Genomic DNA, 111,861 nt, shown 5'->3' with positions numbered 1-111,861 from the left:
GAAGTGGTCGGCGCTGCCTGACACGGCCGCTTCGTACAGACCCACTTCATCGAAGATTTCCCGGCGCATGGCCCAGCCGTAGCCGGTGTGACCATGGCGGTCATAGCGCCCGGCATCCAGGGCATCGGGGTGACGGCGCATCACCGAGGCGAAGGATTCGGCCACATCGGGTGTATCGCCTGGGACATTGCCGCGCTGCAGGCGCAGGGCGGTTTCGAACACTTGCACCACCGGGTGGCGTTGCAATTGCTTGACCAGTTCACGGGGCCAGCGCGGGTTGTCGAAGAGGATGTCGCAATCCAGCCATGCAACGTAGCGGCACTGGCGCGGCAGCCAGGAGGCGGCCAGGTTGAGCAGGCGTTCTTTCTGCCATAACAGGGTATTGGCGCGCACCTGGATGACGTCCAGGGCGGGCGGCAGTTCGAAGGGCGCCTCGCCGAATGCGCATTCGATGGTGATGCACGTCACCCCCGCCTTGTGCATGCCGGCCATGAACAGGTCGTAGTTGCGCCGGCGCGTGGCGTAGCGGCACGGGTTGAAGTAGGTGGTCAGCACCACCAGGGAATTGTTCAAAACACTGATCCTTCAGTTCCTGTAGCAGCGGCCGGCAGGTCGCATCACAGGCAACGCGCACTGGCTGACCCACCGCGCTGCCTGTGACGCCGCCTTCGGCAGCTGCTACAGGGGTTGTGGCGTAAGTTACACCAGGCGTTCGATCTTGCGGTGTTGCCACACGCCTTTGTAGTACGCGGTCTGCAAGGCCAGCATCGCCAGGTAGGTCAAGGGAAACGCCATCCACACCCCTTGCAGACCGAAGTGGCTATTGAGCAGCCACGCCGCCGGCAGTTCCACGCCAACGATGCAGAAAATCGAAATCAGCACCGGCACCAGCACCGTGCCGCTGGCGCGCATGATGCCGCCCACCAGGGCCTGGAAGCCGAACACCAGCATGCTCCAGAGCATGATGTGCAGCAGGTGCGACGCTTGCGCCAGTGCCACCGGATCGGTGATGAACAGCCCCAGCAGCCAGTCGGACAACAGGTAGCCCAGCAGGATCAGGCCGCCGGTGAGCCACACATTGATCGCCAGGCCCGTGCGCAGGATCGGCCCGATGCGCTCCAGGCGCCCGGCACCAATGGCCTGGGCGCCGAGGATCGAGGCGGTGATGGCAATCGACAGCGCCGGGAATTGCACGTAGTTGACGATTTGCGTGACCGCGCCGTAGGCCGCGGTGGCCTGGGAGCCATGGCCGTTGACCAGCGACAGGATCACCAACTCGGACAGCGAAATCACCACCATCTGCACCCCGGTGGGCAGACCGATGCGCATCACCTTGGCGAGGATCGCGCGGTCCAGGCGCAGGGCCTTGATGAACTCGGCGTCCAGCGCCAGCGGGTGCTGGCGACGATTGAGGCGCCAGGCCAACAGGCCGATGGCGGCGATGTTACCCGCCAGCCCCGCCAGCACCGCGCTCTGGATGCCCATCTGCGGCAGCCCCGCCCAACCGCGAATCAGCGCCGGCGTCAGCACCAGCCCCACCACGGTGGACAGCAGCAACGCCAACAGCGGCGACAGCGTGTCGCTGACACCGCGCAGCAACTGGGTGAACAGCACAAACACCAGCAGAATGGGCATGATCCACATCATCACCCGCGCATAGGCGACGGCGTCGTCCAGCACATCCAGCGGGGTGCCCAGCCCCTGCAAGGCCTGGCGCGCAAAGACGCTGCCGAACACCGCCGCCACCAGACCGATCAGCGCACCCAGCAGCAAGGTGGCACCGGCAATCTGCTTGACCACCTGCGGCTCGCGCGCGCCCCACGCCTGGCCGATCAACACCCCGGCGCCGGCGCCCAGGCCGATCACCAGGGCGATGAAGAAGAACACGATGGGGAACATCCCCGACACGGCGGCCAGCGCCTGGGTGCCCAGCATCTGGCCGATGTAGATGCTGTTGAGGGTGCCGGACATGGACTGCAGGAAGTTGGACAGCACCATGGGCGCCAGGAACGCCAGGTAGGTTTGCCACAAGGGGCGTTGCGGTGGGATGGGCATGGAATACTCGGGCAGGTGGAAAGGTGCGCCGGGATTCTAGCGCATTCACACCGGTCAACACCGTGTCGCTCGCATCGCGAGCAAGCTTTGCTCCCACAAGGTGAAGCCTAACATCGATGGTTGGCTCAACACTGTGGGAGCAAAGCTTGCTCGCGAGAGGCCCGAACTGATTGCCCAAAACCATAGAATCTCCCACAGCATACGCCGCACCTCTGTAGCAGCTGCCGAAGGCTGCGTCACAGGTGGCGCGGTGGATCAGACAGTGCGCGGCGTCAGTGACGCGGCCTGACGGCCGCTGCTACAGGTTGCCCGACACCATAGAATCGCCCACGGTACGGCGGGGTTACCAGGCGCGCACTACGCTGACGCCCGCACGGTAGTCGGCGATGGCGCCGGCGCTGCCGCGGCGTTCCACGGTGATCTGGTAGCGGCCGCGCTCCAGGTGCACTTCGCTCAACTCGGCGTGCAGTACGCCAGCACTCCAGGAGGACAGCGCGGGGTGGCTGATGCGCCGGTCCTGGATGACCACCGCGTCGTCGACGTCGTAGATGCGCAGGTTGACGCTGAACGGCGCGCCGCTGTCGCGCCCGCCTCCCGCAGCGTCCCACAGCACCTTGCGCGCCAGGGGGTCGGTGGCCGGGTAGAAATAATCGATGCGCACCGAATAGCTGTCTTCCTGGACGATACGCACGGCAAGGCCGGTGACCGCGCCGGAGCTTTTCAGGCTCAGGGGCGCAGCTTCGCTGGCGTCGGCCAGGCGGGTGCAGGGGGCCAGGCACAGCAGGCAGAGGGTGAACGGCAGACCTTTCAAAACGCAACCTCGATACACGCATTGCGTTACAGGTTAAACGATTTTTCAGGTAATGCCCGACCTGAGGTCGTACGCACCTGCGTAGGAGCCGACCTTGGTCGCGATGCAGCCACCGCGGGTATCAGGCATGGCCTCATCGCGCGCAAGCGCGGCTCCTACGGTGCTGTGGCGGTCCAGAGGTGGCGGATCAGGTCCTTGAGGCGTAGCGCTTCCTGCCAGCGGTCGGTCAGCTCGCGGCCATCCGCGCCGGTGATGGCGTACGGCGGCGGCCCCAGTTCGCAGGTGAACGACAGGCTGGCGTCGGCGCTGACTTCACGCGTCAGCCAGTCCTGCATTCCATACCGCCACCAGCCCAGAAACCGCTGCACCCACGCCTGATGCTGGGGAAAATCGACCGACACCTGCACCTGTTCGCTGCTGGCCACCCGCCCATGAAAGCCCCAACTGCGCCGCAGCACCTGGCGGATGGCTTCATCGTCCTGCTCGCAGGCATCTTGCGGCAACTCGCGCCCCACCACGTAGTGCGACAAGTCGGCGAGCAATTTAAGACTGGGCAACTCGTCCAGCAACGCCAGCGTCAAGGGCAGGTCATTGGTGATGCGATACCGATGGGTTTCCAGCAACACGGGGAAGTCCACCTGCTCGATCAGCCGCTGCCAACCGTTGAGCAGCGGCAGCACCTGCGCCACCGAATCCGCCCGCACATCGGCCTGCACCGTCAGATGATGGCAGCCGTACTGACCAGCCACGTCCAGGGCCGCGGCCAGATCGTCGACGGTGCGCGGAAACACCTGCCCTTCTATCGACAGGCCAAGATCACCTACCAACCGGCTCAGGCGGCGAGCGTGCTGCGGTTGCCAGAAGTGATCGGTGATGCCGTCGTAGCCGGCAGCGGCGATCTTCTCCAGTTGTGCCTCCAGAGGCAAGGTCGGCTGGCCCTGATGATCGAGCATGGCCCACAGCGATTGAAACACCAGCAAACGTGGCATGGTCAGTTCCTCAGCAGGGTTTTCAGCGACAGGCCGGGGTCGGCCAGCTGGCTGGCATTCAGGGGTTGGCCGCTGGTGATCAGGCGTTCGCACAGCTTGATGTCCTTGGCCACGCTGTTGCCCACCCCCCACCCGCAGGCGCCTTGCAGGCGTTGCTGGCTGTCGAGGTAGAACAGCAGAAAACCGCCGGCCAGGTTGCGCCGAGCAGCGGGCAGAACGTCGGCGGTCTGGCCCACCGTCTGCACGCCATGATCGTATTGATCGGACCAGAATCCGGGCACCTGCTGGAACGGCTGCGCAGCCCCTAGCATGTTCAACGCCGCATGGCGCCCCTGTGCCTCGGCATTGCGCCAGGTTTCCTGGCGCTGATACGGGCCGTCAGGGTGCAGGCGAAACTCGCACACATCGCCGGCCACATACACGTTCGGCGCACTGGCGCGCAGGCAGTCATCGACGCGGATGCCCTGCCCCACCGCCAACCCGGCCGCCTGCGCCAGGCCGATGTTGGGCTGCATGCCGATGCCCACCACCACGCTGTCGCAGGGGATGCGCGTACCATCGTCCAGGCGCACGCAGTCGATGTCCTCCCTCCCTTCGAATGCCTCGATGCGCGCGTTCAAGCGTACGTCCACGCCCTGCTCGCGGTGCAGCGCCAGCAAGGCGGTGGACACCTCCTGCGGCAGCACGCGGCCCGCCAGCCGGGGACCGGCCTCCAGCACTGTCACCGTGCAACCCAGGGCACGGGCGCTGGCCGCCACTTCCAGGCCGATGAAGCCACCGCCCACCACCACCAGGCGCACGCCACCGCGCAGGCTGGCACGCAACGCCAGGGCTTCGTCGTGGGTGCGCAGGTAGCGCACGTTGCGCACGCCCGGCGCCAGCCCCGGCAAACGTCGCGCGCTGCCGCCGGTGGCCAGCAGCAAGCCGCTGTAGGGCAAACGACGACCATCGGCCAGAAGCACCTGCTGGCCTTGCACGTCCAGCCTGTCCACGGCACGACTGGCAACGTGCTCGATGCTCAACCGTGCCAGCTCATCAATGCCGCTCAGGCTGTAGCCCTCCAGTTCGGCAGTGCCTTGCAGCACGCCCTTGGACAACGGCGGGCGCTCATAGGGCGCATGGGGCTCATCGCCGATCAGTAATAGCTCACCGTCATACCCCTGCTCGCGCAGGGTCAATGCCGCGCGGCCACCGGCATGGCCGGCACCGACGATGATCAGGGGCGCAGCGTTCATGGGTTCACCGCCAGCAGCACGCGCCCGCCTTCAACCCGCACCGGGTAGGTCTTGAGGTTCACGCACACCGGCGCGCCCAGGGCCTTGCCGGTGCGGTAGTCGAACCGGCCGTTGTGCTTGGGGCACTCGATCACATGGTCCATCACCAGGCCGTCGGCCAGGTGGATGGCCTCGTGGGTGCAGCGCCCGTCGGTAGCGAAGAACTCGCTGGCGGCCGAGCGGTACACCGCGTAGCTGTGCTGCTGGTGATCGAAGCGAATCACGTCTTCCTCGTCGATGTCGTCGATGGCGCACACATCAATCCATTGCTCGCTCATGGTCAGGCCTCTTGTGGTTGGACGTGGCCGGTGGGCACCGGGCGGCGGACGTGGCAGGTGGGGTCACGGCGCTGGCGCCACAGGGTGGGCAGTATCTCGCGGTAGGCCGCCAGCAGATTGGGGTACGGCGGCGGGCAGTCGTGGCGGATGGCTTCGTGCAGTTGCGGCAGCGCGTGGTACGGCACCATGGGGAACATGTGGTGTTCCAGGTGGTAGTTCATGTTCAGGTAGAGAAAGCGCAGCAGCGGGCCCATGTAGATGGTGCGGCAGTTGTAGCGATGGTCCAGCACATCCTCCGCAAGGCCGACATGCTGGGACACGCCGAACACGTAGTTGAGCCAGCCGCCATAGAGGGTCGGCAGGCCGATGATCATCAGTGGCAGCCAGCTGTGCGACAGCACCGCAGTGACGGCGGTGATGCCGAGAATCAGCAGCCAGATACGCGCGGTCCAGATCACCTTCGGCCATTCGGATTCGGGGATGAAGGTTTGCTCTTGCTCATCCATGCGGCCACCGGCATGGCGCAGCAGCGCGCCGAAGGTTTTGTAGACATGGGGCAGGCTGAACAGGCTCAGGACCATCTTCACAAAGCTGGGCGGGCGCGGCTCGACGATTTCCGGGTCGCGGCCGACGATGATGGTGTCGGTGTGATGCCGGGCGTGGCTCCAGCGCCATACCTGGGGCTCGAACAAAATCATGAAGCTGGCGATGTGGTAGACCGTGTCGTTGAGCCAGCGGGTCTTGAACGCGGTGCCGTGGCCGGCTTCGTGCCAGCGGGCGTTGGCGGCGCTGCCGTACAGCACGCCATAGGCGAAGAAGAACGGCACGCAGGCCCAACTGCCCCACAGCCAGCAGCCGGCGGCGCCGGTGATCAGCAAGGCCAGCAGCCACAGGCCGGTGTCACGCAGGGCCGGGCCGTTGCGGCGCTGCATCAGTTCCTTGAGGTGTTTGCGCGGGATCGGCGATTGGTACCAGGTAGCCGAAGCCAGGCCCTGATCCACCGCGCGAGCGGCGTCCTCGCCGGTCAATCGATAGTCGCGGCGCGCGGGGTGCGCACGGCGTGCAAAGGTTGCACTGTGGTCGGTCATGTTGTTGTTCTCCGCAGGCGTGAAGGTCGGCGGCCTGGGCGGCACGCTTGCGGAAAATATAGGGAGGGCCTGTTTGCCCCTCAATGCCTTGAAGACATTCACTCTCAAGCTATCATCGCAAGGGATTCACGCTTGATAGTTTTCTTGCACGCCAGGCACAAGGGCCCTCATGAACAATAAAAAACGCCCCACCATTGCCACCGTTGCCGCCCAGGCGGGCCTGAGCGTGGCCACCGTTGACCGGGTGCTCAACGCCCGTGCGCCGGTGACCAGCGACACGGCCGAACGGGTGTTCCACGCCGCCGAGGCGGTGGGCTATTTCGCCGCGCGACTGATTGGCCAACGCATCCAGGAACGCCGCCCCACCTACCGCTTCGGCATCCTGCTGCTGGGCACTGCCCAGGCGTTCTACGGGCAACTGGCGGCGGCCATCGAGCACGCGGCGCGGCGCCACGCCAGCGCCAACCTCACGTGCCAGTTCGAGTACGTGGTGGACCGCAGCCCGGCCGCCATCATCCATCAGATCGAACAGTTGGCGGTGCAGTGCGATGCCCTGGCCGTGGTGAGTTTCACCGACCCGCAGATCAATGCCTGCATCGAGCAGATTCGTGCGGCGGGGGTGCCGGTGGTGGCATTGCTGTCGGACGTGGATATTCAGGGGCAGATGCCCTACGTGGGGCAGGACAACCGCCAGGTGGGGCGCACCATGGGCTGGTTGCTGGCGCATATGTGCGGCACGCGCGAAGGCAGTGTCGCGGTGCTGCTGGGCGGGTATCGGTTTTTGGGCCATCAGGCGCGGGTGGATGCCTTGCGAGAATACTTGCAGACGCAGGCGCCGGGGCTGCGCATGCTCGATGCGCTGATCAACCTGGATGATGACCGGCTGACCGAGGAAGCGACGCTGGAATTGCTGGCACGGCACCCGGATCTGTGTGGCCTGTGCGTGGTGGGCGGTGGCGGTGATGGCGTGATCCATGCCCTGCGCCAGCGACCGCCTGGGGATGGGCTGTGCAGCATTGTGCCGGAGTCGACGCCGTTGTCACGGCAGGCGCTGGCGGATGGGGTGTTGAGCCTGGTGATCGATTCCCAGGTGCAGGGGATTGGCGTGGCGTTGATTGAGGTGTTGCTGGGGTTGCAGGAGCGGCCTGAGTTTGATGCGCAGAGCCAACGGGTGTTTGTGCCGTTGCAGATCATCACCCGCGAAAACCTGTAGCCGCTGCCGCAGGCTGCGCTGGCCGGCAGCCTCGCTGGAAATCTCCAGCGCACTCCAGGGCCAGCGCAGCCTGGCGGCAGCGGCTACAGGGTTGGGATTGCCGGTTATGCCAGGCGGGCGATGGCCTGGGCGACGGCGCCCACATTGTGCTCATTGAGCCCCGCCAAACACATCCGCCCACTGTCCACCAGGTAGATCCCCGACTCCTCGCGCAACTGCCGCACCTGCGCAACGCTCAACCCGGTGTAGCTGAACATGCCTTGCTGACGCAGCAGATAATCATGACGCCCATCCGGGCATTCATCGCGCAGCAGCGATGCAAGCTGCGTGCGCATGGCCTTGATGCGCACGCGCATCTGCTCCACTTCCGCCAGCCACTGGGCACGCAGTTGTTCATCACCCAGCACACCAGCCACCAGACGCGCGCCGTGGCTGGGCGGGCTGGAGTAGTTGCGGCGCACGGTGGCCTTCAACTGGCCTTGCACGTTTTGCGCGGTGGCGGTATCGGCGCACACCACCGACAGCCCGCCGACGCGCTCGCCGTACAGCGAGAAAATCTTCGAGAACGAATTGCTCACCACCACCGTCAAGCCAGCCTCGGCCATGGCGCGGATGGCGTAGGCGTCCTCTTGCATGCCCTCCCCCAGGCCCTGGTAAGCGGTGTCGAGGAAGGCGATCAGTTGGCGCTCGCCGAGGATCTTTACCACCGCGTCCCACTGCGCCGGCAGCAGGTCGGCACCGGTGGGGTTATGGCAGCACGGGTGCATCAGCACGATGCTCTGCGCCGGCAGTTCGGCCAGGGCCGCGCACAGGCCGTCGAAGTCCACGCCGCCGGTGGCCGCGTCGAAATACGGGTAGGTGTTGACGGTAAACCCGGCGCCGCCGAACAGCGCATGGTGGTTTTCCCAGGTCGGGTTGCTGACCCACACCTGCGCCTGCGGGAACCACTGGCGCAAAAAGTCGGCACCCACTTTCAGCGCGCCCGAGCCGCCCACGGTCTGGATGGTGGCCACGCGGCGCTCGTCAAGCACCCGGGCCTGCTCGCCGAACAGCAGGCGCTGCACCTGGCCGCAGTAATCGGCCAGGCCGTCCATGGGCAGGTACAGCGACGGGCCCTGCTCGCTGGCCAACCAGCGACGCTGGGCTTCGGCCACCGACGGCAACTGTGGGATGCGACCTTCGGCGTCGTAGTACAGGCCGATGCTGAGGTTGACCTTGTTGGCGCGCGGGTCGGCCTGGTAGGCCTCCATCAGCGACAGAATCGGGTCACCGGCATAGGGACGAACGTGATCGAACATGATGAACTCCAGACAGAAAAAGACTTACGCGCAGTAGCGACCGGCGCGATGGTTGAGGGCCACGATCAGGTTGAGCACCACCACCCCGGCCACCGACACGGCCAGCACCGGCAGCGACACGGTGGCCAGCGACAGCGACAGGATCAGCACGTCGCTGCCCATCTGCAACCAGCCGGCCCGCCAGCCGAAGCGTTGCTGCAGGTACAGCGCCAGAATGTTGAGACCGCCCAGGCTGGCGCGGTGGCGGAACAGAATGAGGAACCCGGTGCCCAGGATGATATTGCCCATCACCGCCGCATACAGCGGCTGCACACGGGCAAAACTGATCAGCCCGGCAAGGTGGTCGGAAAACAGCGACACCAGGCCGATGCACAGGAAGGTCTTGAGGCTGAACGCCCAGCCCATGCGTCGCACGGCCAGGTAGAAAAACGGCACGTTGAGCAGGAAAAACACCACGCCAAACGCAAAGCCGAACGCGTAATGCAGCAACAGCGCGATGCCCGCCGTGCCCCCGGTCATGATCCCCGCAGTGCGCAACAGCAGCAGGCCGAAGGAGATCATGACGGTGCCCACCAGCAAGGCCAGGCAATCTTCGACGCGACTATGGGGGAAGCTGGGGGCGACGGCTGTGGTCATGGTGCACTCGATGTCCGGGAAGTCTGGGGCGGCCGGCCTGGCCCGAGGAGCCAGATGACCGAATCGAGCGCGAAATTAGCAAAAAACAAAATTAATGTGTATTTAAAAATCATATTTCGCACGAATCACGCACAAACAAGTAAAACCATGCGCCACGCGAGTGCAAAAGCTCAAACCCTCGCGCGGTTTCGGTGCGTTTTTACCGCGCACCAATGCCCGCTTCCTTGATCCGCTGCAACACCACCGCCGTCTTCATGTGCCCGATGCTGCCACTGCTGGCCAGGCGGCCCATCAGTGCGTTGAGCTCGATCAGGTCCGCCACCGCCACCTTCAGGGCGTAGTCGGCATCGCCGGTGGTTTTGTAGGTATCGATGATCGCCGCCTCGTCCAGCACAAAGGCCTCGAAGTCCTCGGATTGCGCCGGCGTGTGGCTGACCAGTTGCACTTCGATCATCGCCACCATCTGGGTATTCATGGCCTGGGGCGCCAGGCGCGCGTGGTAGCCCAGGATCAGCCCGGCCTGTTCCAGGCTGATGCGCCGGCGCGAACACTGCGACGCCGACAGGCCCACCAGCTCGCTGAGGTCCTGGTTGGTGAGGCGGCCGTTGGCCTGCAGCAGGGTCAGGATCTTGAGGTCGAAATCGTCAATCGCGGACATGGCTCGGTTCCGTTGCGCGGGTGTGAGGGGCAGGCAGATTAACAGCACCCAGCCTGTGCGCTGAACCCCTTCGCGGTGATTGGCACCTGATTTGCAATCGTCCCTGCATGACGTCACCCAGGGCACCGGCCAGTGCCCGCCCCTCACTGATCAGGACATCACCATGAGTCAGCCTGCACCCTCGACGCTGCACCGAGGCTTGAAGAACCGCCACATCCAGCTGATCGCCCTGGGCGGCTCGATCGGCACCGGCCTGTTCCTGGGCATCGCCCAGACCATCAACATGGCGGGGCCCGCGGCCATCCTGGGCTACGCCATTGCCGGCCTGGTGGCGTTCGCGATCATGCGCCAGCTGGGCGAGATGGTGGTGGAGGAACCGGTCACCGGCACCTTCAGCCACTTCGCCAACCGCTACTGGAGCCCGTTCGCAGGCTTTATGTCGGGCTGGAACTATTGGGTGCTGTACGTGCTGGTGGGCATGGCCGAACTGACCGCCGTGGGCCTGTACGTGCAGTACTGGTGGCCCGGCGTGCCCACCTGGGCGTCGGCGGCGGTGTGCTTTGTGCTGATCAACCTGATCAACCTCACCCACGTCAAATGCTACGGCGAGGTGGAGTTCTGGTTCTCGCTGATCAAGGTGGTGGCCGTGGTCAGCATGATCGTTTTCGGCGGTTGGCTGCTGGCCACCGGCACCGGTGGCGAACAGGCCAGCATCAGCAACCTGTGGGCCCACGGCGGTTTCTTCCCTCACGGCCTGAGCGGCTTGGCGATGGCCATGGCGGTGATCATGTTCTCGTTCGGCGGCCTGGAACTGGTGGGCATCACCGCCGCCGAGGCCGACGACCCCAAGCGCAGCATTCCCAAGGCCACCAACCAGGTAATCTGGCGCATCCTGCTGTTCTACATCGGCGCCTTGGCAGTGCTGCTGTCGCTGTACCCATGGGAGAAGGTGGTGACCGGCGGCAGCCCCTTTGTACTGATTTTCCATGCGCTGAACAGCAACGTCATCGCTACCGTGCTCAACGCCGTGGTGCTGACCGCCGCGCTGTCGGTCTACAACAGCTGCGTGTTCAGCAACAGCCGCATGCTGTTCGGCCTGGCCCGCCAGGGCAATGCACCGGCGGCGGTGTTGCGGGTGAACCGTCGCGGGGTGCCGGTGGTGGCGCTGGGTATTTCGTCGCTGGCCACGGGTGCCTGCGTGGTGATCAATTACCTGATGCCGGGCGATGCCTTTGGTCTGCTGATGGCGTTGGTGGTGTCGGCGCTGGTGCTCAACTGGGTGGTGATCACCATCACGCACCTGAAATTCAAGCGCCAGCAACGGCGTGCCACGGCTTATCCCAGCTGGGGCTACCCCATCAGCAACTACCTGACCCTGGTGTTTCTGGCCGGGATCGTGCTGGTGATGTTCCTGACACCGTCGATGCGCCTGTCGGTGTACCTGATGCCGGTGTGGCTGGGGCTGTTGGCGGTGGCCTATCGGCTGCGCACTGCGCCGCTGAACACAGAAGGGTTGGCCCCGGCCGCGCAGAGATGAAATTAAGCGGCTGCCTGAAGCGTGGCGTTTACTCGTCATGCTTCCCGGCTACGCTCTGATTTTCAGCCTCCCTTCTGCAGGACATCACCTTGGCAACAACCCTGTGCGCCGCCGGCCTCGATACCGGCTTTGCTTCCCTCGACTATGTGCAAATCGGCATTCTGGGCGTGATCCAGGGTATTTCCGAGCTGCTGCCCATTTCATCCACCGCGCACATGCGCATCGTCCCTGCCCTGCTGGGCTGGCCTGACCCGGGTTCGGCATTCTCGGCGGCCATGCAACTGGCGGCGCTGGCGGCGGTGGTCAGCTATTTCTGGAGCGACGTGCGCCAGGTGGTCAGCGGCAGCGTGAGCGCCGTGCGCGAGGGCGACTTTGACAGCCCGTGGTTCAAGCTGGGCGTGGCGATCATTCTGGCCACCATTCCCATCGTCATTTTCGGAGTACTGCTGGGCCCGCTGCTCAACAGCTGCAACTCGCCGCTGCGCGGGTTGATGGTGATCGGTGTCTCGTGCCTGGTGATGGCCGTGCTGCTGGCCGGCGCCGAGCTGAGTTGCAGGCATCGACGGGACATGGACCAGATGCGCCTGCGTGATGCGCTGATCGTCGGCATCGCCCAGGTGGGCGCGCTGATCCCGGGGGTGTCGCGCTCGGGTTCGACCCTGACGGCGGCCTTGTTTCTCAACTTCAAGCGCGAAGAGGCCGCCCGGTTTTCCTTCCTGCTGGGCTTGCCGGCCATCGCCCTGGCCGGGCTCAAGGAGCTGTGGGTGCTACTGCGTGCCGGCATTGGCGCCCAGGCGTGGGGGCATCTGGCGTTCGGCCTGGTGATTGCCAGCATCTCGGCGTTTTTTGCCATTTGGGGGCTGATGAAGTTTCTGGAGCGGTTCAGCACCTGGCCATTCATTGTGTACCGGGCGGTGCTGGGGGTGTTCCTGATTGTGGCTGTTGGCACAGGGTTGTTGGGGGCCTGAAGGGATGGGCGCGGCCAGCTGCTGTACGACGGTGTCGTCTGCATCGCGGCCAAGGCCGGCTCCTACCACGGACGGCGTAGGAGCCGACTTTAGTCGCGATGCGGGCGACGCGATTCGGCTACGGGTCAGGCGTGGTCCAGGGGGGATGGCTTGGCGTCGATGCGGATTTTGTACAAGTGCACCGGATACTGCACGGTCGACGGTTTGCCGCCCGTGGTTGCCGGGGTGCGGTTGATCTGCGCCGCGGGCAGGTACAGGTAGCCGTCCTGAATCCACAGCGCGTCCACCCACACCAGCCGCGGGTCGGCCACCACGGTGGTCACGGTCTTGTCCGGGGCGATGCGCTTGACGCTGCGGGTGTTGACGTCCGATGCGTAGATATTGCCCGCCGCATCAATGGCCGTGCCGCCGGTGCTCCAGGTGTCCAGCCAATGTTCGGCGTGGGCTTCGACGTCCTTGGCCGACAGTGTCGGGTTGTTGATATAGCGCGTGGCGATGCGCGCCAGCGGCCCGGGGATGGCCTGGTAATAGAGGTACTGGCCGTCGGGCGAAACCTCCAGTTGATCCAGCCCCACGCGTTTTTCCTGGCCATTGGGGATGAACAGCTTCTGGCCATCGGCGTACATCGGCAGGTGGTCGATGGACAGTTCATGCCCCTCCAGCACCGTGCGCGCCTTGCCACTGTCCAGGTCCAGCACCACCAGGCGCACGGCACCCGGGTCGGTCAGATAGGCCAGCCGCGAACGGAAGCGCACGTCGTCGAAGTAGCTGTTGTCCTTCTGAATCGCACTGTCAAAGGTGTAGGTCTTGTCCACCTGGTTAGTGGTCAGGTCAATACGCACCAGCTTGCCCGCCCCCGGCACCGCATGGGCACCGGTGTTGATGCCGGTGTTGCCGGCATCCACTGCCCACAATTTGCCATCGGGGCCGACGCGCAAGGCGTTGACGTGCAGGAAGTGCTTGCCGGGCTCGGCAGCGTTCCAGCTGTTCCATTGCGCATCGGGATAGGGGTGCAACTGCCCGTCCTTGCCCACCTCGGCCAGCGACATGCCCGGCCCTTCGGACTGGGTCAGCGACACGAAGATGCGGCCATCGGCAGTGACGGCAGCACCGTTCCAGATATGCGGCGAGGTGGCGACTTCGATCAGGCGGCTGTCTTGCTGGGTGGGCAGCGTGGGCGGCAGGACGTCCTGGGCGGTGGCGAGCAATGGGCAGGACAGCGCCAGGGCGAGTAGCAGGGGCTTGCAAAAGGGCATGGGCAGTTTCTCCGTCTTATTTAAGGGGAGTATTGCCGCGAGGGATAGTTCGTTTCCATTTGCGAATATTCAAGCAATGATTCCCAGCAGGAATGATTAGCCGTGTGGTGCCTCATCCGCGTCCCGAGCCAGGTGCTGGTATTGCAGACACAGGTAATGAGCGATGATCAAACGTGCGCTCAGCCCGGTCCCCGGCGCGGTGCGCTCGATGGCGCTGTAACCTGCGGCGTGCAGGCGCGCGGCCCATTGCTGCAATGCCTGCTCCAGTACCGGGCAGGCCTGAACACCGCGTTCGGCCTGCTGCCACAGCCACAGGGCAAATGCCGCCAGGGTCGGGCAGCCCGCCGGCGCATCGGGGACAGAACGCTCCGCTTGGGGTGCTGGGATGGGTACAAGCGCGGGGTGCTGCGGCGAGGACGGCGCGAAGTGCACGTCAACCACCGCGCCATCCGCCAGGCAGAAGGTACTCAGCGGCTCGGCCACCCAGCCTGCCCCCCGGGCCTGCAAGCGGGCCACCCAGCGGGTGTCCGGGCGCCAGGGTTGCCCGGCCATGGCCTCCAGGTTGGCAATGGCCTGCCGGGTGTAGGGCGAGTAGCTGAGTTCCAGGTTCAACCACGCACCGTTGAGGTCGCGCATCGGCCACACCAGCACCTGCCGCGCCGGATCAAAATGCAAGGCATCCATGCCCGCCGGCGCCAGCACCACCCAATCGAGCATCGGCTGCGCAGACGCCAGCAGGCTGTGATCACAGGCCCGGTGCCGATGGGGCAATTGTTGCCAATCGCTGATGGCCGGCAACTGCTGCAACTGGGCAGCCGTCAGCTCCCCGTGAACCACCGCCACCACGGATTCGGCGAGCGACAGGCGCCCCTGGGCATTGACCTGCGCGCTTTGCAACGATAGCCGCCTTCCGCTGGCCTGTGCCGGCGAGCCCAACCCGGTCCAGGGGCCTGGCAGGGTGTAGCGCAGCAGCGGATCGACACCGCCCTGTAGCTGCGGCCGCACCTCGCTGGCCGACAGGAAACCCTGCTGCGCCGGGCTCCAGAACAGCAGGGTCAGCCCCAGATAGCCGGAGGCGGATCGCCAGGCACTGGCACCCAGCCCCCACAATTCCAGCGAGGCCGTGGGCACATAGCGAGAGCGCACTTGCCCAACCAGGTGCGCAGGTGCCTGGCCACGGGCGGCGGCGCTGTGCAGCGCCTGCAGCAAACCGTAGCAACGGCTCAGCTCATGCAACAGCCGCTGAGTGTCTGCCCCCGCCGAGCGTTCGAGCAGTTGCTGCACCTGATCGGCCAGGCGCTGCAACGACAGGGCCAGCCGCGGGTAGTGCGCCCCCCGGGCCCACACGGCCAGGGTCACGAAACGCTGCTGCATGGCTGCTGACAGGTGCGCCAGCCCCAACCCCACGGCGGCCTCCAGCAGCTGCCGGGCCTGCTGACGCAACCGGTGTCGGGAAGCCTCGTGGGGCGAGGCCCCGGCATCCTCGGTTGCCCGCGCCACCGGTTGCGGCGCCACCCAGCCCTGCCCTGCGGCGTGCTGCACAGCCAACACCGCGGCCACCTGATAGCGGGTGCGGGCCGTAGCCGCCGGCTCAACCAGCATGCCCTGCAAAGGGCCGCCCAGATAGCGCAGCGTCACAGGCGGCTGGCCCAGGGTGATCACCAAGTGCTGCTGCCCGGTCACCTGCAGCGCCTGCTGGCGCTCCAGCCCCTGTACCCACTCGAATGCCCATCGATACCCGGCCTTGCCGGCGTGTTTGAGCAGTTGAGCGTGGGGGATGTCGAGCAACGCCTGACGCAGTTCGGACAAATGCGCCTGCTGCACGGCCACGTTAGGCAGCGCATCCTGCGGCGCCTGCTGCAGGCTCAGGGCCGCCGTGAGGATGTGCTGGCACACGCCACTGGCCGGGCACGCGCAGCGGGCAAAGGCCACACCGCGCGCGTCGAAGCACACCCTATGGCCGTCACACTCAAGCACCAGCTCATCTGCTGCCTCCTCGCGCAGGCTGGGCGGGTGGCTGTCCAGGTCCTTGCAGGCGCGGCGGTACAATCCGCGATTGGCCAGCGCGACGAACGCCGCCTCGTCGAGGCGCGACAGCTGGGCCAACAATGCCTGCCTGAGTTCGCTCACGAGATCACCTTGAGCAGCCATTGCGCCAGGCCCTGTGGGCTGAGGGCCGCCGTGGTCATGCCGCATTCGGCCAATTGCGCCGCCATGTGCCGGTCATAGCGCGGTTCGCCCTGCTCGTCCAAGGCCGCCAGGCCGAGCAGCGTCACCCGTGCCTCGGTCAATTGCTTTACGCGGCGCAGCATTTCACTGGCCGAGCCCCCTTCGTAGAAATCGCTGATCAACACCAACGCCGTGCGCTGGGGATTTTCCACCCACTGGGCGCAGTAGCGCAGCGCCTGGCCAATGTCGGTACCACCGCCCAACTGCACACGCATCAACAGCTCCACCGGGTCGTCAACATAACCACTGAGGTCTACCACTGCCGTGTCGAAGACCACGATCTTGACCCGCAGCGCCGGGAGCCCCGCCAGAATGCCCGCCATCACCGCCGCATGAATCACCGAGTCAGCCATGCTGGCGCTCTGGTCTACGCACAGGATGACGTCCCAGGGCAGGCGGCGGGTATTGCGCGCGAAGTAATAGAGCTTCTCCACCACCAGGCGGCGCTGTTGCGTGTCGTAGTGTTTGAGGTTACGGCGCACCGTGCCCCAGGCATCGAAGTTGCGCGCAACCGCCAGCGGCGAGTGGCGCTGGCGGTCAAGGCGCCCCGACAGCACCTGGCGCACCTGCGGTTCGAGCCGCAGGCGAATCTGCTGCAGCACCTGGCGCACGATGCCCCGCGCCATCTGCAACACTTCGCCGTGCAGGTGGCTGCGCACGGCAAGCAAGGTGCGCAGCAACGCCTGATTGGGTTCCAGACGCTCCAGGGCCTGCGGGTCGGTGACCAGTTCGGTCAGGCCGTAACGGTCCAGGGCATGCTGTTCGATGACCTCCACAGTGGCTGTGGGGAACAGCTCGCGCACCTCCCCCAGCCACGTCACCAGGGTGACCTGCGAGGGCTCCAGAGAGCCGTCCCGGCCATCCTCGCGCGTGCCTCGGCCCTGGTACTCACGGCCGTACAGGTACTCCAGGGCCGCGTCCATCCGCGCGGCCGCCCCGTGCAGGCTGGCCCCTGCCCCCTGCTCGCCCAGCGGCGCATCGGCGTACTTGCCCAGCACCAGGCGCCAGCGCTCCAGGGGCGTCATGCGTTCACCCAGCCGTCCAGGCCATCAGCGGCCAAGACCTGCAGCAGTTGGCCCGACGCCCTCAGATTGGCCTGCATCTGCTCGGCCGTCACCGCGTCGGCGCGCAGGCTGCCCAGGTCGCGGCCGCCATGAAGCGCGGCCACTTGGCTGGCGACGCGGTCGGTTTCACGCGGCGTCAGGTCGGCGAAGGCCAGACGCAATTCGGGCAGGCACGCGACAAACTGCTCCTGGCCCCACTCGGCAAACAGGGTGTCCAGCACCCGCAGCAGTTCGGGGAGTTGCCACGCCGTTTCCCGGGCAGTCGCCAGCAGACCGCGTACGAAGGCCACGGCCTGCTGGGGCTCGGCCAGGCCGCGCAGATGCCCTGCCAGGTCGCTGGCCAGTTGCGCGGGGCTCAAGCGCGTGGCCAGATACAGCAGCCCGGCGCAGGCACCGCGCACCAGGGCATTGGCCGGGCGCTGATAGGCGCTGGAGACCATGTGCCAATACAACTCGCTTTCCAGCCCGTGGCCAGCCGGCCCCAGCAGCAGTTCGCGCAGGTGCAGCAGGCACTGGATATAGCCCATCGGATCGCCCTGCCCCGGCGCCTGTCCCCCCAGGTAAATGGCTCGTTCATAGGCACGCGCCAGCATGGCCCCCAAGCCTGCAAGCCCGGCCGTCTGCAGCGGCTCGCGGGCCTCCAGCAACACTGCCAGGCTGCCGGCGGCTGCCACCAGCCGGTCGAATTGGCCATCCGCGCCCAGGGCTTCGCTCAGCCAACTCAGCACCAAATCCAGCTGGCCCTGCAAACCCAGCACACAGGCCTGCACCATCAGGGAAGTGGCCGCCTGGGCGTCAGCCTTGCCATCGCGCATCGCCCCTTCCAACTGCTGGGCAAAGCGCCAGGCGACGGCCTGGGGCAGGCTGACGCCCATCATCGAGGCTTCTACCAGGGCGGCCTCGGTGTTGCCCGACCAACTGTATTCCCAGTGCTCCTGCAACAAGTGCACGGCGTGCCCACTGGCGAAATCCGGGCCCCGCAGGCGATAAGCAAAGGGAATGTCCAGCAACGCCAGGCCATGCAGCATCTGGCTGGTTCGGCGGTGTTCGGCACGACGGTAGAGGTCCAACACCACACGTCGTGGTTGGGTATCGTGCACTTTCAGGCGCTGCCGCCAGACGCGGTTGAGCACATCCTGCACCAGCGGCGGCGTCAGCGTACCCGGCGGTACCTGGCCCAGGGCATGGCCGGTGAAACACCGCTGCGCCGCCTGGCGAACCCAGGCACCCTCGGCGTCGGCGTCGCCCTGGATGAAGCAACTGATGATGGCGTCCTCCACGTCAACGCGGGTGGGCGCATCCCGCCCGCGCAGGGTGGTCAGGCGCAGCACCTGCTCGTAGGCGGCGCTGATGGCCGGCAAGGGCAAGGCAATCTGGTGCTCCCGCACCTCGGCGGCCACCTCGAACAGCACCTCGAGGGCGGCGTGCTGCCGCGCGCGGGCCGGCGCTGCCTGGCCCTGACCGATCTGCTTGAGCTGGGCCTCCCACACCCGCTGGTGCCAGGCTGGAGCGCTCATGCCCGCCGCGTAACCGTTCAAGCGCTCCAGGCGATCAAAGCTGTAGCGAATCAGTGCACAACCCTGTTCGCCGTCGCCGCCGGCCTGCCTGGCCGGACGCGCTACCGGCGCGGCCAGCAAATCGGCCAGCGCCACGGCATGCAAGCCGCCGAGCACCACCAGCACCGGGCCATCCCCCGGCGCACGCGTTGCCAGGGCCTGCTGGATTTCCCAGGCCATCTGCGCTTCGCGAGCCAGGGTGCCATCGGCCTGCAATTGGCTGGCTGTGCAGTCCAGGCGGGTCAGCTGGCAATAGCCCGCCACGGCGATCAGGTGTTCGCGCCAGTCACGGCGGGTCGCGGGCACCTCGAACAGGTGTTCCCACAACGCTTCGTGATCGCGGCAGCCCAGTTGCCCGGCCAAGCGCTGCAAGTGGTCGCTGCGCCCGTAGTGGCGCTCATCCAGCAGGCATTCGTGATCAGACGCCGTGGTGGCCGATTCAAGGGCACACTGCTCGGCGTACTCCAGGTCGATGAAGCGTGCCGCGATACCGCGCTTGGCGGCTTCGCGCAGGGCAACCCATTCGGGGGAATACTCGCAGAACGGGTAATACGCCGCGCGCCGCACGCCCCCCTCACCCGCCTGCGCCGCATAGGTGTAGATGGCCAGGGGCAGCCGCGCCTGCGGGTGCACCAGCGAGGGGATCAGCGTATCGAACGATTGCGGGCCTTCCACCAGGACGACGCTGGGCGGATGGCTGGCGAACAGCTGCTGCACGTGCCAGGCACAGCCGGGGCTGTGATGGCGCACGCCAAACAGCACCAGTTCGTCGCTGATCAGCCGCTGCCCCACCGCGCGCAGGCTGGCACTGTCGAGCAAGGGGCTAGCGCTCCAGTTCACGCCGCGCCTCAAGCACACGCTGCCATTGCGGTTGCTGGCGGGCACGCTGGCGTACCACCACGTCGAAATAGTGCCTCAGTTTGCCGCCATCCTCGGGGTTGTCCTTGAGCACGGTACCGATCAGCTGACGCGCGATGTGCTCGCCACCCACTTCGCCGCTGCCGAAATAGTGCGCGTCCAGGCAGGCCGCATAACCCACCGCCACGGCCTCGGCCGCCGACATGACAGCGGTCGGCCGCTCCACCAGCGTGCCTTCGGCGGTGGCGCCGTGGCGCAGGTCGTTGAAAGCGGTCACCAGCAGTTCGAGTACGTCGGGCCCCAGTTCGACCTGCACCTGAGCCTGCTGCAACAAGGCCTGGGTCTGTTCGCGCACCAGCTGGGTTTCCAGGCGGCGGTCGCTGATGGGGCGCACGGTCTCGAAATTGAAGCGGCGCTTGAGGGCACTGGACATCTCGTGCACACCCCGATCGCGCAGGTTGGCGGTGGCCAGGATATTGAAGCCCGGCGCGGCAAACACGGTGGCCTGGGGGCCGCTGAGCTCAGGCACGTGCAGCACCTTGTCCGACATGGGGCTGATCAGGCTGTCCTGGATCTCAGGTTGAATGCGGGTGATTTCCTCTACCCGGCACAGGGTGCCGCGGCTCATGGCCTCGTACAGGGGGCCACGCACCAGCGCGCGCTGGGTGGGGCCTTCGGCCAGCAGCAAGGCGTAGTTCCAGGCATAGCGGATCTGCTCTTCGCTGGTGCCTGCGGTGCCCTGCACCGTGCACAACGAATGCCCGCTGATGGCGGCGGCCAACAGCTGCGACAGCATGGACTTGGCGGTGCCCGGCTCGCCTACCAACATCAGGCCGCGGTTGCTCATCAAGGTCACGATGCAGCGGTCGACCAGTGCATCATCACCGTAGAACTTGCGTGACACCTGCACGCCCGCATCGCCCAGAATGAACGCGCGCACGGCACGGGGCGAGAGCTTCCAGCCTTGGGGACGCGGCCCGGCATCGTGTTGCTGCAGGCGACTCAATTCGGCGGCGTGGGCCTGCTCGGCCGGCGCCTTGAGGGGGGCGTCAATATTCACTGCGCGTCTTCCATTGGGGGTCGAAGCCGGTGCCCTGTGCCGCTATCAGGCGCAGGTCGTGGTAGCACTCGGACAACAGGATGGGCGGCACGTCGGCCAGGTCCAGCGACTGATCGCGGCGGTAGAAGGTGAGGTCCAGCAAGGCCACGGTACGGTTGGTTTCGGGCAATGGGTTGCCGGTGAAGCGGATGACCGCCGCCAGGCCCAGGCTGACGAAGGATTTTTCATAGGTGTAGAACCAGCCACCGTCCTCGGTGCCCCCGCGGGTGTAGCCCAGTTTCTGCGCCCGGTTGCGCAAGGCGAAGGTGTCCAGCAAATGCCCCTGGAAATCCTTCAGCGTATAGGGATCATCTGGCGCCTCGGGCAAGCGATACACGCCTTTGCCCAGTTGCTGGAACAGTGGCGTCACCGCGTAATCCACCAGATGCGACTGCCACTGGGCCACTTCGTCTGCGCTCAACAGTGATTCGTGGGCCAGACGCACCCGAGCTTCGTCGCCCAGTTGCAGGGGGTTGTCATCGCTGTCGGTGAGGCTGCCGTCGTCCAGGGGCCGGAAGATCGCCACCACCTGGTCGTTCTCGACCTGCACCCAGATCAGGCGCTGCAACAGGTGGCGCATCACGGGGTGCTGATTGAGGTACCGCTGCCAGTCGGCGAACGCCCAGTCCCGCCCCGTGCACAACGCATCATAGAGCCGTGCGGTCTGCTGCTGGACGATGGTGGCCAGGGCTTTCTTGACGCCGCTGTAGTGCTGCTTCGACGCCTTGGCTTCCTCGGCGTCGTCGTCCTGGCGAGGCTCTGGCAATGCAGCGATTTTCTTGCCGTCGCCATTGAACAGCTCCACGCTGAAATCCGGCAGCAGGCGGGCGGTGAAACTGCGCTCGCCGTAACTGAGCTCCAGCACACCCTGCTCATCGAAGCCTGCGGACGGCAGGGTTCGGTCGGCCAGCTGCGCCACGGCCCAGCCCTTGCGCTTGGCCAGCGCTCTGGCGTGGGTGATTGCCTCTTGCTGGAAGCTGCGCGTGCGGAAACGGCTGGCCAGCGACAGCAGGGCCTGAGCAGCCGAGTCGTGGTCAATCCAGCCCAGCATGGCGATCAGCGCCTTGCCCTGGTGCGCGCGGGTGCCGTAGAAGGTCTTGAGGTAGCGCAAGGCCAGGGGCGCGGCCTGGGCGCCGGCGCAGGCCGCCACCACGGCCAGCAGCCCTTTGCTGGCCACCGCCGAGCCCGCGGGCTGGCGCAGCAGGGCGGGCAGGAAACGTGCGACCAGTTCTGCGTGGCTTTTGCCCAGCAGTGGGCTGCCCTGGTAGTGCTGGGGATAGCGCTGAATGTACTGCAAGGTCGAGTGCGCCCGGCTGTCGGCCAGGGCCTGAGCCTGTTGCGCAGGGATGGGGCGGGTGTCTTCCTGCAGCCACGCTTGCAGCACGAACTGACCAAACGCCTCGCGCTCATGGGGGGCGAATAGGCTACAGAAGCGTCGCAACGAAGCCCCTGGTTCGGCGCTTTTGAGCTTGACCGCCTGGGCGAGCATGCCCTGTACCGCTGCCAAGGGCAGTGGCTCGTCAGTGTCGGCCCAGCGGAGCCCTGGCAGGGTATCCCATGGGAACCAGGTGAGGTCCTTGGGTACGCCCTTGGCGGCTGCGCGTGTGCATTCGGCCAGCCACTGATGGCGATCCAGGTATTGCTCCACGGGCTGCCCCAGGCCTTCCAGTACGTCCAGCAGGGCGGTGCGCACGGCGTCGTTTTTCTCTTTGGCCAGTGTCTGCTCCAAGGCGGCAACGGCGGGCTCATGGCCCACCCTGCCCAGCCACTGGGCGGACTGCAAACGTACGTCGGCCTTGCCCGAGGCAAGGCCGGCGAGCAGCCAGCTCTCCTTGCCGGGCACCTGTGCCAAGGCGCGCTGAGCCTGCACGCGCTCGACTTGATTGGCGCCCAGGGCGATGGCGAACACCCGCTCAAGCAACGGCGCTGCCAACGGTGCCACACGCGCAATGGCGCGGTACACCGTGGAGCTGAAATAGTCATCGAGATGGGCCAGGGCGTGCTCCAGCCCCTGCACATGCAGCGCCAGGTAAGGCACCACGGCATCGTCCCCCCACACGTCGGCAAAGGAAAAGCGGCAGTGGTCGCGCCACAGCACATCGCCATCGCGACCGCTGGCCACCAGCAACTGGGCCAGGCCCATCAAGGTTGGCTGGCCGCAGGTCAGGTGGAGCGCATCAAATCCCGCCTGCGCCGCCCCGCCCAGGCCACCGCTGGGTGCCTGCAGGGCGTCGAAGAACACCAGCACCTTGAACAGCAGCACCGGCGTCATTGCCTGGCTCTGCGCCAATGCTTCGATGACGGGAGCAAGCCTGTAGTCGCTGACAGGGGACGCCGCTGTCGGTACGCTCACGTCTGCGCTGCCCAGGTAGGCAGTGAGCGCGTCCAGGCTGACGGCGGTGCGATCATCGTCATTGAGCGCGACGCACAGCTGCTCGAGCGCGTCGAGCTGAGCTGCGGTAAGGCGAACCGCCCAATCAATCACCGGCACGTCATAGTCAACCGCCAATGGGGTGGCGACCTCGGGTGCCTGCCATTCGTCAATCAGGCTGCGCACCGAGGCGGCGCGATCCTGGCGGGCCAGGTCCAGCACCTGTGTGCGCAGTGCGGCGTCCTGGGCCTGATCGGCAAAAGCCCAGAGCAGGCGCAGGGCATGACTGCGCTGCTCCGGCTTACCCTGGCGCGCCAGGTTCGATAACGGCGCCAGCGCCCCGCCCTGGCAGGCGCGCACCAGTGGCTCGGCCTGTTCGCGCACTTCACGGTTACCGCCACAGGCCATCTCGCACAGCGGCACGGCCAGCGCGCCCAAGGCAGCCAGATCGAGGGTGGTCATCAATGCCATGACCTGGGACTTGGTGTACATATCCCCGGCCAGCACCAGAGGCCGCAAGACATCGGCATGGCGCACCACCCACTCGGAATAACCCGGCAGGTTCTTGATCAGATAGATACCGTAATCGCAGGCAAACCCCAGATGGGTGCCGCCGAAACAGGCGGTCAGCAACGCGGTGGGGGGCAACTGCGCCTCCACCAGCGTAGCCTCCATCAGCGTAGCGTCGATGCACTGGCAAATCCGGCTGACGTCCGCGCGGGGATCACGGCGCCGGTCGACGCTGTGCATCAACAGGATCTCGGCCCAGTGCGACCCGTCCGCCATGGGGATGCCGAAGCGCGGGTGGCGCAGTTGAGCGGCAGCGGCCTGCAAGGCGCGGGCCCAGCGCAGCAGCTGCGTGGGTGACACGCCGGTCATGTCGTCATACAGCGCGGGGCCCAGGCTGCCGACGCGGCAAGCGTGCCCTTGCATCAGATGCAGCGCGTCAGCAACACCATCGAGCCGCGCCAACTCGCTCAGTACCTGCGGGCCATCGCCATCGCGGACATAAGCCAGTACCTCGCCGGCCAACCCGCCGCCGGACAATCTATCCAGGGGTGCCAGGTAAGTGTGCAGGCGTTGCAGCCAGACCGCGGTGGGGGCTGGGGAAGTCGCGCCAGCGCTGCTGCCCAGCACCTTGCCAATCCATTTGAGCATGTAACGTCCTGTAGATCTGCGTCCTTATCGGGCGCGCAGGATATACCACAAACTCGGTTCTGTACGCCCTCGGTGGGCCCCGCGGCCTGGAGATTCACAGGCCGACGAATTGTATACAATCAATATGGACATATGCGACCAACATTGAATACAGTAAGCCCACAACAAAAATCAGGGTACCACCATCATGATCGAGTCCCCGCCAGCCGCTGTCCGCCCCGAAGATGAAAACCTGGGCCTGTTCGCCAACATGGCGTACGGGCTGCAACACGTGTTGACCATGTACGGCGGGATCGTCGCCGTACCGTTGATCATTGGCCAGGCGGCGGGGCTGTCACCCGCTGAAATCGGCCTGCTGGTAGCCGCCTCGCTGTTTGCCGGTGGCCTTGCCACCTTGCTGCAAACCCTGGGGGTGCCATTTTTCGGCTGCCAGTTGCCGCTGGTGCAAGGGGTATCGTTCTCGGGGGTGGCGACCATGGTGGCGATCGTCGGCAGCCAGGAAGGCGGCGGCGTGGCCTCGATTCTGGGTGCGGTAATGGCGGCGTCATTGATTGGCCTGCTGATCACGCCAGTGTTCTCGCGCATCACCCGCTTCTTTCCGCCATTGGTCACGGGCATCGTCATCACCACCATCGGCCTGACACTGATGCCGGTGGCGGCGCGCTGGGCCATGGGCGGCAACAGCCGCGCCGAGGATTTCGGCAGCATGGGCAACATCGGCCTGGCCGCGCTGACCCTGGTGCTGGTGCTGCTGCTGAGCAAGGTCGGCAGTGCGGCCGTCTCGCGGCTGTCGATTCTGCTGGCGATGGTCATCGGCACGGTGATCGCCAGCCTGCTGGGCATGGCCGACTTCTCCACCGTCAGCCAGGGCCCAGTGTTTGGTTTGCCCAGCCCGTTTCACTTCGGCATGCCGAGCTTCCATGTGGCGGCGATCATCTCCATGTGCATCGTCATCATGGTGACCTTGGTGGAAACTTCCGCCGACATCCTCGCCGTGGGTGAAATTATCGGCACCAAGGTCGACGCCAAACGCCTGGGCAACGGCCTGCGCGCCGACATGCTGTCCAGCCTGCTGGCGCCCATCTTCGGCTCGTTCACCCAGAGCGCCTTCGCCCAAAACGTGGGCCTGGTGGCGGTCACCGGGGTGAAAAGCCGCTATGTGGTGGCTACCGGCGGCGTGTTCCTGGTCATCCTTGGCCTGTTGCCGGTGATGGGCCGCATCATTGCCGCCGTGCCGACTTCGGTGCTGGGCGGTGCCGGCATCGTGCTGTTCGGTACCGTGGCGGCCAGCGGCATTCGCACCCTGTCCAAGGTCGACTACCGCAACAACATGAACCTGATCATCGTCGCCACCTCGATTGGCTTTGGCATGATCCCCATCGCCGCACCGAATTTTTACGATCATTTTCCCACCTGGTTCGCGACCATCTTTCACTCGGGGATCAGTTCTTCGGCGATCATGGCGATTGTGCTGAACCTGACGTACAACCACTTCACGGCGGGCAACTCCGATCAGCAGTCGGTGTTTGTCGCGGGTACCGAGCGCAGCTTGCAGTATCGGGATGTGGCGGCGTTGCGAGAGGGGGATTATTTCAGTGGCGGGAAGCTGTATGACGCGCAGCATCAGGAGATTCCGCTGGTGGAGGAGCGGCATCGGGCGCGGGAGGTGATGGGGGTGGCTTCGGAGCATTCGTGATGCAGGCACCTACCATTCTGTCAGACCCCGCGTAGGACCGTTCTGATTTCGCTGGCCACCCTTGAAGCGTTCGAACCACAGCCCTACCCTGATGACTTGCACATTCAATCACGACAGGGATGGATGAGTTCGAACGCTTCGGCTGCCTCATTCGGTGCAGCCAGAAAGTCGCGGAAGATTGGTCGCTCCACTAACGGTGGGGACCTCCCCCCAGGAGATGATGAAATGGAAGCTCGCGTTACCGCATTGGAAAATGCCACGACGGAAATCAAGGAAAAACTTATACGCTTGGAAACCCGGTTTGAAAGCGTTGAGAAGAACATGGCGACCAAAACGGACATTGCCGAACTGAAAACGGCTATGGCAGAGGGATTCACCAACCAGACAACATGGTTTTTCAGCACGGCAACTGCAGTGGCCGTGATTGCGTTCACAGCTGCGAAATTCATTCATTGAGCCAATACTACGCCGACTGATGACTTGACTCGCTCAGCCAAGCTTTGCCACTATTTCCTCGTAGCATCACGCCTTCCAAATCGCCAGCCTCGCCAAAGCCATTTGCCGGGGCTTTGTCGTCTTTGGCTATTGGAGGCTGATATGTCGAGAGCTCAAGGACGACACGACACGCGTCGAATCAAGGCGAAATACTACGCACATCACCAGACCCGCTTGTGGGACGGGACCCAAGGCACGCCCCAAGGTGCGGGCATGTTCGCCAACCATGGCAAGCTCTGTTCCTGCTGGATGTGCTGCAACCCACGCAGGCTTGGCCTACTAACCCTGCAGGAACAGCGGGTTGCCACGTGCTTGCGCGAACATCAGGATGCACCGGACATTGACCTGGCAGGGACGCAATGCAAGACCTCTTCGATCTGATCACAGCGCTGCTGGACTGGCCCACCTTCCCATCCAAACGGCGCCGCAAGCGTGTTTTTTCCAAGGGTTTCGTGGCACTTGCCGTATGCGTGGCAGTGGTCGAGCAGTCGGCCACCTATGAAGAGCTGCGCAAGCTCAACAGCAAAAGCAACTGGCATCGTAGCCGCTGCCGAAGGCTGCGCTGGCCCTTAAAGGCACCGCTGACTATGCAGCGTGCATCGGGCTTGCGCAGCACATGACCTGGCATCGCCCCTTCCAGCAAAACCGTAAATCGCCCCCCGCGGCGCCACTCTCCTCCAGTGATCGCGCCCCCCACTTTCATGCCCCCCTTTTATAGACTGTCTCCAGTGCAGCGTTTCCAACCCATGGCGGTTACGACGATGGGGAATCCCTGCCATATGCAACCCTTCGGGACGTGGAGATAGTATCCAAGCTCCACTAACGCAAGAGTTTGGAGTGCGACAACCATGGACGAATACTTCGTGGAAGAGATCATGGTCGGCATGATTGATGAGTGGCCGAATTGGATAGTAGAAGCCGAACTGGACTGCCCAGGCTGGGACACGATCCGCCTGCGCGATTCAATGCGAAATTTCCCGGACAAACCCGACATCATGGAAAACATGACCTTGGGACAGATAAAAGCGTACCTGGAATCCCGGGTTGAGAATGCCGAACAAACAAGCACGTTCACGCTGTCATCCATCACTTTCGGCAGAGCTGACGAATGGCCCAACTGGCCGCTGAAAGCATTCTTAAAACACCCGGACCACACAATCAGCGAGTTCCGACACTATGGCCGCGACCCGGATGTAACCCCAGGCGTGGCGGATGAAACCGTCTTTGGTCTCGTAAATGAGATCGAGCGTCAGCACCGCAGAGAACTACGCTGGCGCTTGCAAGACAAGAGCTGAAGCCACTAGGGGCTCCGCCCCTTGCACCACTCGCTGACAAAAACGACTTGGACAAGGAAAAGCCAATGACTCATTACCCGCTGCTACGCCTGAACTTCCGCCCCTTTGAGGACCAGCCAGATCGAGAACTTGTAGCTACCCTGCTGAATCCAGATGGGACGTTCAGGGAATTCACTCTACGTCTGGATGAGCTGCCGGATAGACTCTTTCGTATGACGCTGGCGGACTTAAAGTTACATATCGAGAGCAAGTACAAGGCCCTAATGGATGCACGATGACTCAGTCTCACGTCGATGTGGTGACTGGTACAACACGGTTACGGCATCCCGGGACTGAGCCCTGAATCGCAGATACAAAAAAGCCCAACCTGTGAAGGCTGGGCTTTTTTGAGGAATATGGTCGGGACGGAGTGATTCGAACACTCGACCCCTAGCACCCCATGCTAGTGCGCTACCGGACTGCGCTACGCCCCGACTAGGCGTGAATCTTGTTGCTAAAAACGCGTTCCTTGTTGAAGGGAACGATCAAGAATATACCGCAAGCTTTTGAAAAGTGGAAGTATTTTCTTGATGCTAATTATTACTTTTTCAGTACCACCAGCACGTCTTCCAACTCGGAGATCATCTGCCGAATCAGCTGCTTGTACTGGGTGGTGTCGTCCTTGGCTTCGTCACTGGACATGCGCAACCGCGCACCGCCAATGGTGAAGCCCTGGTCGTACAGCAAGGCGCGGATCTGCCGGATCATCAGCACGTCCTGGCGCTGATAATACCGGCGGTTTCCGCGGCGCTTGACCGGGTTAAGCTGGGGGAATTCCTGTTCCCAGTACCGTAGTACGTGGGGTTTTACAGCGCAAAGTTCACTGACCTCACCAATGGTGAAGTAGCGTTTGCCAGGAATCGGCGGAAGCTCGTCGTTATGACTTGGTTCCAGCATATGCCTCAACTCGGGCCTTCAACTTCTGCCCTGGACGAAAGGTGACCACACGGCGAGCCGTGATCGGGATTTCCTCACCGGTTTTCGGGTTGCGGCCAGGCCGCTGGCGCTTGTCGCGCAGGTCAAAGTTTCCGAAACCGGACAGTTTGACCTGCTCGTTGTCTTCCAGAGCGTGCCTGATTTCCTCGAAAAACAGTTCGACCAATTCCTTGGCCTCCCGTTTGTTCAGACCCAGCTCTTCGTAAAGACGCTCGGCCATCTCAGCTTTCGTCAGAGCCCCCATGCGCTACTTCCTTAACGTGGCATTCAACCTTTGTTCGAGCGAGGTGAGGATAGCTTGCGTCGTGGAATTCACCTCATCGTCATTAAGAGTGCGCGATGGATGCTGCCAGGTCAAGCCAACTGCAAGGCTTTTTCTATTGGGATCAATACCTTTACCTTGGTAGACGTCAAACAGGCTGAGGTCTGTGAGCCATTCCCCTGCATTTTCACGAATAACCTGCAGTACGGCGCTCGAAGGCACTTGAATATCGGCTACCAAGGCCAGGTCGCGGCGCACTTCCGGGAAGCGCGACAGCTCCGAGAACTTCGGCAGTTTGCCTTCGGCCACTTCGGCCAGCACCAGCTCGAACACGAATACCGCGCGGTCCAGGCCCAGGGCCTTGACCAGCTCTGGGTGCAGGGCACCGAGGTAGCCGACTTCGCGACCTTCGCGCACGATACGTGCGGTTTGGCCTGGGTGCAGCGCCGGGTGCTTGCCTGGCTCGAAGCTGAACTGCTGCAGCGCGCCGGCGAAGCCCAAAACGGCTTCCACGTCGGCCTTGGCGTCGAAGAAGTCGACCACGTCACGGCCTTGTGCCCAGCCTTCCGGCAGGCGCGAACCGCAGATCAGGCCGGCCAGCATCGGCTCTTGCTTCAGGCCGTCCAGCTGCCCCACGAAACGCAGGCCGCTTTCGAACAGACGCACGCGGTTCTGCTGACGGTTGAGGTTGTGTTGCAACGCCTTGACCAGGCCCGGCAGCAACGAACTGCGCATGGCAGCCATGTCGTTGGAGATCGGGTTGGCCAGCAGCAGCGGCTCGACACCTGGGTTGAACAGCACGAACCACTTCGGATCGATGAAGCTGTAAGTGATCGCTTCCTGGTAGCCGCGGGCAACCAGCAGGCGACGCAGCTCGGGCAGTTCGCCACGGGCTTCGGCCTTGGCTTGCGGGGCCAGGCGGGCTTGCGGGTAACGAACCGGCAGGTGGTTGTAACCGTACAGACGCGCCAGTTCTTCGATCAGGTCCACTTCCAGGCTGATGTCGAAGCGGTGGCTTGGCACTTCAACGCGCCATTGGCCTTCGCCTTCGGCAACAATGCCCAGGCCCAGGGCGGCGATCAGGCTTTCGATCTGCGCAGCCGGCATGTCCATGCCCAGCATCTGGCTGACGCGCTCGGCACGCAGGGTGATCGGCGCGATGTTCGGCAGGTGTTGCTGGCTGACGGTCTCGATGATCGGGCCAGGCTCACCCCCGGTGATTTCCAGCAGCAGGCCAGTGGCACGCTCCATGGCTTCACGGGCCAGGTTGAAGTCCACGCCACGCTCGTAGCGGTGCGAGGCATCGGTGTGCAGGCCGTAGGAACGGGCCTTGCCGGCGACGGCGATCTGATCGAAGAACGCACTTTCCAGGAAGATGTCGCGGGTCTTGGCGGTGACACCGCTGTGCTCGCCACCCATGACACCGGCGATGGCCAGGGCACGGCTGTGGTCGGCGATGACCAGGGTGTCGGCACGCAGGGTGACTTCCTGACCGTCCAGCAGGACGAGCTTCTCGCCCTCCTCGGCCATGCGCACACGGATACCGCCGTTGATTTCAGCCAGGTCGAAGGCGTGCAGCGGTTGACCCAGTTCGATCATCACGTAGTTGGTGATGTCGACGGCAGCGTCGATGCTGCGCACGTCGCTGCGACGCAGACGTTCCACCATCCACAGCGGAGTCGGCTTGGACAGGTCGACGTTGCGGATGACGCGGCCCAGGTAACGCGGGCAGGCAGCAGGTGCCAGCACGTCTACCGGACGCACTTCATCATTGACCGGTGCCACGGCAGGCACGACTGGGCGAGCGACAGGGGCGGCGTACAGCGCACCCACTTCGCGGGCCAGGCCGGCCAGGGACAGGCAGTCGCCGCGGTTCGGGGTCAGGTCGACCTCGATGCTGGCATCGTCCAGGCCCAGGTACACGCGGAAGTCCTGGCCCACCGGCGCGTCGGCCGGCAGTTCCATCAAGCCGTCGTTGCCCTCGCCCACTTGCAGCTCGGACTGCGAGCACAGCATGCCGTTGGACTCAACGCCACGCAGCTTGGCTTTCTTGATCTTGAAGTCACCGGGCAGCTGGGCGCCCAGGGTGGCGAACGGGATCTTCAGGCCCGGGCGCACGTTGGGCGCGCCGCAGACAACCTGGAAGGTCTCGCTGCCGTTGCTGACCTGGCATACGCGCAGCTTGTCGGCATCGGGGTGTTGCTCGGTGCTCAGCACTTCGCCGACGATCACGCCGGTGAATTCGCCAGCCGCGGGGGTGACGCTGTCCACTTCCAAACCGGCCATGGACAGACGGGCCACCAGCTCATCGCGGTCGACCTGCGGGCTTACCCAGCCACGCAGCCATTGTTCACTGAATTTCATCCTGCTCTCCTAATAATTCGTTTAGCGAAATTGCGCGAGGAAGCGCAAGTCGTTGTCGAAGAACAGGCGCAAGTCATTGACGCCATAACGCAGCATCGCCAGGCGCTCGGCGCCCATGCCGAAGGCAAAGCCCTGGAACTCTTCAGGGTCGATGCCGGACATGCGCAGCACGTTCGGGTGCACCATGCCGCAGCCCATCACTTCCAGCCAGCCGGTCTGCTTGCACACGCGGCAGCCTTTGCCGCTGCACATCACGCACTGGATGTCGACTTCAGCCGATGGCTCGGTGAACGGGAAGTAGGACGGACGGAAGCGTACGGCCAGCTCTTTCTCGAAGAACACCCGCAGGAATTCCTCGATGGTGCCTTTCAGGTCCGCGAAGTTGATATCGCGGTCGATCAGCAGCCCCTCGACCTGATGGAACATCGGCGAGTGGGTGATATCCGAGTCGCTGCGGTATACCCGGCCTGGGCACACGATGCGAATCGGAGGCTGCGAAGTTTCCATGGAGCGGACCTGCACCGGCGAGGTGTGGGTGCGCAGCAGCATGTTCGCATTGAAATAGAAGGTGTCGTGCATCGACCGGGCCGGGTGGTGGCCTGGGATGTTGAGCGCCTCGAAGTTGTGGTAGTCGTCTTCAACCTCAGGGCCTTCGGCAATGCCGTAGCCGATGTGGGTGAAGAACTGCTCGATCCTCTCCAGGGTGCGAGTGATCGGATGCAGGCCGCCAGAGGTCTGGCCACGGCCCGGCAAGGTCACGTCGATCTGCTCGGCGGCGAGCTTGGCACTCAGTTCGGCTTCTTCGAAGCCTGCCTTGCGTGCATTGAGGACTTCTGTAACACGCTCCTTGGCTTCGTTGATCAGCGCACCGACTTTCGGACGCTCATCGGCAGGCAGGTTGCCCAGGGTCTTCATCACCTGAGTCAGTTCGCCCTTCTTGCCAAGGAAGTGAACCCGGATCTGCTCCAGGGCATTGATGTCTTCAGCGTTTTGCACGGCCTCCAGAGCTTGAGAGACCAGCGCATCCAGGTTTTCCATGTACAGACTCCAGATACAAAACAGGGGAAGAGCTTAAAGGCTCTTCCCCTGTTTATGACGTTTAACACCCAAGGCCGCAAACGCGACCCCAGGTGATTGTCGTGGGTACTTAGGCCAGAGTGGCTTTAGCTTTCTCGACAATCGCAGCAAACGCCGCTTTTTCGTTCACTGCCAGATCAGCCAGAACCTTACGGTCGATCTCGATGGACGCTTTTTTCAGGCCAGCGATGAAACGGCTGTAGGACAGACCGTTAACACGAGCACCAGCGTTGATACGAGCGATCCACAGAGCGCGGAACTGACGCTTCTTCTGGCGACGGTCGCGGTAGGCGTATTGGCCTGCCTTGATGACCGCTTGCTTGGCTACACGGAATACGCGCGAACGCGCGCCGTAGTAGCCTTTAGCCAGTTTCAGAATCTTTTTGTGACGCTTACGGGCAATGACGCCACGCTTTACACGAGCCATGAGTAACTTCCTCTATCTTTGACCGAAAATTAACGAAGGCGCAGCATGCGCTCGACTTTTGCAACGTCCGACGGATGCAGCAAGCTGCTACCGCGCAGTTGACGCTTACGCTTGGTCGACATTTTGGTCAGGATGTGGCTCTTGAAAGCGTGTTTGTGCTTGATGCCGTTAGCGGTTTTCAGGAACCGCTTAGCTGCACCACTCTTGGTTTTCATCTTTGGCATGTTCGGATACTCCGCATTCAGTTGATAAACATAACCGCAAGGCCTGCCGTGCCCTGGTGGTTATTTCTTTTTCTTGGGGGCGATGACCATGATCAGCTGGCGTCCTTCCATCTTAGGATGCTGTTCGACGGAACCGTACTCCAGCAGGTCTTGTTCGACCCGCTTGAGCAGTTCCATACCCAGCTCCTGATGCGCCATCTCACGGCCGCGAAATCTCAACGAAATCTTGGCCCTGTCCCCATCACTAAGGAAACGTACCAGGTTGCGTAGTTTTACCTGGTAATCCCCTTCCTCCGTCCCTGGACGAAACTTGATTTCTTTTACCTGGATCTGCTTCTGGTTTTTCTTTGCTGCCGCAATCTGCTTCTTCTTCTCGAAGATCGATTTGCCGTAGTCCATCACTCGGCAGACCGGTGGCACTGCGTCAGCAGAAATCTCTACCAGATCCAGCTTCGCTTCTTCAGCGATACGAAGCGCTTCATCAATCGAGACGATGCCAATCTGCTCGCCGTCAGCGCCAATTAACCGAACCTCGCGTGCCGAGATATTCTCGTTGATCGGGGCTTTCGGTGCAGCTCGTTTATCTTGTCTCATTTCACGCTTAATAATAATTACTCCGAATCTTGGCGACCACGCCGGGAAACCGCTTGTGCGAGGAACTCGGTGAACTGGGCGACGGGCATGGAGCCCAGGTCTGCGCCTTCACGGGTACGCACAGCGACAGTTTGCGTTTCAACCTCCTTGTCCCCGATAACCAGGAGATAAGGAACCTTGAGCAAAGTATGCTCGCGGATTTTAAAGCCGATCTTTTCATTTCTCAAGTCGGACTTGGCACGAAAACCGCTTTCCGTCAGATTTTTTTCCACGGACTGGACAAAATCAGCTTGTTTATCAGTGATGTTCATGATCACCGCCTGGGTTGGCGCCAGCCAAGCCGGGAACGCACCTTCATAGTGCTCGATCAGGATACCCACGAAACGCTCGAACGAACCCAGGATGGCGCGGTGCAGCATCACGGGATGCTTGCGACCGTTGTCCTCGGAAACGTATTCGGCGCCCAAGCGGATTGGCAGGTTGAAGTCCAGCTGCAGCGTACCGCACTGCCAGACACGACCCAAGCAATCCTTGAGGGAAAACTCGATTTTCGGACCGTAGAACGCACCCTCGCCCGGCTGCAGATCATACGGCAGGCCAGCGGCGTCCAGCGCGGCGGCCAGAGCGGACTCGGCACGATCCCACAATTCATCGCTGCCCACACGCTTTTCTGGACGAGTGGACAGTTTGAGCTGGATGTCCTTGAAACCGAAGTCGCTGTAGACGTCCATGGTCAGCTTGATGAACGCGGCCGATTCGGACTGCATCTGCTCTTCGGTACAGAAGATGTGCGCATCGTCCTGGACGAAGCCACGCACGCGCATGATGCCGTGCAGGGCGCCCGAAGGCTCGTTGCGGTGGCAGGCACCGAACTCGGCCAGACGCAGCGGCAGCTCGCGGTAGCTCTTCAGGCCCTGGTTGAACACCTGCACGTGGCACGGACAGTTCATCGGCTTGATGGCGTAGTCGCGGTTTTCCGACTCGGTGGTGAACATGTTTTCGGCGTAGTTGGCCCAGTGGCCCGACTTTTCCCACAGGCTGCGGTCAACGACCTGCGGAGTCTTGATCTCCAGGTAGCCGTTGTCGCGCTGCACCTTGCGCATGTACTGCTCCAGCACCTGGTACAGGGTCCAGCCGTTGGGGTGCCAGAAGACCATGCCCGGCGCTTCTTCCTGGAGGTGGAACAGGTTCAGGCGCTTGCCGATCTTGCGGTGGTCGCGTTTTTCCGCTTCCTCGATGCGCTGGATGTAGGCCGCCAGCTGCTTCTTGTCAGCCCAGGCGGTACCGTACACACGCTGCAGTTGCTCGTTCTTGGCGTCGCCGCGCCAGTAGGCGCCCGACAGCTTGGTCAGCTTGAACGACTTGAGGAAACGAGTGTTCGGCACGTGCGGGCCGCGGCACATGTCGACATATTCTTCGTGGTAATACAGGCCCATTGCCTGGGTGTCAGGCATGTCCTCGACCAGGCGCAGCTTGTAGTCTTCGCCACGGGCAGTGAACACGTCGATGACTTCGGCACGCGGCGTGACTTTCTTGATCACGTCGTACTCGGTCTCGATCAGCTGCTGCATGCGCTGCTCGATGGCCGCCATGTCGTCAGGCGTGAAAGGACGCTCGTAGGCGATGTCGTAATAGAAGCCTTCGTCGATGACCGGACCGATGACCATCTTCGCGGTGGGGTACAGCTGCTTGACCGCATGGCCCACCAGGTGCGCGCACGAGTGGCGAATGATTTCCAGCCCCTCTGCGTCCTTGGGGGTGATGATCTGCAGGGTGGCGTCGTTTTCGATCAGGTCGCAGGCGTCGACCAGGTTGCCGTCGACCTTGCCGGCCACGGTGGCCTTTGCAAGGCCTGCACCGATGGATGCGGCGACTTCAGCGACCGAAACCGCGTGATCGAACGAACGTTGACTGCCGTCGGGAAGAGTAATGATGGGCATGGCGCCTCCTCTCCTAGTGGTGACCCCTACCAAAGGTCACGTGGGTTGGGATGAGCCAGTACAAGATTCGGCGGTGTGCCTGCCTCACAGTGGCAGGAGCCGCTAGGCCAACCAGGACCGAACCAGAGTGACTGGAATAGTAAAAAGGTAACCCGCCATCACGGTTGCCAAAGGAGCAACCCGCACCTGGCGAGGGCGCTCACTCTAGCATAGATAATCACCGATGAGTGGTCGCAGGCTTGCCGCTTGCAGGAACTTGATGGCTCGCCTTCACTCTGATGACAGACAAGCCATACTTTGAATCAACCTGACCCCTGGAGCATTACGGTATGCGTCTTCAATCGCTTTTCCTTTCCCTGGCCGCCTGCGCTGCGATCACCCTGCCCCAGCTCGCCAGTGCTGGCGAGTGGCCGGCCGGGGCGCAGAACCAGTTTCTGGCGCAGTGCGAAAAGGCCGCTACTGAAAAGGCCGGCGCCGCTCGAGCCAAGACTGTCTGCGAATGCAGCGACAAGGCCATCACCAGCAAGCTGAGCACGGCCGAATTGAAGCAAGTGGCCAACTCCGACAACGGCGTGGACGCCCAATTGCAGAAGAAAATGATGGAAGCGGCGGCCAGCTGCCGCACCTCGAAGTGACCCGTTTTACCGCCTTGCGTGGCGTAAAATGACCCCACAGGCCGGAAATCCGGCCACCCGAAGGTAAATTCTGTGTTTTTTTTCGGCTTTTTTTCACGCTGCTTTTTTCCGCCAAACCCAATGAAATCAGGGGTATGGCGGCTTTTGCGTGGCCGGAGCGAAAAAATAGCTGAGACAAATGCGCATCTAAAGAGCTATTCGGTCGAACAATTAGACTATGATAGCCCGGTGTGCCCAGTTGGCCTGAGCAGCACAGCACTACTTAATATGTTTCTTGGAGATACACCATGTCTAATCGCCAAACCGGCACCGTAAAATGGTTCAACGATGAGAAAGGCTTCGGCTTCATCACTCCTCAAGGTGGCGGTGACGACCTGTTCGTACACTTCAAAGCTATCGAATCCGACGGTTTCAAAAGCCTGAAAGAAGGCCAGACCGTTTCGTTCGTGGCTGAGAAAGGCCAAAAGGGCATGCAAGCTGCTCAAGTTCGCGGCGAGTAATCTCCCGAGCTAAAAAAAACCCGTCCATGTGACGGGTTTTTTTGTGCCTGGGATTTGGTGCCGTGTCGAGCCCCCTCCTCGTAGCCGCTGCCGCCAGGCTGCGCTGGCCCCTGAGTACACTGAGCATCTGCAGCGTGTGAGAGGGCCAGCGCAGCCTGGCGGCAGCGGCTACGGGGCGCGAGTGGCAGGCTCAGCCGCAGTTGACGCGCGTGACCTTGCCGCTGTCATCGGCATTGAGGTTGACGCGATCGGAGCGGTATTCCAGGGTCATCACATCACGCGGCTTGAGAATGCGGGCAATCTGCGACCCCGAACCGGTACGCGCCTGCTCCAGCAATGCCGGGCTGGCCTGCTTGCCCACGGCAAACTGAGCACCGTCGGCGTGGCAGCGCCCGTCATTGGCCACCGCAGCCGAGCCGCCTGCCGATTCACCGCCAGCCGAACCGTTGCCGGACGACGCACACCCAGCCAGGGCCAACGCCGCCAGCAGGGTTACCCATGATGCACGCATGCAGGACATGAAGCCTCCTTGTGAGAAATAGTGTTGCCCAGAGTGCGACAGCACAAAAGGCACAGGGTTGCATGACAACCAGTCTGCCCCACCCCGGGACGGCCGGCGCAGGGCAATCGTGTCGAAATGTTAATAGACGTCGATGTAGTCGAACGGGGGATTGGGCCAGTTCTGCTTCAGCGCATTGAAGATCTGCTGCACCCATACGTCGTCACAGGCAGCCACCTCCCCGACGTAGCCCGACCCTGCTGCCCAGGTTTCCAGACGAAAGCGCAAACCGTCGATGTCCTGGCCGCCCACCACCGTGGACAGCCAGGCTTGCCCGGTCTTGCTGACGCGCAGCTGGTTGTGGACATGGTCGTCGCCTGCGGCAATCAACTGCCGAACGGCGTCCAGGGTGAAGGCGTTGCTGTCGTTCAAATCGATGCGCACAGAGGGGTTCCAGCCAGGCAAATAAACCCGATTTTGGCACGATTGGCGCTTTATGCCTAAGTAGGAGTGCCAAAAGGCGCGCCAGATGGTTTACTGATGACCCCGCGCTGGCCTTGTGCCGCGTCGGGCTCGGCGACCAGGGAAACGGTGCGCTGAGCCAATTCTTCTGTCCAGGTAGCCCACGCATCATGGCCAACGTAACCGTAGACGCCGACATCAAAGCCAAATGGCCTCAGGGGCAATGCTCCTACAGCCCGGGCAATCCCGAAGAGCTGGCGATCATCGCCATCGACCTGCTGGTAAAGGAGTTGGGCACGCCGGCGGCGCTGTCGTTTATCGAGCAGGTGTTCGGCAAGTATGCGGCAGAGCCTGGGCATCAGGCGGCGCTGCCAGCCTGAGCCTGCTCCCCCTGTAGCAGCGGCCGCCAGGCCGCGTCACGGACGCCGCCTTCGGCAGCTACAGGACGGCGTTGTCTGCATCGCGGCCAAGGCCGGCTCCTACCACGTACGGTGCAGGAGCCGACCTTGGTCGCGATGCAGACAACGCGGTTTCAAGACGGTACATCAGAAGGTAACGCCGGCAACCAGGATAATGTTGCTGTACGGCTGGCATTCGCCCGTACGCACCACTGCACGCGCCGTGCGGGTCAACTGTTTGAACGCCTCATGGCTGACCAGTTGCTGAGCACCCAGCGCCCCCTCGCGGTTGAGCGTCTCAAGCACCGCCAACGCCGGCGGCGCCTTGTCGAAAATCTCCTGCGCCAACACATGCCCCTCCACCTGCATCTCGCTGAGCACCACGTTCAGCGTCGAGACAAAGTCCGGCACCCCCGCCGTCAGTGCCAGGTCGATCAATTCAACGCCCGGCGGCACCGGCAGTCCGGCATCGCCGATGACCACGGTGTCGCCATGCCCCAGCGAGGCGATCAGCCGCGACAGGGCGATATTGAGCAACGGTGTTTTCTTCATGGCTGGGCAAACCCCGCAACATCGGCATAGGTCGGGATCGACGGCTGCGCGCCGGCACGGGTGACCGACAAGGCTGCCGCTACCTGGCCAAAGGCGATGGCTTGACGCTCACCTTCGCCGCGCGCCAAGGCAGCGGCAAACGCGCCCACAAAAGTGTCGCCTGCCGCAGTGGTGTCCACGGCCTGCACTTGGGGTGCGGGAAAATGCTGGAAACCGGCCCCATCGGCAAACAATGAACCTTGCGCCCCCAGCGTGATGATCACCTTGCCTGCGCCCTGGGCCAGCAACTGCGTGGCCGCCTGCCTGGCACTGTCCAGGGAATCGACACGCACGCCGGTCAAGGTAAACGCTTCGGTCTCGTTGGGAATCAGGTAGTCGATGGACGCATACCAATCAGCCGGCAACGGCGCACTGACCGGTGCGGGGTTGAGGATGACCGTCTTGCCCAGCGCCCTGCCCCGTTTGAGCGTAAATGCCACCGTCTCGGCCGGCACCTCCAACTGGCAGACGATCACCTCGGCCTGCTGCAACAGCGCATCGGCCTGCTCGACCCGCCGGGGGCTGACCTCACCGTTACCGCCGGCCACGATGACAATCGAGTTTTGACTGGCATCATCCACCACGATCAGCGCCAGCCCGCTGCTGACCCCGGGCGCCGTATCGACCGCCTGGCAATCGATGCCTTCATCCAGCAACGCTTGGCGCAATTGCGCACCGTACGCATCGTCACCCACGCAACCGACCATGGCGGTCGAGGCGCCCAGGCGTGCGGCGGCCACTGCCTGGTTGGCGCCTTTGCCCCCCGGCACTGTGGCAAAGCCGCTGCCCACCACGGTTTCGCCCGGTTGCGGCAAGCGCTGGGCGCGGGCCACCAGGTCCATGTTCAAACTGCCTACTACCACAACTTTCGCTTGCATGTGCCTGCACTCTGTTTCAGCGGTATTCATTGAAAAGATCCGAACGCGGCGCGGTGGATTCGCGCAGCACGATACTGGGGGCCACGATCTGCTGGACCACGCCCTCGACCGTCTTGGCACCGATGCGCACCAGCAGCCGCTCGGCCGCCTGTTCGCCCAGCTGGCGAATGGACTGGCCTACCGTGGTCAACGCCGGGTACACGTAACGACACAATTGAATGTCGTCGAAACCGATTACCGACAGCTCATTGGGCACGCGGATGCCGCGCTCGGCGGCAGCCCGCAGCACCCCCATGCCAATCATGTCGTTGGCCGCAAAGATCGCCGTGGGTCGCTGCGCACCGTCCAGCAGTTCGCCCGCCGCGCGATAGCCGCCGGGGCCACTGAAATCGCTCTCCAGCACGCGCTCAGGCGCACTGTGCACGCTGAATTCGGCCAGCGCCCGCTGATAGCCCGCCAGGCGCATCTGCGCCACGCTGGTGTCGGCAGGGCCGTTGATGCAGGCGATGTCGCGGTGGCCCAATTCGAGCAGATGACGGGTGGCCAGATAACCGCCCAACTCGTGATCGATGCGCACCAGGTCGGCCGCTACACCGTCCAGACTGCGGTCGACAATGACCATGGGCGTGCGCACCGTGGCCAGGCTGCTGAGCAGGTCGCTGTCCTCGCCCACCGACGCCACGATCAGGCCATCGACGCGTTTTTCCAGCAGCACGCGCAAGTAACTGCGCTGTTTTTGCGGGTTGTCGTCAGAATTGCACAGGATCACGCAGTAGCCGTTACGCTCGCAAAAATCCTCGATACCCCGCGCAAGCTCAGCGAAGTAAGGGTTGATACTGTTGGGCACCAGCAGGCCGATGGTGGCCGTGCTGCGTGCTTTCAGCGACCGCGCCACGGCGCTGGGCACGTAATCCAGTTGGGCAATCGCCGCCTCCACCTTGAGCCGCACCGGCTCGCTGACCGGGCGGGTCTTGTTCAGCACATGGGACACCGTGGTGTAGGAAATACCCGCCAACGCGGCCACATCTTTGATCGTCGCCATGGCTCAGCTCCGCTTCTTCGCACGTTGACTGCGGTAGGTATCCAGCACCACCGCCACCACGATCACTGCACCGGTGATGATGCGCTTGGTGGGTTCGGTGGCGCCAATCTGCGCCAAACCTGCCGCCAACACCGAAATAATCAATACACCGAAAAACGTACTGATGACCGAACCACGGCCACCCATCAGGCTGGTACCGCCGATCACCACCGCAGCAATCACCTGCAGCTCCAGCCCCGAGCCGGCGTTGGGGTCGGCAGCCTCCAGGCGCGATATCTGAAACAGCGCTGCCAGGCCCGCCAGCAGCCCCATCAGCGAAAACACCAGCACCTTGTACGGCTTGGGGTTGATGCCGGCCAGGCGCACGGCTTCCTCGTTGGTGCCGATGCCGATGAGGTAGCGGCCAAACACGGTGCGCGTCAGCACCGCCTGCGCCACCACGATCACCACCAGGGCGATGATGAACGAGGGCGATATGCCCAGCGCCAGCGGGTCGGACAGCCAGGCGAACGCGTCACCGATGTAGGCCGTGCGCGAATCGGTCATCTGATACGCCACGCCCCGCGCCATTTCCAGCACACCCAGCGAGACGATGAACGACGGGATACGCCAGGCCACGGTGATGGACCCGGTAATGGTACCGGCCAGCGCCGCGCAGCCCATGCCCAGCAAGGCGGCCGGCAGCACGCTCCAGCCCCAGCCGAGGATGGCGACGCTGACCGCCGAAGCCGCCAGCGCCAGTACCGAGCCTACCGACAGGTCAATGCCGCCGATGATCAGCACGAAGGTCATGCCCACCGCCAGCACCATCAGATCGGGGATCTGGTTGGCCAGGGTGCTGAAGGTGCTGTAGGACAGAAAGTGATCGCTGAGCACGGAAAACAGCACGATCATCGCCAGCAACGCACCAGCCAAACCCAGGTAAGTGCCCAGGCCGAAGTAGGTGCCGCTGCGCTTGGTTGCAGGCGCGGCCTGCGGTACTACGGAAGGTTTCATGCAAGGTTCCTGGGCGCTGTATCACTGACCAGCGCATCTCGTTTTTGATAACCGGCAAAGGCAGCCGCCAGCAGTTGATCCTGGGTCCAGTTGTCGCGCTCGAAGGTTTCGATCAGGCGCCCGGCCGACAGCACGCCAATGCGATCGCAGATCAGCATCAGCTCGCGCAGGTCACTGGACACCACCACCAGCGCCTTGCCCTGACGGGTCAGCTCGCCCAGCAGGGCGTAGATGTCGAACTTGGCGCCCACGTCGATGCCGCGGGTGGGCTCGTCGAACAGCAACACCGAACAATCGCGCTCAAGCCAACGCCCGATCACCACCTTTTGCTGGTTGCCGCCCGACAACTGCGACACCAGTTGATCCGGGCTGGAACTGCGGATGCGCATGGCGGCAATCTGGCGCTGGGCCAGTTCGCGCTCGGCGCTGCCGTTGACCAGCCCACCTGCGGAAATCGCCGGCATGTTGCCCAGGGCGATGTTGCCGCTGATGGACTGCGGCAGCAGCAGGCCTTCGCCCTTGCGGTCCTCGGTGATCAACGCAATGCCGTGCGCCACCGCGTCGGCGGGCGAGCGGATGGCGGCCTTGCGCAGCGGTTCACCCACTTCGACGTGGCCACTATCGGCAGCGTCGGCGCCGAAAATCAGGCGCAGCAATTCGGTACGCCCGGCGCCGATCAGGCCCGAGATACCGAAGATTTCGCCCTTGCGCACCTCGAACGATACGTCCTTGACCTTGTCGCTGCGGCTCAGGTTTTTCACCGCCAGCGCCGGCCCGCCGATAGTCCGAGGCCCCAGGTCGATATGCTCGCCCAGCTCGCGCCCCACCATCAGGTTGACCAATTGCTCGCTGTTGTAGTGGCTCATCTGATCCACGCACACCAGTTGGCCGTCACGCAGCACGGCGATGCGCTGGGCCACACGCGCCAGTTCTTCCAGGCGATGGGAGATGTAGACGATGGCCACGCCGCGCGCCTGCAGGCGGGCGATCTGCTCGAACAACATCTCCACTTCCCGCGAGGTGAGCATGGCGGTGGGTTCGTCGAGGATCAGCACATGGCAATCGCCGATCAGGTTGCGGGCGATTTCCACCATCTGTTGATGGCCAATGCCAAGCTCACCCACCGGCGTGTCCGGGTCGATGGCCTCCAGGCCCACCTGGGCCATGGCCTGCAGCGCTGCTTCACGCAGGCGCTTGCGGTTGATCCAGCCGGCCCGGCTGGGCAGGTTGTGCAGGAACAGGTTTTCGGCCACCGACAGGGTCGGCAGCAGGTTGAGTTCCTGCATCACCATGCGCACGCCCAGGGCTTCGGCCGCGGCACGACTGCCCGGACGGAAGGGCTGGCCCTGGTACTGCATTTCACCCACGGTGGCGCTTTCCAGGCCACCGATGATTTTCGACAGGGTGCTTTTACCGGCGCCGTTTTCACCCGTCAGGGCCAGCACCTCGCCACGCACCAGGCTCAGGTCGATGCCTGACAGCACGGGCTGCGCATACGTCTTACCGATACCACTGACCGAGAGTACGACGTTCGGGGCAGCAGCTGACATAGGAATTCTCCAGGCGCCTGCCCAGGACGGGCAGGCGCGGCAGTGCAAGGAAGGCTCAGGGCTTGGTGACCAGCTCGACCGGTGTTTCGATCACGCCGTTGGCGGCGCCGTCGATGGGTTCGTGCTTGATCATCTTCAGGGCTGCCTGGATACCGAACACGGCCTGCTTGGCGGCGAACTGGTCGGCGGTGGCCAATACGCGACCATCCTTGAGCATCGGTTTGATGGCGTTGATGTTGTCGTAGCCCACCACTTGCACTTTGCCGACCTTGCCGGCGGCGCGCACGGCCGACACAGCGCCCAGCGCCATGCTGTCATTGCCGGCCAACAGCGCCTTCAGGTCGGGGTATTCGTTGAGCATGGCCGAGGCCACGGCATTGCCCTTGTCGATTTCCCAGTTGCCGGACTGGGTGGAGACGATCTTCATCTGCGCGGCGTCCATCGCATCCTTGAACCCGGCGGTGCGCTGCTGGGCATTGGTGGTGGTCGACACGCCTTCGATGATGCCCACCTGGTCGCCGGCCTTCAGCTGTTTGGCCAGGTACTCACCCACCAGGCGCGCGCCCTTGCGGTTGTCAGGGCCCACGAATGGCACGCTGATGCCTTTGCTCTTGAGCACGTCGGCATCCAACTGGTTGTCGATGTTGATCACCGTGATACCAGCGTCCATGGCTTTCTTGATCACCGGCACCAGGGCCTTGGAATCGGCCGGGGCGATCACCAGCGCGTCGACCTTGGAGACAATCATCTGCTCGACAATGCGGATCTGGTTGGCGGTGTCGGACTCGTCCTTGATCCCGTTGGAAATCAGGTCAAAGTCAGTGGCATGGGCTTTCTGGTAGTCCTTGGCGCCGTCTTCCATGGTCAGGAAGAATTCGTTGGCCAACGACTTCATCACCAGCGCCACCTTGGGCTTGGTGGTGTCGGCAACGGCCTGGGACAGGGGGGCGACCGCGCAGACGGCGGCCAACAGCGAGACAGCGAGGAAACGTCCAGCGAATGGCAATTTCATGGGTCACTCCGATCTTATGATTATTGTATGCAGCGGATGTGCGCAGGATCGTGCTGAAAGGATTAAGCGAGGATCCCTCAACGCAAACGTTTGCGTTGGGGAACTATGGTAACGCCGCACGACTTTGTCAACTGGCCGCACGGCGTTTTTGCAGCACCTGGGGGCGGTGCCGCTGAAGGGGCAAAAGGTCCTACAGGCGGATAAACCGGCTGGTTTCACAGCATAGCCCAGCTTCGTCGCGGCACCCAGCGATCAGCGCTTTTATGCGTCCTACACCCTGGCCGCCATGACCAAACAGAAAAATTTCCTCGTTGCGCAGCAAAACATAAATTTCGTGGTCAGACATGCGCTTCTTCAGTCGACCTGTTGCGAAATTGCCCACAGTAAAATACTGTATGCACGTACAGCACAATAAGGAATGCTTCGTGGCCACCAACACTTCCCCACTCGACAGCTACCAACAGCTCGGTCTGCGCATCTCGAAAATCATCAATTCGCCCACGGCGCAAAAGGCCCGGGCTGCGCTGATTTTCAAGCTGGACCACGAATCGCCCGATGATTGGGCGCAGTTGCTGGAGGAGATTGGCGAGAACGACAACGTCACCCTTGCCTGGCGCGACGACGGCGGCGTGCAGATTTTCTGGGTCGTGCCCAAGGAAGACTGAGCCGACGCCGCGTCCTTTCACGGTGGCGGGCCCGCAGGCGCCCGCCCCTCCCCTCGTTTTTGATTGGAATCATGCATGTTAAGGAAATTAACCACGGCGCTGCTGGCGTTGACGCTCGTCTGCGGCCAGGCCTTTGCCGATGTACGCATTGGCACCTGGAACCTGGAGCACCTCAGCGTGCGCCCCGGCAAGGACTTCACCAGCATTGCCAAGGTGGCGCAGAACGTCGACTTCCTTGCGGTACAGGAATTGATGAACGAAGAGGGCCTGACTGCCCTGCAGAAAGCCCTGGAGCAGGCTACCGGCAAGAAATGGTCGGCCATGGCATCCCACGCCACCGGTCGTAGTTCCTACAAGGAAATGTACGGCTTCGTCTGGCGTGATGATGCGGTTGCCTACGAAGACGGTGCCGTGACCTACCTCGACAAGGGCGACCATTTCGAGCGCGAGCCCTACTCGGCGCGCTTCCGCAACCTGAAGGACAACACCAGCTTCGTGGCCGCCACCGTGCACATCCACTACGGCAAGACCGTGGCCGACCGCACCAAGGAAGTGGCGGTGCTGGGCGAGTACTGGGCGTGGCTGAAAAGCGTGTACGACGGCAACACCAACATCATGCTGATGGGCGACTTCAACACCCCGCCCACCTCGACCGCCTGGGCCGGCCTGCGCACCAGTGCGCGCCCGCTGATGCTGCAGGGCGCCAGCACGCTGGCGACCACCGACGGCCAGTTTTCCAACCTGTATGACAATATTTTCGTGGCCAACGAAAGCACCATCAACGTCAAGACCGTCAAGGTGTTCGACTACCCCGCCTACCTGAAGATGAGCAATGCCACGGGGCGCTCCAGCGTGTCTGATCACGCACCGATCTTCATGAACGTGGTCATGGGTGGCAAGTCGACCGGCAAGGCCGCGCCATTTGCCGCGGCCCAGCCAGCCGTCAAGCCTGCCCAGGTGGCGAGCGCTGCCGTGTCTGGCAAAAGCGGCCCGGTGCGCGGCAACCGCAATTCCATGACCTACCACCGCCCGGACTGCCCGTCCTACAACTCGATTTCGGCGAAAAACCAGGTTGAGTTCGACAGCGAATCGGCGGCACTGGCAGCCCACTACCACATCGCCGGCAACTGCCGCTGATCACGGAACGTGCAAGGAGAAAAACGATGCGACGTATTGGCTTGACCCTGATGGCCCTGATGCTGGCGCTGGCCGCCGGCACCGCGGCGGCCAAACCGCTGAACCGCCATGAGGTGGACATGTGCCGCTGGGGCGCGGAGATCGCCCGGCAGGCGCAGCAATCGAAGCTGTCCGGCGTGACCCTGTACAGCGCCCGCCGCAAGCTGGAACGCCGCCATTTCAGCCAGCCATGGATGCGCCACATGGCCATCGGCATTACCGAACAGACCTACCACAGCCGCTCGCGCCTGCGCCCGGCGGCGGTGAAGCAGGAGTATTACCAGGGTTGTATCCGGCACGAGAAGGGCCGCCGGTAACTGCGGTGTAGCAACCTGCGCCGCCGCTGCCTCCTGTAGCAGCGGCCGCCAGGTCGCGTCGCAGACGCCGCGCATTGGCTGACCCACCGCGCTGCCGGTGACGCAGCCTTCGGCAGCTGCTACAGGACTGCGTTGTCTGCATCGCGGCCAAGGCCGGCTCCTACCCCGGCCGGCGTAGGAGCCGACCTTGGTCGCGATGCAGGCAATGCGGTTTCAAGACAGTTGCTGCTACGAATCGCATACGCTCTTCAACCGCGCCATGCTGTAGACGTTGACCAACCGACCATCACGCAGCGCGTAGTCACGCAGCTCGCCTTCCACCTCGAAGCCAACCTTGCGGTACAGCGCCAGCGCCGGCGCGTTATCGACATAGACCGTCAGTTCCACGCGGCGCAGCCCCATCCAGTTGTCGGCCACATCCAGCACCGCAGCCATCAGTCGACTGCCAATGCCCTTGCCCTGCCAATCCGGCGCCACGCCCATTGCCAGCGAACCGCTGTGCGCCAGGCGCACGCGTTCGTTCTGCCATAGCCCGCAATGGCCCACCACCTGCTCGCCGTCAATCGCAACCAGGGCTACCCGGCGCTCGCTCTCGGCGCCCAATGCCAGGCGCTTGGTCCACATATCCACGGTTGGCCAAGGCATTTGCAGCACTTGGCGCGCTACCGCAGGCGCACCGTATAACTGCGCAAGACCTTGCGCATGCTCCGGCGCCGCGGCAACCAGACGTATCCCTTCCACTAATCCATTCACAGGCCTGCACTCCTTGTCAGTGAGGCCCGAGTGTAGGCGAGCGTGGCCCGCCCTGACCAGTCAGTTGGCCTGATGCTCCACCACTACCGACTTGATGCCCTGCGCGGCCAGCAGCTGCGCACGCTTCTGCTCGGCTTCTTCCTGGGTCTTGAACGGCCCCAGGTACACCAGTTGCTTGCCATCGCGCTGCGCCACGCTGGCAACAAAACCGTTTTCGATCAGGCGCGAAGTCATGTCACTGAGCGCGCCCATGTTGGCACCGTCGACGATTTGCACTTCCCAGCCGTTGGCGCCGGCCACGGCAGCAGGCTTGCCCTGGGTAGCAGTCACTTCCTGGCCTTCGCCGCACACTTCACGCACCTTGGGGTTATTGCCATCTTCATCGATGACGGCGGTGAAGCCTTCTTCAGTCTTGATTGCCGCGTAATTGCGGTAGCCTTCGAACTGGCCAGCGGCGTTCTTTTGGCGTACCTGGCCGCACACATCGCCCTTGGTTGTGGTGCGCACGTTGGTGAAGCGCGCCGTCTTGGGATTGTCCAGGTGCAACAGCACGGCCTTGGCCGACTCTTCCACCGCACTGCCGCAACCGGCCAGCATCAGCACCGCACCCACCACCATCAATTTGCGCACACGCCCACCTCCCGAATATGATCGGTCGATTTTACCACCGATCGTCGCGTGAAGGCCTGCATGGCACAACGCAAGCACGCCGCAACGGTCTTCAATTACATGAACCGGCTATTCCACGCCGACACGCGCAGGCCTGGCGATGAAGTTACTGATGCTGTTAGTACTGCTGTTCTTCGCCCTTATCCTGCTGGCTGCCGCACTGAATGCAGCCGCACCCTGAGCGCCTGGCCCTTCACGTTACCGGGGCGCTGACAGATAATGGCCCCGCTTTTACCGCCTGACAGAGATCACCATGATTGCCAAAGAAGCCCGCAGCCAGCTCGCCCTGGACAAGTTTGTCGCCAGCAACCCGCAGTTGCTCGACGAGATCAAGGCGCTGAGCCCCAAGGACCAACAGCAGCAGATTCAGTGGGCCTTCGAAGACCAGGCTGAAGAACAGGGGATCGAGCCCTGGGAACTGACCCTGGAATTGATCGCCACCTCCGCCGAAGAACTCAAGGCTATGCGCCTGGAAGTTCACCAGGAAGTGGCCCAGACCCTGGGCATGAGCTGGGAAGAATACTGCTCGTTCAATGAGATCGAACCCTGAGCGCAGGGTAAGTGAATGCCGGGCATCCAGGATGCCCGGCCCCCCTTGAGGAGGCGACGCCATGGCACCCGATCCGGATTTTGATCACGGCGACGAAGCACCGCTCAACGACTCCGATGAAGGCGAAGCCAACCTGGACACCGCCGAGGTGTTGCCGGACGAGCCGGAAATCATCATCGACGACGGCGTCAACGGCGTCGACTAGCCGTGGGCAACGGCCGGCGCCGGCAAATCACCCGTACCGCGATAGCGCACCACAATCCCGCGGATTTTATGGTCATGGCGTAGCTGGTCGAGTTTATGGGTGGCCTCGGAGCGCGAATCGAACGGCCCCACGAACACCCGACTGACATTGTCCTCACGCGCCACATACGGGGCGTAGCCCATGCCCTTGAGTTTTTTGCTCATCAGCGCTGCCGAGCCGGCGCTGGTGGATGCCAGCTGCACTGACCATTTGACCCCGGCGATTTCGGCCGGCCCTTTCGAGGCCGCCACTGCCGGAGCTGGAGCCGATGCAGGCGCAGGTGCCGGGGTGGGCACGACGGCCAGCGGATAGCCACATGCCTGAGCGGCAACAGCGTTGGTGGATGACTGATCCAGAGTCACCTGAAAACCGTCCGAGCCCTTGCGCGCCAGGTAGTGACCGAAGCCCGAATAGGCCCCATAACTGTTCTTGCCATTGACCTCGCCGCAGACGCTGCCATCTGCCAGTTCGCGATCGCCGCGGAACTGCGCCGAAGCAGGGTCCGTCAATTGGTACGCCACAGCCTTGTGTGCAGACTCCAAGGCGCTGTCACCACAACCGGCCAGTGCCAAGGTAACCATCAGAAGGGAAAATGTGCGCATCGGGAGACCTCCGCAGGGGGACTACATCCTTGATTCTAGCAGCGCCGCGCGGTGGGGCCGCGGGGATAGGTGCCAGACCCGTACTGACTATAGGCTCGACAGGAGAGGAGCGGCAAGCGGTGCAGGGCGGCGCTCAACAGAGTTTCATAAAAAACCAGCACCCCTTACCGCGCCCCATTCGCCACCACCAGCGGGGAGACCACACTGGTCCAGGCCGACACCACTGATGCCCATGCCATGGCGAGCGCCCCCAAGAGAATTCCGGGCTTTTGATCCCTGAGGACGCCAAGGTCCTCTACCGGCGCCGCGTACGTAGTGACCCCGAGCAAGACGGCGGCCACTGCGCTGGCACAGGACATCGCCACCATGACCACATGGGTGAGCGTTGGCACCTGACGCCGGTAACCACATAGCACTATGTAAATGAGGATGAAAGACAGGCTTAGCCCGACAGACCAGCGCAATGGATCAATCTCGATTGCCATACTGGCTGCCTCACGCCACTCGCAGCGCGTAAAGCCCGAACAGCAGACCCAGCACAGCCCCGACCAATAGGCTGACCGAGCTGGGCAGCAGGGCATTGGCAATGGTCGCGCTACCCGCCATAGTCGCCAAGGGTGTAACGCTCATGAAGCGTGACGGGATGAGAAACGAAAACGCCTTCTTGTGTGGCATGCTCAGACTCCCTGTTTGAATCGCCAGACCGACACTGGATGTGTGCCGGCCCAGCCAGTATGGGCAACGCCTCAAGGGCACCACAACCCACGAACAAAGAATCAGAACAGTCCTACAACCACCAGGGAAAGCGCTCCCTCAGCCCCCACCCACTACAAACACGTACTCAACGCCGCCAACCGCTGATGCGCCAACGCCGAGCCCTGCTCAGCGAAATACGCTACCGCACTGCCCTTCCCCGCCTGGCGCACATCGGCGAAATTCTTTGAATCGATCATCACCGTCAGGCTGCCATCCTTGTTCGGCTCGGTGTGGGAGTCCGCCGCCGAACCGGACAGCACTTCATCCTGCCAGGAGTACTCGATGCACTGGGCAACGTCCTTGGCCGGTTTTTCCGATGTAAACGAGCGATAGGCACCCTGGCTACGGGCCTGGTCCATGTTGGCGGACATGCAGCCGCTCAGTGAAACCAGCAGGATTGCGCTCAACAGCTTTCGCATGGTGTTCCCTCAAGAGTGATCAGGGCGGCACTTTATCATCCGCAGGCACGATTGCCGTGTCCGAATGGTTTCCTGAAGACAAACAAAAAAGGCGACCCTTTCGGATCGCCTTTTTCACACCGCCCAGCAGAGCGGATTTTGTTTGGTAGGCGCGATTGGACTCGAACCAACGACCCCCACCATGTCAAGGTGGTGCTCTAACCAACTGAGCTACGTGCCTGCTGTAGGGCGGCATTTTACGGATTTGCCGGGGGCTGTCAACGACTTTTTTAGCTAACCCACTGAATATCCGAAATTTTTAGCCAAAACAGGCTTTCCAACTTACCGCTGGAATCCGGATTTCATCTCAGGTACGATTTGCCAACACGTCAAAAATATAAAACAGAGGTTGCAGCAATGGCGAACACCCCCTATCCACAGTCGTACTACGCCGCATCAGCCAATGCCGCGCCTTCACGCCCATCCTTGCAGGATGAAGTGCAAACTGACGTGTGCATCATCGGCGCTGGCTACACCGGTCTGTCCAGCGCACTGTTTCTTTTAGAGAACGGCTTCAAGGTTACCGTTCTCGAAGCCGCCAAGGTCGGTTTTGGCGCCTCGGGCCGCAACGGCGGCCAGATCGTCAACAGCTACAGTCGTGACATCGACGTCATCGAGCGCACCGTGGGGCCCAAGCAGGCGCAACTGCTGGGCCAGATGGCGTTCGAGGGCGGGCGCATCATTCGTGAACGCGTGGCCAAGTACAACATCCAGTGTGATCTGAAGGACGGCGGCGTGTTCGCGGCCCTCACCAGCAAGCAGATGGGTCACCTGGAATCGCAGAAACGCCTGTGGGAGCGCTTCGGCCACACCCAGCTGGAACTGATGGACCAGCGCCGCATCCGTGAAGTGGTGGCGTGCGACCAATACATCGGCGGCATGCTGGACATGAGCGGCGGCCACATCCACCCGCTGAACCTGGCACTGGGCGAAGCCGCCGCGGTGGAATCGCTGGGCGGCACCATCTACGAGCAGTCGCCTGCGGTGAAGATCGAGCGCGGTGCCAACCCGGTGGTGCACACCCCGCAAGGCCGCGTGCGCGCCAAGTTCGTCATCGTCGCCGGTAACGCCTACCTGGGTAACCTGGTGCCGGAGCTGGCGTCCAAGTCCATGCCGTGCGGCACCCAGGTGATCACCACCGAACCGCTCAGCGACGAACTGGCCCGCACCCTGCTGCCCCAGGACTACTGCGTAGAGGACTGCAACTACCTGCTGGACTACTACCGCCTGACCGCCGACAAGCGCCTGATCTTCGGCGGCGGCGTGGTGTACGGCGCCCGCGATCCGGCCAACATCGAGGCGATCATCCGCCCGAAAATGCTCAAGGCCTTCCCGCAGCTCAAGGACGTGAAGATCGACTACGCCTGGACCGGCAACTTCCTGCTGACCCTGTCGCGGTTGCCGCAAGTGGGCCGCCTGGGCGACAACATCTATTACTCCCAGGGCTGCAGCGGCCACGGCGTGACCTACACGCACCTGGCGGGCAAGGTGCTGGCCGAGGCCCTGCGTGGCCAGGCCGAACGTTTCGATGCGTTCGCCGAACTGCCGCACTACCCGTTCCCGGGCGGCCAGTTGCTGCGCACCCCGCTGACCGCGCTGGGCGCCTGGTACTACAGCCTGCGTGACCGTCTGGGCGTGTAACCCGGCAGAAAACAAAACGGCACCGCAAGGTGCCGTTTTTGTTACTGGGCGTCCAGCGCCCGGGTGGCGCGTGCCGCCGCCTGCTCCTGGCCAGCCTGGCCCAGGTCGTTGGCTGCCTTCAGCCAGCGCTGGCGATCGACATTGGCCGGCAATTGCCCCGGCTTCTGCACCAGCACTGCCCAATGCCCGGCGCTGTTCCAGGCAGAGCGGAAGCTGTCGAAGTTCATCAGCTTGCGCCGCTCGTTGCCCGAGCGCAGCAGTACGTGCTGCTTGTAACGGTCGTAACCCACCAGCAAGGCATAGCGCGGGCTGGTCCAGAGCGTGCCGTCCATGTAACGCACCAGCACCGGGTAGCCCGCCGCCACCTGGGCAAACAGCGCAGGTAGATCATCAGCCAGCGGGTAGACGACCATGCCATATTCCTGGGCAGTGGCTTGCAGCGAGGTTTGCAGCTTGTCTTCGCCGCCCGGCATATGCAGCGACTTGTCCAGCAACCCCGGGGTAATCACGATGCCTTGCTGCGACAGCGCGCTGGCCAGGGCCATGGAGGCGCCCTGCTCGGTGTCACCACGGAAGAACGGCACACTGCTGAGCTCGACCCGATCCGGCAGGCCCTTGATCGGCGGCGCCGGCTTGTGGCTGGCGCAACCGGCAGCGGCCAGCACCATCAACAGGGGGGCGAACAGCTTGATGAAGGGGGTGCGCAAAGTAACCTCACTGTCAGGGACAACGCCGCTGCTGGCGGCCGGGGCCCCGATGATAGGCCGCCTGCGGGCAAGGGTATAGCGTTTGCGCGCAGTTTCATCCGCGCCATAGAGCCAATCAGCCCAAGCGCTGCGACCTTTGGTCAATAGCCTGAAACACGCCACCGACTAGACTGTTACCTGTACACCGTTACTGCCTTCTGGAGGCACTGTTTATGAGCCTGACCATGGCCATCGTGATGATGGTCGGCGCCTGGATACTGGTGGCCGCCGCCATGCTGTGGGGCGTGATGCGCATTGCGCGGCGCCATCAGCATCCCGCGCCACGCCCCCGCGTCAACACCCGCCCCGTAGCCGCTGCCGAAGGCTGCGCTGGCCCTGTGCCTCGCTGAATATTTCCAGCGCACGGCAGGGCCAGCGCAGCCTGGCGGCAGCGGCTACAGTTTACGCCGGCTGCGTCAGAGCCCGGCGTGACAGCATGTTCAGCCCTTCAATTGATGCGCATTGCGCGGCGCCATCAGCATCCCGCGCAACGCCGCCACGTCAACACCCGCCCCGTAGCCGCTGCCGAAGGCTACGCTGGCCCTGTGCCTCGCTGAACATTTTCAGCGTACAGCAGGGCCAGCGCAGCCTGGCGGCAGCGGCTACCGGTTACGCCGGCTGCGTCACTTCGCGCTTTTTGCGAGCCCGGCGCGACAGCATGTTCAACCCTTCGATCAATGCCGAGAACGTCATGGCAGCGTACACGTAGCCTTTGGGCACATGGGCGCCGAAGCCTTCGGCGATCAGCGTCATGCCGATCATGATCAAAAAGCCCAAGGCCAGCATCACCACCGTCGGGTTGTCGTTGATAAAGCGCGCCAGCGGCTCGGCGGCCAGCAGCATCACCAGCACGGCACTGACCACGGCGATGATCATGATCGGCAGGTGCTCGGTCATGCCTACTGCGGTGATGATGCTGTCGATGGAGAACACCAGGTCCAGCATCAAAATCTGACAAATAGCACCGGCAAAGCCCATGGCCACCTGGCCACCCACGCTGGCCTCGTGCTGGGCCTGGGGGTCGACGCTGTGATGGATTTCCTTGGTGGCCTTCCACAACAGGAACAGACCACCGGCAATCAGGATCATGTCCTTCCACGAAAACGCCTGCCCGAACAGGTCGATCACCGGCTCGGTCAGCTGGACGATATACGCCACTGTGCTCAACAAGCCCAGGCGCAACACCAGCGCCATGCCGATGCCCAAGCGACGGGCCTTGGCCTGATATTGCTTGGGCAATTTGTTGGTGAGGATCGAGATGAAAATCAGGTTGTCGATGCCCAGCACGATCTCCATGACCACCAGGGTGGCCAGGGCAATCCAGGCAGTGGGGCTAGAGGCGAGTTGCAGAAGGTAGTCCATGGGGGTGCCGCTCATGCTGTCGATGGGATGCGATGCAGTGTAGGAAAAATAAAACCTCAGAAAAATTCGTATTTTTAGCCGGTATACTTCGGTTTTTACGAATCGGCTGGTTGCCATGCTCAATTACCGTCAACTGCACTATTTCTGGGTGGTGGCCAAGACCGGCAGCGTGGCACGCGCCGCCGAGCAACTGAACCTTACGCCCCAGACCATCAGCGGTCAGATCACCCTGCTGGAAGAAACCTTCGGCCTGGCACTGTTCCAGCGGGTCGGCCGCCAACTCGAGCTGACCGAAGCAGGCCGCCAGGCCCTGCCCTACGCCGAGCAGATGTTCCAGCTGGGCAACGAACTGCAAACCCTGCTGCGCGCCCAGCCCGGCCAGCAGGCACTGGCCCTGCGCGTGGGCGTGGCCGACGTGGTGCCCAAGTCCATCGTTTACCGGCTGATCGCGCCCAGCATGCAATTGGACGAACCGGTGCGCATCACCTGCCGCGAGGACAAGCTCGAACGCCTGTTGGCAGACCTGGCCGTACAGCGCCTGGACCTGGTGATTTCCGACAGCCCCATGCCCGCGCACCTGGACATCAAGGGCTACAGCCAGAAACTGGGGGAATGCGGCATCAGCTTCTTTGCCACCCAGCCGCTGGCCGAGCGCTACGGGCCGGGCTTCCCCGCCAGCCTCAACGGCGCCCCGCTGTTGATCCCCGGCCAGGAAACCATGGTGCGCAGCCGCCTGCTGCGCTGGTTCGGCGATCAGCTGATCCAGCCGAAAATCGTCGGCGAGTTCGACGACAGCGCACTGATGCAGGCTTTCGGCCAATCGGGCAGCGGCCTGTTCATCGGCCCCAGCGTGATCGCCGAGGAATTGCAGGCACAGCACAACGTACGGCTGATCGGTCAAACCGAAGCCGTACGCGAGTCGTTCTATGCCATCTCGGTGGAGCGCAAGGTCAGCCACCCCGGCATCGTCGCCATCACCGAAGGCGCGCGCCGGGAGCTGTTTACTGCACCTCAGGCCTGAGGTACGGGGGTAACCCGGCGGGCACTCATCATCAGCCACGCCAGGGCAATGGACAGCAGCATGAAGCCGGCGGCAGCAAAGCCCACGCTGCCCAGGCCCAGGGTGTCGATGACGCGACCACCGACAATGGCGCCCAGGCCGATGCCCAGGTTGGCACCGGCAATGTTCAGCGAGGCTGCAAAGGCCGGCGCCTGAGGCGCAGCCTTGATCAGGCGCACCTGGCTGACCAGAAACAGCGCAGCCTGGGTCACGCCCCACACGGCAAGTGCCGCCGCCAGGCCGAAGGCCGAGTGGATGCTGGGCACCACCGCCACAAGCCCTGCAATCATGAACCCGGAGAACAGCATGGAGGCGATCAGCGGGTGACGGTCCACCAGGCGGCCGCCCAGCGAGTTGCCGATCAGGCCCACGGCACCGAAGGCCATCAGACACCAGCCCACCACCGAGCCTTCGAAGCCGGCCAGACGCTCGAGGATGTCGGCCAGGTACGTGTAAGCCGTGAACATGCCGCAAAAGACGATGACCGACAGCAGCACATGGCCCTGCATCAGCGGCTGGCGCAGGATGGCAAATTGCGAGCCCAGCGAGCGCTCCTCCGCACGGGCCTCGCTGCGCGGCAGGTACACCAGCAGCAACACAGCCTTGGCCAGGGCCACGCCGGCGATGATCCAGAACGCGGCGCGCCAGCCCAGGGCGTTGCCGATCAGGGTGCCGACCGGGATGCCGAATACCGTGGCGCAGACAATGCCGAAGCCTATTTTGGCAATGGCGCGGCCGGCGTGGTCGGGGCCGACGATGTCCACGGCGGTCTCGCTGGCCAAGGCCCAGAACACTGGCAGGCCCAACGCCGGGATCAACCGGGCGATGCTCATGACCGCGATGTTGGGCGCCAGGGCCGCGATGACGTTGGCCAGGGCGAACAGCAGCAGAATGATGACAAACAGGCGCTTGCGCTCGAAACGGCCGCACCAGGCGGTCAGGAACGGACCCAGGGCCGCAACGGTAAAGGCGAACAGTGTCACCAGCAGCCCGGCCTGGGACACGCTGACGTCCAGGTCACGAGCGATCGCCGGCAGCAGGCCGACGATGATGAATTCCGTGGTCAGCACGGTGAAGCCGGCGGCCGACAACAGCAGGATGGGGAACAGCATTGAAACCTCAAAAAAAGCGAAACCACAAACAGTCTGTAGCCGCTGCCGCCAGGCTGCGCTGGCCGGAGTGAACCCTGCAGATTTTCAGCAAGGCACAGGGCCAGCGCAGCCTGTCGGCAGCGGCTACGGGAGGGACCGAATCAATAGGCGCCCATGAAATCGCGCTTGCCCACTTCCACACCGTTGTGGCGCAGGATGTCGTAGGCGGTGGTGACGTGGAAGAAGAACTGCGGCAAACCGTAGTGCAGCAGGTAGGTCTGGCCGCTCAGCTTCTTCTCTTTCGGGGTGCCTGGGCGCAGCACGATTTCGCGCTCTTCCTGGCCGTCGATCTGCGCCGCTTCCAGGCTGGCGATAAAGCCCAGCACCTTGGCCAGCAGCGCCTGCAGGTCAGCAAAGCTCAGCTCTGCATCCGGGTAGGACGGCACTTCCACACCAGCCAGGCGGGCCGAGACGCCGTTGGCGAAGTCGACGGCGATCTGCACCTGGCGAACCAGCGGGAACATGTCCGGGTACAGGCGCGATTGCAGCAGCACCGATGGCTCGATATTGCGCGCAGCCGCGTGGTCCTCGGCTTTCTTGAGGACATCGCCCAGCGCGGTCAGCAGTTGCTTGAACACGGGAACGGAGGCAGCGTACAGAGAAATGCTCATGAGAGCTCCTGATAACGGGTTAAGGGCAGTGAGCCGCCAATGATAGACCGTGGGCCAGGGCGGCGTCCGGTGTTTTATTGCATACTGGCGCCCTACCTGACCCGCCGCCCACGGAGCGCCCCATGTCCGCCGAACAAGAATCCACCACCGACACGCTGCTGCTCAGCCCCAGCGAAATCCGCATCCTGGGCGCGCTGATCGAAAAGCAGGCCAGCAACCCGGAAACCTACCCCCTGACGCTCAACGCCCTGGTGCTGGCCTGCAACCAGAAAACCAGCCGCGAGCCGGTGATGAACCTCACCCAGGGCGAGGTTGGCCACAGCCTGCGCGCCCTCGAGGGCCAGGGCATGACCCGCCTGGTGATGGGCAGCCGCGCCGACCGCTGGGAACAACGCCTGGACAAGGCCCTGGAACTGGTGCCCGCGCAGCTGACCCTGATGGGCCTGCTGTTTTTGCGCGGCCCGCACACCATCAACGAACTGCTGACCCGCAGCAGCCGCCTGCATGACTTCGAAGATGGCGAGCAGGTGCTGCACCAACTCGAGCGCCTGGTGGCTCGCGGCTTCGCCCTGCACCTGCCACGTCAGGCCGGCCAGCGCGAGGACCGCTACACCCACGCCCTGGGCGGCCCGGTGGACATGGATGCACTGCTGGCCCCGCGCCAGAGCGGCGCCGAGCGCAGCACCGGCGCAACTGTGTCCCAGGAACGCCTCGACGAACTGGAAGCGCGCGTCGCCGCCCTGGAAGAGCGGCTGGCGCGCCTGGAAGGCTGATCAGCCGCGGGCGTACTCGGTGGCCAGGCGCACCTGCTCGTCCGTAGGGCGCACGCCGGTGTACAGCACGAACTGCTCCAGTGCTTGCAGAGCGATCACCTCAAGGCCGGTGATCACCTGCTTGTTCAAAGACTGGCCCAGCAATACCAGCGGCGTCTGCGCCGGCAGCGCCACCACGTCGAAAACGATATCGGCGGCCTGCACGGCCTCGGCGCAAAACGCCAGGTCATCGACTTGCGGCCCGCCGCTCATGCCGATCGGCGTGACATTGACCAGCATCTGCGGGCGCAGGTCGCCCAGCTCGGCACGCCATTCATAGCCCAGGTGCTGCGCCAGTGCCTTGCCGCTCTGCGGATTACGGGCCACCAGCGTGCCGTGGGCAAAGCCGGCATCGCGAAACGCGGACGCCACCGCCTTGGCCATGCCGCCGCTGCCGTGCAGGGCGAACGAGGTGTCGGGCGATAGATCATGTCGCTCTATCAATTGACGAATGGCGATATAATCAGTGTTAAATGCCTTCAAATGACCGTTATCATTGACCACGGTATTGATCGACTGGATGGCCGCCGCCGAGGCATCCATTTCGTCGACCAGCGCGATGCACGCTTCCTTGAACGGCATCGACACGCCGCAGCCCCGAATCCCCAGGGCGCGGATACCGGCAATCGCTGCCGGCAGGTCACTGGTGCTGAAGGCCTTGTAGTAATAATCCATACCCAGCTGCTCATACAGGTGGTTATGGAAACGCACGCCGAAATGCCCCGGCCGCCCGGCCAGGGACATGCAAAGGACGGTGTCGCGGGTTGGAATCATGGGCATTGCAAGGCTCCATCACTGGCATGTAACTGAGTAGTAAGGACAATGTAGTTTCAGACCTTACACAAAATTTACCAAACCCCGTCGCAGATTCTTACAAATTCGCTGTCATAGTAGTGCGACAGTCCTTGGGTGAACCAATCCGGCCCCGGGTACTGGAATCGTAATATGAGGAACAAGTCATGATTCGTCAGCTTCCCAAGATTGCCTTGCTGATCGGCGCCCTCGCCGCAGCCGGCCAGGCGTCCGCCCATGGCGGTGGTGGTCCAGGTGTGTTGGGTGCAGTTCTAGGTGGCGCCGTTGTTGGCGCAGTGGTGACCTCTGCCCTGGCCCCGCGTGAAGTCGTGGTACAGCAGCCGGTCTACGCCGCGCCGCCGCCACCGGTTTACGTAGCGCCACAACCGGTCTACGTGGCTCCGCAGCCTGTTGTCTATGCGCAACCGGTCTACGCGCCGCCACCGCCACCGCGCTACTACGGTCCACCACCGGTCTACTACGGTCGTCCAGGCTGGTAAGTGGAATGGCCACCGACGGCTGCCTGCGGGCAGCGTCGGTGAGCTGATGTGTTGCATCAATGATCACTATTGAAAGCGATGATTTCCCGGCAATCCTGCGCGGCCTTAATCTGGCCTCACGAAATGCAGGAGCCACCCATGAACACCGTCAGCATCATGTCAGTCATCGGCAGCGCCGTTCCCGCCAAGCTTCGCGACCTGGGGTTGCTGGCTTGCTGGTACGTAGTACGCGACGGTGAACCGCTCAGCGGCCCCTTGATGTCGCTGGACCAGGCGCAGGCCTTGTCACAGACCTTGATGAGCAGCAAGGCCGACAAGCCCGTGACCCATTGACCCTGCAACACCCCCGAATTTGTGTTGTGCGTTGCTCTCGCACCCCCCTTGCCCCGCCACCCTCGTCGCGGGGCTTTTTAATGCCTGCCTGTAGCCGCTGCCGAAGGCTGCGCTGGCCCGTATGTGCGCTACAGATCCAGGGTGATCTCAGGGGCCAGCGCAGCCTGGCGGCAGCGGCTACAGTCCCCAGCCCCGAGCCCTGCAGGTAGCCGCTGCCGAAGGCTGCGCTGGCCTGTATGCGCGCTGTAGATCCACAGTGGTCTCAGGGGCCAGCGCAGCCTGGCGGCAGCGGCTACAGTCCCCAGCCCCGAGCTCTGCAGGTAGCCGCTGCCGAAGGCTGCGCTGGCCCGTATGTGCGCTATAGATCCAGGGTGATCTCAGGGGCCAGCGCAGCCTGGCGGCAGCGGCTACAGGGTGGTCAGGCTTTCTCGGCCATCAGGGCATTGGCCTGCGCGCGCTGCGCCAGTTTTTGCACGAGTTTTTCCAGCCCTTGCAGCACTGCGCGGTCAGAGCGGCCACTTTCCAGCTCATCCGCCAACGCGTTCACCACCTGGCGCAGCTCATGGGCGATGACGATGCGGTCATCGTTGTGGTCCTGCTTGTGCGACTCGAAAAGCCGATGCAGGTAGTCCTGCAACCCCGCCTGCACGCGATGACGGTCCGTGGCGCGCCAGTGCGCCATGTTCACGCCGACCTGGTTCAACAACTCCTGAAACTCCAGCACCAGGTACTGCAGCCGCCGCGCGTAACCCACCTGCTCGTCACGCCATGTCTTGTGCCGCGACACCGCTTCCTGCTTGCGCTGCAAGGCCGGCACGGCAATGGCCAGCATCAGCGCGATGACCACCGCCACGGCCTGAATCCAGGCCATGGCATCCCATGGTTTTTGAATGAACGCACACAGCAACAGCACTACCGCAATGGCACCGCTCCACAACAACAGCGCCCGGTAGTCCTGCTGGAAAAAACCCTTGAACATTGCGCGACTCCCACGTCGTTTTTAAACGGTATTGGTAGGGGAAACCCGCCAGATCGCACGTGGATGGCAGGCGAAGATGAAATAACACTTTTATTTTTTTATTACAGGGGTTTAAGCCCGCCAGGCAATCGACAGCGCCTGAGCCATACTCATAAACTACGGCGTTTTTTCAAGAACAACCCGTTACAAACGGCTTATCTACTTTTTAGCGAGCGCTACACGTGAAAACCTCCCTTTCTATCCTGAGCCTGTTGCTTGTTCTGACAGGTACTGCTGCCGTCACGTCGAACGCTGTTGCCGCCGAAAAACCTGTTTCCCAACGAGATCCCTCGCAGTTGCGCCTGGCGTCGGGCAGCGCCCTGCTGATCGACCTGGAAAGCAACAAGGTGATCTACGAAAACCGCGCCGATACCGTGTTGCCAATTGCCTCGGTGTCCAAGCTGATGACGGCCATGGTGGTACTGGACGCCAAGCAAGACATGAACGAGATGATCGATGTCGACATCAGCCACACCCCGGAGATGAAGGGAGTCTTCTCCAGGGTCAAGCTGGGCAGCGAACTGACCCGTCACGACATGATGCTGATCGCCCTGATGTCCTCGGAAAACCGCGCCGCGGCTACCCTCGCCCATCATTACCCGGGCGGCTACAACGCCTTCATCAATGCCATGAACGCCAAGGCACGCAGCCTGGGCATGAGCCACACCCACTACGTGGAACCCACCGGCCTGTCCACCAGCAACGTCTCCACGGCCCGTGACCTGAGCAAGCTGCTGATCGCTGCCCAGCACTACCCCACCCTGCGCGAGCTGAGCACCACCCGCGAAAAAACCGTGTTCTTCAAGAAACCCAACTACAGCCTGGGCTTCCACAACACTGACCACCTGGTGAACAAGAACAACTGGGACATCCGCCTGACCAAGACCGGCTTCACCAACCAGGCCGGCCACTGCCTGGTGCTGCTGACCACCATGGGCAACCGCCCGGTGGCCATGGTCATCCTGGATGCCTTCGGCAAGTACACCCACTTCGCCGACGCCACGCGCCTGCGCAACTGGGTCGAAACCGGCCGCAGCACCGCCGCCCCCGCCGTGGCCCTGCGCTACAAGGCCGACAAGCACGGCCGTCAGGTCGACTGACCGGCCTGCGCGCTGATCACGCCACAGGCGTGGTCAGTGCTTGCGGCTGGCCTGCTTGTGCGCGTACATGGCCGCATCGGCCTCGGCCAACAACCGCTTGATCGAATCATGCTTGGCCGGGTCGTACTCGATACGCCCCAGGCTGTAGCGAATGTCGTAGCCGCGCTGGGCCTCGACATTGCGGCGCGCCAGCGCCTGCTTCAGCCGCTCGGCGATCACGTCGCCATCCTGGGCATTGGAGCCCATCAGCAGGGCGACGAACTCGTCCCCGCCCAGCCTTCCCACCAAGTCCATCTCGCGCAATACCTCGCGCAAGGTCTCGGCAAACGTCACCAGTGCCCGGTCGCCTTCGGCGTGGCCCCAGGTGTCGTTGATCTTCTTGAAATCGTTGAGGTCGAAAAACAGCAGCGAGGCCGACGTGTTCATGCGTTTGCAGATGCTCAGCGCATGCTCGGCCAGGGCCTCGAAACCACGACGGTTGGACACCTGGGTCAGGTCGTCGATGGTGGCCAGCTGCAAAGCTTCGATTTCCTGCTCGGCCATGCTGGCCAGGTCGCGCAGCAACTCGCGCTCCTCGGCATCGAGGATGCGCGGGCGCGAGTCGATCAGGCACAGGGTGCCGATCTTGGCGCCGTTGCCCACGCGTAGCGGGCAACCGGCATAGAAACGGATATTGGGCTCACCGGTCACCAGCGGGTTGTCGTGAAAGCGCTCATCGTTGGTGGCGTCGGGAATCATCAACACCTGGTCGCCCAGGATCGCGTGGCCGCAAAAAGAGATGTCGCGCGGGGTCTCGCTGGCACTCAGGCCCTGGCAGGACTTGAACCACTGACGGTTGACGTCCACCAGGCTGACCAGCGCAATGGGCACATCAAACAGCCGTCGCGCCAGGCGCGTCAGCCGGTCGAAGCGCTCTTCGGGCGCGGTGTCGAGGATGTTCATCGAGCGCAGCGTGGTCAAACGCTCCGCTTCGTTCACAGGCTTGGATGGGGCCAGCATCGAAACACTCCAGAGTCCGGGTTTTGCTGATTCAGCTAAGCCTAGCCCATAAGTGCGCGCGCACGAATACTGGCCCCCAAACATCATGCGGTGGTGTTGATGGTGGAGCCGGTGGTGCTGCTGCCCTCGTCGGTGAGGGCTTGCGCCAGCTCGGCGCTCAGCGACGAGATTTGCGCCGACGTCGACGAAACCTGTGCCTGGGCGGCGGCCACCGCTGTAGCCTTGGCGGTCTCATCCTTGATTTGCTGGGCTTTCTGCACCGCCTGCTGCTGAGCTTGCAGCTCTTTCTGCAGTTCGGCGATCTGCTTCTGCAGCTCGGTCACGGTGGTGCTGCTGGAGCTGGAGCTGCTGTCGCTGCTGCTACCGCTGCCGCCACCGCCACCTGCGGCGGACGCGCCGCTGGCCGAACTGGTGGAGGTGGTGGACGTAGTGCCGGTAGCGGTGCTGTCGGTGCTAGTGGTGGTGTCGTCGGTGCTGGCGGTGGTTGCCGCAGTCGACTTGGTCGACGTGGTGGTCGGCAGGTGCAGTCCTGACGAGATGTTGCTGATGGTGGACATGACGAAATTCCTTTAAGGGAAGATGGTTCATGTGTCATCGACTGACCACTCTTCAGCTTTAGAAATATCGTGTAACACCTGGGATACCTCGGCGATACATCCCCGCACACCGCTGAAAGCGTTGATTTAGAGCCTTCTGTGGCGAAGCTCCATAGATGAAATAATCTTCAGCAAGGCGACAGGTAAAACTCGGCACAATGTGCCCTCAACAGCCGAAATCCCAGGTACAACACCATGACACGCGTTTTGACCATCGAAGACGATGCCGTGACAGCCAAGGAAATCGTGGCCGAACTGAGCAGCCACGGCCTTGAAGTGGATTGGGTCGATAACGGCCGCGAAGGCCTGGTCAAGGCCGTCAGCGGCAACTATGACGTTATCACCCTGGACCGCATGCTGCCTGAGCTTGACGGCCTGGCCATCGTCACCACCCTGCGCACCATTGGTGTGTCCACCCCGATCCTGATGATCAGCGCCCTGTCCGATGTGGACGAGCGTGTGCGCGGCCTGCGCGCCGGCGGTGACGACTACCTCACCAAACCTTTCGCGTCCGATGAAATGGCCGCCCGCGTCGAAGTGCTGCTGCGCCGCAAAAGCACCGTGGCCGACGTCGACACCACCCTCAAGGTCGCCGACCTCGAACTGGACCTGATCACCCGCGAAGCCCGCCGTGGCGAACAGGCGCTGAACCTGCTGCCTACCGAGTACAAGCTGCTCGAATTCCTGATGCGCAATGCCGGGCAGATCCTGACCCGCATGATGATCTTCGAGGAAGTCTGGGGCTACCACTTCGACCCGGGTACCAACCTGATCGACGTGCACATCGGCCGCCTGCGCAAAAAGATCGATCCGCCGGGCGCCATCGCGCTGATCAAGACCGTTCGGGGCTCGGGCTATGTCATTGCCGAACCCCTCTAAGGGCTGGCGCTCGTCCAGCAGCCGCCTGCTGGCGCTGTATAGCTTTCTCTTCGTGGCCTGGAGCAGCATCCTGATGGGTGTGCTCTATTACGAAGTGTCGGACTACCTGAACAGCCTGTCGCGCCACTCGTTGATGCAGCGCCAGCACCTGTTCTCGCGCTTCAGCGGCCAGGCCCTGGACGACGCCCTGTCGGCCAGCGAGACCTTCGACAACCGCGCCTACGACGCCTACGGGCTGTTCGATGCGCAGTTGCGCCCGCTGGGCGGTGACATCAAGGAAATACCCAAGGGCGTGGCCCTGGACGGCAACATCTACGAACTGGATGACTGCATCGACTCCGATGACCCCAAGCTGCCCCAGCAAGGCTGCGACGCCGTGGCCATGGCCACCCAGGACGGCCGCTGGCTGGTGCTGGTGCGCGACAACGGCTCGCTGTTCGCGGTGACGCGGATCATTCTGCACGCGCTGCTGTGGGGCATCTCGCTGACCATCATCCCCGGGGCTGCGGGCTGGCATTTGCTGCGCAGGCGGCCGATACGACGGATTCGCGCCATTCAGGACAGCGCCGACGCCATTGTCGCCGGCGACCTGACCCAGCGCCTGCCGCTGTCCAACCGGCGTGACGAACTGGACATGCTGGCCGCCATCGTCAACGCCATGCTCGACCGTATCGAACGGCTGATGATGGAGGTCAAGGGTGTGTGCGACAACATCGCCCACGACCTGCGCACGCCGCTGACGCGCCTGCGGGCCCAGTTGTACCGCATTCAGCAGCAGGCCGGGGTCGACTCCGAGCACGCCCTGCAACTGGATGGCGTGATTGCCGAAACCGACACGCTGATGGCGCGCTTCCGCGGCCTGCTGCGCATTTCCGAATTGGAGGACCATCAGCGTCGCTCCGGCTTCGTGGAATTCGATCCGCTGCCGTTGCTGCACGAGCTGCACGACTTCTATCTGCCGCTGGCCGAAGAAGGCGAATTGCGCCTGGAGCTTGATTCACCGCAGGTGCTGCCCAGCCTCAATGGCGACCGTGCACTGCTGTTCGAGGCCATCGGCAACCTGCTGAGCAACTCGATCAAGTTCACCCCGCCCGGTGGCGTGGTGATACTGCGGGCGCGCAATGAACTGGACAGCACCTGCATCGAAGTGCAGGACTCGGGGCCGGGCATTCCCCAGGATGAGCGCGAGGCGGTGTTCCAGCGTTTCTACCGCTGTGACGACGACAACACCCAACCCGGTTTCGGTCTGGGCCTGTCCATCGTCGCCGCCATCGTCAACCTGCACGGGTTCACCCTGGAAGTGGGCAACAGTCAACAGGGCGGTGCCAGCCTGGCACTGCATTGCCGTCAAAGCAAAGCGCGAGTGTGATCCACATGAATCTGCTCTATATCGCCGATATTCGGGACGAACAGCTGCTGCGCGGCTTTGCTGACAGCGGCCAACGGGTGGTCGAGGCCAAGCCTCACGAAGCCGACTGGGCCCTGGCCGACAGCAATTACGGCTTCATCCTGCTGGACCTGCAGCACGCGCAGCCCGAGCTGCTGGAGCGTTGCCTGGCGCGCAAGCGCAAGTCGCGCATCCTCGTGCTGCTGACCGAAGACAACGGCCCGGCGCGGGTGGCCGCCCTGCGCGCCGGCGCCGAGCTGTGCCTGACCAAGCCGGTGCTGTTCATCGAACTGCAGGCGCGCATGCACGCCCTGCTGCGCGACCACCTGAGCCCCGCGGTGGACGCCGAGGCCGGCCTGTGGCTGTCCACCACGCGCCTGCTGCTGGGCCGCGGCCCGCATCAGCAGCCGCTGACGGTCAGCGAACAGCGCTTGCTGGCCATCCTGGCAAAGCGTCCCGGCGCGGTGAGTCGCGAGCTGATTGAAGAGCAGCTATGGGGCGCAGCCCATGACTCACGCAGCGCCCTGATCGAGCGACACATCTGCAACCTGCGCCGCAAATTGGCCAGGCTCGATGCACCCAATGCGCTGCAGACGCTGCGCGGGTTCGGGTATAGCTTGCGGGAGACGGTGCATGTGCGGACTGATTGAGATCAAGGGCGGGCGGCGCTCGCACCGATAAGCCACACCTGCGACCTGTAGCCGCTGCCGCCAGGCTGCGCTGGCCCTCAGCCTCGCTGAAAATCTGCAGCGTGCACGCAGGCCAGCGCAGCCTGGCGGCAGCGGCTACAGGTCGATGGTGGTATGCCGGTCTGTGGGATGGGTTCGGCCTCAGCCGATACACACCTTTCCATCAAACAACAACCGCGCCGTGCGCACCAAGCCGCAACTCACCACCTTGCCATTATCGGTATGCACCGCCACGGTGAACTCCCCCGTGGGATGCTCCACCGCCAAGCGCTTGTGCGCACCCTCGGGCACCACGGCCAGGTCGCTGGCCACCGAGCCTGGGTACAGGCACGCGGTGGCAACGCTGACCGCACCAAACACACCGATGGAAGCGTGGCACTTGTGCGGGATGAAGCTGCGGCTGCTGATGGCCCCGCCCTGCTGCGGCGCGGCCACCAGGCACATTTTCGGCACGGTGCGGGCGCTGACGTCGCCCAGCTTCATGGCCGGCCCGGCCTGCAGGCGGATCGACTCCAGGCGCGCCTTGAGTTCGCTGTCGGCGTCCAGGTCGGCGCGGCTTTCGTAGCCCGTGCGACCCAGGTCGGCGGCGCGGATCAGCACCACCGGCATGCCGTTGTCGATGCAGGTCACGGCCACGCCGTCGAACTCATCGGCGACGTGGCCGGTGGGGAACAGCGCACCGCAACTGGAGCCGGCAATGTCATCGAACTCGATGACCATCGCCGCTGCCGTACCGGGCACGCCGTCGATACGCGTGTCACCGGCGTAGGCCACTTCCCCGCCCGGGGTTTGCACCTGGGCGGTGGCGGTCTGGCCGGTGTTTTCCATGAAGATGCGCACGGCGGTGACATCACCGGTGGCTTTTACCAGCCCGCGCTCAAGGGCGAACGGGCCGACACCGGCGAGGATGTTGCCGCAGTTCTGGCCGTAGTCCACCCGCGGTTCGTCCACCACCACCTGGGCAAACAGGTAGTCCACGTCCACGCCGGGGCGCGTCGAGGGCTTGATGATGGCCACCTTGCTGGTCAGCGAGTCGCCCCCGCCGATGCCGTCGATCTGCCGGGCGTCGGGCGAGCCCATGGCCGCCAACAGCAGGCGGTCGCGGACCTCGCCGTCTTCGGGCAGGTCGCTGGCCAGGAAGTAGGCACCCTTGGAGGTGCCGCCACGGATCATCAAGCAGGGAATACGACGCTGGGCCACGGTATCAGTCCTCCAGTTCGCTGACGTCGTCCACGTAGCGCAGGCCCTTCTCGGCCAGGCGTGGGCGCATGTTGTAGATGTCCAGGCCCAGCTCGCCGCTGGCCAAACGCAGGCGTTTGCTTTCTTCCAGATCAGCGCGCTTGCGGGCGGCCTCCACCACGGTGTGCAGCTCGTCGCGGCGCACTACCACCACGCCGTCGTCGTCGGCCAGCACCACGTCGCCGGGGTTGACCAGTTGGCCGGCGCAAATCACCGGGATGTTCACCGAGCCCAGGGTTTCCTTGATGGTGCCCTGGGCGTGAACCGCCTTGGACCATACGTGGAAGCCCATCTCGCGCAGGGTGTGGGTGTCACGCACGCCGGCTTCCAGGATCAGGCCGCGTACGCCACGCGCTTGCAGCGAGGTGGCCAGCAGGTCGCCGAAATAGCCATCGGTGCACGGTGAGCTGGGGGCAACCACCAGGATGTCACCGGCCTTGCACTGCTCGACCGCGACGTGAAACATCCAGTTGTCGCCCGGTGCTACCAGCACGGTGACCGCCGAGCCACTGATGGCCACGCCTTGCTGGATGGGGCGCATGAACGGCGCCAGCAGGCCCTTGCGGCCCTGGGCTTCGTGCACGGTGGCCACGCCGTACTGGCGCAGCTCGTCGATCAGGGCACTGTCGGCACGCTGAATATTGCGTACCACCACTCCGGTTTTTCCGACCAGGCTCATCCCAGATTCTCCGTTACGCGTGGGAAGATGCTTTGATAGCCCTCGCCGTAGATGATGTCTTTCTTCGCGGTGATGCCGATGTTGCGTTTGGCTTGCACGCCACGTTGCAGGGCCACGCGGGTGTAGTACTCCCACAGGTGTTCCTGGCCGGCCATGCACTGGATGGCGGCGTATTTCTGGTCCCAGACCTCGGTGATGTCCAGCAGCACGTCCGGCTTCCAGTCGCATTGTTCTGGCTGGTGCGGTTCGAAGCTGTACACCGGCGGCGCGCCGACGATTTTCTCGCCCGGCTTGTAGCCTTCGGCCTGGGCAATGATGCGCGCTTCCTGGGCCAGGTGGGTGGCCAGGGGATGGTCGTAGTTGTACGGGTCTTTCAGCGAGTGGCTGAGGACGAATTCAGGCTGTACGCGGCGGAACACGTCGGCCAGGCGGAACAGGGTGTCGGTGTCGGCGCGCATCGGGTAGTCGCCGATGTCGAAGAACTCGACGGTAGCGCCCAGCACTTCGGCAGCGGCTTCAGCTTCCTGGCGACGACCGGCCTTGACGATCTCTTCGGTCATGCCCGGGCCTTTGCGCCACATTTTGGCCGATTCGCCACGCTCACCGAAGGACAGGCAGACAATGTGCACGTCGTAACCTTGCTTGGCGTGCAGGGCGATGGCACCGCCGGCGCGCCAGACGAAGTCGGCGGAGTGGGCGCTGACCACCAGGGCGGTCTTGTTGGTATTGGCAGACATGGTGGACTCCAGTGGGGTTGCAGTGACTTCATCCTGTCACGCGACCTTGGCGGGGAATATTGCATTCAGTTAGTCTAGGTATACTTTTTGTTTATCGGGGCGCCTGCCATGCTCGCTGAATTGCCAAACCTGCTACAGATCCGCGCCTTTGTGCGGGTGGCCGAGCATGGCAGCATTTCCCGCGCCTCCACGCTGATGTACCGCGCCCAATCAGTGGTGACCCGGGCCATTCGCGACCTGGAAATACGCCTGGATGTGCCGCTGTTCGAACGTCACGCCAGTGGCATGCTGCTGACCGACCAGGGCAAGCGCGTGCTGGCCCGGGCCAGGCGCACCCTGGCAGAACTGGAAAGCGTGCCGGCGCTGCTGGGCAACGTCGCCGGCCATGCTGCCGAGCCGCTGTACCTGCTCAACGCACGGCGCCTGGAGCTGTTCATCGCCCTGTGCCAGACGCGCCACATGCAAACCGTGGCCAGCCTCTATGGCCTGACCCAGCCCGCCGTCAGCGCGGCACTGAAGGTGCTGGAAGGCGGCAGCGGTTGCCTGCTGTTCGAGCGCTCGTCACGGGGCCTGCAACCCACCCGCGCGGCCAGCGAGATCCTTGCACCACTGCGCCGTGCGCTTAACGAACTACGCCATATCGAGGCGGACCTGGCGGCGTTGCGCGGCTCGCTGCAAGGCACCGTCAACGTCGGCGCCCTGCCCCTGGGGCGCAGCCGCCTGCTGCCCGCCGCCATCGTTGCACTGACCGCCGCCCACCCGGCCGTGCGCGTGGCCACCAACGAAAGCCCGTTCGAATTGCTGGCGTCGGAGTTACGTGCCGGGGATGTGGACTTTGTGTTTGGCGCGTTGCGCCCGGCGGACTTCGCCAGCGACCTGCACGGTGAGGCGCTGCTGACCGAAGCCATGGTGCTGCTGGCGCGCCGCGATCATCCGCTGCAAGGCCAGCCGATCACACCGGCCGACTTGCAAAGCATGCGCTGGGTATTGCCGCGTGCCGGCAGCCCGGCCCGTGGCTTGCTTAACGGTCAGTTCGCCGCCTGGGGCATCGATGCGCCGCTACCGGTGGTGGAAAGCGCGGACCTGGCGATCATCCGCGGCCTGCTGCTGGGCTCGGACATGATCGCCGCTGTGTCGGCCCACCAACTGGGCCACGAGATCGACAGCGGCGAGTTGCAACCGCTGAAGCTTGAGCTGCCGCTGACTGAACGCCCCATCGGCCTGACCTACCGCGCCGCCGGTTTGCATGCACCGGCGGCCCAGGCGTTGATGGAGCAGATTCGCGCGGCAGTGGCTCAGCGCTTGCCGGCCACCGAGTAGAGGACCTGCTGGTTGCGGGTTTTCTGGAACTCTTCCAGCGACAGGCCGCGGAACGCCGAGTAGATGTGCAGGTTGGACACCCCCACCACAGCGCCCAGCTTCTCCAGCAGGAAGAAGATCACGCCGTACTGCAACAGCCCCAGCCAGTCGCGGCGGCGCACCAGATCGCGCTCTTCGTCGCTCAGGCCGGCCTCTTCGAACAGCGCCTCGGTGTCGCCCAGGAAGCGTTCGCGGTAAGCGGGCACGATCAACTGGTGCAGGAACTTGTTCAGGCGGTAGCCCTTGTGGCTGCGCTCCAGGGTGAACGGGTAGGTGCCGGGCAGGTTTTCCACACCCTTGAGCTGGTAATCCATGTGTTCACGGTGACGCGCCAGCACGTCCACCGGCACTTCGCGCGCCTGGTTTTCCAACACCAGGGTGGCGATGCCGGTCATCGACGGCAGGTAGTAGCCCTGATGACGCTTGATGACGTTGGACGACAGCGCGCCGCGCATGATCAGCCAGGTGATCACTTCCGAGCCTTCCATGCCGCCCAGTTCGGCGTATTCGGCCAGAGTGATCTCGGTCAGTTGCTGCGGGTCGTTGACCAGCAGGTCGAGGAACTGCGCGTCCCACTCCGGGTTGTTGAAGCCGCAGCGCTCGCCATGCACCTGGTGCGACACGCCACCGGTGGCGACCACGGCCACCTTGATGTCCTCGGGGAAGCTCTCGATGGCGCGGCGCAGGGCCTGGCCCAGCTTGTAGCAGCGCTTGGCGGTGGGGATCGGGAATTGCAGCACGCCCACATGCAGGGGCACCACTTGCACCGGCCACTGGGTGTCGAACGGCATCAGCGCCGACATGGGCGAGAACAGGCCGTGGTCCACCGGCTTGTCGCGGAAGAACGACATGTCGAATTCATCGGCCATCAGGCTGCGGCCGATGTGCCGCGACAGTTCGGCGTGGCCACCGATGGGCGGAATGGCGCGCACACCGCCGCCCTCGTCGGCCACGGCGTATTGCTCATCCACGCCCAGGCAGAAGGCCGAGTAGTGGTCGAAGAAGAACGAGGTCACATGGTCATTGAAGATGTAGAACAGCACATCGGGCTTGTTCTCTTCGAGCCACGCCTTGATCGGTTCGAAGTCCTTGAAAATCGGTGCCCAAGCCGCCTCTTGCTGCTTGTTGTGGTCTACGGCAAAACCGATGGTAGGCGTGTGGGAAACGGCGAGACCGCCAATGATGCGCGCCATGCAAACCTCTGCTCGCTAATGAAATTCTTGTGATGAGGCAGGCTAACCCAGGGCGTGGCCAGCGTCGTCTGTGTAATGGTTATAGAGGGGTCGTTTTTGTTTATCGCTGGCATACAGTCGCCCATGGCCTTAGCCTAGCTGGCATGATTTACCCTGTAGCCGCTGCCGCAGGCTGCGCTGGCCCTGTCCCTCACTGAATATCTTCAGCGTATACAGGGGCCAGCGCAGCCTGTCGGCAGCGGCTACATTCTTTGACAGAGTCCGCCAATGACCAGCCTGACCGAGCCTTTGCCCCCGCAGCACCCCACCATGACCCGCGCCATGGTGGCGCTGTTCGCCTTTTGCTGCGGCGCCATCGTCGCCAATATCTACTACGCCCAGCCGATCATCGAGCTGATCGCCCCCGACATCGGCCTGTCGGCCCACGGCGCCAGCCTGATCGTGTCGCTGACGCAGATCGGCTATGCCGCCGGCATTTTCTTCCTGGTGCCCCTGGCTGACCTGCTGGAAAACCGCAAGCTGATGCTGGCCACCACCCTGTTGGCCGTGGTCAGCCTGATCGGCGCGGCGCTGAGCCACCAGCCCAGCGTGTTCCTGATCGTCTCGCTGCTGATCGGCTTCAGTTCGGTGTCGGTGCAGATGCTGATCCCCCTGGCCGCGCACATGGCCGACGAATCCTCACGCGGGCGCGTGGTGGGCAGCATCATGGGCGGGCTGCTGGTGGGCATCCTGCTGGCGCGGCCGCTGGCCAGCGTCATCGCCGACCACTTTGGCTGGCGCGCGGTGTTCTACGTGGCGGCGGTGGTGATGGTGGCGATCACACTGGTGATGGCCCGTACCATCCCGCATCGCCAGCCCGATCACAGCGCCAGCTACGGCCAGTTGCTGGCTTCGCTGGGCACCTTGGTGCGCCGTCACGCGCTGCTGCGTCAGCGTTCGTTTTATCAGGCGATGATGTTTGCCACGTTCAGCCTGTTCTGGACCGCCGTGCCGCTGGAGCTGTCGCGGGTGCATGGGCTGACGCAAAGCCAGATCGCCATTTTTGCCCTGGTGGGTGCCATCGGTGCCATTGCCGCGCCCATCGCCGGACGCCTGGCCGATGCCGGTCATACCCGGCGCGCCTCGCTGGTGGCCATGGTGTTGGCGCCGCTGAGTTTTACCACTTCGTTGCTGTTACCGGGCTACAGCGTCATCGCCTTGGCCCTGACCGGTGTGCTGTTGGACTTTGCCGTGCAGATGAACATGGTGCTGGGCCAACGGATTATCTACAGCCTGGATGCCAGCAGCCGGGCGCGGTTGAATGCGCTGTACGTGACCAGCATTTTTGTTGGCGGTGCGGTGGGGTCGGCGATTGCCAGCAGCTTGTATGAGGCGGGGGGTTGGGGCTTGATCCTGAAGGTGGGCTGCGCGATTCCACTGCTGGCGCTGATGGCGTATCTACTGAATTCACGCCGATAACTGTAGCCGCTGCCGCAGGCTGCGCTGGCCTTGTGCCTCGCTGGGATTTCCAGTGTATGTGAGGGCCAGCGCAGCCTGGCGGCAGCGGCTACAGGGTAAGGGTCAAGGCACCAGGATGACCTTCTGGCTGCTGCCGGCGTTGACGTCGGCATAGGCCGCCAGGCCTTCGGCCAACGGCACTTCCACAAGGTCCACCGGCAGCGGCAAGGTGCCGTTGTCGAAGTGACGCCCGAACTGCTCCAGCATGCGCGCGCACGCCGCGCAGTTGTACAGCAGGCTGTTCACCCCCACCAGCGAACCGCCCTTGCGGTACAGCCCCAGCGCCGAGAACTCCACCAGGCCGTTGACCGGCGCGGCGATGATGGCGATGCGGCCGAAGGTGGCCAGCGCCGTCACGGCCGCCGGCAGCCAGAAGCCCGTGGTGTCGAAGACCACTTCGGCGCCGCCGGGGAACACGGCCTCAACTTGGGCAGCCAGGGTGTCGGCCTGGTCCAGCAGAATCACTTCATACCCCTGCGCCTTCAAGGCTTTGGCCTGTTCGGGGCGGCGCACCGCAGCCAGTACCTCGGCGCCACGCACACGGGCCAGGGCCAAGGCAGCGGTGCCCACCGCGCCATTGGCGCCCAGCACCAGGAAGCGCGTGCCCTGCTTCACCTGACTGCGCTCAACGGCATCCCAGGCCGTGGTGTAGGGCACGCCCAGGCTGGCGGCCTGGGTGAAGCTCAATTGCTGGGGTTTTAGCGCCACGCCGTCGGCCGGCACGGTCAGGTACTGGGCGTGGCTGCCGTTGTGCTTGAAGCCCAGGTCGCTGCCGGTGCCCCACACGGCCTGGCCCAGCAGGTGCTGCGGGCCTTCGATCACGACGCCGGCGAAATCGCGGCCTGGCACCCGTGGCAACGTGGTGTAGGGAAAGCGGCCCAGCACGTTCTTGACGTCGCTGGGGTTCAGGCCGGCGGCTTTCACTTCGACCAGCACCTGGCCGGCGGTAGGCACCGGGGTGGGCAGGTCGACTACCTGCAGGTGGGCCAGGTCGCCGGTGCGGTTGAATTGCAGCGCTTTCATGGGGGACTCCGTCGGGATGATGGCGGGCAGTCTATGGCCGGTTGGCTAGGGGTTCCGGTCAAGTAGTTCATCCTGTCGGCCATCCTTCGCCTGTCAGGGCCAGCGCAGCCTGTCGGCAGCGGCTACCGTAGCCGCTGCCGACAGGCTGCGCTGGCCATCATGTACGATGAAAGTCCTCAGCGAGCACAAACTGCGAAGGCGCCACGCCCAGCGCGCGCTTGAACATGTCGCTGAAGCTGCTCGGCGAATAGCCCAGGCTGCGGGCGATGGCGCTGACCGGCACGCCCTGGATCAACTCGGCGGCAGCGGTAGCCAACTGCACCTGCCGCCGCCATTCGGCGAAGCCCATGCCCAGGCTGGCCTGGAACAACCGCGACAGGGTACGCACGCTGGCCCCCGCCTGGTCGGCGTGCTGCTCAAAGGGAATCGTCAGCGACGGCTGCGCCATCACCGCCTGGCACAGGTTCATCAAGCGCCGATCGGAGGCCGCCGGCATCGGCACGCGCAGGGCGCTGCGGCCGGCCTTGTGCAGTTCCAGCACGGCCAGTTGCGCCAGCGCCTGGTAATACTCGCCCTGGCGGTCCTGCTGGTGGGCCACCAGGGTCAGGATCAGTTCGCGCAGCAGGCTGCCCACTTCCAGCACCTGCACCTGAGTGTCGAGGGTGGCGGCAATGGCCGGGCGCAGGTAGATATTGCGCATCTGCAGGTCGCTGACCACGCGGATGCCATGGGGCACGCCCGGCGGCAGCCATACGGCCCGTTGGGGCGGCACCACCAGCGCCTCGGTCGGTGTTTCGACCCACATCACCCCGCTGACCGCGTACAGCAACTGCCCCCACGCGTGCTGATGAGGCTCCACGAACAGCCCGCGCGGATAGGTGCGCGCCAGCGGTTGGAGAGGAATGTCGAGGTTGCTCAGGTCTGGTGGGGCGGCGATGGCCATGGTGTGTGCAGCGCGGCAGGTGACGATCGCACAGGGTAACCATCCCCTCCGCCGGCCGCCAGTAGCGCTTGGCCGGATGGCCTGGCAGATGAAAAATTCTTAACCTTTACAGGTATATAGTGCGACAGCCCGACGCAGAGCGTTTTAGCGACCGATCATCGAACTGGTTCGTACATTTTGTCTTGACCCTGTCCAAGGCCTTCAATAGCCTGCCCGCAACAACTACAAAGACGAGAATCACCCCATGCCTGATAACCATTCGGGTGCAGTGACGATCGCCGCCGCGACTCGTTCCGCTGCTGCCTCTGCCGTGCGCCCCAGCCGTGCCCGCTTTGTCATTCTGACCTTGCTGGCGGTTGGTACCATCATCAATTACCTGGACCGCAGCATCCTCGGGATCGCCGCGCCCACCATGACCACCGAACTGGGCATCGACCCGGCGCTGATGGGCGTGATGTTTTCTGCCTTCGCCTGGAGCTACGTGCTGGCCCAGGTACCCGGTGGCGCCCTGCTCGATCGCTTCGGCAGTGGCAAGACCTACTTCGTCGCCGCCAGCGCCTGGTCGCTGACCACCCTGCTGCATGGCCTGGTCTCCGGGTTCGCCTCGCTGATCGGCCTGCGCCTGCTGCTGGGCGTGAGTGAAGCCACCTGCTTCCCCACCAACAGCCGCGTGGTGGCCACCTGGTTCCCGCAACAGGAACGCGCCCGCGCCACCAGCATCTACACGGTGGGCGAGTACATCGGCCTGGCCTTCTTGAGCCCCCTGCTGTTTGTGCTGCTGGCGCATTACGGCTGGCGCTCGCTGTTCGTGCTGACCGGCATCATCGGCCTGGTGTTCGCCGTGGTGTGGAAACTGCGCTACCGCGAGCCTCACGAGTGCACCAAGGTGAACCAGGCCGAGCTGGATTACATCGAAGCCGGTGGTGGCCTGGCGCCCAAGGAAGAAAAGAAGACCCCGTTCTCGTGGAAAAGCCTGCGCACATTGCTGGGTTACCGGCAGATCTGGGGTGCCTGCCTGGGCCAGTTCGCCGGCAACTCGACGCTGGTGTTCTTCCTGACCTGGTTCCCCACCTACCTGTCCACCGAGCGCCACATGGGCTGGATGAAGATGGGCTTCTTTGCCGTGCTGCCGTTCATTGCTGCCGGTTGCGGCGTGATGCTGGGCGGCTGGTTCTCCGACCGCCTGATCCAGCGCACCGGCAATGCCAGCCTGGGCCGCAAACTGCCGATCATCGCTGGCCTGCTGATGGCCAGCTGCATCGTGGCGGCCAACTATGTGCAGAGTGACCAGGCGGTGATCGCCATCCTGTCGCTGGCATTCTTTGGCCAGGGCATGGTGGGCTTGGGCTGGACGGTGATCTCCGATATCGCACCGAAGAAGCTGATTGGCTTGAGCGCCGGTGTGTTCAACCTGGTGACCGGTTTGGCGGGTATCAGCACGCCGCTGGTGATTGGTTTTATCGTGTCCAGCAGTGGCTCGTTCGTCGGCGCGCTGTGGTTTATTGGTGCGGTGGCGTTGGCCGGGGCGTTGGCTTATCTGCTGTTGCTGGGTGAGGTGAAACGCCTGGAAGTGTGAAGTCCACACCACCCACGTAGCCGCTGCCGCCAGGCTGCGCTGGCCCTGATATACACTGCAGATCTTCGGTGTGGGTAAGGGCCAGCGCAGCCTGCGGCAGCGGCTACAGGTCAGCGCCCCATCTCGCCCACGATGTAGTCGACAAAACTGCGCAACTTGGGCGAGCGATAGCGCTCCTGCGGATACACCAGGTGCATCGGCCGTACCGGCAGATGCCACTGCGGCAACAACGGCACCAGCCGCCCATCCTGCAATTCCTCGCGCACCAGCGCGTCCGGCAACATCGCAATCCCCAGCCCCGACAACGCCGCCCGCTTGAGCGCCGGCGCACTGTTGACGGCGATGCGGCCGCTGACGTCCACGCTCACTTCGCCATCGGCCCCGGTCAAGCGCCAGTGCTTCTGCGTCCAGCGCCATTCGGTGCCGGCCGGGTACGCGAACGCCAGGCAGTCATGCCGGGCCAGCGCCTGCACGTCCGTCGGCGTGCCGCGGGCTGCCAGGTAGGCAGGCGCCGCACACAGGGTCAGCCCATAGTCGTACAACGGCCGCGCCACCAGGCTGGAGTTCTCCAGGGTGCCCAGGCGGATGGCGGCGTCGAAACCCTCCTCCACCAGGTCCACCAGCCGGTCGGTCAATACCACGTCGAGTTTCACCGCCGGGTTCGCCGCCAGGTATCCGGTCAGGCACGGCATCAGGCACTCGGCGCCGAAGGTGGGCGGCGCGGTCACGCGCAAGGTGCCGTGGGGCACGGCCTGCACTTCTTCGGCCAATTGCTCGGCGGCGCTGACCTGGCCGAGGATGTCCAGGCAGCGCTGGTAATACGCGCTGCCGAATTCGGTCAGGCTCTGCCGCCGCGTGGTACGGCGCAGCAGGCTCACGCCCAACCGCTGCTCCAGCGCCCGCAGATGGTTGCCCACCATGGTAGTGGAAATGCCGCACGCTTCGGCGGCAGCGGTCATGCTACCGCCCTCCACCACCTGGACGAATACGCCCATGGCCTGAAACAGGTCCATTAACCACTCCTGCTTGATAGTCCTATCAGTGTAGAGCCGTTTATCCCACAGTGCTGGATAAACATACTGAGGACGCCCAACACAGGAGACGGCGCCCATGACTGCTTTGCCCAGTACCCCACCCAGCCTGATGAACAACTACCAGCCGCTGCCGATCAGTTTCGTGCGTGGCGAAGGCTGCCGCCTGTGGGACAGCGAAGGCCGCGAATACCTGGACGCCCTGGCCGGCGTGGCAGTGACCTCGGTGGGCCACAGCCACCCGCGCATCGTCGAAGCCATTCGCGAGCAGGCCGGGATGCTGCTGCACACCTCCAACCTGTACCGCATCGACTGGCAGGTGCGCCTGGCGCAACAGCTGACGGTGCTGGCCGGGATGGACCGCGCGTTCTTCTGCAATTCCGGCGCCGAGGCCAACGAAACCGCGCTGAAACTGGCGCGCCTGCACGCCCAGCGCAAGGGCATCCGCCAGCCGCTGGTGGTGGTGATGGAGAACAGTTTTCACGGCCGTACCTTCGCCACCCTGTCAGCCAGTGACAGCCCCAGTTGCCAGGCGGGTTTCGCGCCGCTGATGGACGGATTCATCAAAGTGCCGTTCGGCGATGTACTGGCGTTGCAGGCGCTGGCGCAAAGCCATGGGCAACGCATCACCGCCGTACTGGTAGAACCGGTGCAAGGCGAAAGCGGCGTACAGGTGGCGCCCCGCGGTTACCTCAAGGCCCTGCGCGAGCTGTGCGATGCCCAGCAGTGGCTGTTGATGCTTGACGAAATCCAGACCGGCCTGGGCCGCACCGGCCGCTGGTTCGCAGGCCAGCATGAAAGCGTGGTACCTGACGTGATGACCCTGGCCAAGGCCTTGGGCAACGGCGTGCCGATCGGCGCCTGCCTGGCTGCGGGGCCCGCCGCCGAACTGTTCGGCCCCGGCAGCCACGGCAGCACCTTTGGCGGCAACCCGCTGGCGTGCAGGGTGGCGTGTACGGTGCTGGAGATCATCGAGCAGGAAGGGCTGGTGGCCAATGCCCAACGGCAGGGTCAGTTGTTGCTGGAGGGGTTGCGTACAGCCTTGAAGGACCACCCGCAGGTGTCGGCCGTACGGGGGCACGGGCTCATGATCGGCATTGATCTGCGCCAGCCGGGCCGTCATCTGGCAGAGCTGGCGGCCCGTGAACATCGGCTGCTGATCAATATCGCCCGCGGTCAGACCATTCGCTTGCTGCCGCCGCTGACACTGGGCGACGCAGACCGCGAGGCGATTGTTGAACGGGTAATGGCGTTGCTGGATTCAGTGAGGTGAATTGTCGGACGGGCCGATCAGTTCACGCACCTTGGCCACCACATCGTCGATCTTGAACGGTTTGTCGAACACAGCAGCGAACAGTGCCGGGGTGGCGCGGCCGATGCTGCCCTGGGCGCCGCTCATCAGCAGGATGGGTAAGTGCTTGTGCAAGGGATGCTCGCGAATCTTGCGGGCCATCTCCAGCCCATCCATCACCGGCATCATGAAGTCGGTGATCACCAGCGCCGGACGCTCGCGCTCAAGCACCTCCAGCCCCTTGCGGCCGTTGGCTGCCTTGACGACCTCATAGCCCTCATCCTCGAACGCCAGTTCGAGAATGTTGGCAATCATGAATTCGTCGTCGACGATCAGGATGGTGCTCATGTCAGCTCGATCCGGGCGTCTTCAAGGCTTGCTGACCGCCGAGGCGCTACCGGATAACACTGCCTCTGCATGCTTGAAGGCCTTTTTGAGATCGATGCCGTGTTCGTCGATGACCAGTTCCAACAGCGAAGGATCATAAACGCTGTCCCTTACTTTAAGGATGGACAGCAGGCGTTTAAGTTCAGCTTCATATTCGACAAAGCGCAGCAGCAGGATGTTGTCGACGATGCTGGACAGGTCCGGGGTGGGCGAGGCTATCTCGGGGCCGAACAGGCCTCGGATTTCCCAGGTCACGAACACGGTGACGCCACGGGCACGCAACTCGCTCATCAGCGCGCTGAAGAACTCGGTCAGGCGCCCCTGGCTGGTGGCGCAGCGGGTCATGCCGCCCAGGCTGTCGATCAGCACGCGCTTGATGCGGTGCTGGTCCACCAGCTTGAGCAGGCGTGCGCCCAGGCCGTCCACCAACCCTTCGGTGGTAGGTTGCCAGGCCACGAACAGCGCGCCGGCATCTTGCATGGACTGGAAGTCGTAGCCCAGCGCCTTGGCCTTGATGCCCAGGCGCTGGGGCGATTCGTAGAAGCCGAAATGCAGCGCTGGCTCCACGTGGGTGCCGGCGCCGAGGAAGTGAATACCCAGCGAGGTCTTGCCGATGCCCGAAGGGCCCATGGCCAGGGTCACCGAGGAACGCGGCAGGCCGCCACCGATCAGTTTGTCCAGCGCCGGCACGCCGCTGGGCAGCCGGGTGAGGTCGGCATCGTCGGGGCGCGACGGGTGGCTGTAGAGGCTTTCCAGCCGTGGGTACACCACCAGCCCGTCGTCGGTGATCTCGCATTCGTGCAGCCCGGACAGCGCGCCGCTGCCGCGGGTCTTGCGCAACTGGATGCGGCGTACCGAACGGGTGCCGAACAGCTCTTCACCCAGTTCGATGACGCCATCGACCATGGTGTGCTCGGGGCTGCCATCGTCCAGGCGCGAACTGGTGAGGAACAGCACGGTGCAGCCGGCGAACGCGGCGTGGCCCTGCAATTCGGAAATGAATTTTTTCGTGTCGATCTGCGACTCGGCCTTGGAGCGCGCGTTGAGCAGGCCGTCGACGATCAGCACTGTGGCTTTCTGCCGGCTGATCTCGCGACGCAGTAGCTTGACCACTTCGTCCAGGCCGTCGTTTTCCAGCGTGTCGAACGCGCTGACGAACTGGATCTCGTTGCCGATGCGGCTGGCGTCGAAGAAGCTCAGGGTGGACAGGTACTGGAAGAGTCGCTCGTGGGACTCGGCCAGCAAGGTCGCCACCAGCACGCGGCCGCCGTTGCGCACATGGTTGAAGCCCAGCTGGTTGGCCAGGATGGTCTTGCCCGACCCCGGTCGCCCCTGGACGATGTAGGACGAACCTGCGACCAGCCCGCCCTTCAATAGAAGGTCGAGCCCTTCAATACCGCTTTCAAGGCGTTTTAGCTGTTCCAAGATCCGGCCTGCCTTTGTGAATAATCGCCGAGATAGAGCCCTGTGCGAGCACAGCGCTCAATCTCTTGAAGAATAAGGAATTCTATACCGCTTCGATGAAGATGTTGGCACTTTTCTCCGTAGCCGCTGCCGTCAGGCTGCGCTGGCAAGCGTTAACCCTGGAGATCCTCAGCGAACCACAAGGCCAGCGCAGCCTGGCGGCAGCGGCTACGCAAACGTTTGACCATCGACGGGGTCAATCGCGCTATCGAAACAAGCGATTAGACGTGCAGGCCTCTAGCCATTAGCTTTTGCGCCAATCAATGTCGCAAATCGTCGCAGGGCCAGGATGGCGCAGCGTGGTAAAGCGCACCCTTTTATCCGGCTCAAGAGTGACTCCCCATGTCCCTGAACACCCCCCAGCAGATCGCCGAAATGGCCATCGAAACCGGCACCAAAAAAGCCCAGGCACCGCTCTCGGCGATCCTGGTGCTGGGCTTTCTGGCCGGTGCCTTCATTGCCCTGGGCTTTTTGCTGGACATCCACGTCAGCACCATGATCCCCGGCCCTTGGTCGTCGCTGGGCAACCTGCTGGGCGCCGCGGTGTTCCCCCTGGGACTGATTCTGGTAATCCTGGGCGGCGGCGAGCTACTGACCGGCAACATGATGACCCTGCCCATGGCGCTCTTCAGCGGCAAGATCGCATTGGGCGCGCTGCTGCGCAATTGGTTGCTGGTGACCCTGGCCAACCTGGCTGGCGCGGTGTTCGTGGCCTACTGCTTCGGCCATGTGCTGGGCCTGACCGAAGGGCCGTTCCTGGCCAAGACCCTGGCCATTGCCAACGCCAAGGCCAGCGCCGACTTCACCCATGCCTTCGTCTCGGGCATAGGCTGCAACTGGATGGTGTGCCTGGCCGTGTGGCTGAGCTACGCCAGCAAGGAAGTGACCGGCAAGATCCTGGGCATGTGGTTCCCGGTGATGGGCTTCGTGGCCATCGGTTTCCAGCACGTGGTGGCGAACATGTTCGTGATCCCGGCGGCCATCTTTGCCGGTGCGCTGGACTGGAGCCTGTGCGTGAACAACGTGGTGGCGGTGTTCCTGGGTAATGCCGTGGGTGGCGCGGTGTTTGTGGGCCTGGCCTACTTCGTGGCATTCGGCAAGCAGGCGCGCGCCGAGGCCGCGCTGGTTGAAGTCCAACGCTGATACCGCGCCATACGCCAAGGCGGACCAGGCGATCCCACAGGCAAAACTGGCCCGAAACAAATGTAGGACCGGCCTCTGGCCGGGAAGCGCCGCGCGGGCGGCGCGCGATCTCCAGAGCGCCACAACAACATCGGCTGGCACCTGCTGGCCATGATGCAACCTCCTGTGGGACCGGGGGGCCGCCCATCCGGTCCCACACCCATACCCCAAGCCTACCCGTAGCCGCTGCCGAAGGCTGCGCTGGCCCTGTGTTCCACTGGAGATTTTCAGGGCTCACTCAGGCCAGCGCAGCCTGGCGGCAGCGGCTACGGGCTGCGTTGGATTTCAGAGATGCATGTCGCAAGATTTGCAGCACTCATGAGATCCGCGGCGCTTCCCGAGCTTCGCCGGATGCCCCCCCCCCGGTCCCCCACCCATACCCCAAGCCTACCCGTAGCCGCTGCCAAAGGCTGCGCTGGCCCTGTGTTCCACTGGAGATTTTCAGGGCTCACTCGGGCCAGCGCAGCCTGGCGGCAGCGGCTACGGGCTGCGTTGGATTTCAGAGGTGCATGTCGCAAGATTTGCAGCACTCATGAGCTCTGCGGCGCTTCCCGAGCTTCTCCGGATGGCCGCCCCCCCGGTCCCCCACTCATACCCCAAGCCTACCCGTAGCCGCTGCCGAAGGCTGCGCTGGCCCTGTGTTCCACTGGAGATTTTCAGGGCTCACTCGGGCCAGCGCAGCCTGGCGGCAGCGGCTACATTGCCAAGCGATCGCGAACGCTTTATAAACCGGGCCCTTCCCTTTGTGAGCCGTACCGATCATGGACCCGATCCCTGCCCGCCTGAGCTGGCGTTTTCACCTGGCAAGCCTTGCCCTGTTGTTGCTGTCTTCCGCTGGCGCAGCCCTTGGCGTGGGTCTCGGCTCGCTGTTCGTGGGCGGCATGCTCACCGATCCGATCTACTACAACCCCTTCAACGCTGCGCGGCTGACGGTGTTTATCCTCGGCGCCGTGGTGGGTGTGGCCACCTTGTGGTGGATCTACCTGCACCTGGCGCGCCACGCATGTCAGCCTGCCAATCGGCGGCGCCGCTTGGCGGGCCTGGCCTGCGGGATGATCACGGGCCTGTTTTTGCTCGAGCAGGCCGAAACCTGGACCGTACGATTTGCCGTTGCCTTGGTGATGCTGGGTGCCATCTGGCTGGCACGCATCCGCCGCGACACCTGATGATGAAAACCTGACGGCTGGCCCCGGCTCTGTTACAAAGACATTTTTGTTACTGCCGCGCACTCCCATGACCATCGACGACAGCATGATTACCCGGGCGATTTTCGCCCTGCTCTCCCAACGCGCCCCCGAGGACTCCATCTGCCCCAGCGATGTGGCACGGGTGCTGAGCGCCGACGAAGCCTTGTGGCGCAGCCTGATGCCTGACATCCGCCGCGTGGCCTCGTGCCTGGCCGAAGCAGGCGTTTTGCGCATCACTCAAGGCGAGGCCACCCTGCCCCCGAATGCCATCGGCAGCGGCCCGATCCGTCTGCGCCGCGGGCGGCTGATGCGCTGACTGATAACACTTGCGCATTAATTCATCAGAAATATGCAGTTATCATTTCAAAATATTTCCGCGACCATCGTCCCCTTACAAGAAACCCATGTGCCCTGCCGCACGTGTCATAAAAACGATGGGAGATGCACATGCAGTCCTCGCACCAGGGCGCGTCCGCGTCCGCACGCGCCAAAGCCGGCGCGGTATTCCGGGTAACCTCCGGTAATTTTCTGGAACAGTTCGACTTCTTCCTGTTCGGCTTCTACGCCACCCACATCGCCGCCGCCTTCTTCCCCGCCAGCAGTGAGTTCGCCTCGCTGATGATGACCTTCGCCGTGTTCGGCGCCGGCTTCCTGATGCGGCCGCTGGGCGCGGTGATCCTGGGTGCCTATATCGACGACGTGGGCCGCCGCAAGGGGCTGATCGTGACGCTGTCGATCATGGCCAGTGGCACCATCCTGATTGTGCTGGTGCCCGGTTACGAAACCATCGGCCTGCTGGCCCCCGCCCTGGTATTGCTGGGCCGCCTGCTGCAAGGCTTCTCGGCCGGTGCAGAGCTGGGTGGCGTGTCGGTGTACCTGGCCGAAATGGCCACGCCCGGCAAGAAAGGCTTCTACACCAGCTGGCAGTCGGCCAGCCAGCAAGTGGCTATCGTGGTGGCTGCCGCGCTGGGCTACGGGCTGAACCAGTGGATGAGCGGCGATGACATTGCCGCATGGGGCTGGCGCATTCCGTTCGCCGTGGGCTGCATGATCGTGCCGTTCATTTTCCTGCTGCGTCGCAAGCTGGAAGAAACCGAAGAGTTCAGCGCCCGTCGTCATCGCCCAGCCATGCGCGAGGTCTACAACACCCTGGTCGCCAACTGGACCATCGTGGTGGCCGGCATGCTGATGGTGGCCATGACCACCACCGCGTTCTACCTGATCACCGTGTACGCGCCGACCTTCGGCAAAAACGTGCTCAACCTGAGCACCGCCGACGCGCTGATGGTGACCCTGCTGGTGGGCGTGTCCAACTTCATCTGGCTGCCCATCGGCGGCGCACTGTCGGACCGCATTGGGCGCAAGCCGATGCTGATCGCCATGACCGTGCTGGCCATCGCCACCTCGTACCCGGCGCTGTCGTACCTGGCCCAGGCGCCGAGCTTTGCGCACATGCTGGAAACCCTGCTGTGGCTGTCGTTCATGTACGGCATGTACAACGGCGCGATGATCCCGGCGCTGACCGAAATCATGCCGGTGGAAGTGCGCGTGGCCGGTTTCTCCCTGGCCTACAGCCTGGCCACCGCCGTGTTCGGCGGCTTCACCCCGGCCATCTCCACCGCGCTGATCCACAGCAGCGGCGACAAGGCTGCGCCCGGCTATTGGATGAGCTTCGCCGCCCTGTGTGCCCTGTGCGCCACCCTGTACCTGTACCGTCGCGGCAGCACCCAGCTGCGCGCCGCTGTGTGAGGGGCGAGGCGATGAAGACATTGATCAAGACCCTGGCAGCCCTGACGCTGGCCGCCAGCAGCCTGGCCCAGGCTACTGAACTGAACGTGATGACCTCGGGTGGCTTCACCGCCGCCTACAAGGTGCTGGGCCCGCAGTTCGCGGCCCAGCACGGCGATACCCTGAACACTATCCTGGGGCCGTCCATGGGCAAGGCCGCCGAGGCCATCCCCAACCGCCTGGCGCGCGGCGAGCACGCCGACGTGGTGATCATGGTCGGCTATGCGCTGGATGACCTGATCAAACAGGGCAAGGTGTTGCCGGGTTCGCGGGTGGAGCTGGCGGACTCGCGCATCGGCATGGTGGTCAAGGCCGGCGAGCCCAAGCCTGACATCAGCAGCGTCGAGGCTTTCAAGAAGACGCTGCTGCAGGCGCGCTCCGTGGGTTATTCCGACAGCGCCAGTGGCGTGTACGTGCAGGACCAGCTGTTCAAGCGCCTGGGTGTCGAAACCCAGCTCAAGCCGAAAGCGAAGATGATCGAGCGTATTCCGGTGGCCGGTGAAGTGGCCAAGGGCAACCCGCAAGTGGGGCTGCAGCAGGTCAGCGAACTGCTGCCCATCGCCGGCGTGACCTACGTGGGCAAGATCCCTGAGCCTGTGCAGTCGGTCACCCGCTTCGCCGCCGGTATCCCGGTGGGCGCCGAGCACCCGGCTGAAGCCAAGGCCCTACTCGACTACCTGGCCTCATCCCAGGCGCAATCGGTGGTCACCGGCACCGGCCTTGACTCGGTGCCTCACTGATCAGCCAGCGGCTTGCGCATATCCCTGATCAGCTGTTCCAGCTCCAGCGCCGCCGGGGTCAATGACCGACCCCGGCGACGAATCAGGCCCACGCTGCGCATCACTTGCGGTTCCACCAGGGGGATGCTGGTCATCCACTGGTGTTCGCCCAGCGGCAGTGCCATCGACGGCACCGCGGCAATCCCCAGCCCCGCCTCCACCAAACCCAGCATCGTGGTCACGTGGCGCGTCTCGCAGATGCTCGGCCGCGCCGGGCGGATGTGCAGCAGCGCCTGGTCGAGTACGAAGCGGTTGCCCGAGGTCTTGTCCACCGAGATGTAGTCCTGCTGGAAGTACTCCTCCCAGGTCAGGGTCTTGCGCCCGGCCAAGGGGTGATCACGGCGGCAGGCGGCCACGTAGTGCTCCTGCACCAGTTGCTCGAATTCAAGCTCGCCCGGCAGGTTGCCGGTGAAGCTCAGGCCCAGGTCGGCTTCGCCGCTGATCACTGCCTGCTGCACGTCGTTGGCGCTGGCGTCGAGCACTTTCACGCGGATGCGCGGGTACAGCTTGTGGTAGCGCGCCACCACCTTGGGCATGAAGTAATAGGCCGCCGAGGGCACGCACGCCACGGTGACGTTGCCCAGGCGCGTGGAGGCCACTTCGCCGATGCCCAGCAGGGCGATGTCCAGGTCATTGAGCAAGCGCTCGGCACTGGGCGCGAATGCGCGGCCCACCATGGTCAGGCTGACCCGGCGCGTGGTGCGGTCGAACAGACGCACGTTGAGCGCGCCTTCAAGCTTCTCGATGCGCCGGCTCAGGGCCGGCTGGGAAATGCTGATGGCCTCGGCGGCCTTGCGGAAACTGCCCTTTTCCACCACGGCACGGAAGGCCTGCAGGTCATTCAGGTCGAAATTGATGCTCATCCCGGTACTCATCACCGAATTTTAATTATCCGATCAGCTTACTGCATGAATGCCGCCTATTGATGCTGGACCTTAGTCGCTAACCGTTCGTCGCCGCAAGCGCACCAACGCGCCGCCCCAGCGCTCCATTATTTACCGCGATGACTTTCATTGCAGATCAACAAGAACAACGGAGACTTACTATGGACGCATTCAAGGCAGGCAAGCTGGCCCTCGCACTGGCGTTGGCCGGCGCACTGAGCAGCCCGGCTTTCGCCGAAACTTCCAATGATTTTGTCGACAATGCCGCGGCTGGCGGCATCACCGAAGTGGAAGCGGGCAAACTGGCACTGGAAAAAAGCAGCTCGGCGGACGTGAAAACCTTCGCCAATCACATGATCAAGGATCACGGCGCCGCCAACGAACAGCTCACGGCCCTGGCCCACAAGCTGGACATCAAGGTTCCTGATGACGGCACGCTGATGCAGCAAGCCAAGCAAAAAATACTGGAGTTGCGTGACGATTCTTTCGACAAGTCCTACGCCAACAACCAGGTGAAAGCACACGAAGACACCGTGGCGCTGTTCAAGAAAGAAGCGGCCTCTTCAGACAATGCCGAGCTCAAGGCTTTTGCGCAGAAAACCCTGCCAACACTTGAAGCCCATCTGAAAATGGCCAAGGAACTGCAAGCCAAGCATCAATAAGCCGTGAGGCGCACGGCTGAGCATTTCCCACAGCCGTGCGCCGCGGTTTACCATGGGGCCTTTATGCCCTGCCAAAAGTCTTCCATGAACACTGATGCCCTCGCCGTACTGCAGCAACAGCTGACCACCGCCCTGCACACCTCGCCCACCGAAACCCGCCGTCTGTTCCATGGCCGCGGCCGCTGCTGGCCGGGCCTGGAGCAGATCACCGTGGACTGGCTGCAAGGTGTGCTGCTGGTGTCGCTGTTCCGCGAACCGGCCGCCGATGAACTGGCGGCCCTCAAGCCCCTGTTGATGGCGGTGGCCCAGGCCACGCCGCAGGTGCACAGCCTGATCCTGCAGCATCGTTATCTGCCCGACAGCGCCGCCGAGTGGCTGCTGGGCGAGCCGGTGGACACCTGGTTCATCGACGAAGATGGCCTGCGCTACCAGCTGGACCTGGGCCGCAAGCAGAACATAGGGCTGTTCCTGGACATGCGCTATGGTCGCCAGTGGGTGCGAGAGCAGGCCGCAGGCAAGCGGGTACTCAACCTGTTCGCCTACACCTGTGGCTTCTCGCTGACAGCCATCGCCGGGGGCGCCGAGCACGTGGTGAACCTGGACATGGCGCGTGCCGCCTTGAGCCGTGGCCGCGATAACCATCGCCTCAATGGCCATGATCTGGATCGCGTCAGCTTCCTGGGGCATGAACTGTTCAAGTCGTGGGGCAAGGTCAAGCGTGGCGGGCCTTACGACATGGTCATCATCGACCCGCCATCGTTCCAGCGCGGCAGTTTTGTCTTGACCCAGGATTACCGCAAGGTGCTGCGCAAGTTGCCGGAGCTGCTGACTGAAGGCGGGGTGGTGCTGGCGTGCGTGAATGACCCGGCCATTGGCTCGGACTTTTTGATTCAGAGCATGGCTGAAGAAGCGCCGGGGCTGGTGTTTCAGCATCGGTTGCAGAACCCGCCGGAGTTTCCCGATGCCGAGGCCGAGGGTGGCTTGAAGGCGCTGGTGTTTGCCCCCTGCGTCGACACACCTTTATCGTCGAACACACAAGGCTGACACCGCCGCTCTCACAGGCCATGGCACGTTGCAACAAATGTGGGACCGGGGGGCCGGCCATCCGGCTCTGCCCGGGAAGCGCCGCGCGGGCGGCGCTCGATCTAATGAACGCTAAAAAAACATCGACTCGCACTTGGCGGCCACGACGCCTTCCCGCAGCCTGGCGGCAGCGGTGGGGCGTGGAGGTGCATGTCTTGAGGGTTGTGGCGGTCCTGAGACCGCGCGCCGCCCGCGCGGCGCTTCCCGGGCAGAGCCGGATGGCCGGCCCCCCGGTCCCACATTTGTTGCAACGTACCATGGCCTGTGAGACCGCGTTGCCAGCCTTGTCTGCCCGCTTTGGAGGGATGGGTTGCTCTGGGTGGCAATGCAGCCTACCCTTGCCCGGCTTTTTCATGCAGGCAGCAGGAAGCCGGTTTGAATCCGGTGCGGTCGCGCCACTGTGTTCGGGCTTTGCCCGTCAGCCAGACCTTGCTGCTTGTTTCCCCTTTCGCCCAACGGACGCGCCATCCCGGGAGCTGCTTTATGCTGTTTCGTCACCTTGCCTTCGCCTGCCTGTCACTGTCGGCCACCGCTGCGTTTGCCGACGCCACTCACTACCCGCTGACCCTGCAGAACTGCGGCCACAGCGTGCGCATCGACGCCGCCCCGCAACGGGCCGTCAGCCTGGGCCAGGCCAGCACCGAGCTGCTGCTGTCCCTGGGCCTGGGGCCGCGCATGGTCGGCACCGGGGTGTGGTTCGGGCCGCTGCCCGCCTCGCTGGCCGATGCCGGCGCGAAGGTGCCGCGCCTGGCCGACAACGCACCCAGCTTCGAATCGGTAGCCAAGGCCGCGCCGGACATCGTCGTGGCGCAGTACACCTACCACGTCGGCCCCCAGGGCGAGGTGGCAACCCCTGAGCAATTGCTCAAGCTGGGCATCCCCTCCTACGTGTCCCCCAGCGACTGCGACGGCAAGGGCGTAACCGCCCATTCCAACGCCGACGGCAGCCGCAGCCAGTTGTATTCCCTGGCGCTGGTGGACAAGGAAATCAGCGAGCTGTCGAGCATCTTCAACGTACCCGCGGCCGGCCAGGCGCTGAGCGCGCGCCTGCACCAGCGCGTCGCCGCGGCGGTGAAGCTGGCCAACGCCACCCCGCACCCGCCGTTGTCGGTGCTGTACTGGTTCTCCAGCACGCGCCTGGAAGGCGACCCGTGGGTGGCCGGCAAGAACGGCGCGCCCGGCTATATCTCCCAGGTGCTGGGCCTGAACAACGTGATCGACAGCGACGAGGAATGGCCCGGCGTGAGCTGGGAAAGCATCGCCGCCAAGGACCCCGACGTGATTGTGCTGGCGCGCATGCAACGGCGCCTGTACCCGGCCGATGACGTCGAGAAGAAGCTGGCCTTCCTGCGCAACGATCCGGTGACCCGCGAACTGAAGGCCGTGCGCAACGGCCGCCTGATTGTGGTCGATGCCAACACCCTGAACCCGTCCATGGGCGTGGTCGACGCCATCGAGCAGATCGCCACGGGCCTGGCTGATTCCACGGGCAAGCACCCGTGATTCAACCCGTGCTGGCCGACAGTGGCCGCGCCCTGCGCTGGCTGCTGGCCGTTCTGGCCCTGGCCAGCCTGGCGCTGTCGATTGCCCTGGCGGTGTCGTTGGGCGAGCTGAATATTCCCCTGGACGTCACCCTCAAGGCGCTGCTCAACGGCCTGGGCCTGGGCAGCTATGAAGTACCGCGCATCCAGCAGGGCATCATTTTTGAATACCGCCTTAGCCGCGCCTTGGTGGCAGCGTGCTGCGGCGCCGGCCTGTCGCTGTGCGGCGCGGTGTTGCAGGCGCTGCTGCGCAATGCCCTGGCCGACCCTTACGTGCTGGGCATCAGTGCCGGCGCCTCCACCGGCGCGGTGCTGGTGATGTTGCTGGGCCTGGGCGGCGGCCTGATCGGCATCTCGCTGGGCGCCTTCCTCGGCGCGGCCTTGGCCTTCGGCCTGGTGGTGCTGCTGGCCACCGGCATCCAGGGCGGCCCGGCGCAAGTGATATTGGCCGGGGTGGCCGGTGCGCAATTATTCAATGCCCTGACGGCGTGGATCGTCTCGACCTCGGCCAACGCCGAACAGGCTCGCAGCGTGATGTTCTGGCTGCTGGGCAGCCTGGGCGGGGTGCGCTGGAACGACGTCGGATTGGCGGCCACCGTGGTGGGCATCGGCCTGGCGGTGTGCCTGTACTGCGCACGCACCCTGGACGCCTTCACCTTCGGCGACGATGCCGCCGCCAGCCTCGGCGTACCCGTGACCCGGGTGCGCTGGCTGCTGTTTGCGGTGACGGCGCTGATCACCGCCAGCCTGGTGAGCATTGTCGGCGCCGTGGGCTTTGTCGGCCTGGTGGTGCCGCACATGGCGCGCCTGCTGGTGGGCCCACGGCACGTGCGGCTGTTGCTGGCCAGCGCGCTGATCGGCGGCAATTTCATGGTGCTGGCCGACATCGCCTCGCGGCTGATCGTGCCCGGGCAGGTGCTGCCGATCGGCGTGGTCACGGCCCTGGTGGGCGCGCCGGTGTTCGCCGCCCTGCTCTACCGCAAGCGAGGCACGGCATGAGCCTGCGCGCCGATAACGTCGGCTGGCACAGCGATGGCCGCCTGATCATTCAAGGCGTCAGCCTGGCCCTGCCCGAGCGCGGCATCCTCGGGCTGATCGGCCCCAACGGGTCGGGCAAGTCGACGCTGCTGCGCTTGCTGGCCGGCTTGCGCCCGCCCAGCCAGGGCAGTGTCAGCCTGGATCAGCAAGCGCTAGCCCAGTGGCCGCGCAAGGCCCTCGCCCGGCGCCTGGCCCTGGTGGAACAGCACGCCGGCACCGACATCGACATCGCCGTGCAGGACATCGTGCGCCTGGGCCGCACGCCCCATCGCGGCGCCCTGGCACCCTGGACCAGCGCCGACCAAGTGATTGTCGATCAAGCCCTGGCGCGCATGCAGTTGAGCGACCTGCGCCAGCGCCCGTGGCGCAGCCTGTCCGGTGGCGAACGCCAGCGCACGCAGATCGCCCGCGCCCTGGCGCAATGTCCCAGCGAGCTGTTGCTGGACGAACCCACCAATCACCTGGATATCCAGCATCAGTTGCAGCTGCTACAACTGATCCAGGGGTTGCCGGTCACGTGCGTGATGGCCCTGCACGACCTGAACCTGGGGGCGATGTTCTGTGACCAGCTGGTGATGCTGCAACACGGTCGCGTGGTGGCCTGTGGCAGCCCCGAACAGGTCATCACCGCTGCGCTGATCGCCGAGGTCTACGGCGTACGCGCCGAGGTTACGCGTTCGACCCACCATGGCCGGCCGCACGTTCAATACCTGCCCTGAGGCATGCCCATGAAAACCGTTCTGGTGATTGGCATTGGCGCCGGCAACCCGGACCACCTTACGCTGCAGGCGCTCAAGGCACTGAACCGCGTGGACGTGTTCTTCCTGTTCGACAAGGGGCCGGCCAAGCATGGCCTGAACGACCTGCGCCGTGACCTGTGCACGCGGTTGGCCACCGAGCGGCCGTGGCGTTTTGTGGAAGCTGGCAACCCCGAGCGCGGAACCGATGGTGGCAGCTACACCAGTGCGGTCGAGCAACTCAATGAAGACAAGCAGCAGGTGCTGGAGCGCCTGATGGACCAGCACCTGGCCGATGGCGAATGTGCGGGCATCCTGGTATGGGGTGATCCGTCGCTGTACGACAGCACCCTGCGTATTTTGCAGACGATACTGGCCGGCGGGCGCCAGATGTTCGAGTACCAAGTCATTCCCGGCATCAGTGCGGTGCAGGCGCTGGCGGCCAGCCACAAGGTCACGCTCAATGAGATTGGGGGGTCGGTGCGGATCAGTCCCGGGCGGCAGTTAGCGACGCCTTTGGCGCCTGGGGACAGTCAGGTGGTGATGCTGGATGCCCATCAGGCGTTCGCGCGGTTGCGTGGGCAGGGGTTGTTTATCTGGTGGGGGGCGTACGTGGGCAGTGTCGATGAGATATTGATTGCCGGGCCGCTGGATGAAGTGGCCGATGAGATCATCCGGGTGCGTGAACAGGCACGTGCGCGGCATGGGTGGATCATGGATACCTACCTGCTGCGGCCTGCATCGTTGTAGCCTAGCGGCAGCGGCTACGGATGGCATGTAGCCGCTGCCGAAGGCTGCGCTGGCCCTGCGCCTCGCTGGAGATTTTCAGGGTTCACACCGGCCAGCGCAGCCTAGCGGCAGCGGCTACGGATGGCAGGTAGCCGCTGCCGAAGGCTGCGCTGGCCCTGCGTCTCGCTGGAGATTTTCAGGGTTCACACCGGCCAGCGCAGCCTAGCGGCAGCGGCTACGGATGGCAGGTAGCCGCTGCCGAAGGCTGCGCTGGCCCTGCGCCTCGCTGAAGATTTTCAGGGTTCACACCGGCCAGCGCAGCCTAGCGGCAGCGGCTACGGATGGCAGGTAGCCGCTGCCGAAGGCTGCGCTGGCCCTGCGCCTCGCTGGAGATGTTCAGGGTTCACACCGGCCAGCGCAGGCTTCGCCAGCGGCTACAAAGAAAAAGGCCGCTTTCGCGGCCTTTTTCGTTGGGGCATCAAACGCTTAGTAGCGCGTGATGTCCGCCTTGGTTTCCAGCGCCTTGCGGTAGGCAGCAAAGTCCTGCTGGCCGGCACGCGAGGCCAGGAAGCGACGATATTGCGCTTTCTCGGCATCGCTGGCAGCAGCGGCTTCGTTGACACCGTTCAGGCGCACTACCACGTAGCTGCCATCGGACAGGGCAACGCTGTCGTAGACCGGCTTGTCCTTGCCCTGGGGCTTGGTCATGCGGAACACGGCCTGCAGCACGGTTGGGTCAACCCCTTCCTGGCTGCGGGTAGCGGCTTCCTGGGTTTTCCAGCCTTGGGCGTCAGCCGCCTTGCCATCACGCAGGCTGGCGATCAGGGCGTCGGCCTTGGCCTTCACCGCGTCGCTGGCCTTGACTTGCGCCAGGTGCTTACGGATCGCGTCGGACACGGCTTCCAGCGGCAGTTGCGCCGGCTTGCGGTGTTCCTTCACGTGCACCACCACGGTGGTTTCCGGGTCCAGTTCGATGGCCGAGCTGTTGGCGCCTTCGTCCATCACTTCGGGGCTGAACGCGGCCTGGATGACGGCACGGTTGGCGGTCACGCCTTCGCTGCCACCGTCGCGACCGAACGCTGCGGAGGTCTGCACCTTCAGGCCCAGGTCCGAGGCCGGCTGCACCAGGTCAGAGGCTTCGAACGCCGAGTCTTCCAGCTTCTTCGCGGCATCGACGTACATCTGCTCAACCTGGGCGGTCTTGGCTTCGCGGGTCAGCTTGTCTTTCAGGCTGGCGAAGGTCGGCACGTTCGGTGCCTGCACGCCCAGCAGCTTGATCAGGTGGTAGCCGAACTGGCTGCGCACCGGCGCCGACACCTGGTCCTTGTTCAAGGCATACAGGGCGGTTTCGAAGGCCGGGTCGTAGACACCCTTGCCGGCGTAACCCAGGTCACCGCCATTGTTGGCCGAACCCGGATCCTGCGAGAACTCCTTGGCCAGCTTGGCGAAGTCTTCGCCCTTGGCCAGGCGCGCCTGGATGTCTTCGATCTTGGCCTTGGCCTGGGCGTCGGTGGTCTTGGCGTTGACTTCGATCAGGATGTGCGCGGCACGACGCTGCTCGGACAGCGCAGCGGTCTGGGCCTTGTAGGCGGCCTGCAGGTCTTCGTCCTTGACGGTGACCTTGTCGAAGAACGACGACTTCTTCAGCTCGATGTAGTCAATCACCACCTGGTCGGGGCTCATGAACTCTTTAGCGTGCTGGTCGTAGTGCGCCTTGATTTCATCGTCGCCAACCTTGACGGCGGACGGATCAGCCTTGAGCGTCAGCGAGGCGAAATCGCGGGTCTGTTTTTCCAGACGGGCGAAGGCCTGCACCTGGGCGTCGGTGACGAAGCTGCTGCCCGCCACACCGGCGCGCAGTTGGCCGACCAGCATTTCCTGGGCCATCATCTGGCGGAATTGCAGACGCGAGTAGCCCATCTGGCGAATGACGGCGTCGAAACGGTCGGCGCTGAACTTGCCATCCACCTGGAACTCAGGGGTTTGCAGGATCAACTGGTCCAGCTCGGCTTCCGAGAAGCTGAACTTGGCATCGGTGGCGCCCTGGATCAGCAGCTTGCGATCGATCAGCCCTTTGAGTGCGGCTTCACGCAGCATTTTCTCGTCGAGCATGGAAGCGTCGAAGTCCTTGCCCAGCTGTTGCATCAGCTGGCGGCGTTGCATTTCGACAGCCTGGGCCAACTCGCTCTGGGTAATGGCGTCGCCATTGACCTTGGCGGCTTCGGCGGTATGGCTGGTGGCCTTGAAAATGGCATCGAAGCCGGTCAGTGCCATCAAGGCAACGATGACACCGATGATGGTCTTGGCAATCCAGCCTTGTGAATTGTCCCTGATATTCTGCAGCATGCGTCCCCCAGAAACGGTTGTACTGATTAAGCAACCGCGGAGAGTGGGTAGAATCCGGATAGAAGAAAGGCGCATCCGAGGATGCGCCTTCTCGTAACTGGCGGAGCAATCACCGGCGCCGTGCGTCGGCTTGAGACCAGCTCAATGGCTGCTCCGCTTCCAGGTCGGAAATTTTTCCCGCCCCGGTCGGGCAAAGGCGTGAAAGAACTTAGTTTACCGCTTCTTTCAGTGCTTTGCCGGCTTTGAAGCCAGGCTTCTTGGCAGCAGCGATTTCCAGGGTCTTGCCAGTCTGTGGGTTACGGCCAACGCGAGCTGGACGGTCAGTCACAGAGAAAGTACCGAAACCTACCAGTACCACGGAGTCGCCAGCCTTCAGAGCGCCAGTGACGGAGTCGATTACTGCGTCCAGCGCGCGGCCAGCTACAGCTTTCGGGATATCAGCAGATGCGGCGATAGCATCAATCAGTTCCGACTTGTTCACTCTAAGTCCCCTTATATCTATATGAGTTTGTTTCTAAGTATGTGGTGAAAGCTAAAACTGCGCCGGGAGGCTGCTGACACATTGAAGTGCCGCTTTATAACAAGGGCTTTAAAAAGCTGTCAAGAAAGCCCCCCGGTGAAAAATGCTTGCTAGTGCGTGCTGATTCTTTCCTTGGAATCAGAGTCGCGTTTCTCGTCCTTCGCGACAATCTCCGGAGCCACATCGGGCAAGGGCTCCGGGGCGTATTGCAGCGCAATCTGGAGCACTTCGTCAATCCATTTAACCGGTTTAATCTGAAGATCCTGCTTAATATTGTCAGGAATTTCCTTCAAATCACGCACGTTCTCTTCGGGAATGATCACTGTCTTGATTCCACCGCGGTGAGCGGCCAGCAATTTTTCCTTCAGACCACCAATAGCTAGCACCTGACCACGCAAAGTGATCTCGCCAGTCATGGCCACATCGGCACGAACCGGGATCTGGGTCAGTGCCGAGACCAGTGCGGTGCACATGCCGACGCCGGCACTTGGGCCATCCTTCGGTGTGGCGCCTTCGGGCATGTGGATGTGGGTGTCGCGTTTCTCGTGGAAGTCCAGGGGGATGCCCAGGCTCTTGGCGCGGCTGCGCACCACGGTCAATGCGGCGGTAATGGATTCAACCATCACATCACCCAGCGAACCGGTCTTGATCAACTGGCCCTTGCCCGGTACCACGGCGGCTTCGATGGTCAGCAGTTCGCCGCCCACCTGGGTCCACGCAAGGCCGGTCACCTGGCCGATCTGGTCCTGCTGCTCGGCCAGGCCGTAACGGAACTTGCGCACGCCCAGGAAGTGCTCGAGCGAGTCGGAGGTCACTTTCACCGAGAAATGCTTGTCGCGGGCGTGTTCCTTGACCACCTTGCGGCACACCTTGGCGATCTGACGCTCCAGGCCACGCACACCGGCTTCACGGGTGTAGTAGCGGATAATGTCGCGAATCGCGGCCACTTCCAGCTCCAGCTCACCCTTCTTCAGGCCGTTGGCCGTGATTTGCTTGGGCGACAGGTACTTGGTGGCGATGTTGATCTTCTCGTCCTCGGTGTAACCCGGCAGGCGGATCACTTCCATCCGGTCCAGCAACGCTGGCGGGATGTTCATGGAGTTCGAGGTGCAGAGGAACATCACGTCCGAGAGGTCGTAGTCGACTTCCAGGTAGTGGTCGTTGAAGTTATGGTTCTGTTCCGGGTCCAGCACTTCCAGCAGTGCCGAAGCCGGGTCGCCACGCATGTCGCTGCCCATCTTGTCGATTTCGTCCAGCAGGAACAGCGGGTTGCGCACCCCTACCTTGGTCATCTTCTGGATCAGGCGGCCCGGCATGGAACCGATGTAAGTACGACGGTGGCCACGGATCTCGGCCTCGTCACGCACGCCGCCCAGGGCCATGCGCACGAACTTGCGGTTGGTGGCATGGGCGATGGACTCGGCCAGCGAGGTTTTACCCACGCCAGGCGGGCCGACCAGGCACAACACCGGACCACGGATCTTTTTCACGCGCTTCTGCACGGCGAGGTACTCAAGGATACGTTCCTTGACCTCTTCCAGGCCGTAGTGGTCGGCGTCGAGGATGTCCTCGGCGCGGGCCAGGTCAAGGCGCACCTTGCTCTGGGCCTTCCACGGCACTTGCACCAGCCAGTCGATGTAGGAGCGCACCACGGTGGCTTCGGCCGACATTGGCGACATTTGTTTCAGCTTGTTCAGCTCGGCCTGGGCCTTGGCGTAAGCGTCTTTTGGCAGGCCAGCGGCTTCAATGCGCTTTTTCAGCTCTTCGACTTCGTTGTGGCCTTCGTCGCTGTCGCCGAGTTCTTTCTGAATGGCCTTCATCTGCTCATTCAGGTAGTACTCGCGCTGGCTGCGCTCCATTTGTTTTTTCACCCGGCCACGGATGCGCTTCTCGACCTGCAGCAGGTCGATTTCGGCGTCCAACAGGGCCAGCACGTGCTCGACCCGCGCGGACAGGTCGATGATTTCGAGGATTTCCTGCTTCTGCTCGATCTTCAGCGCCATGTGCGCGGCCATGGTGTCGACCAGGCGGCCGGGCTCATCGATGCTGTTGAGCGAGGACAGGACTTCGGCGGGGACTTTCTTGCCCAACTGCACGTATTGCTCGAACTGAGCCAGCAGGCTGCGCACGAACACCTCGGACTCGCGGTCCGGGGCCTCGACTTCGTCGATCAGCTGCACTTCAGCGCGGCAATGGCCGTCCACTTCCATGAAGCTTTCAACGGTACCGCGCTGCTCACCCTCTACCAGCACCTTGACGGTGCCATCAGGCAGCTTGAGCAATTGCAACACGGTGGCAACGGTACCCACGCGATACAGGGCGTCTTCGCCTGGATCATCGTCGGCTGGATTCTTCTGGGCCAGCAGCAGGATCTGCTTTTCGCCCGTCATCGCCGCCTCGAGGGCTTCGATGGATTTCTCGCGCCCCACGAACAGCGGGATCACCATGTGCGGATACACGACGACATCACGCAATGGCAGGAGAGGCAATTCGATGGTTGTCTTCATGATTTCGCCTCTACAGCGGCCCTCGGGCCGTAGACAGATGGAATTGAGCTTGTGATCAATGTGGGGGCAGCCCCACAAAAAAACAAGCGCTGCGGGCAGGAAAAGCAAAGGGGCCCGAAGGCCCCTTCCTGTTTCAAGCCGCAGTACGACTTATGCGTCTGGCGCAGCCTTGGCCGGCGTCTCACTGTTTTCGTAGATTAACAGTGGCTTGGACTTTCCTTCGATGACGCTTTCGTCGATCACCACTTTACTGACGTCAGTCTGCGAAGGGATCTCGTACATGGTGTCCAGCAGCACGCCTTCCAGGATCGAACGCAGGCCACGGGCACCGGTTTTACGTTCCAGCGCGCGGTGAGCCACGGACTTCAGCGCGTCGGTACGGAATTCCAGGTCCACGCCTTCCATTTCGAACAGCTTGGCGTATTGCTTGGTGAGGGCGTTCTTCGGCTCGGTGAGAATCTGCATCAGCGCAGCTTCGTCGAGCTCGTCAAGGGTCGCCAGCACCGGCAGACGGCCAACGAATTCCGGGATCAGACCGAACTTGACCAGGTCGTCAGGCTCGACTTCACGCAGGGACTCGCCCACCTTCTTGCCTTCCTGTTTGCTGCGCACCTGGGCGTTGAAGCCGATGCCGCCTGCGGTGGAACGGTTCTGGATGACCTTTTCGAGGCCCGAGAACGCACCGCCACAGATGAACAGGATGTTGCGGGTGTCGACTTGCAGGAACTCCTGCTGAGGATGCTTGCGACCGCCTTGTGGCGGTACCGAGGCAACGGTGCCCTCGATCAGCTTCAGCAATGCCTGCTGCACGCCCTCGCCCGAGACATCACGAGTGATGGACGGGTTGTCGGACTTGCGCGAGATCTTGTCGATCTCGTCGATGTAGACAATGCCCATCTGGGCCTTCTCGACATCGTAGTCGCACTTCTGCAACAGCTTTTGAATAATGTTTTCAACGTCTTCACCGACATAACCCGCTTCAGTCAGCGTGGTGGCGTCGGCGATGGTGAACGGGACGTTGAGCAGGCGCGCCAGGGTTTCAGCCAGCAGCGTCTTGCCCGAACCGGTCGGGCCGATGAGCAGGATGTTGCTCTTGCCCAGCTCGACGTCGTCGCCTTTCTTGTCGCGTTGGTTCAGGCGCTTGTAGTGGTTGTACACCGCTACCGCCAGAACTTTTTTGGCACGTTCCTGACCAATGACGTACTGATCAAGGATGCCGCTGATTTCTTTGGGCGAAGGCAATTTATGCGCGTTGCTTTCGGCCTGGGCTTCCTGCACCTCCTCGCGGATGATGTCGTTGCACAGGTCGACGCACTCGTCGCAGATAAAGACCGAGGGGCCGGCAATCAATTTGCGTACTTCATGCTGGCTTTTGCCACAGAAGGAGCAATAGAGCAATTTGCCGTTGTCCTCGCCGTTGCGGGTGTCAGTCATTCGATCGATCCAAATCCGATAGGCTTGCAACACAAGATGAAGGCAATCGCGGGGTTTTTCAAGTCCGCAGGTGGCTGACAATGCCAACCACCTGGCATTTGCTCCGCTTAGGCAGGCATCTGACGCTTGTTGATGACCGAGTCGACCAGGCCGTACTCAGCCGCACGCTCGGCATTCATGAAGTTGTCACGATTGGTGTCTTGCTCGATCTGCTCGATGGTCTGGCCGGTGTGGTAGGCCAGCAGCTCGTTCAGGCGATGACGAATCGTGAGGATTTCGCGGGCGTGAATGTCGATGTCCGACGCCTGGCCCTGGAAACCGCCCAGTGGCTGGTGAATCATCACACGCGAGTTGGGCAGGCAGTAACGCTTGTCCTTGGCACCACCGGCCAGCAGGAAGGCGCCCATGCTGCACGCCTGACCAATACAGGTGGTGGACACGTCCGGCTTGATGAACTGCATGGTGTCGTAGATCGACATGCCTGCAGTCACCGAACCGCCTGGGGAGTTGATGTACAGATGGATATCCTTGTCCGGGTTTTCGGCTTCAAGGAACAGCAGCTGTGCGCAGATCAGGTTGGCCATGTAGTCCTCTACCGGGCCGACCAGGAAAATCACTCGCTCTTTCAACAGACGCGAGTAGATGTCGTATGCGCGCTCGCCACGAGCCGATTGCTCGACAACCATCGGGACCAGGCCGCCAGCGGCCTGGATGTCAGAACTGTGCTGAATATAAGAATTGCGGGACATGTCTCGCACTCACTCCCAAATAGTCAAGTCTTGAATACGCATAAGCCAGCACGAAGGCTGGCTTATGGTGGTGTTCCAACGCAGGAAGGAATCAGTCGGCTTGTGCAGCTTCCACCGGCTTGACTGCTTCTTCGTAGGAGACCGATTTGTCGGTCACGCTAGCTTTCTGCAGAACAGTATCCACAACTTGTTCTTCCAGCACAACCGAACGCACTTCGTTCAGTTGCTGGTCGTTCTTGTAGTACCACGCCACGACCTGCTCTGGCTCCTGGTAGGCCGAGGCCATTTCCTGGATCAGCTCACGTACGCGGGCTTCGTCCGGCTTCAGCTCGTTGGCCTTGACCACTTCAGCGACGATCAGGCCCAGGACTACGCGACGCTTGGCTTGTTCTTCGAACAGCTCGGCCGGCAGTTGGTCAGGCTTGATGTTGCCACCGAACTGCTGAACGGCTTGAACGCGCAGGCGGTTCACTTCGTTTTCCAGCAGGGCTTTTGGCACTTCGATCGGGTTGGCAGCCAGCAGACCGTCCATGACCTGGTTTTTCACCTTGGTCTTGATGGCCTGGCGCAGCTCGCGCTCCATGTTCTTGCGAACTTCAGTGCGGAAGCCTTCCAGACCGGTTTCCTTGATGCCGAACTGATTGAAGAAAGCTTCGTTCAGTTCTGGCAGGGTCGGTGCGGAAACGCTGTTGACGGTGACGGTGAACTCGGCGGCTTTGCCAGCCAGGTCCAGGTTCTGATAGTCCTCTGGGAAGGTCAGGGTCAGAACGCGCTCTTCACCGGCCTTGGCGCCAACCAGGCCGTCTTCGAAGCCTGGGATCATGCGGCCGGAACCCAGCACCAGCTGAGTGCCCTGGGCCGAACCACCGGCGAAGGCTTCGCCGTCGATCTTGCCGACGAAATCGATGTTCAGCTGGTCTTCGTTTGCAGCGGCATGGTCGGCAGCTTCAAAACGAACGTTCTGCTTGCGCAGGATTTCCAGCATGTTGTCCAGGTCGGCGTCAGCCACTTCGGCGCTCAGGCGCTCGACAGCGATGGACTCGAAACCTGCGACGGCGAACTCTGGGAATACTTCGAAAGTAGCGACGTATTCCAGGTCCTTGCCCTTTTCGAACACTTTAGGTTCTACAGCCGGGGCACCGGCTGGATTCAGCTTCTGCTCAACCACGGCTTCGTAGAAAGTCGCCTGGATCAGGTCGCCCAGGGCTTCCTGACGAGCGGAATCTTCGTAGCGCTGGCGAATAACGCTCATCGGCACTTTGCCAGGACGGAAGCCTGGAACCTTAGCGCGACGGGCAGTCTGTTGCAGACGCTTGTTGACTTCGGTCTCGATGCGCTCGGCAGGCACGCCGATGGTCATGCGGCGCTCGAGAGCGGAAGTGTTTTCAACAGAAACTTGCATGGATTTTCCTCGTTGCACAGACGTTAGCCGGCCATTTCCGACCCCAATCAAGGGCATGCATTCTAGAGGGTCGAACACAAGAAGTCACCCTGTGCAAGGCAGCTTGAAACAACGAATGGCAAAAGTGCCGCAAAAGCCCGCCTGCAAAGGGCTTGGCAGGGCTCTGGCCGTAGTTTTCCACGCGTTCGCGATGCGACCGACGGCATTTACCCGGCGAGCATGCACTGATACCGCGCACGCGGATCTTTTCAAAATATTTACGTTCATAGACAAACAGTTACAAAAATCCGGTGTCTGATACATCAGAACGGGCGCATTTACCCCGACACCAGGAGACAACCGTGTTCAACAAACTGACCAAGTTCACTATCGCCGCCTTCGCTGCCGTCGCCATCGCCAGCACTTCGGGATGCATTATCCTGCCGGGCCACGGGCATGGCGGCGGCGGCGGCCATCACGGCGGCTGGTACCGCTGATAGCTAAGCAGGCAAACTGACGAAAGCCCGCCTTCGCAAGAAGGCGGGCTTTTTGTTGTGCGGCCCGCAACCGCAGCGCGCACCCGCACTGCAATCGCCTGCCCCCGCTAACAGAGCGGGCAGCGCTCGAAAAACCCTTCGCGGCTCTGCACCATCAACGCAGCGCGCTTGTGGGGGAAGTCAAATTCCTTCTCCTTCCAGAAACCCTGGCGCTGCATGTGGCCGATCATTCGGGCATTGTCCGCGCGAGGCTCGGCGACAACCCGCTGAGTGCGGGGATCGTCCAGCAGCAGGTAATGCACCAGCGCGCCGAGCCAGCTCTGCACCTTGTGCGGGCCACGGTGTGCGTCCTCCCCCACCAGCATATGGATGCCGCGGTCATAGTCATCGGCCTGGTAAAACGGCGCAATGCGATCCTCCTTGGCCCAATAGGCCTCAAAGTACGCAAACGGCTGATCATCGAAACAGCCGATCAGCGTCAGGCTGTGAGGATCAGCGGCAAGCCTTTCCAGGTATTCACGATGCTGGGCCACACTCCCACCCTCTTGCCAGAACTCCAGCACCCGCGGGTGGTTCTGCCAACGGTTGAAGCGCTGCAGATCCGTGTCGATCTCCAGGGTGCGCAAGGAAATCCAGCTTCCCAGCCGCGCGTCGAAACGACGATAGACCTCACCCTGCGGCTTGGGCGCACGCACGGGGTGACGGCGCCCCTCACTCATGCACAGCTGCTGCGGATACACACCGGCACCGGGCGCCTTCAACCATGGCCGGCCCAATTGCCAGAATGCCGCGCGCTGAATCTGGTACTCGCCGACACCCGGCCCCTGCTTGAGCAAGCCTTGCCGCAACACAGACGCAGGGCATTGCGTCGCATCCATCCGGATGGTCACTGCCTGACAGCCCGGATCACTGGCAAAACAGCCCTGGGCCAGGGCCCACAGGCCCACCTGAAGTTGCGGCACGTGAGCGCCAGCCGGCAGCTGCCAGGCATCGCCGTGGCGAGTCAATTCGAGCAACAATTGCTCATCGGCCAGCAATCGCAGGAAACGCTCGCCGACATCGATCACCAACCGGCGCCCATCGGGCAAATACAGCGGAACAGGGTCAGGGCTAAGGAACATGACGGGTCAACCTCGGGCTTGGCAGTAAATGCACGAATGGAAACTACGCCCCGCATGACAGGCCAGCAGTGATCTGCGGCCTTGCCACACCAGGTTCCAATAAGACGAGGCAGAGCAGGAAAGAATTATGCCTAGCGCCGCGCTGAGCGCTTTTCGGGCACGACGCCGGGAAACTTAAACACCGGGAAAAACAAAAAAGGCGCCTGATTCGCATCAGGCGCCTTTTTCATGAGATATGGGGTGGACGATGGGGATCGAACCCACGACAACAGGAGTCACAATCCTGTGCTCTACCAACTGAGCTACGCCCACCATAAAACATTTACAACCAGTGCCCCACTACAGACGGGGCGATACAGCTTGAATGGTGCGGACGAAGAGACTCGAACTCTTACAGCTTGCGCCGCTGGAACCTAAATCCAGTGTGTCTACCAATTTCACCACGTCCGCATTGAAGCGTTTTAAAGCAAAGGCGCCAGACTCTCATCAGGCGCCTTTCGAAATATGGGGTGGACGATGGGGATCGAACCCACGACAACAGGAGTCACAATCCTGTGCTCTACCAACTGAGCTACGCCCACCATATTGCGCTTACTGCGTCACTTGTGCCAAAGCTGCCTGAAATGGCGCACCCGGCAGGACTCGAACCTGCGACCATCCGCTTAGAAGGCGGATGCTCTATCCAGCTGAGCTACGGGCGCTTATATAACCTGCAATCGGTTACGACTGCAAATTGTAAGCTTCAGTCATGCCGAGTTAAATGACTAACTCTGCCTGACCTTTTTCACCAGTGCTAGGCCCTGCCCGACAAGTGCGACGAATGTTATAGACGACCGGTCAGGTCGTCAACTCCTTTCTGAAAAAAATTCATTTTATTTAAGGGCTTAGCGGAATCGTCGGACCAAGCGCCTTTGCCCTTCCTCTATAGCATGCGAGAATGCGCGCACATTTTCTTCCCTCTCGATGGTTAATCACGCGTCATGACTGCACAACTTATCGACGGCAAGGCAATCGCCGCCAGCCTGCGCCAGCAGATCGCCCAACGGGTCACCGAGCGTCGCCAGCAAGGCCTGCGCACGCCGGGCCTGGCAGTGATCCTGGTCGGCAGCGATCCTGCCTCCCAGGTTTATGTCTCGCACAAGCGTAAAGACTGCGAAGAGGTCGGCTTTCTGTCCCAGGCCTTCGACCTGCCTGCCACCACCACCCAGCTTGAGCTGGAAAGCCTGATCGACCGTCTGAACGATGACGCGAACATCGACGGCATCCTGCTGCAACTGCCGCTGCCCGAGCACCTGGACGCCTCCAGGCTGCTGGAGCGCATTCGTCCGGACAAGGACGTGGACGGCTTCCACCCCTACAACGTCGGCCGCCTGGCCCAGCGCATCCCGCTGCTGCGCCCGTGCACGCCAAAAGGCATCATGACCCTGCTGGAAAGCACCGGTCAGGACCTGTACGGCATGAACGCCGTAGTCGTGGGCGCCTCCAACATCGTCGGCCGCCCCATGGCCATGGAACTGCTGCTGGCCGGTTGCACCGTGACCGTCACCCACCGCTTCACCCAGGACCTGGCCGGCCACGTCGGCCGTGCTGACCTGGTGGTGGTGGCCGCCGGCAAGCCGGGCCTGGTCAAGGGCGAGTGGATCAAGGAAGGCGCCATCGTCATCGACGTGGGCATCAACCGTCAGGCCGATGGCAAGCTGGTGGGCGACGTGGTGTACGACACCGCCCTGCCCCGCGCCGGCTGGATCACCCCGGTACCGGGCGGCGTAGGCCCGATGACCCGCGCCTGCCTGCTGGAAAACACCCTGTATGCCTGCGAAAGCCTGCATGCCTGAGTGATGCCGGTGCTGTGAAGAACGCCGCATGCCCGGACCCGGGATGCGGCGTTTTGCATGGCGCCGCCATTGGGTGGTAAGTATTACCCACCTGCGAAACATCTCCCTGCCTACCATCACGCGCTCACTCACTGACAAAAGGACTTTGTCATGCCAAGCGCCCCTCAACCTGATCACGCCACCCTTATCAAGGGCAAGCTCCCTGCGTGGCTGCTGGCCGAGCCCGCCAGCACGCGCCAAGCATTGCGCCGCGCCGGTGCAGCCCCCCTTCCCTGGTTCGAACAGGCGCTGACGAGCAGGCCGGACACGGTCGCCGCCCTGCGCAGCGCCTACGCCCGCCATCGTTTCGATACTACCCAGCTCAATGCCATGCTTGACCACCTGCCCAGCGTCGAAGCCTTCGCCGAACCGCTGCTCAAGGCCGCGATCCTTGCGCGCTTCAAGATCAGCCTGGACGTGAACCGCACCTACCTGTTCAACGCCGCCCACGCCCTCATCGATCAATCGTTCCAGGCTGCCTCCACCGACCCCGCCGTCAGTATCCAGCGCGCGCTCAAGGGCGCGACCAGCACGCTGCTGACCGCTGCGTTGCAAAACTTCGAGCCGGCGCACGCCGAGCCGCACGGAATGGACGGTGAGCGAGGTGCCGCGGGCCTCTACGCAGCCTATCCAGTGCAGGGCATTTCCGTGATCGGTGAACGGCTGCCCATCGAACCCCACGCCTTCGCCGCCCTGTGCCGCGAGCTGGACCTGGGCCAGCGCTATCAGCAGCAGATCACCACCGCCCTGCAGTCCATCGCCCGCCCCGGCGATGCGCCTGACGCGGCCGAGGCCAACATCACCGCGCGCTTCAAACTGTTCGAGCAATCCGCCTTCGAGTTGCAGGTGCACCTGGCTTTGCTCAAGCACGACATCAGCCAAACCACGCACCAAGCCTTGCTTGAGCTTGCCCGGCACCAGCACGCCAGCCAGTGTCACTTCCTGAGCCTGTTCGACGTGGAACTGTCAGGCATCGTCGCCATCATGCGCGACGACGGCGTCACGGTGTATATCCCGGAAGACCCCATGGCACCGCTGAAAACCTACGAAAACGCGGCGCACTTCACCCACGCTCTGCGTGATCGCCTGGGCAACCCCGCCTACCAGCGCTTCTTCGCCCGGTTCGTGCCAGCCCGCCAGCGCAATACCGTATTCAGCCGGCTGCACAGAACGCTTTACCCACTGACCTGGAACAGTGCCCAAGGCCTGTACGAAGAAGTACTGGACACCTCGGCCAGGCTGGACCTGCGAAGCACGGCGTTTGACAGCGATTTCCTGGCCGCCCTGGTGACCCGAAAGCGCCTTGCACTGACCTCGGACGCGCTGTTCCACGCGGTGCCCACCGCCGTGCAAAACCAGAAAGCCCACGATGAAAAGGTCCAGTACGCCCTTGGCCTGTTCTATGAAGGCCTGAACGTGGCGGCCTTCGCGGTGCCCGCCCTGGGCGCCGTGATGCTGGCCGTCACGGCGGTCGAGTTGTGCCACACCGTCTATGAAGGGTTCGTCAGCCTGAGCCGGGGTGACCGCGACGCCGCCTTCAGCTATTTCATGGACGTGGCGGACAACCTGGCCATGCTGGCCCTGTTTGCCGCGGCCGGCGGCGCGGCCAGCGGCAGCATTCCCGCGCTCGAACCTCCGCCTGCCGTGGCTGGCATGAAGCCGGTGGTACTGCCCGACGGCAGTTCCCGCCTGTGGCAGCCAGACCTTGCGCCCTTCCATCATGACGTGCTGCTGCCCGCCACCCTCAAGCCCGACGCCCAAGGCCTGTACCACCACGGGGGCAAACAGTGGCTGCCGCTGGACGGCCGCACCTATCAGGTCAAGCCGCCCGAGGGCGACAAGCCCTACCGCCTCGTCCACCCCACACGCCCCGACAGCTATGAACCGCCCCTGCGCGGCAACGGCAAAGGCGCCTGGCTGCACGAACTGGACACGCCCGGCGAATGGGAAGGCGACACACTGTTCAGACGCCTGGGCCATCCCGCGCACGATGTGCCGGAGAAAATGGCCCGGCGCATCATGCGCGTCAGCGGCACCCACGACGCCGCGCTGCGCCGCAGCCTGGACCTGGGCGAGGCGCCACCGCCCCTGCTGGAAGACACCCTGCAACGCTTCAAGCTGGACCAGGCGCTTGAGGGCAGCGACCCCACCACCCGTAACAGCCTGTTCGACAGCCGCTATCAGGCCCTGCAGCATAGCGAAGCACCGTTGCCGCAACTGATTCGCCGCAGCTTCACCGACCTGCCCACCGTGGTCGCCGAGGAACTGGTGGCCCATGCCACCCCCGCAGAGCATGCCACGTTGCAGGACCAGGGCCGGATCCCCCCTCGCCTCGCCGAGGAAGCCCAGGCGTACCGGCGCAGGATTCGACTGGCCCGTGCCTACGAAGGCCTGTTCCTGGACAGCGTGCACAACCCCGACAGCGAGAAGGTCAAACTGCACAGTCTCGAAACCCTGCCGGGCTGGTCCCGGGAGGTCAACATCAGCGTGCGCGACGGCCATTTCCGCGGCGCCGAACTCGACAGCAGCGGCCCCGCGCAGGCGCCCATTCGCAAAGTGCTGATCAAGGAGGGGCATCGCTATGAAACCCGCGATGAAGACAACGGCCATCTGCACGGCAAGGATGATCTTTATGGCTCGGTGCTGCATGCCCTGCCTGACCCGCAACGCGCTCAACTGGGCTTTCCGCACACTGGCCAGAAGGCCGAGCTGATGGTGGCTGTGCGCGATGTCGCGCTGCTGCCACGCCGCAAGGTAGAGGCTTTGCTGCAGACCCGCCCCCACGAGCCGGGCGAACGCTCGCCCATGGGCCTGGCCGAAGGCAGGGCCGGCCTGCCCGTCACGGCAACCGGCCGCGTCATTCTGCAAGACTCGCTGCTGGACAAGCTGCGCATCCTGGAACTGGAGGCGACGTTCCAGGCCGACGCCTCCGCCCTGCTGGGCTGGCTTGAGGAAAGCGGCCTGAGCCGCGAAGCCATCGACGCCCGCCTGAACCAGTTGCTGAGCGAGCAGCAAGCCCTGCAAGCCAGCCTGGACCAATGGGCGCAGGATGCCAGCGCGCTGCCTGCACTGGACGCCACCCGGCAAGCCAGTCGCCAGCGCATCGGCGAGGCCCTGTGGCACCACTGGCGCGCCAACAGCCTGCCCGAGCTGGGCCGCCGCAATGTGCCCCTGCACCTGGACGGGGTGATCCTGCAGGACTTCCCGCAGCAGCTGCCTCACTTCATCTACCCGCAGGTGCACAGCCTGGAGCTGAGCAACTTCAGCCCCCGCTCCCCGGATCTGATGAGCAACCGCCCGCTGACAGAGCTGATTGCCGAGAGCACCGCCCAAGCCGAGACACTGGGGCGATTCTTTGGCCGCTTCCCCCAGGTGACCGAACTGCGCCTGACTGGCAGCCGCACCTACCCGTTCAACGCGCGCCAACCCTGGACAAGGCTGGTGCGCGAACATTTCCCTGGGCTGACCTCACTGGACGTGGTGGACATGTCCCTGCTCATCCAGCCCCCCGAAATGGCCGACCTACGCGCCCTGACCCAACTGCGGCACCTGGACTTGAGCGGCAATTTCCTCTCCGGCACTCCGAACTTCGCCGGGCTGGAACTGGACTACCTGGGCCTGGATCGCACCGTGTATGACGCCCGCCACGCCATCGCGCCGCTGTTCGACGACACCTTGCTGGACCACGTGAGCGAGATCTCCCTGCGTGGCAATCGCCTCACGGAACTGCCTGTCCAGGTCCTGGCCAACCCCACCACCCCGGGCCGGCGAACCCGCATCGACGTGCGCAACAACCCCTTGTCGCGAGCGACCACGTTCGAAGCGCTGATGAGTGAGCGAACCAACAGCCGGTACTACTTCTCGGTCGACCTGCCGGAGTCCGAACGCAGTCAATTGACCCTGCAACGCGATCAGCTGGTACGCGCCCTGGACGACTGGCGCCAGGCATCAGGATCGTCGAGCGCGGTCAATGTCGAACGCGAAGCCCAGCGCGACCTGACCGAGCAGTTGCTGCTGAACTATTGGAATAGAGCCTCAGCCAATAGCAGCGCACCAACCCTGGATCTGGAGGGCGACATCAGCGATTTCCCCCTGGCGCTACCGGACTTTTTCTATCAGCGAGTGGAACGGCTGGCCCTGACCCGCCCCCTCGGCAGCCCTGCCGAGCTGGACCGCTTGTTGCGGCGTTTCCCACGCCTGGAAAGCCTGACGCTGTACGGGCACGCCGCCCCGTTACGCGGCCTGCCGGCGGCGATTCGGGACATGTCCAGCCTGCATTACCTGGACCTGACCGACCAGGGCCTGGTCATCGACCAGGCGCTGCTCGACGACCTGGCGCGCATCACCACCCTGCGCGGCGTGGCACTGGAGAACAACCGGATCGGCACGGTGACCGACGGCTCGGTATTGCGCCGCACCGGCATTAACTCGCTGAGCCTGGAAAACACCGGACTGACCACATGGCCCACCTGGGTGAATGAGCTGCTGCCGCGCCCCTTGCAGGCCCTGAACCTGGAGAACAACCAACTGCGGGCCGTGCCTGACTACCTGATTGCCAATGCCCGTAGCCAGGATCACGTAACCCACATCAACCTGCGCAGCAATCCACTGCCCGATACCCTGATGCAGAGTTTGCACGTGTCCGAGTCCTATTCCACCAGCTACACCTTCGACACGGACCTGGCCGAGTATGTAGGGGGGTCTTCAAGCTTCGGCGATTCGGACAGCAGCCACTCGTCTCACGGGTCGCCCGCCCCGAGCGCGCCGGCCACCGTCGAACCCTGGCTGACCAGCGGCGATGTCGAACAGTTGGCCGCTCGCCGCCAGGTGTGGGAACACCTGGCGGCCCAGGGCAACAGCCCGCACTTGCTCAGCCTGATCGATCACTTGCAGGGCGCCGCGGACTACCGCACCGCCGCCAGCCGCGCCACCCTGACCGAGCGGGTGTGGGCCGTACTGGAGGCCGCCGACCAGGACGCCGTGCTGCGGGAATTACTGAACGCCACGGCCGAAGCCCCTCTGCAACAATTGCGCAGCCGCGAGACCTGCTCCGATGGCATGCGCCTGGCGTTCAACCAGATGGAGATTCAGGTGTTCACCCAGCGCGCGATCAGTGAATCGCCAGGGCTGGACCGCGGGCAGCAGCTGCAACGCCTGGCACGGCGCCTGTTCCGACTGGAGGAACTGGACCGCCTGGCCATCGCCGCCAGCGGTTCAAGGGATGAAGCCGAGGTGCGCCTGGTGTATCGCTTGCGCCTGGCGGCAGCGCTGGACCTGCCGCTGCAACCGTCGAGGATGCTGTACGAGACCGTGGCCAACGTCAGCCAGAAAGAACTCGATACCGCGCTGGGCAATGTGCAGAACGGCGAGCACGGGCAGGCATTTTTGCGCTACGCGGCGACGCAGGATTTCTGGACCACTTACCTGCGCGAAACCTATGCCGAGCGGTTCAAGGTGTTGAAGGAGGAGTATGAGGCGAGCGTGCTGGCGCTGGATGACCGCTACCCCGAGGAAACCCAGGAGCAATTGGGCGCGCGTATTGTGGTGCTGGAACAGCAGTGGCGGGAAAAGGAGGTGGAACTGCTGATGGAGTTGACGCGAATGGAGGAGCGTAGCGCGGACGCTTGAGACCTTCAGCGTGCTTGAGGGCCAGCGCAGCCTGGCGGCAGCGGCTACGAACTGTAGCCGCTGCCGAAGGCTGCGCTGGCCCTATCAGGCACCCAAGCGCGCTTCAGGCCTAATCAGCCAGACGCCAGGTGGTACCACCCTTGCCGTCTTCCAGCACCACGCCCATGGCGGTCAGCTGGTCGCGGATACGGTCCGATTCGGCCCAGTCCTTGCCCGCACGCGCCGCCAGGCGCGCGGCGATCAAGGCAGCGACTTCGGCCGCGTCGACCTTGCCTTCGGCACCGGCACGCAGGAAGTCATCGGCTTCCAGTTGCAGCACGCCCAGCAGGCTGCCCAGCTCACGCAGACGCGCCGCCAAGCCAGCCGCCGCCTCCACATCGCTGTCACGCAGACGGTTGATCTCGCGCACCAGGTCGAACAGCACCGCGCACGCCTCGGGCGTGGCGAAGTCGTCGTTCATCGCGTCGGTGAAACGCGTGACGTACTCTTCGCCACCGCTGGCCGCAACGGCCGGCAGGCCCTTGAGCGCGTGGTAGAACCGCTCCAGCGCCCCTTTGGACTCGCGCAGGCTGTCCTCGGAGTAGTTGATGGAACTGCGGTAGTGGCTGGACACCAGCAGGTAGCGCACCACCTCCGGGTGATACTTGGCCAGCACGTCGCGAATGGTGAAGTAGTTGCCCAACGACTTGGACATCTTCTCGCCATTGATGCGAATCATGCCGCAGTGCATCCAGGCATTGGCGTACTGCTGGCCGGTGGCGGCCTCGCTCTGGGCGATCTCGTTCTCGTGGTGCGGGAACTCCAGGTCGTTGCCACCGCCGTGGATGTCGAAGGTGTCACCCAGGCAGCAGGTCGACATCACCGAGCATTCGATGTGCCAGCCCGGACGGCCCGCACCCCATGGCGATTCCCAGCTTGGCTCGCCCGGCTTCACGCCTTTCCACAGCACGAAGTCCAGCGGGTCCTGCTTGGACTCGTCCACTTCGATGCGGGCACCGATGCGCAGGTCTTCGATCTTCTTGCGCGACAGCTTGCCGTAGCCCTGGAACTTGCCGACGCGGTAGTACACGTCGCCATTGCCCGGGGCGTAGGCGTAACCCTTGTCGATCAAGGTCTGGATCATGGCGTGCATGCCGGCGATATGGTCGGTGGCACGCGGCTCCAGGTCCGGCTTGAGGATGTTCAGGCGCGCTTCATCCTCGTGCATCGCGGCAATCATGCGTTCGGTCAGGGCGTCGAAGCTTTCGCCGTTTTCCCGGGCACGGTTGATGATCTTGTCGTCGATGTCGGTGATGTTGCGCACGTACGTCAAGTCATAGCCGCTATGGCGCAGCCAGCGGGTCACCAGGTCGAAGGCGATCATGCTGCGGCCATGGCCGATGTGGCAGAAGTCGTAGACGGTCATGCCGCACACGTACATGCGGACCTTGTTGCCGTCCAGCGGCTTGAAGACTTCCTTGCTCTTGGTGAGCGTGTTGTAAATGCTGAGCACGATGATTCCTTAGCTGCCCCACGAGTCGCGCAGGGTGACGGTACGGTTGAATACCGGACGACCAGGCTGAGTGTCTTTCAGGTCGGCGCAGAAGTAGCCTTCGCGCTCG

At 63.4% G+C, this 111,861-nt stretch carries 110 protein-coding genes and 6 tRNA genes (2 of these 116 only partly in view); 44 read left to right on the top strand and 72 right to left on the bottom strand.

Annotation, left to right across the window (positions count from 1 at the left end; translation table 11 throughout):
* From ACZ9GA_RS05995 to ACZ9GA_RS05965, 7 genes are all read right to left on the bottom strand, one after another.
* Positions 1–573, bottom strand: the 5' portion of a protein-coding gene (locus tag ACZ9GA_RS05995) for a glycosyltransferase family protein (protein WP_457363536.1). Its footprint begins 366 nt before the window's first position; only the first 573 of its 939 coding nucleotides appear in the window; the start codon lies at positions 571–573; its stop codon lies beyond the left edge, outside the window.
* 126 nt (positions 574–699) lie between these two features.
* A complete protein-coding gene (locus tag ACZ9GA_RS05990; protein ID WP_457363537.1) occupies positions 700–2,055 on the bottom strand; it encodes an MATE family efflux transporter in 1,356 nt (451 codons plus the stop codon).
* 343 nt (positions 2,056–2,398) lie between these two features.
* The gene (locus ACZ9GA_RS05985; RefSeq protein WP_457363538.1) at positions 2,399–2,866 is read right to left on the bottom strand and encodes a DUF5625 family protein; all 468 of its coding nucleotides are present in this window, start codon (positions 2,864–2,866) and stop codon (positions 2,399–2,401) included.
* A gap of 155 nt (positions 2,867–3,021) precedes the next feature.
* Complete coding sequence (locus ACZ9GA_RS05980; RefSeq protein ID WP_457363539.1) at positions 3,022–3,855, bottom strand: sugar phosphate isomerase/epimerase family protein; 834 nt, start codon at positions 3,853–3,855, stop codon at positions 3,022–3,024.
* Positions 3,856–3,857: 2 nt separating this feature from the next.
* Positions 3,858–5,090: an NAD(P)/FAD-dependent oxidoreductase gene (locus ACZ9GA_RS05975; protein WP_457363540.1), complete on the bottom strand. Its 1,233-nt coding sequence runs from the start codon at positions 5,088–5,090 to the stop codon at positions 3,858–3,860.
* Positions 5,087–5,407, bottom strand: coding sequence for a MocE family 2Fe-2S type ferredoxin (locus ACZ9GA_RS05970; protein WP_457363541.1), 321 nt, complete (start codon positions 5,405–5,407; stop codon positions 5,087–5,089). Before ACZ9GA_RS05970 ends, ACZ9GA_RS05975 begins: the two co-directional genes overlap by 4 nt.
* 2 nt (positions 5,408–5,409) lie before the next feature.
* The gene (locus ACZ9GA_RS05965; protein ID WP_457363542.1) at positions 5,410–6,495 is read right to left on the bottom strand and encodes a fatty acid desaturase family protein; all 1,086 of its coding nucleotides are present in this window, start codon (positions 6,493–6,495) and stop codon (positions 5,410–5,412) included.
* Positions 6,496–6,664: 169 nt separating this feature from the next.
* Between ACZ9GA_RS05965 and ACZ9GA_RS05960 the strand changes: the two genes are divergently transcribed.
* Positions 6,665–7,708: a LacI family DNA-binding transcriptional regulator gene (locus tag ACZ9GA_RS05960; protein WP_457363543.1), complete on the top strand. Its 1,044-nt coding sequence runs from the start codon at positions 6,665–6,667 to the stop codon at positions 7,706–7,708.
* A gap of 104 nt (positions 7,709–7,812) precedes the next feature.
* Here ACZ9GA_RS05960 and ACZ9GA_RS05955 read toward each other — a convergent pair whose 3' ends face one another.
* The 3 genes from ACZ9GA_RS05955 to ACZ9GA_RS05945 all read right to left on the bottom strand — a co-directional run bounded on the left by ACZ9GA_RS05955 (position 7,813) and on the right by ACZ9GA_RS05945 (position 10,300).
* Positions 7,813–9,006 (bottom strand): amino acid aminotransferase, encoded by a 1,194-nt coding sequence (locus tag ACZ9GA_RS05955; protein WP_457363544.1) that lies wholly within the window; start codon positions 9,004–9,006, stop codon positions 7,813–7,815.
* A gap of 24 nt (positions 9,007–9,030) precedes the next feature.
* A complete protein-coding gene (locus ACZ9GA_RS05950) occupies positions 9,031–9,642 on the bottom strand; it encodes a YitT family protein (RefSeq protein ID WP_457363545.1) in 612 nt (203 codons plus the stop codon).
* Positions 9,643–9,841: 199 nt separating this feature from the next.
* Complete coding sequence (locus tag ACZ9GA_RS05945) at positions 9,842–10,300, bottom strand: Lrp/AsnC family transcriptional regulator (RefSeq protein WP_457363546.1); 459 nt, start codon at positions 10,298–10,300, stop codon at positions 9,842–9,844.
* A gap of 163 nt (positions 10,301–10,463) precedes the next feature.
* Between ACZ9GA_RS05945 and ACZ9GA_RS05940 the strand changes: the two genes are divergently transcribed.
* Complete coding sequence (locus ACZ9GA_RS05940) at positions 10,464–11,837, top strand: amino acid permease (RefSeq protein WP_457363547.1); 1,374 nt, start codon at positions 10,464–10,466, stop codon at positions 11,835–11,837.
* Between the two features lie 89 nt (positions 11,838–11,926).
* Entirely contained in the window at positions 11,927–12,805 is an 879-nt protein-coding gene (locus ACZ9GA_RS05935; RefSeq protein WP_457363548.1) for an undecaprenyl-diphosphate phosphatase, read from the top strand.
* Positions 12,806–12,930: 125 nt separating this feature from the next.
* Here ACZ9GA_RS05935 and ACZ9GA_RS05930 read toward each other — a convergent pair whose 3' ends face one another.
* The 6 genes from ACZ9GA_RS05930 to ACZ9GA_RS05905 all read right to left on the bottom strand — a co-directional run bounded on the left by ACZ9GA_RS05930 (position 12,931) and on the right by ACZ9GA_RS05905 (position 24,396).
* The gene (locus ACZ9GA_RS05930) at positions 12,931–14,061 is read right to left on the bottom strand and encodes an SMP-30/gluconolactonase/LRE family protein (RefSeq protein ID WP_457363549.1); all 1,131 of its coding nucleotides are present in this window, start codon (positions 14,059–14,061) and stop codon (positions 12,931–12,933) included.
* A gap of 96 nt (positions 14,062–14,157) precedes the next feature.
* A complete protein-coding gene (locus tag ACZ9GA_RS05925) occupies positions 14,158–16,191 on the bottom strand; it encodes a hypothetical protein (protein WP_457363550.1) in 2,034 nt (677 codons plus the stop codon).
* Positions 16,188–17,315 carry a VWA domain-containing protein gene (locus ACZ9GA_RS05920; protein ID WP_457363551.1) on the bottom strand — a complete coding sequence of 376 codons (1,128 nt, stop codon included), beginning with the start codon at positions 17,313–17,315 and terminating at the stop codon, positions 16,188–16,190. The genes ACZ9GA_RS05925 and ACZ9GA_RS05920 overlap by 4 nt, the downstream gene beginning before the upstream one ends.
* Complete coding sequence (locus ACZ9GA_RS05915; protein ID WP_457363552.1) at positions 17,312–19,750, bottom strand: DUF5682 family protein; 2,439 nt, start codon at positions 19,748–19,750, stop codon at positions 17,312–17,314. Before ACZ9GA_RS05915 ends, ACZ9GA_RS05920 begins: the two co-directional genes overlap by 4 nt.
* Entirely contained in the window at positions 19,734–20,828 is a 1,095-nt protein-coding gene (locus ACZ9GA_RS05910; RefSeq protein ID WP_457363553.1) for an ATP-binding protein, read from the bottom strand. The genes ACZ9GA_RS05915 and ACZ9GA_RS05910 overlap by 17 nt, the downstream gene beginning before the upstream one ends.
* Entirely contained in the window at positions 20,818–24,396 is a 3,579-nt protein-coding gene (locus ACZ9GA_RS05905; protein WP_457363554.1) for a DUF4132 domain-containing protein, read from the bottom strand. Before ACZ9GA_RS05905 ends, ACZ9GA_RS05910 begins: the two co-directional genes overlap by 11 nt.
* A gap of 187 nt (positions 24,397–24,583) precedes the next feature.
* Here ACZ9GA_RS05905 and ACZ9GA_RS05900 point away from each other — a divergent pair, with 187 nt between their 5' ends.
* The 5 genes from ACZ9GA_RS05900 to ACZ9GA_RS05880 all read left to right on the top strand — a co-directional run bounded on the left by ACZ9GA_RS05900 (position 24,584) and on the right by ACZ9GA_RS05880 (position 28,160).
* Positions 24,584–26,092 carry a nucleobase:cation symporter-2 family protein gene (locus ACZ9GA_RS05900; protein WP_457363555.1) on the top strand — a complete coding sequence of 503 codons (1,509 nt, stop codon included), beginning with the start codon at positions 24,584–24,586 and terminating at the stop codon, positions 26,090–26,092.
* Between the two features lie 225 nt (positions 26,093–26,317).
* Entirely contained in the window at positions 26,318–26,548 is a 231-nt protein-coding gene (locus tag ACZ9GA_RS05895; RefSeq protein WP_457363556.1) for a hypothetical protein, read from the top strand.
* Between the two features lie 398 nt (positions 26,549–26,946).
* Complete coding sequence (locus ACZ9GA_RS05890) at positions 26,947–27,207, top strand: hypothetical protein (RefSeq protein ID WP_457363557.1); 261 nt, start codon at positions 26,947–26,949, stop codon at positions 27,205–27,207.
* 228 nt (positions 27,208–27,435) lie between these two features.
* Positions 27,436–27,882: a hypothetical protein gene (locus tag ACZ9GA_RS05885; RefSeq protein WP_457363558.1), complete on the top strand. Its 447-nt coding sequence runs from the start codon at positions 27,436–27,438 to the stop codon at positions 27,880–27,882.
* Positions 27,883–27,947: 65 nt separating this feature from the next.
* The gene (locus ACZ9GA_RS05880) at positions 27,948–28,160 is read left to right on the top strand and encodes a hypothetical protein (RefSeq protein ID WP_457363559.1); all 213 of its coding nucleotides are present in this window, start codon (positions 27,948–27,950) and stop codon (positions 28,158–28,160) included.
* A 118-nt stretch (positions 28,161–28,278) separates the two neighbouring features.
* Here ACZ9GA_RS05880 and ACZ9GA_RS05875 read toward each other — a convergent pair.
* From ACZ9GA_RS05875 to thrS, 9 genes are all read right to left on the bottom strand, one after another.
* Positions 28,279–28,355 (bottom strand) — tRNA-Pro (locus tag ACZ9GA_RS05875).
* A 106-nt stretch (positions 28,356–28,461) separates the two neighbouring features.
* Positions 28,462–28,818: a MerR family transcriptional regulator gene (locus ACZ9GA_RS05870; protein WP_008375355.1), complete on the bottom strand. Its 357-nt coding sequence runs from the start codon at positions 28,816–28,818 to the stop codon at positions 28,462–28,464.
* Entirely contained in the window at positions 28,799–29,101 is a 303-nt protein-coding gene (gene ihfA / locus ACZ9GA_RS05865; RefSeq protein WP_002553164.1) for an integration host factor subunit alpha, read from the bottom strand. Before ihfA ends, ACZ9GA_RS05870 begins: the two co-directional genes overlap by 20 nt.
* Positions 29,102–29,104: 3 nt before the next feature.
* Entirely contained in the window at positions 29,105–31,483 is a 2,379-nt protein-coding gene (gene pheT, locus ACZ9GA_RS05860) for a phenylalanine--tRNA ligase subunit beta (RefSeq protein WP_457363560.1), read from the bottom strand.
* 21 nt (positions 31,484–31,504) lie between these two features.
* Positions 31,505–32,521 carry a phenylalanine--tRNA ligase subunit alpha gene (gene pheS / locus ACZ9GA_RS05855; RefSeq protein ID WP_027981535.1) on the bottom strand — a complete coding sequence of 339 codons (1,017 nt, stop codon included), beginning with the start codon at positions 32,519–32,521 and terminating at the stop codon, positions 31,505–31,507.
* 109 nt (positions 32,522–32,630) lie between these two features.
* Complete coding sequence (gene rplT, locus ACZ9GA_RS05850; RefSeq protein ID WP_002553161.1) at positions 32,631–32,987, bottom strand: 50S ribosomal protein L20; 357 nt, start codon at positions 32,985–32,987, stop codon at positions 32,631–32,633.
* A gap of 29 nt (positions 32,988–33,016) precedes the next feature.
* Positions 33,017–33,211 (bottom strand): 50S ribosomal protein L35, encoded by a 195-nt coding sequence (gene rpmI, locus ACZ9GA_RS05845; RefSeq protein WP_002553160.1) that lies wholly within the window; start codon positions 33,209–33,211, stop codon positions 33,017–33,019.
* A 60-nt stretch (positions 33,212–33,271) separates the two neighbouring features.
* Positions 33,272–33,823 carry a translation initiation factor IF-3 gene (gene infC, locus ACZ9GA_RS05840; protein WP_320578955.1) on the bottom strand — a complete coding sequence of 184 codons (552 nt, stop codon included), beginning with the start codon at positions 33,821–33,823 and terminating at the stop codon, positions 33,272–33,274.
* Positions 33,823–35,745 (bottom strand): threonine--tRNA ligase, encoded by a 1,923-nt coding sequence (gene thrS, locus ACZ9GA_RS05835; protein WP_457363561.1) that lies wholly within the window; start codon positions 35,743–35,745, stop codon positions 33,823–33,825. Before thrS ends, infC begins: the two co-directional genes overlap by 1 nt.
* Before the next feature lie 329 nt (positions 35,746–36,074).
* On the opposite strand from thrS, the gene ACZ9GA_RS05830 reads away from it, so the two are divergent.
* Together ACZ9GA_RS05830 and ACZ9GA_RS05825 are read left to right on the top strand one after the other, a co-directional pair.
* On the top strand, positions 36,075–36,380 hold the full coding sequence (locus ACZ9GA_RS05830) for a hypothetical protein (protein ID WP_457363562.1): 306 nt from the start codon (positions 36,075–36,077) through the stop codon (positions 36,378–36,380).
* A gap of 287 nt (positions 36,381–36,667) precedes the next feature.
* Positions 36,668–36,880: a cold-shock protein gene (locus ACZ9GA_RS05825; protein WP_003234260.1), complete on the top strand. Its 213-nt coding sequence runs from the start codon at positions 36,668–36,670 to the stop codon at positions 36,878–36,880.
* Between the two features lie 190 nt (positions 36,881–37,070).
* Here ACZ9GA_RS05825 and ACZ9GA_RS05820 read toward each other — a convergent pair whose 3' ends face one another.
* Both ACZ9GA_RS05820 and ACZ9GA_RS05815 read right to left on the bottom strand, forming a co-directional pair.
* Positions 37,071–37,400, bottom strand: coding sequence for an I78 family peptidase inhibitor (locus ACZ9GA_RS05820; RefSeq protein WP_457363563.1), 330 nt, complete (start codon positions 37,398–37,400; stop codon positions 37,071–37,073).
* Positions 37,401–37,520: 120 nt separating this feature from the next.
* A complete protein-coding gene (locus ACZ9GA_RS05815) occupies positions 37,521–37,823 on the bottom strand; it encodes a hypothetical protein (protein WP_457363564.1) in 303 nt (100 codons plus the stop codon).
* A gap of 188 nt (positions 37,824–38,011) precedes the next feature.
* Here ACZ9GA_RS05815 and ACZ9GA_RS05810 point away from each other — a divergent pair, with 188 nt between their 5' ends.
* Entirely contained in the window at positions 38,012–38,221 is a 210-nt protein-coding gene (locus ACZ9GA_RS05810) for a hypothetical protein (RefSeq protein WP_457363565.1), read from the top strand.
* A 165-nt stretch (positions 38,222–38,386) separates the two neighbouring features.
* Here ACZ9GA_RS05810 and rbsD read toward each other — a convergent pair whose 3' ends face one another.
* From rbsD to ACZ9GA_RS05775, 7 genes are all read right to left on the bottom strand, one after another.
* On the bottom strand, positions 38,387–38,791 hold the full coding sequence (gene rbsD / locus ACZ9GA_RS05805; protein ID WP_457363566.1) for a D-ribose pyranase: 405 nt from the start codon (positions 38,789–38,791) through the stop codon (positions 38,387–38,389).
* Positions 38,788–39,708, bottom strand: a complete 921-nt coding sequence (rbsK, locus tag ACZ9GA_RS05800) for a ribokinase (RefSeq protein WP_457363567.1) — start codon at positions 39,706–39,708, stop codon at positions 38,788–38,790. Before rbsK ends, rbsD begins: the two co-directional genes overlap by 4 nt.
* A gap of 16 nt (positions 39,709–39,724) precedes the next feature.
* Positions 39,725–40,750, bottom strand: coding sequence for a LacI family DNA-binding transcriptional regulator (locus ACZ9GA_RS05795; protein ID WP_457363568.1), 1,026 nt, complete (start codon positions 40,748–40,750; stop codon positions 39,725–39,727).
* 3 nt (positions 40,751–40,753) lie between these two features.
* Entirely contained in the window at positions 40,754–41,746 is a 993-nt protein-coding gene (locus ACZ9GA_RS05790) for an ABC transporter permease (protein WP_457363569.1), read from the bottom strand.
* On the bottom strand, positions 41,743–43,296 hold the full coding sequence (locus tag ACZ9GA_RS05785; protein WP_476226445.1) for a sugar ABC transporter ATP-binding protein: 1,554 nt from the start codon (positions 43,294–43,296) through the stop codon (positions 41,743–41,745). Before ACZ9GA_RS05785 ends, ACZ9GA_RS05790 begins: the two co-directional genes overlap by 4 nt.
* Before the next feature lie 55 nt (positions 43,297–43,351).
* A complete protein-coding gene (locus ACZ9GA_RS05780; RefSeq protein ID WP_457356670.1) occupies positions 43,352–44,308 on the bottom strand; it encodes a sugar ABC transporter substrate-binding protein in 957 nt (318 codons plus the stop codon).
* A 190-nt stretch (positions 44,309–44,498) separates the two neighbouring features.
* On the bottom strand, positions 44,499–44,654 hold the full coding sequence (locus ACZ9GA_RS05775) for a hypothetical protein (protein WP_457356671.1): 156 nt from the start codon (positions 44,652–44,654) through the stop codon (positions 44,499–44,501).
* Positions 44,655–44,682: 28 nt separating this feature from the next.
* Between ACZ9GA_RS05775 and ACZ9GA_RS05770 the strand changes: the two genes are divergently transcribed.
* The 3 genes from ACZ9GA_RS05770 to ACZ9GA_RS05760 all read left to right on the top strand — a co-directional run bounded on the left by ACZ9GA_RS05770 (position 44,683) and on the right by ACZ9GA_RS05760 (position 46,466).
* Positions 44,683–44,973, top strand: coding sequence for a DUF1654 domain-containing protein (locus tag ACZ9GA_RS05770; RefSeq protein ID WP_457363570.1), 291 nt, complete (start codon positions 44,683–44,685; stop codon positions 44,971–44,973).
* A 75-nt stretch (positions 44,974–45,048) separates the two neighbouring features.
* Positions 45,049–46,110 carry an endonuclease/exonuclease/phosphatase family protein gene (locus tag ACZ9GA_RS05765; protein WP_457356672.1) on the top strand — a complete coding sequence of 354 codons (1,062 nt, stop codon included), beginning with the start codon at positions 45,049–45,051 and terminating at the stop codon, positions 46,108–46,110.
* 26 nt (positions 46,111–46,136) lie between these two features.
* Positions 46,137–46,466 carry a hypothetical protein gene (locus ACZ9GA_RS05760; RefSeq protein ID WP_457356673.1) on the top strand — a complete coding sequence of 110 codons (330 nt, stop codon included), beginning with the start codon at positions 46,137–46,139 and terminating at the stop codon, positions 46,464–46,466.
* Between the two features lie 228 nt (positions 46,467–46,694).
* Here the strand turns inward: ACZ9GA_RS05760 and ACZ9GA_RS05755 are convergent, their stop codons facing one another.
* Together ACZ9GA_RS05755 and ACZ9GA_RS05750 are read right to left on the bottom strand one after the other, a co-directional pair.
* Positions 46,695–47,219, bottom strand: coding sequence for a GNAT family N-acetyltransferase (locus ACZ9GA_RS05755; RefSeq protein ID WP_457356674.1), 525 nt, complete (start codon positions 47,217–47,219; stop codon positions 46,695–46,697).
* Between the two features lie 60 nt (positions 47,220–47,279).
* Positions 47,280–47,849, bottom strand: coding sequence for an SPOR domain-containing protein (locus ACZ9GA_RS05750; protein WP_457356675.1), 570 nt, complete (start codon positions 47,847–47,849; stop codon positions 47,280–47,282).
* Between the two features lie 292 nt (positions 47,850–48,141).
* On the opposite strand from ACZ9GA_RS05750, the gene ACZ9GA_RS05745 reads away from it, so the two are divergent.
* Entirely contained in the window at positions 48,142–48,438 is a 297-nt protein-coding gene (locus ACZ9GA_RS05745) for a DUF6388 family protein (protein ID WP_457356676.1), read from the top strand.
* 61 nt (positions 48,439–48,499) lie between these two features.
* Positions 48,500–48,643, top strand: coding sequence for a hypothetical protein (locus tag ACZ9GA_RS05740; RefSeq protein WP_457356677.1), 144 nt, complete (start codon positions 48,500–48,502; stop codon positions 48,641–48,643).
* Here the strand turns inward: ACZ9GA_RS05740 and ACZ9GA_RS05735 are convergent.
* From ACZ9GA_RS05735 to ACZ9GA_RS05715, 5 genes are all read right to left on the bottom strand, one after another.
* Positions 48,640–49,284: an SPOR domain-containing protein gene (locus tag ACZ9GA_RS05735; protein ID WP_457356678.1), complete on the bottom strand. Its 645-nt coding sequence runs from the start codon at positions 49,282–49,284 to the stop codon at positions 48,640–48,642. The genes ACZ9GA_RS05740 and ACZ9GA_RS05735 overlap by 4 nt on opposite strands.
* Positions 49,285–49,448: 164 nt before the next feature.
* Positions 49,449–49,769 (bottom strand): hypothetical protein, encoded by a 321-nt coding sequence (locus ACZ9GA_RS05730; RefSeq protein WP_457356679.1) that lies wholly within the window; start codon positions 49,767–49,769, stop codon positions 49,449–49,451.
* A 10-nt stretch (positions 49,770–49,779) separates the two neighbouring features.
* Positions 49,780–49,959 carry a hypothetical protein gene (locus ACZ9GA_RS05725; RefSeq protein ID WP_457356680.1) on the bottom strand — a complete coding sequence of 60 codons (180 nt, stop codon included), beginning with the start codon at positions 49,957–49,959 and terminating at the stop codon, positions 49,780–49,782.
* A 152-nt stretch (positions 49,960–50,111) separates the two neighbouring features.
* Positions 50,112–50,459 (bottom strand): hypothetical protein, encoded by a 348-nt coding sequence (locus ACZ9GA_RS05720; protein WP_027981514.1) that lies wholly within the window; start codon positions 50,457–50,459, stop codon positions 50,112–50,114.
* 143 nt (positions 50,460–50,602) lie between these two features.
* A tRNA-Val gene (locus ACZ9GA_RS05715) sits at positions 50,603–50,679 on the bottom strand.
* A 176-nt stretch (positions 50,680–50,855) separates the two neighbouring features.
* Between ACZ9GA_RS05715 and ACZ9GA_RS05710 the strand changes: the two genes are divergently transcribed.
* A complete protein-coding gene (locus tag ACZ9GA_RS05710; protein ID WP_027981512.1) occupies positions 50,856–52,139 on the top strand; it encodes an NAD(P)/FAD-dependent oxidoreductase in 1,284 nt (427 codons plus the stop codon).
* A 41-nt stretch (positions 52,140–52,180) separates the two neighbouring features.
* Here ACZ9GA_RS05710 and ACZ9GA_RS05705 read toward each other — a convergent pair whose 3' ends face one another.
* Positions 52,181–52,807, bottom strand: a complete 627-nt coding sequence (locus tag ACZ9GA_RS05705) for a peptidase C39 family protein (protein WP_457363571.1) — start codon at positions 52,805–52,807, stop codon at positions 52,181–52,183.
* Positions 52,808–53,058: 251 nt separating this feature from the next.
* On the opposite strand from ACZ9GA_RS05705, the gene ACZ9GA_RS05700 reads away from it, so the two are divergent.
* The gene (locus tag ACZ9GA_RS05700) at positions 53,059–53,235 is read left to right on the top strand and encodes a hypothetical protein (RefSeq protein ID WP_455921400.1); all 177 of its coding nucleotides are present in this window, start codon (positions 53,059–53,061) and stop codon (positions 53,233–53,235) included.
* Between the two features lie 259 nt (positions 53,236–53,494).
* On the opposite strand, the gene ACZ9GA_RS05695 is transcribed toward ACZ9GA_RS05700, so the two are convergent.
* Positions 53,495–54,247, bottom strand: coding sequence for a TerC family protein (locus tag ACZ9GA_RS05695; RefSeq protein ID WP_457356681.1), 753 nt, complete (start codon positions 54,245–54,247; stop codon positions 53,495–53,497).
* A gap of 115 nt (positions 54,248–54,362) precedes the next feature.
* Here ACZ9GA_RS05695 and nhaR point away from each other — a divergent pair, with 115 nt between their 5' ends.
* Complete coding sequence (gene nhaR / locus ACZ9GA_RS05690) at positions 54,363–55,268, top strand: transcriptional activator NhaR (protein WP_457356682.1); 906 nt, start codon at positions 54,363–54,365, stop codon at positions 55,266–55,268.
* On the opposite strand, the gene ACZ9GA_RS05685 is transcribed toward nhaR, so the two are convergent.
* Together ACZ9GA_RS05685 and ACZ9GA_RS05680 are read right to left on the bottom strand one after the other, a co-directional pair.
* On the bottom strand, positions 55,259–56,419 hold the full coding sequence (locus ACZ9GA_RS05685) for an MFS transporter (protein ID WP_457356683.1): 1,161 nt from the start codon (positions 56,417–56,419) through the stop codon (positions 55,259–55,261). The genes nhaR and ACZ9GA_RS05685 overlap by 10 nt on opposite strands.
* Positions 56,420–56,559: 140 nt before the next feature.
* Positions 56,560–57,069: a DUF1993 domain-containing protein gene (locus ACZ9GA_RS05680; protein ID WP_457356684.1), complete on the bottom strand. Its 510-nt coding sequence runs from the start codon at positions 57,067–57,069 to the stop codon at positions 56,560–56,562.
* Positions 57,070–57,191: 122 nt separating this feature from the next.
* Between ACZ9GA_RS05680 and ACZ9GA_RS05675 the strand changes: the two genes are divergently transcribed.
* Positions 57,192–57,842 carry a YceH family protein gene (locus tag ACZ9GA_RS05675; RefSeq protein WP_457356685.1) on the top strand — a complete coding sequence of 217 codons (651 nt, stop codon included), beginning with the start codon at positions 57,192–57,194 and terminating at the stop codon, positions 57,840–57,842.
* Here ACZ9GA_RS05675 and ACZ9GA_RS05670 read toward each other — a convergent pair whose 3' ends face one another.
* On the bottom strand, positions 57,843–58,661 hold the full coding sequence (locus ACZ9GA_RS05670) for a shikimate 5-dehydrogenase (RefSeq protein ID WP_457356686.1): 819 nt from the start codon (positions 58,659–58,661) through the stop codon (positions 57,843–57,845).
* Between the two features lie 179 nt (positions 58,662–58,840).
* Between ACZ9GA_RS05670 and ACZ9GA_RS05665 the strand changes: the two genes are divergently transcribed.
* Positions 58,841–59,173: a hypothetical protein gene (locus ACZ9GA_RS05665; RefSeq protein WP_081719284.1), complete on the top strand. Its 333-nt coding sequence runs from the start codon at positions 58,841–58,843 to the stop codon at positions 59,171–59,173.
* Positions 59,174–59,311: 138 nt separating this feature from the next.
* Positions 59,312–59,506 (top strand): hypothetical protein, encoded by a 195-nt coding sequence (locus ACZ9GA_RS05660; protein ID WP_457356687.1) that lies wholly within the window; start codon positions 59,312–59,314, stop codon positions 59,504–59,506.
* Positions 59,507–59,924: 418 nt separating this feature from the next.
* Here ACZ9GA_RS05660 and ACZ9GA_RS05655 read toward each other — a convergent pair whose 3' ends face one another.
* Complete coding sequence (locus tag ACZ9GA_RS05655) at positions 59,925–60,485, bottom strand: hypothetical protein (RefSeq protein WP_457356688.1); 561 nt, start codon at positions 60,483–60,485, stop codon at positions 59,925–59,927.
* Between the two features lie 221 nt (positions 60,486–60,706).
* Between ACZ9GA_RS05655 and pbpG the strand changes: the two genes are divergently transcribed.
* Positions 60,707–61,624, top strand: coding sequence for a D-alanyl-D-alanine endopeptidase (gene pbpG, locus ACZ9GA_RS05650; protein WP_457356689.1), 918 nt, complete (start codon positions 60,707–60,709; stop codon positions 61,622–61,624).
* 33 nt (positions 61,625–61,657) lie between these two features.
* Here the strand turns inward: pbpG and ACZ9GA_RS05645 are convergent, their stop codons facing one another.
* Positions 61,658–62,623, bottom strand: a complete 966-nt coding sequence (locus ACZ9GA_RS05645) for a sensor domain-containing diguanylate cyclase (RefSeq protein WP_457356690.1) — start codon at positions 62,621–62,623, stop codon at positions 61,658–61,660.
* 83 nt (positions 62,624–62,706) lie between these two features.
* Positions 62,707–63,180 (bottom strand): hypothetical protein, encoded by a 474-nt coding sequence (locus tag ACZ9GA_RS05640; protein ID WP_457356691.1) that lies wholly within the window; start codon positions 63,178–63,180, stop codon positions 62,707–62,709.
* A gap of 234 nt (positions 63,181–63,414) precedes the next feature.
* Between ACZ9GA_RS05640 and ACZ9GA_RS05635 the strand changes: the two genes are divergently transcribed.
* The 3 genes from ACZ9GA_RS05635 to ACZ9GA_RS05625 are packed head-to-tail and all read left to right on the top strand — an operon-like array spanning position 63,415 to position 66,135.
* Positions 63,415–64,098 carry a response regulator transcription factor gene (locus ACZ9GA_RS05635; RefSeq protein WP_027981497.1) on the top strand — a complete coding sequence of 228 codons (684 nt, stop codon included), beginning with the start codon at positions 63,415–63,417 and terminating at the stop codon, positions 64,096–64,098.
* Complete coding sequence (locus tag ACZ9GA_RS05630) at positions 64,076–65,467, top strand: sensor histidine kinase (protein ID WP_457356692.1); 1,392 nt, start codon at positions 64,076–64,078, stop codon at positions 65,465–65,467. Before ACZ9GA_RS05635 ends, ACZ9GA_RS05630 begins: the two co-directional genes overlap by 23 nt.
* A gap of 5 nt (positions 65,468–65,472) precedes the next feature.
* Positions 65,473–66,135 (top strand): response regulator transcription factor, encoded by a 663-nt coding sequence (locus ACZ9GA_RS05625; protein WP_457356693.1) that lies wholly within the window; start codon positions 65,473–65,475, stop codon positions 66,133–66,135.
* A 180-nt stretch (positions 66,136–66,315) separates the two neighbouring features.
* Here ACZ9GA_RS05625 and ACZ9GA_RS05620 read toward each other — a convergent pair whose 3' ends face one another.
* Genes ACZ9GA_RS05620 through galB form a run of 3 tightly spaced genes read right to left on the bottom strand, consistent with a single transcriptional unit; the run spans position 66,316 to position 68,829 of the window.
* On the bottom strand, positions 66,316–67,374 hold the full coding sequence (locus tag ACZ9GA_RS05620) for a 4-oxalomesaconate tautomerase (protein WP_457356694.1): 1,059 nt from the start codon (positions 67,372–67,374) through the stop codon (positions 66,316–66,318).
* A 4-nt stretch (positions 67,375–67,378) separates the two neighbouring features.
* Positions 67,379–68,092, bottom strand: coding sequence for a 4-carboxy-4-hydroxy-2-oxoadipate aldolase/oxaloacetate decarboxylase (locus ACZ9GA_RS05615; protein WP_457356695.1), 714 nt, complete (start codon positions 68,090–68,092; stop codon positions 67,379–67,381).
* Positions 68,089–68,829 (bottom strand): 4-oxalmesaconate hydratase, encoded by a 741-nt coding sequence (gene galB, locus ACZ9GA_RS05610; RefSeq protein WP_457356696.1) that lies wholly within the window; start codon positions 68,827–68,829, stop codon positions 68,089–68,091. Before galB ends, ACZ9GA_RS05615 begins: the two co-directional genes overlap by 4 nt.
* 108 nt (positions 68,830–68,937) lie before the next feature.
* Here galB and ACZ9GA_RS05605 point away from each other — a divergent pair, with 108 nt between their 5' ends.
* The gene (locus ACZ9GA_RS05605) at positions 68,938–70,149 is read left to right on the top strand and encodes a LysR family transcriptional regulator (RefSeq protein ID WP_457356697.1); all 1,212 of its coding nucleotides are present in this window, start codon (positions 68,938–68,940) and stop codon (positions 70,147–70,149) included.
* Here ACZ9GA_RS05605 and ACZ9GA_RS05600 read toward each other — a convergent pair.
* Complete coding sequence (locus tag ACZ9GA_RS05600) at positions 70,125–71,381, bottom strand: gallate dioxygenase (RefSeq protein ID WP_457356698.1); 1,257 nt, start codon at positions 71,379–71,381, stop codon at positions 70,125–70,127. The genes ACZ9GA_RS05605 and ACZ9GA_RS05600 overlap by 25 nt on opposite strands.
* A 267-nt stretch (positions 71,382–71,648) precedes the next feature.
* On the opposite strand from ACZ9GA_RS05600, the gene ACZ9GA_RS05595 reads away from it, so the two are divergent.
* Positions 71,649–72,839 (top strand): MFS transporter, encoded by a 1,191-nt coding sequence (locus ACZ9GA_RS05595; RefSeq protein ID WP_457356699.1) that lies wholly within the window; start codon positions 71,649–71,651, stop codon positions 72,837–72,839.
* A gap of 102 nt (positions 72,840–72,941) precedes the next feature.
* On the opposite strand, the gene ACZ9GA_RS05590 is transcribed toward ACZ9GA_RS05595, so the two are convergent.
* Together ACZ9GA_RS05590 and ACZ9GA_RS05585 are read right to left on the bottom strand one after the other, a co-directional pair.
* The gene (locus ACZ9GA_RS05590; protein WP_457356700.1) at positions 72,942–73,901 is read right to left on the bottom strand and encodes a quinone oxidoreductase family protein; all 960 of its coding nucleotides are present in this window, start codon (positions 73,899–73,901) and stop codon (positions 72,942–72,944) included.
* A 157-nt stretch (positions 73,902–74,058) separates the two neighbouring features.
* Positions 74,059–74,844 (bottom strand): AraC family transcriptional regulator, encoded by a 786-nt coding sequence (locus tag ACZ9GA_RS05585; protein WP_457356701.1) that lies wholly within the window; start codon positions 74,842–74,844, stop codon positions 74,059–74,061.
* 310 nt (positions 74,845–75,154) lie between these two features.
* On the opposite strand from ACZ9GA_RS05585, the gene ACZ9GA_RS05580 reads away from it, so the two are divergent.
* Positions 75,155–76,420, top strand: coding sequence for an MFS transporter (locus ACZ9GA_RS05580; RefSeq protein WP_457363572.1), 1,266 nt, complete (start codon positions 75,155–75,157; stop codon positions 76,418–76,420).
* A 110-nt stretch (positions 76,421–76,530) separates the two neighbouring features.
* Here the strand turns inward: ACZ9GA_RS05580 and ACZ9GA_RS05575 are convergent, their stop codons facing one another.
* Entirely contained in the window at positions 76,531–77,433 is a 903-nt protein-coding gene (locus ACZ9GA_RS05575) for a LysR family transcriptional regulator (RefSeq protein WP_457356702.1), read from the bottom strand.
* A gap of 97 nt (positions 77,434–77,530) precedes the next feature.
* Between ACZ9GA_RS05575 and ACZ9GA_RS05570 the strand changes: the two genes are divergently transcribed.
* Positions 77,531–78,724 (top strand): acetylornithine transaminase, encoded by a 1,194-nt coding sequence (locus ACZ9GA_RS05570; RefSeq protein WP_457356703.1) that lies wholly within the window; start codon positions 77,531–77,533, stop codon positions 78,722–78,724.
* Here the strand turns inward: ACZ9GA_RS05570 and ACZ9GA_RS05565 are convergent.
* Both ACZ9GA_RS05565 and ACZ9GA_RS05560 read right to left on the bottom strand, forming a co-directional pair.
* Positions 78,713–79,090, bottom strand: a complete 378-nt coding sequence (locus ACZ9GA_RS05565) for a response regulator (RefSeq protein WP_457356704.1) — start codon at positions 79,088–79,090, stop codon at positions 78,713–78,715. The two genes, ACZ9GA_RS05570 and ACZ9GA_RS05565, sit on opposite strands and share 12 nt — an antisense overlap.
* A gap of 21 nt (positions 79,091–79,111) precedes the next feature.
* Complete coding sequence (locus ACZ9GA_RS05560; protein ID WP_457363573.1) at positions 79,112–80,557, bottom strand: ATPase domain-containing protein; 1,446 nt, start codon at positions 80,555–80,557, stop codon at positions 79,112–79,114.
* A gap of 378 nt (positions 80,558–80,935) precedes the next feature.
* Between ACZ9GA_RS05560 and ACZ9GA_RS05555 the strand changes: the two genes are divergently transcribed.
* From ACZ9GA_RS05555 to ACZ9GA_RS05535, 5 genes are all read left to right on the top strand, one after another.
* Positions 80,936–81,736: a formate/nitrite transporter family protein gene (locus ACZ9GA_RS05555; RefSeq protein ID WP_457356705.1), complete on the top strand. Its 801-nt coding sequence runs from the start codon at positions 80,936–80,938 to the stop codon at positions 81,734–81,736.
* A gap of 800 nt (positions 81,737–82,536) precedes the next feature.
* Positions 82,537–82,941, top strand: coding sequence for a hypothetical protein (locus tag ACZ9GA_RS05550; protein WP_457356706.1), 405 nt, complete (start codon positions 82,537–82,539; stop codon positions 82,939–82,941).
* Between the two features lie 67 nt (positions 82,942–83,008).
* Positions 83,009–83,278 (top strand): DUF3253 domain-containing protein, encoded by a 270-nt coding sequence (locus ACZ9GA_RS05545; protein WP_457356707.1) that lies wholly within the window; start codon positions 83,009–83,011, stop codon positions 83,276–83,278.
* A gap of 125 nt (positions 83,279–83,403) precedes the next feature.
* The gene (tcuC, locus tag ACZ9GA_RS05540) at positions 83,404–84,711 is read left to right on the top strand and encodes an MFS transporter (RefSeq protein ID WP_457356708.1); all 1,308 of its coding nucleotides are present in this window, start codon (positions 83,404–83,406) and stop codon (positions 84,709–84,711) included.
* Positions 84,712–84,722: 11 nt separating this feature from the next.
* Entirely contained in the window at positions 84,723–85,490 is a 768-nt protein-coding gene (locus tag ACZ9GA_RS05535) for a substrate-binding domain-containing protein (protein ID WP_457356709.1), read from the top strand.
* Here ACZ9GA_RS05535 and ACZ9GA_RS05530 read toward each other — a convergent pair.
* Positions 85,484–86,392, bottom strand: a complete 909-nt coding sequence (locus ACZ9GA_RS05530; protein WP_457356710.1) for a LysR family transcriptional regulator — start codon at positions 86,390–86,392, stop codon at positions 85,484–85,486. The genes ACZ9GA_RS05535 and ACZ9GA_RS05530 overlap by 7 nt on opposite strands.
* Positions 86,393–86,574: 182 nt before the next feature.
* Between ACZ9GA_RS05530 and ACZ9GA_RS05525 the strand changes: the two genes are divergently transcribed.
* The 6 genes from ACZ9GA_RS05525 to cobF all read left to right on the top strand — a co-directional run bounded on the left by ACZ9GA_RS05525 (position 86,575) and on the right by cobF (position 92,224).
* The gene (locus ACZ9GA_RS05525) at positions 86,575–87,075 is read left to right on the top strand and encodes a DUF4142 domain-containing protein (RefSeq protein WP_457356711.1); all 501 of its coding nucleotides are present in this window, start codon (positions 86,575–86,577) and stop codon (positions 87,073–87,075) included.
* Positions 87,076–87,159: 84 nt separating this feature from the next.
* Positions 87,160–88,119, top strand: a complete 960-nt coding sequence (locus ACZ9GA_RS05520; RefSeq protein ID WP_457356712.1) for a class I SAM-dependent methyltransferase — start codon at positions 87,160–87,162, stop codon at positions 88,117–88,119.
* Positions 88,120–88,641: 522 nt separating this feature from the next.
* A complete protein-coding gene (locus ACZ9GA_RS05515; RefSeq protein ID WP_457356713.1) occupies positions 88,642–89,661 on the top strand; it encodes an ABC transporter substrate-binding protein in 1,020 nt (339 codons plus the stop codon).
* Positions 89,658–90,698 carry a FecCD family ABC transporter permease gene (locus ACZ9GA_RS05510; RefSeq protein WP_457356714.1) on the top strand — a complete coding sequence of 347 codons (1,041 nt, stop codon included), beginning with the start codon at positions 89,658–89,660 and terminating at the stop codon, positions 90,696–90,698. Before ACZ9GA_RS05515 ends, ACZ9GA_RS05510 begins: the two co-directional genes overlap by 4 nt.
* The gene (locus tag ACZ9GA_RS05505) at positions 90,695–91,456 is read left to right on the top strand and encodes an ABC transporter ATP-binding protein (protein WP_457356715.1); all 762 of its coding nucleotides are present in this window, start codon (positions 90,695–90,697) and stop codon (positions 91,454–91,456) included. Before ACZ9GA_RS05510 ends, ACZ9GA_RS05505 begins: the two co-directional genes overlap by 4 nt.
* 9 nt (positions 91,457–91,465) lie before the next feature.
* On the top strand, positions 91,466–92,224 hold the full coding sequence (gene cobF / locus ACZ9GA_RS05500; RefSeq protein ID WP_457356716.1) for a precorrin-6A synthase (deacetylating): 759 nt from the start codon (positions 91,466–91,468) through the stop codon (positions 92,222–92,224).
* Positions 92,225–92,689: 465 nt separating this feature from the next.
* Here the strand turns inward: cobF and ACZ9GA_RS05495 are convergent, their stop codons facing one another.
* The 6 genes from ACZ9GA_RS05495 to tig all read right to left on the bottom strand — a co-directional run bounded on the left by ACZ9GA_RS05495 (position 92,690) and on the right by tig (position 101,161).
* Positions 92,690–94,549, bottom strand: a complete 1,860-nt coding sequence (locus ACZ9GA_RS05495; RefSeq protein WP_457356717.1) for a SurA N-terminal domain-containing protein — start codon at positions 94,547–94,549, stop codon at positions 92,690–92,692.
* A 208-nt stretch (positions 94,550–94,757) separates the two neighbouring features.
* Complete coding sequence (locus tag ACZ9GA_RS05490) at positions 94,758–95,030, bottom strand: HU family DNA-binding protein (RefSeq protein WP_008373806.1); 273 nt, start codon at positions 95,028–95,030, stop codon at positions 94,758–94,760.
* Between the two features lie 149 nt (positions 95,031–95,179).
* Positions 95,180–97,576, bottom strand: a complete 2,397-nt coding sequence (gene lon, locus ACZ9GA_RS05485; protein ID WP_457356718.1) for an endopeptidase La — start codon at positions 97,574–97,576, stop codon at positions 95,180–95,182.
* Positions 97,577–97,726: 150 nt separating this feature from the next.
* Positions 97,727–99,010: an ATP-dependent Clp protease ATP-binding subunit ClpX gene (clpX, locus tag ACZ9GA_RS05480; RefSeq protein WP_027981470.1), complete on the bottom strand. Its 1,284-nt coding sequence runs from the start codon at positions 99,008–99,010 to the stop codon at positions 97,727–97,729.
* 107 nt (positions 99,011–99,117) lie between these two features.
* Positions 99,118–99,759, bottom strand: coding sequence for an ATP-dependent Clp endopeptidase proteolytic subunit ClpP (clpP, locus tag ACZ9GA_RS05475; protein WP_457356719.1), 642 nt, complete (start codon positions 99,757–99,759; stop codon positions 99,118–99,120).
* 91 nt (positions 99,760–99,850) lie between these two features.
* Complete coding sequence (tig, locus tag ACZ9GA_RS05470) at positions 99,851–101,161, bottom strand: trigger factor (RefSeq protein WP_457356720.1); 1,311 nt, start codon at positions 101,159–101,161, stop codon at positions 99,851–99,853.
* A 341-nt stretch (positions 101,162–101,502) separates the two neighbouring features.
* Between tig and ACZ9GA_RS05465 the strand changes: the two genes are divergently transcribed.
* Entirely contained in the window at positions 101,503–101,637 is a 135-nt protein-coding gene (locus tag ACZ9GA_RS05465; protein ID WP_457356721.1) for a hypothetical protein, read from the top strand.
* A 107-nt stretch (positions 101,638–101,744) separates the two neighbouring features.
* Here ACZ9GA_RS05465 and ACZ9GA_RS05460 read toward each other — a convergent pair whose 3' ends face one another.
* The 5 genes from ACZ9GA_RS05460 to ACZ9GA_RS05440 form a co-directional block, all read right to left on the bottom strand.
* On the bottom strand, positions 101,745–102,758 hold the full coding sequence (locus ACZ9GA_RS05460) for a GNAT family N-acetyltransferase (RefSeq protein WP_457356722.1): 1,014 nt from the start codon (positions 102,756–102,758) through the stop codon (positions 101,745–101,747).
* 236 nt (positions 102,759–102,994) lie between these two features.
* Positions 102,995–103,070: transfer RNA gene (locus ACZ9GA_RS05455), tRNA-His, on the bottom strand.
* Positions 103,071–103,123: 53 nt separating this feature from the next.
* Positions 103,124–103,208: transfer RNA gene (locus tag ACZ9GA_RS05450), tRNA-Leu, on the bottom strand.
* 55 nt (positions 103,209–103,263) lie between these two features.
* A tRNA-His gene (locus ACZ9GA_RS05445) sits at positions 103,264–103,339 on the bottom strand.
* Positions 103,340–103,382: 43 nt separating this feature from the next.
* Positions 103,383–103,459: transfer RNA gene (locus ACZ9GA_RS05440), tRNA-Arg, on the bottom strand.
* Between the two features lie 279 nt (positions 103,460–103,738).
* Between ACZ9GA_RS05440 and folD the strand changes: the two genes are divergently transcribed.
* Both folD and ACZ9GA_RS05430 read left to right on the top strand, forming a co-directional pair.
* Positions 103,739–104,593, top strand: coding sequence for a bifunctional methylenetetrahydrofolate dehydrogenase/methenyltetrahydrofolate cyclohydrolase FolD (folD, locus tag ACZ9GA_RS05435; RefSeq protein WP_457356723.1), 855 nt, complete (start codon positions 103,739–103,741; stop codon positions 104,591–104,593).
* A gap of 150 nt (positions 104,594–104,743) precedes the next feature.
* A complete protein-coding gene (locus ACZ9GA_RS05430; RefSeq protein WP_457356724.1) occupies positions 104,744–110,260 on the top strand; it encodes an NEL-type E3 ubiquitin ligase domain-containing protein in 5,517 nt (1,838 codons plus the stop codon).
* 109 nt (positions 110,261–110,369) lie between these two features.
* On the opposite strand, the gene cysS is transcribed toward ACZ9GA_RS05430, so the two are convergent.
* Positions 110,370–111,752 (bottom strand): cysteine--tRNA ligase, encoded by a 1,383-nt coding sequence (cysS, locus tag ACZ9GA_RS05425; RefSeq protein ID WP_457356725.1) that lies wholly within the window; start codon positions 111,750–111,752, stop codon positions 110,370–110,372.
* Positions 111,753–111,761: 9 nt separating this feature from the next.
* Positions 111,762–111,861, bottom strand: the end of a protein-coding gene (locus tag ACZ9GA_RS05420) for a glutamine--tRNA ligase/YqeY domain fusion protein (protein ID WP_457356726.1). Its footprint extends 1,607 nt past the window's final position; only the last 100 of its 1,707 coding nucleotides appear in the window; its start codon lies beyond the right edge, outside the window — the gene reads right to left on this strand; the stop codon is at positions 111,762–111,764.

The sequence above is a fragment of the Pseudomonas sp. TE3644 genome (assembly GCF_056278815.1).
Note: the sequence above shows the minus strand (reverse complement) of the source record. Positions and strands in the feature narration are given on the sequence as shown.

Bases quoted from the DNA above. Each gene is read 5' to 3' on its own strand.
- ACZ9GA_RS05990 (WP_457363537.1), bottom strand. From the start codon at position 2,055: ATGCCCATCCCACCGCAACGCCCCTTGTGGCAAACCTACCTGGCGTTC.
- ACZ9GA_RS05980 (WP_457363539.1), bottom strand. From the start codon at position 3,855: ATGCCACGTTTGCTGGTGTTTCAATCGCTGTGGGCCATGCTCGATCAT.
- ACZ9GA_RS05975 (WP_457363540.1), bottom strand. From the start codon at position 5,090: ATGAACGCTGCGCCCCTGATCATCGTCGGTGCCGGCCATGCCGGTGGC.
- ACZ9GA_RS05970 (WP_457363541.1), bottom strand. From the start codon at position 5,407: ATGAGCGAGCAATGGATTGATGTGTGCGCCATCGACGACATCGACGAG.
- ACZ9GA_RS05965 (WP_457363542.1), bottom strand. From the start codon at position 6,495: ATGACCGACCACAGTGCAACCTTTGCACGCCGTGCGCACCCCGCGCGC.
- ACZ9GA_RS05960 (WP_457363543.1), top strand. From the start codon at position 6,665: ATGAACAATAAAAAACGCCCCACCATTGCCACCGTTGCCGCCCAGGCG.
- ACZ9GA_RS05955 (WP_457363544.1), bottom strand. From the start codon at position 9,006: ATGTTCGATCACGTTCGTCCCTATGCCGGTGACCCGATTCTGTCGCTG.
- ACZ9GA_RS05950 (WP_457363545.1), bottom strand. From the start codon at position 9,642: ATGACCACAGCCGTCGCCCCCAGCTTCCCCCATAGTCGCGTCGAAGAT.
- ACZ9GA_RS05945 (WP_457363546.1), bottom strand. From the start codon at position 10,300: ATGTCCGCGATTGACGATTTCGACCTCAAGATCCTGACCCTGCTGCAG.
- ACZ9GA_RS05940 (WP_457363547.1), top strand. From the start codon at position 10,464: ATGAGTCAGCCTGCACCCTCGACGCTGCACCGAGGCTTGAAGAACCGC.
- ACZ9GA_RS05930 (WP_457363549.1), bottom strand. From the start codon at position 14,061: ATGCCCTTTTGCAAGCCCCTGCTACTCGCCCTGGCGCTGTCCTGCCCA.
- ACZ9GA_RS05920 (WP_457363551.1), bottom strand. From the start codon at position 17,315: ATGACGCCCCTGGAGCGCTGGCGCCTGGTGCTGGGCAAGTACGCCGAT.
- ACZ9GA_RS05905 (WP_457363554.1), bottom strand. From the start codon at position 24,396: ATGCTCAAATGGATTGGCAAGGTGCTGGGCAGCAGCGCTGGCGCGACT.
- ACZ9GA_RS05900 (WP_457363555.1), top strand. From the start codon at position 24,584: ATGATCGAGTCCCCGCCAGCCGCTGTCCGCCCCGAAGATGAAAACCTG.
- ACZ9GA_RS05895 (WP_457363556.1), top strand. From the start codon at position 26,318: ATGGAAGCTCGCGTTACCGCATTGGAAAATGCCACGACGGAAATCAAG.
- ACZ9GA_RS05890 (WP_457363557.1), top strand. From the start codon at position 26,947: ATGCAAGACCTCTTCGATCTGATCACAGCGCTGCTGGACTGGCCCACC.
- ACZ9GA_RS05885 (WP_457363558.1), top strand. From the start codon at position 27,436: ATGGACGAATACTTCGTGGAAGAGATCATGGTCGGCATGATTGATGAG.
- ACZ9GA_RS05880 (WP_457363559.1), top strand. From the start codon at position 27,948: ATGACTCATTACCCGCTGCTACGCCTGAACTTCCGCCCCTTTGAGGAC.
- ACZ9GA_RS05870 (WP_008375355.1), bottom strand. From the start codon at position 28,818: ATGCTGGAACCAAGTCATAACGACGAGCTTCCGCCGATTCCTGGCAAA.
- ihfA (WP_002553164.1), bottom strand. From the start codon at position 29,101: ATGGGGGCTCTGACGAAAGCTGAGATGGCCGAGCGTCTTTACGAAGAG.
- pheT (WP_457363560.1), bottom strand. From the start codon at position 31,483: ATGAAATTCAGTGAACAATGGCTGCGTGGCTGGGTAAGCCCGCAGGTC.
- pheS (WP_027981535.1), bottom strand. From the start codon at position 32,521: ATGGAAAACCTGGATGCGCTGGTCTCTCAAGCTCTGGAGGCCGTGCAA.
- rplT (WP_002553161.1), bottom strand. From the start codon at position 32,987: ATGGCTCGTGTAAAGCGTGGCGTCATTGCCCGTAAGCGTCACAAAAAG.
- rpmI (WP_002553160.1), bottom strand. From the start codon at position 33,211: ATGCCAAAGATGAAAACCAAGAGTGGTGCAGCTAAGCGGTTCCTGAAA.
- thrS (WP_457363561.1), bottom strand. From the start codon at position 35,745: ATGCCCATCATTACTCTTCCCGACGGCAGTCAACGTTCGTTCGATCAC.
- ACZ9GA_RS05830 (WP_457363562.1), top strand. From the start codon at position 36,075: ATGCGTCTTCAATCGCTTTTCCTTTCCCTGGCCGCCTGCGCTGCGATC.
- ACZ9GA_RS05825 (WP_003234260.1), top strand. From the start codon at position 36,668: ATGTCTAATCGCCAAACCGGCACCGTAAAATGGTTCAACGATGAGAAA.
- ACZ9GA_RS05820 (WP_457363563.1), bottom strand. From the start codon at position 37,400: ATGTCCTGCATGCGTGCATCATGGGTAACCCTGCTGGCGGCGTTGGCC.
- ACZ9GA_RS05810 (WP_457363565.1), top strand. From the start codon at position 38,012: ATGGCCAACGTAACCGTAGACGCCGACATCAAAGCCAAATGGCCTCAG.
- rbsD (WP_457363566.1), bottom strand. From the start codon at position 38,791: ATGAAGAAAACACCGTTGCTCAATATCGCCCTGTCGCGGCTGATCGCC.
- rbsK (WP_457363567.1), bottom strand. From the start codon at position 39,708: ATGCAAGCGAAAGTTGTGGTAGTAGGCAGTTTGAACATGGACCTGGTG.
- ACZ9GA_RS05795 (WP_457363568.1), bottom strand. From the start codon at position 40,750: ATGGCGACGATCAAAGATGTGGCCGCGTTGGCGGGTATTTCCTACACC.
- ACZ9GA_RS05790 (WP_457363569.1), bottom strand. From the start codon at position 41,746: ATGAAACCTTCCGTAGTACCGCAGGCCGCGCCTGCAACCAAGCGCAGC.
- ACZ9GA_RS05785 (WP_476226445.1), bottom strand. From the start codon at position 43,296: ATGTCAGCTGCTGCCCCGAACGTCGTACTCTCGGTCAGTGGTATCGGT.
- ACZ9GA_RS05780 (WP_457356670.1), bottom strand. From the start codon at position 44,308: ATGAAATTGCCATTCGCTGGACGTTTCCTCGCTGTCTCGCTGTTGGCC.
- ACZ9GA_RS05775 (WP_457356671.1), bottom strand. From the start codon at position 44,654: ATGTCTGACCACGAAATTTATGTTTTGCTGCGCAACGAGGAAATTTTT.
- ACZ9GA_RS05765 (WP_457356672.1), top strand. From the start codon at position 45,049: ATGTTAAGGAAATTAACCACGGCGCTGCTGGCGTTGACGCTCGTCTGC.
- ACZ9GA_RS05760 (WP_457356673.1), top strand. From the start codon at position 46,137: ATGCGACGTATTGGCTTGACCCTGATGGCCCTGATGCTGGCGCTGGCC.
- ACZ9GA_RS05745 (WP_457356676.1), top strand. From the start codon at position 48,142: ATGATTGCCAAAGAAGCCCGCAGCCAGCTCGCCCTGGACAAGTTTGTC.
- ACZ9GA_RS05740 (WP_457356677.1), top strand. From the start codon at position 48,500: ATGGCACCCGATCCGGATTTTGATCACGGCGACGAAGCACCGCTCAAC.
- ACZ9GA_RS05735 (WP_457356678.1), bottom strand. From the start codon at position 49,284: ATGCGCACATTTTCCCTTCTGATGGTTACCTTGGCACTGGCCGGTTGT.
- ACZ9GA_RS05730 (WP_457356679.1), bottom strand. From the start codon at position 49,769: ATGGCAATCGAGATTGATCCATTGCGCTGGTCTGTCGGGCTAAGCCTG.
- ACZ9GA_RS05725 (WP_457356680.1), bottom strand. From the start codon at position 49,959: ATGCCACACAAGAAGGCGTTTTCGTTTCTCATCCCGTCACGCTTCATG.
- ACZ9GA_RS05720 (WP_027981514.1), bottom strand. From the start codon at position 50,459: ATGCGAAAGCTGTTGAGCGCAATCCTGCTGGTTTCACTGAGCGGCTGC.
- ACZ9GA_RS05710 (WP_027981512.1), top strand. From the start codon at position 50,856: ATGGCGAACACCCCCTATCCACAGTCGTACTACGCCGCATCAGCCAAT.
- ACZ9GA_RS05705 (WP_457363571.1), bottom strand. From the start codon at position 52,807: ATGGTGCTGGCCGCTGCCGGTTGCGCCAGCCACAAGCCGGCGCCGCCG.
- ACZ9GA_RS05700 (WP_455921400.1), top strand. From the start codon at position 53,059: ATGAGCCTGACCATGGCCATCGTGATGATGGTCGGCGCCTGGATACTG.
- ACZ9GA_RS05695 (WP_457356681.1), bottom strand. From the start codon at position 54,247: ATGGACTACCTTCTGCAACTCGCCTCTAGCCCCACTGCCTGGATTGCC.
- nhaR (WP_457356682.1), top strand. From the start codon at position 54,363: ATGCTCAATTACCGTCAACTGCACTATTTCTGGGTGGTGGCCAAGACC.
- ACZ9GA_RS05685 (WP_457356683.1), bottom strand. From the start codon at position 56,419: ATGCTGTTCCCCATCCTGCTGTTGTCGGCCGCCGGCTTCACCGTGCTG.
- ACZ9GA_RS05680 (WP_457356684.1), bottom strand. From the start codon at position 57,069: ATGAGCATTTCTCTGTACGCTGCCTCCGTTCCCGTGTTCAAGCAACTG.
- ACZ9GA_RS05675 (WP_457356685.1), top strand. From the start codon at position 57,192: ATGTCCGCCGAACAAGAATCCACCACCGACACGCTGCTGCTCAGCCCC.
- ACZ9GA_RS05670 (WP_457356686.1), bottom strand. From the start codon at position 58,661: ATGCCCATGATTCCAACCCGCGACACCGTCCTTTGCATGTCCCTGGCC.
- ACZ9GA_RS05665 (WP_081719284.1), top strand. From the start codon at position 58,841: ATGATTCGTCAGCTTCCCAAGATTGCCTTGCTGATCGGCGCCCTCGCC.
- ACZ9GA_RS05660 (WP_457356687.1), top strand. From the start codon at position 59,312: ATGAACACCGTCAGCATCATGTCAGTCATCGGCAGCGCCGTTCCCGCC.
- ACZ9GA_RS05655 (WP_457356688.1), bottom strand. From the start codon at position 60,485: ATGTTCAAGGGTTTTTTCCAGCAGGACTACCGGGCGCTGTTGTTGTGG.
- ACZ9GA_RS05645 (WP_457356690.1), bottom strand. From the start codon at position 62,623: ATGCTGGCCCCATCCAAGCCTGTGAACGAAGCGGAGCGTTTGACCACG.
- ACZ9GA_RS05640 (WP_457356691.1), bottom strand. From the start codon at position 63,180: ATGTCCACCATCAGCAACATCTCGTCAGGACTGCACCTGCCGACCACC.
- ACZ9GA_RS05635 (WP_027981497.1), top strand. From the start codon at position 63,415: ATGACACGCGTTTTGACCATCGAAGACGATGCCGTGACAGCCAAGGAA.
- ACZ9GA_RS05630 (WP_457356692.1), top strand. From the start codon at position 64,076: ATGTCATTGCCGAACCCCTCTAAGGGCTGGCGCTCGTCCAGCAGCCGC.
- ACZ9GA_RS05625 (WP_457356693.1), top strand. From the start codon at position 65,473: ATGAATCTGCTCTATATCGCCGATATTCGGGACGAACAGCTGCTGCGC.
- ACZ9GA_RS05615 (WP_457356695.1), bottom strand. From the start codon at position 68,092: ATGAGCCTGGTCGGAAAAACCGGAGTGGTGGTACGCAATATTCAGCGT.
- galB (WP_457356696.1), bottom strand. From the start codon at position 68,829: ATGTCTGCCAATACCAACAAGACCGCCCTGGTGGTCAGCGCCCACTCC.
- ACZ9GA_RS05605 (WP_457356697.1), top strand. From the start codon at position 68,938: ATGCTCGCTGAATTGCCAAACCTGCTACAGATCCGCGCCTTTGTGCGG.
- ACZ9GA_RS05600 (WP_457356698.1), bottom strand. From the start codon at position 71,381: ATGGCGCGCATCATTGGCGGTCTCGCCGTTTCCCACACGCCTACCATC.
- ACZ9GA_RS05595 (WP_457356699.1), top strand. From the start codon at position 71,649: ATGACCAGCCTGACCGAGCCTTTGCCCCCGCAGCACCCCACCATGACC.
- ACZ9GA_RS05590 (WP_457356700.1), bottom strand. From the start codon at position 73,901: ATGAAAGCGCTGCAATTCAACCGCACCGGCGACCTGGCCCACCTGCAG.
- ACZ9GA_RS05585 (WP_457356701.1), bottom strand. From the start codon at position 74,844: ATGGCCATCGCCGCCCCACCAGACCTGAGCAACCTCGACATTCCTCTC.
- ACZ9GA_RS05575 (WP_457356702.1), bottom strand. From the start codon at position 77,433: ATGGACCTGTTTCAGGCCATGGGCGTATTCGTCCAGGTGGTGGAGGGC.
- ACZ9GA_RS05570 (WP_457356703.1), top strand. From the start codon at position 77,531: ATGACTGCTTTGCCCAGTACCCCACCCAGCCTGATGAACAACTACCAG.
- ACZ9GA_RS05565 (WP_457356704.1), bottom strand. From the start codon at position 79,090: ATGAGCACCATCCTGATCGTCGACGACGAATTCATGATTGCCAACATT.
- ACZ9GA_RS05555 (WP_457356705.1), top strand. From the start codon at position 80,936: ATGTCCCTGAACACCCCCCAGCAGATCGCCGAAATGGCCATCGAAACC.
- ACZ9GA_RS05550 (WP_457356706.1), top strand. From the start codon at position 82,537: ATGGACCCGATCCCTGCCCGCCTGAGCTGGCGTTTTCACCTGGCAAGC.
- ACZ9GA_RS05545 (WP_457356707.1), top strand. From the start codon at position 83,009: ATGACCATCGACGACAGCATGATTACCCGGGCGATTTTCGCCCTGCTC.
- tcuC (WP_457356708.1), top strand. From the start codon at position 83,404: ATGCACATGCAGTCCTCGCACCAGGGCGCGTCCGCGTCCGCACGCGCC.
- ACZ9GA_RS05535 (WP_457356709.1), top strand. From the start codon at position 84,723: ATGAAGACATTGATCAAGACCCTGGCAGCCCTGACGCTGGCCGCCAGC.
- ACZ9GA_RS05530 (WP_457356710.1), bottom strand. From the start codon at position 86,392: ATGAGCATCAATTTCGACCTGAATGACCTGCAGGCCTTCCGTGCCGTG.
- ACZ9GA_RS05525 (WP_457356711.1), top strand. From the start codon at position 86,575: ATGGACGCATTCAAGGCAGGCAAGCTGGCCCTCGCACTGGCGTTGGCC.
- ACZ9GA_RS05520 (WP_457356712.1), top strand. From the start codon at position 87,160: ATGAACACTGATGCCCTCGCCGTACTGCAGCAACAGCTGACCACCGCC.
- ACZ9GA_RS05515 (WP_457356713.1), top strand. From the start codon at position 88,642: ATGCTGTTTCGTCACCTTGCCTTCGCCTGCCTGTCACTGTCGGCCACC.
- ACZ9GA_RS05505 (WP_457356715.1), top strand. From the start codon at position 90,695: ATGAGCCTGCGCGCCGATAACGTCGGCTGGCACAGCGATGGCCGCCTG.
- cobF (WP_457356716.1), top strand. From the start codon at position 91,466: ATGAAAACCGTTCTGGTGATTGGCATTGGCGCCGGCAACCCGGACCAC.
- ACZ9GA_RS05495 (WP_457356717.1), bottom strand. From the start codon at position 94,549: ATGCTGCAGAATATCAGGGACAATTCACAAGGCTGGATTGCCAAGACC.
- lon (WP_457356718.1), bottom strand. From the start codon at position 97,576: ATGAAGACAACCATCGAATTGCCTCTCCTGCCATTGCGTGATGTCGTC.
- clpX (WP_027981470.1), bottom strand. From the start codon at position 99,010: ATGACTGACACCCGCAACGGCGAGGACAACGGCAAATTGCTCTATTGC.
- clpP (WP_457356719.1), bottom strand. From the start codon at position 99,759: ATGTCCCGCAATTCTTATATTCAGCACAGTTCTGACATCCAGGCCGCT.
- tig (WP_457356720.1), bottom strand. From the start codon at position 101,161: ATGCAAGTTTCTGTTGAAAACACTTCCGCTCTCGAGCGCCGCATGACC.
- ACZ9GA_RS05460 (WP_457356722.1), bottom strand. From the start codon at position 102,758: ATGTTCCTTAGCCCTGACCCTGTTCCGCTGTATTTGCCCGATGGGCGC.
- folD (WP_457356723.1), top strand. From the start codon at position 103,739: ATGACTGCACAACTTATCGACGGCAAGGCAATCGCCGCCAGCCTGCGC.
- ACZ9GA_RS05430 (WP_457356724.1), top strand. From the start codon at position 104,744: ATGCCAAGCGCCCCTCAACCTGATCACGCCACCCTTATCAAGGGCAAG.